106 protein-coding genes and 1 riboswitch (1 of these 107 running past the window's edge) are annotated in these 114,071 nt (G+C 56.9%); of the genes, 74 read left to right on the forward strand and 32 right to left on the reverse strand.

Annotation, left to right across the window (positions count from 1 at the left end; genetic code table 11):
- Window positions 1-1,147 precede the first annotated feature (1,147 nt).
- Window positions 1,148-4,060 carry a ribonucleoside-diphosphate reductase subunit alpha gene (locus KDX30_RS03320; protein ID WP_231674960.1) on the reverse strand — a complete coding sequence of 971 codons (2,913 nt, stop codon included), beginning with the start codon at window positions 4,058-4,060 and terminating at the stop codon, window positions 1,148-1,150.
- Between the two features lie 815 nt (window positions 4,061-4,875).
- On the opposite strand from KDX30_RS03320, the gene fhuF reads away from it, so the two are divergent.
- Window positions 4,876-5,559, forward strand: coding sequence for a siderophore-iron reductase FhuF (fhuF, locus tag KDX30_RS03325; protein ID WP_231674961.1), 684 nt, complete (start codon window positions 4,876-4,878; stop codon window positions 5,557-5,559).
- 186 nt (window positions 5,560-5,745) lie between these two features.
- On the opposite strand, the gene KDX30_RS03330 is transcribed toward fhuF, so the two are convergent.
- Window positions 5,746-6,471 (reverse strand): 4'-phosphopantetheinyl transferase family protein, encoded by a 726-nt coding sequence (locus KDX30_RS03330; RefSeq protein ID WP_231674962.1) that lies wholly within the window; start codon window positions 6,469-6,471, stop codon window positions 5,746-5,748.
- 190 nt (window positions 6,472-6,661) lie between these two features.
- Window positions 6,662-7,456, reverse strand: a complete 795-nt coding sequence (locus KDX30_RS03335; protein ID WP_231674963.1) for a dienelactone hydrolase family protein — start codon at window positions 7,454-7,456, stop codon at window positions 6,662-6,664.
- A gap of 186 nt (window positions 7,457-7,642) precedes the next feature.
- On the opposite strand from KDX30_RS03335, the gene KDX30_RS03340 reads away from it, so the two are divergent.
- The 4 genes from KDX30_RS03340 to KDX30_RS03355 all read left to right on the forward strand — a co-directional run bounded on the left by KDX30_RS03340 (window position 7,643) and on the right by KDX30_RS03355 (window position 12,695).
- Window positions 7,643-8,026, forward strand: coding sequence for a hypothetical protein (locus KDX30_RS03340; RefSeq protein ID WP_231674964.1), 384 nt, complete (start codon window positions 7,643-7,645; stop codon window positions 8,024-8,026).
- Between the two features lie 224 nt (window positions 8,027-8,250).
- Entirely contained in the window at window positions 8,251-8,928 is a 678-nt protein-coding gene (locus KDX30_RS03345; RefSeq protein ID WP_095094996.1) for a response regulator transcription factor, read from the forward strand.
- Complete coding sequence (locus tag KDX30_RS03350; protein ID WP_027901317.1) at window positions 8,925-10,271, forward strand: ATP-binding protein; 1,347 nt, start codon at window positions 8,925-8,927, stop codon at window positions 10,269-10,271. The genes KDX30_RS03345 and KDX30_RS03350 overlap by 4 nt, the downstream gene beginning before the upstream one ends.
- Window positions 10,272-11,336: 1,065 nt before the next feature.
- Window positions 11,337-12,695 carry a dicarboxylate/amino acid:cation symporter gene (locus KDX30_RS03355; RefSeq protein WP_122707615.1) on the forward strand — a complete coding sequence of 453 codons (1,359 nt, stop codon included), beginning with the start codon at window positions 11,337-11,339 and terminating at the stop codon, window positions 12,693-12,695.
- A 153-nt stretch (window positions 12,696-12,848) separates the two neighbouring features.
- On the opposite strand, the gene KDX30_RS03360 is transcribed toward KDX30_RS03355, so the two are convergent.
- The 3 genes from KDX30_RS03360 to KDX30_RS03370 all read right to left on the reverse strand — a co-directional run bounded on the left by KDX30_RS03360 (window position 12,849) and on the right by KDX30_RS03370 (window position 14,788).
- The gene (locus KDX30_RS03360; RefSeq protein ID WP_122704244.1) at window positions 12,849-13,307 is read right to left on the reverse strand and encodes an REP-associated tyrosine transposase; all 459 of its coding nucleotides are present in this window, start codon (window positions 13,305-13,307) and stop codon (window positions 12,849-12,851) included.
- A 156-nt stretch (window positions 13,308-13,463) separates the two neighbouring features.
- Window positions 13,464-13,958, reverse strand: coding sequence for a SprT family zinc-dependent metalloprotease (locus KDX30_RS03365; protein ID WP_027901851.1), 495 nt, complete (start codon window positions 13,956-13,958; stop codon window positions 13,464-13,466).
- A gap of 227 nt (window positions 13,959-14,185) precedes the next feature.
- A complete protein-coding gene (locus tag KDX30_RS03370) occupies window positions 14,186-14,788 on the reverse strand; it encodes a Yip1 family protein (protein WP_231674965.1) in 603 nt (200 codons plus the stop codon).
- A 284-nt stretch (window positions 14,789-15,072) separates the two neighbouring features.
- On the opposite strand from KDX30_RS03370, the gene ttcA reads away from it, so the two are divergent.
- Window positions 15,073-15,897, forward strand: a complete 825-nt coding sequence (gene ttcA / locus KDX30_RS03375) for a tRNA 2-thiocytidine(32) synthetase TtcA (protein WP_099270640.1) — start codon at window positions 15,073-15,075, stop codon at window positions 15,895-15,897.
- Between the two features lie 95 nt (window positions 15,898-15,992).
- Here ttcA and KDX30_RS03380 read toward each other — a convergent pair whose 3' ends face one another.
- From KDX30_RS03380 to arsC, 4 genes are read right to left on the reverse strand one after another with little or no spacing between them, the layout of a single operon-like run.
- A complete protein-coding gene (locus KDX30_RS03380) occupies window positions 15,993-16,664 on the reverse strand; it encodes a DNA-3-methyladenine glycosylase I (protein ID WP_027901854.1) in 672 nt (223 codons plus the stop codon).
- Window positions 16,665-16,693: 29 nt separating this feature from the next.
- The gene (locus KDX30_RS03385; RefSeq protein ID WP_231674966.1) at window positions 16,694-17,110 is read right to left on the reverse strand and encodes a DUF2069 domain-containing protein; all 417 of its coding nucleotides are present in this window, start codon (window positions 17,108-17,110) and stop codon (window positions 16,694-16,696) included.
- A complete protein-coding gene (gene wrbA, locus KDX30_RS03390) occupies window positions 17,103-17,708 on the reverse strand; it encodes an NAD(P)H:quinone oxidoreductase (protein WP_027901856.1) in 606 nt (201 codons plus the stop codon). The genes KDX30_RS03385 and wrbA overlap by 8 nt, the downstream gene beginning before the upstream one ends.
- Window positions 17,705-18,058 carry an arsenate reductase (glutaredoxin) gene (gene arsC / locus KDX30_RS03395; protein WP_027901857.1) on the reverse strand — a complete coding sequence of 118 codons (354 nt, stop codon included), beginning with the start codon at window positions 18,056-18,058 and terminating at the stop codon, window positions 17,705-17,707. The genes wrbA and arsC overlap by 4 nt, the downstream gene beginning before the upstream one ends.
- 202 nt (window positions 18,059-18,260) lie before the next feature.
- On the opposite strand from arsC, the gene KDX30_RS03400 reads away from it, so the two are divergent.
- Window positions 18,261-18,728: a TlpA family protein disulfide reductase gene (locus tag KDX30_RS03400; RefSeq protein WP_231674967.1), complete on the forward strand. Its 468-nt coding sequence runs from the start codon at window positions 18,261-18,263 to the stop codon at window positions 18,726-18,728.
- Between the two features lie 293 nt (window positions 18,729-19,021).
- Here KDX30_RS03400 and KDX30_RS03405 read toward each other — a convergent pair whose 3' ends face one another.
- The 4 genes from KDX30_RS03405 to KDX30_RS03420 form a co-directional block, all read right to left on the reverse strand.
- On the reverse strand, window positions 19,022-19,426 hold the full coding sequence (locus KDX30_RS03405) for an META domain-containing protein (protein ID WP_099270636.1): 405 nt from the start codon (window positions 19,424-19,426) through the stop codon (window positions 19,022-19,024).
- Window positions 19,423-19,860 carry a hypothetical protein gene (locus KDX30_RS03410; protein WP_027899236.1) on the reverse strand — a complete coding sequence of 146 codons (438 nt, stop codon included), beginning with the start codon at window positions 19,858-19,860 and terminating at the stop codon, window positions 19,423-19,425. Before KDX30_RS03410 ends, KDX30_RS03405 begins: the two co-directional genes overlap by 4 nt.
- A 55-nt stretch (window positions 19,861-19,915) precedes the next feature.
- Entirely contained in the window at window positions 19,916-20,905 is a 990-nt protein-coding gene (locus tag KDX30_RS03415; RefSeq protein WP_231674968.1) for a 2-hydroxyacid dehydrogenase, read from the reverse strand.
- Window positions 20,906-21,197: 292 nt separating this feature from the next.
- A complete protein-coding gene (locus tag KDX30_RS03420; protein ID WP_231674969.1) occupies window positions 21,198-23,951 on the reverse strand; it encodes a response regulator in 2,754 nt (917 codons plus the stop codon).
- Between the two features lie 257 nt (window positions 23,952-24,208).
- Here KDX30_RS03420 and cysM point away from each other — a divergent pair, with 257 nt between their 5' ends.
- From cysM to KDX30_RS03445, 5 genes are all read left to right on the forward strand, one after another.
- The gene (gene cysM, locus KDX30_RS03425) at window positions 24,209-25,111 is read left to right on the forward strand and encodes a cysteine synthase CysM (RefSeq protein WP_027899233.1); all 903 of its coding nucleotides are present in this window, start codon (window positions 24,209-24,211) and stop codon (window positions 25,109-25,111) included.
- Window positions 25,111-26,466, forward strand: a complete 1,356-nt coding sequence (gene rlmD, locus KDX30_RS03430) for a 23S rRNA (uracil(1939)-C(5))-methyltransferase RlmD (protein ID WP_231674970.1) — start codon at window positions 25,111-25,113, stop codon at window positions 26,464-26,466. The genes cysM and rlmD overlap by 1 nt, the downstream gene beginning before the upstream one ends.
- A gap of 158 nt (window positions 26,467-26,624) precedes the next feature.
- Window positions 26,625-28,868: a GTP diphosphokinase gene (gene relA / locus KDX30_RS03435; RefSeq protein ID WP_027899231.1), complete on the forward strand. Its 2,244-nt coding sequence runs from the start codon at window positions 26,625-26,627 to the stop codon at window positions 28,866-28,868.
- A 97-nt stretch (window positions 28,869-28,965) separates the two neighbouring features.
- Window positions 28,966-29,799, forward strand: a complete 834-nt coding sequence (gene mazG, locus KDX30_RS03440; RefSeq protein ID WP_231674971.1) for a nucleoside triphosphate pyrophosphohydrolase — start codon at window positions 28,966-28,968, stop codon at window positions 29,797-29,799.
- A gap of 30 nt (window positions 29,800-29,829) precedes the next feature.
- Window positions 29,830-30,372 carry a DUF2058 domain-containing protein gene (locus KDX30_RS03445; protein WP_027899229.1) on the forward strand — a complete coding sequence of 181 codons (543 nt, stop codon included), beginning with the start codon at window positions 29,830-29,832 and terminating at the stop codon, window positions 30,370-30,372.
- Between the two features lie 84 nt (window positions 30,373-30,456).
- Here the strand turns inward: KDX30_RS03445 and KDX30_RS03450 are convergent, their stop codons facing one another.
- From KDX30_RS03450 to purM, 4 genes are all read right to left on the reverse strand, one after another.
- Window positions 30,457-30,636, reverse strand: a complete 180-nt coding sequence (locus KDX30_RS03450; protein WP_027899228.1) for a hypothetical protein — start codon at window positions 30,634-30,636, stop codon at window positions 30,457-30,459.
- Window positions 30,637-31,848: 1,212 nt separating this feature from the next.
- The gene (locus KDX30_RS03455) at window positions 31,849-32,562 is read right to left on the reverse strand and encodes a DUF3108 domain-containing protein (RefSeq protein WP_027899227.1); all 714 of its coding nucleotides are present in this window, start codon (window positions 32,560-32,562) and stop codon (window positions 31,849-31,851) included.
- 8 nt (window positions 32,563-32,570) lie between these two features.
- Window positions 32,571-33,221 (reverse strand): phosphoribosylglycinamide formyltransferase, encoded by a 651-nt coding sequence (gene purN, locus KDX30_RS03460; protein WP_231674972.1) that lies wholly within the window; start codon window positions 33,219-33,221, stop codon window positions 32,571-32,573.
- Window positions 33,221-34,279, reverse strand: coding sequence for a phosphoribosylformylglycinamidine cyclo-ligase (gene purM, locus KDX30_RS03465; protein ID WP_122397835.1), 1,059 nt, complete (start codon window positions 34,277-34,279; stop codon window positions 33,221-33,223). Before purM ends, purN begins: the two co-directional genes overlap by 1 nt.
- Before the next feature lie 329 nt (window positions 34,280-34,608).
- Between purM and KDX30_RS03470 the strand changes: the two genes are divergently transcribed.
- The 6 genes from KDX30_RS03470 (at window position 34,609) to KDX30_RS03495 (ending at window position 40,228) form a co-directional block, all read left to right on the forward strand.
- Window positions 34,609-35,703, forward strand: a complete 1,095-nt coding sequence (locus KDX30_RS03470; protein WP_231674973.1) for a DUF2066 domain-containing protein — start codon at window positions 34,609-34,611, stop codon at window positions 35,701-35,703.
- A 297-nt stretch (window positions 35,704-36,000) separates the two neighbouring features.
- Window positions 36,001-37,074 carry an AI-2E family transporter gene (locus KDX30_RS03475; protein ID WP_027902379.1) on the forward strand — a complete coding sequence of 358 codons (1,074 nt, stop codon included), beginning with the start codon at window positions 36,001-36,003 and terminating at the stop codon, window positions 37,072-37,074.
- A gap of 282 nt (window positions 37,075-37,356) precedes the next feature.
- Window positions 37,357-38,061: a DnaA regulatory inactivator Hda gene (gene hda / locus KDX30_RS03480; RefSeq protein WP_027902380.1), complete on the forward strand. Its 705-nt coding sequence runs from the start codon at window positions 37,357-37,359 to the stop codon at window positions 38,059-38,061.
- Window positions 38,055-38,819 (forward strand): NAD-dependent deacylase, encoded by a 765-nt coding sequence (locus KDX30_RS03485; protein WP_231674974.1) that lies wholly within the window; start codon window positions 38,055-38,057, stop codon window positions 38,817-38,819. The genes hda and KDX30_RS03485 overlap by 7 nt, the downstream gene beginning before the upstream one ends.
- A 77-nt stretch (window positions 38,820-38,896) precedes the next feature.
- Window positions 38,897-39,598, forward strand: a complete 702-nt coding sequence (locus tag KDX30_RS03490; RefSeq protein ID WP_122704264.1) for a C40 family peptidase — start codon at window positions 38,897-38,899, stop codon at window positions 39,596-39,598.
- A gap of 93 nt (window positions 39,599-39,691) precedes the next feature.
- Window positions 39,692-40,228: a C40 family peptidase gene (locus KDX30_RS03495; RefSeq protein ID WP_027902383.1), complete on the forward strand. Its 537-nt coding sequence runs from the start codon at window positions 39,692-39,694 to the stop codon at window positions 40,226-40,228.
- 18 nt (window positions 40,229-40,246) lie between these two features.
- On the opposite strand, the gene KDX30_RS03500 is transcribed toward KDX30_RS03495, so the two are convergent.
- Together KDX30_RS03500 and KDX30_RS03505 are read right to left on the reverse strand one after the other, a co-directional pair.
- Window positions 40,247-40,528, reverse strand: coding sequence for a helix-turn-helix domain-containing protein (locus KDX30_RS03500; RefSeq protein ID WP_231674975.1), 282 nt, complete (start codon window positions 40,526-40,528; stop codon window positions 40,247-40,249).
- A 246-nt stretch (window positions 40,529-40,774) separates the two neighbouring features.
- A complete protein-coding gene (locus tag KDX30_RS03505; RefSeq protein ID WP_231674976.1) occupies window positions 40,775-42,118 on the reverse strand; it encodes a PQQ-dependent sugar dehydrogenase in 1,344 nt (447 codons plus the stop codon).
- Between the two features lie 102 nt (window positions 42,119-42,220).
- Window positions 42,221-42,438, forward strand: a riboswitch (cobalamin riboswitch).
- A 98-nt stretch (window positions 42,439-42,536) separates the two neighbouring features.
- Between KDX30_RS03505 and cobO the strand changes: the two genes are divergently transcribed.
- The 13 genes from cobO to KDX30_RS03565 all read left to right on the forward strand — a co-directional run bounded on the left by cobO (window position 42,537) and on the right by KDX30_RS03565 (window position 53,821).
- Window positions 42,537-43,148, forward strand: a complete 612-nt coding sequence (cobO, locus tag KDX30_RS03510) for a cob(I)yrinic acid a,c-diamide adenosyltransferase (protein ID WP_027902077.1) — start codon at window positions 42,537-42,539, stop codon at window positions 43,146-43,148.
- A gap of 10 nt (window positions 43,149-43,158) precedes the next feature.
- Window positions 43,159-44,454, forward strand: a complete 1,296-nt coding sequence (locus KDX30_RS03515) for a cobyrinate a,c-diamide synthase (protein ID WP_231674977.1) — start codon at window positions 43,159-43,161, stop codon at window positions 44,452-44,454.
- On the forward strand, window positions 44,451-45,101 hold the full coding sequence (bluB, locus tag KDX30_RS03520) for a 5,6-dimethylbenzimidazole synthase (RefSeq protein ID WP_027902075.1): 651 nt from the start codon (window positions 44,451-44,453) through the stop codon (window positions 45,099-45,101). The genes KDX30_RS03515 and bluB overlap by 4 nt, the downstream gene beginning before the upstream one ends.
- On the forward strand, window positions 45,098-46,006 hold the full coding sequence (gene cbiB, locus KDX30_RS03525; RefSeq protein ID WP_027902074.1) for an adenosylcobinamide-phosphate synthase CbiB: 909 nt from the start codon (window positions 45,098-45,100) through the stop codon (window positions 46,004-46,006). The genes bluB and cbiB overlap by 4 nt, the downstream gene beginning before the upstream one ends.
- Complete coding sequence (cobD, locus tag KDX30_RS03530) at window positions 45,999-47,018, forward strand: threonine-phosphate decarboxylase CobD (protein WP_231674978.1); 1,020 nt, start codon at window positions 45,999-46,001, stop codon at window positions 47,016-47,018. The genes cbiB and cobD overlap by 8 nt, the downstream gene beginning before the upstream one ends.
- On the forward strand, window positions 47,015-48,469 hold the full coding sequence (locus KDX30_RS03535; protein ID WP_231674979.1) for a cobyric acid synthase: 1,455 nt from the start codon (window positions 47,015-47,017) through the stop codon (window positions 48,467-48,469). The genes cobD and KDX30_RS03535 overlap by 4 nt, the downstream gene beginning before the upstream one ends.
- Before the next feature lie 139 nt (window positions 48,470-48,608).
- On the forward strand, window positions 48,609-49,130 hold the full coding sequence (cobU, locus tag KDX30_RS03540; protein ID WP_231674980.1) for a bifunctional adenosylcobinamide kinase/adenosylcobinamide-phosphate guanylyltransferase: 522 nt from the start codon (window positions 48,609-48,611) through the stop codon (window positions 49,128-49,130).
- Window positions 49,127-50,179, forward strand: a complete 1,053-nt coding sequence (gene cobT / locus KDX30_RS03545) for a nicotinate-nucleotide--dimethylbenzimidazole phosphoribosyltransferase (RefSeq protein ID WP_231674981.1) — start codon at window positions 49,127-49,129, stop codon at window positions 50,177-50,179. The genes cobU and cobT overlap by 4 nt, the downstream gene beginning before the upstream one ends.
- The gene (gene cobC, locus KDX30_RS03550) at window positions 50,176-50,760 is read left to right on the forward strand and encodes an alpha-ribazole phosphatase family protein (protein WP_231674982.1); all 585 of its coding nucleotides are present in this window, start codon (window positions 50,176-50,178) and stop codon (window positions 50,758-50,760) included. Before cobT ends, cobC begins: the two co-directional genes overlap by 4 nt.
- 119 nt (window positions 50,761-50,879) lie before the next feature.
- Window positions 50,880-51,611: an adenosylcobinamide-GDP ribazoletransferase gene (locus KDX30_RS03555; protein WP_231674983.1), complete on the forward strand. Its 732-nt coding sequence runs from the start codon at window positions 50,880-50,882 to the stop codon at window positions 51,609-51,611.
- Window positions 51,612-51,873: 262 nt separating this feature from the next.
- A complete protein-coding gene (locus KDX30_RS03560) occupies window positions 51,874-53,076 on the forward strand; it encodes an MFS transporter (protein WP_122704288.1) in 1,203 nt (400 codons plus the stop codon).
- The gene (locus KDX30_RS29465) at window positions 53,073-53,195 is read left to right on the forward strand and encodes a hypothetical protein (RefSeq protein ID WP_264760093.1); all 123 of its coding nucleotides are present in this window, start codon (window positions 53,073-53,075) and stop codon (window positions 53,193-53,195) included. Before KDX30_RS03560 ends, KDX30_RS29465 begins: the two co-directional genes overlap by 4 nt.
- A 74-nt stretch (window positions 53,196-53,269) precedes the next feature.
- Window positions 53,270-53,821 carry a glutathione peroxidase gene (locus tag KDX30_RS03565; RefSeq protein WP_027902066.1) on the forward strand — a complete coding sequence of 184 codons (552 nt, stop codon included), beginning with the start codon at window positions 53,270-53,272 and terminating at the stop codon, window positions 53,819-53,821.
- A 94-nt stretch (window positions 53,822-53,915) separates the two neighbouring features.
- Here the strand turns inward: KDX30_RS03565 and KDX30_RS03570 are convergent, their stop codons facing one another.
- The 3 genes from KDX30_RS03570 to KDX30_RS03580 all read right to left on the reverse strand — a co-directional run bounded on the left by KDX30_RS03570 (window position 53,916) and on the right by KDX30_RS03580 (window position 56,299).
- Window positions 53,916-55,181 (reverse strand): OmpP1/FadL family transporter, encoded by a 1,266-nt coding sequence (locus KDX30_RS03570; protein ID WP_122704292.1) that lies wholly within the window; start codon window positions 55,179-55,181, stop codon window positions 53,916-53,918.
- A gap of 151 nt (window positions 55,182-55,332) precedes the next feature.
- Window positions 55,333-55,812, reverse strand: a complete 480-nt coding sequence (locus tag KDX30_RS03575; RefSeq protein WP_231674984.1) for a hypothetical protein — start codon at window positions 55,810-55,812, stop codon at window positions 55,333-55,335.
- Window positions 55,813-56,074: 262 nt separating this feature from the next.
- Entirely contained in the window at window positions 56,075-56,299 is a 225-nt protein-coding gene (locus KDX30_RS03580) for a hypothetical protein (RefSeq protein ID WP_027902063.1), read from the reverse strand.
- Window positions 56,300-57,217: 918 nt separating this feature from the next.
- Here KDX30_RS03580 and KDX30_RS03585 point away from each other — a divergent pair.
- The 3 genes from KDX30_RS03585 (at window position 57,218) to KDX30_RS29560 (ending at window position 60,266) form a co-directional block, all read left to right on the forward strand.
- On the forward strand, window positions 57,218-57,640 hold the full coding sequence (locus tag KDX30_RS03585) for a tetratricopeptide repeat protein (protein ID WP_122704296.1): 423 nt from the start codon (window positions 57,218-57,220) through the stop codon (window positions 57,638-57,640).
- 191 nt (window positions 57,641-57,831) lie between these two features.
- Window positions 57,832-59,196, forward strand: a complete 1,365-nt coding sequence (rmuC, locus tag KDX30_RS03590) for a DNA recombination protein RmuC (RefSeq protein ID WP_161628611.1) — start codon at window positions 57,832-57,834, stop codon at window positions 59,194-59,196.
- 941 nt (window positions 59,197-60,137) lie between these two features.
- A complete protein-coding gene (locus tag KDX30_RS29560; protein ID WP_319946078.1) occupies window positions 60,138-60,266 on the forward strand; it encodes a PA1414 family protein in 129 nt (42 codons plus the stop codon).
- 116 nt (window positions 60,267-60,382) lie between these two features.
- On the opposite strand, the gene KDX30_RS03595 is transcribed toward KDX30_RS29560, so the two are convergent.
- Window positions 60,383-60,637: a hypothetical protein gene (locus KDX30_RS03595; RefSeq protein WP_099270611.1), complete on the reverse strand. Its 255-nt coding sequence runs from the start codon at window positions 60,635-60,637 to the stop codon at window positions 60,383-60,385.
- Between the two features lie 177 nt (window positions 60,638-60,814).
- On the reverse strand, window positions 60,815-61,765 hold the full coding sequence (gene speB, locus KDX30_RS03600) for an agmatinase (protein WP_027902060.1): 951 nt from the start codon (window positions 61,763-61,765) through the stop codon (window positions 60,815-60,817).
- A 283-nt stretch (window positions 61,766-62,048) separates the two neighbouring features.
- Here speB and KDX30_RS03605 point away from each other — a divergent pair, with 283 nt between their 5' ends.
- The 3 genes from KDX30_RS03605 (at window position 62,049) to KDX30_RS03615 (ending at window position 64,626) form a co-directional block, all read left to right on the forward strand.
- Window positions 62,049-62,942 (forward strand): LysR family transcriptional regulator, encoded by an 894-nt coding sequence (locus KDX30_RS03605; RefSeq protein ID WP_027902059.1) that lies wholly within the window; start codon window positions 62,049-62,051, stop codon window positions 62,940-62,942.
- A 9-nt stretch (window positions 62,943-62,951) separates the two neighbouring features.
- A complete protein-coding gene (locus KDX30_RS03610) occupies window positions 62,952-63,566 on the forward strand; it encodes a tRNA-uridine aminocarboxypropyltransferase (protein WP_231674985.1) in 615 nt (204 codons plus the stop codon).
- Window positions 63,567-63,663: 97 nt separating this feature from the next.
- Complete coding sequence (locus KDX30_RS03615; protein WP_099270608.1) at window positions 63,664-64,626, forward strand: DMT family transporter; 963 nt, start codon at window positions 63,664-63,666, stop codon at window positions 64,624-64,626.
- On the opposite strand, the gene KDX30_RS03620 is transcribed toward KDX30_RS03615, so the two are convergent.
- Both KDX30_RS03620 and KDX30_RS03625 read right to left on the reverse strand, forming a co-directional pair.
- Window positions 64,623-65,237, reverse strand: coding sequence for an NAD(P)H-dependent oxidoreductase (locus KDX30_RS03620; protein ID WP_027902056.1), 615 nt, complete (start codon window positions 65,235-65,237; stop codon window positions 64,623-64,625). The two genes, KDX30_RS03615 and KDX30_RS03620, sit on opposite strands and share 4 nt — an antisense overlap.
- Window positions 65,230-66,624, reverse strand: a complete 1,395-nt coding sequence (locus tag KDX30_RS03625) for a class II fumarate hydratase (RefSeq protein ID WP_122704300.1) — start codon at window positions 66,622-66,624, stop codon at window positions 65,230-65,232. The genes KDX30_RS03620 and KDX30_RS03625 overlap by 8 nt, the downstream gene beginning before the upstream one ends.
- Window positions 66,625-66,794: 170 nt before the next feature.
- On the opposite strand from KDX30_RS03625, the gene KDX30_RS03630 reads away from it, so the two are divergent.
- The 7 genes from KDX30_RS03630 (at window position 66,795) to KDX30_RS03660 (ending at window position 75,508) form a co-directional block, all read left to right on the forward strand.
- Complete coding sequence (locus tag KDX30_RS03630) at window positions 66,795-67,322, forward strand: DUF2059 domain-containing protein (RefSeq protein ID WP_027902054.1); 528 nt, start codon at window positions 66,795-66,797, stop codon at window positions 67,320-67,322.
- Window positions 67,323-67,337: 15 nt separating this feature from the next.
- The gene (locus KDX30_RS03635; protein ID WP_027902053.1) at window positions 67,338-67,631 is read left to right on the forward strand and encodes a BolA family protein; all 294 of its coding nucleotides are present in this window, start codon (window positions 67,338-67,340) and stop codon (window positions 67,629-67,631) included.
- A 927-nt stretch (window positions 67,632-68,558) separates the two neighbouring features.
- Window positions 68,559-69,509: an oxygen-dependent tRNA uridine(34) hydroxylase TrhO gene (gene trhO / locus KDX30_RS03640; RefSeq protein ID WP_455127253.1), complete on the forward strand. Its 951-nt coding sequence runs from the start codon at window positions 68,559-68,561 to the stop codon at window positions 69,507-69,509.
- Between the two features lie 36 nt (window positions 69,510-69,545).
- A complete protein-coding gene (locus tag KDX30_RS03645) occupies window positions 69,546-70,148 on the forward strand; it encodes a DsbA family protein (protein WP_164581461.1) in 603 nt (200 codons plus the stop codon).
- Window positions 70,078-71,964: an ABC transporter ATP-binding protein gene (locus KDX30_RS03650; protein ID WP_231674987.1), complete on the forward strand. Its 1,887-nt coding sequence runs from the start codon at window positions 70,078-70,080 to the stop codon at window positions 71,962-71,964. The genes KDX30_RS03645 and KDX30_RS03650 overlap by 71 nt, the downstream gene beginning before the upstream one ends.
- Window positions 71,965-72,226: 262 nt before the next feature.
- Window positions 72,227-74,692: an EAL domain-containing protein gene (locus KDX30_RS03655; RefSeq protein WP_231674988.1), complete on the forward strand. Its 2,466-nt coding sequence runs from the start codon at window positions 72,227-72,229 to the stop codon at window positions 74,690-74,692.
- A 63-nt stretch (window positions 74,693-74,755) separates the two neighbouring features.
- A complete protein-coding gene (locus KDX30_RS03660; protein WP_264760198.1) occupies window positions 74,756-75,508 on the forward strand; it encodes a TenA family transcriptional regulator in 753 nt (250 codons plus the stop codon).
- Window positions 75,509-75,511: 3 nt separating this feature from the next.
- Here the strand turns inward: KDX30_RS03660 and KDX30_RS03665 are convergent, their stop codons facing one another.
- The 5 genes from KDX30_RS03665 to KDX30_RS03685 form a co-directional block, all read right to left on the reverse strand.
- Window positions 75,512-76,444 (reverse strand): GGDEF domain-containing protein, encoded by a 933-nt coding sequence (locus KDX30_RS03665; RefSeq protein ID WP_027898218.1) that lies wholly within the window; start codon window positions 76,442-76,444, stop codon window positions 75,512-75,514.
- A 206-nt stretch (window positions 76,445-76,650) separates the two neighbouring features.
- Entirely contained in the window at window positions 76,651-77,391 is a 741-nt protein-coding gene (locus KDX30_RS03670) for a YciK family oxidoreductase (RefSeq protein ID WP_231674990.1), read from the reverse strand.
- Window positions 77,392-77,554: 163 nt separating this feature from the next.
- Complete coding sequence (mupP, locus tag KDX30_RS03675; RefSeq protein WP_027902847.1) at window positions 77,555-78,226, reverse strand: N-acetylmuramic acid 6-phosphate phosphatase MupP; 672 nt, start codon at window positions 78,224-78,226, stop codon at window positions 77,555-77,557.
- A 3-nt stretch (window positions 78,227-78,229) separates the two neighbouring features.
- Entirely contained in the window at window positions 78,230-78,928 is a 699-nt protein-coding gene (gene ubiG, locus KDX30_RS03680; protein ID WP_027902848.1) for a bifunctional 2-polyprenyl-6-hydroxyphenol methylase/3-demethylubiquinol 3-O-methyltransferase UbiG, read from the reverse strand.
- 62 nt (window positions 78,929-78,990) lie between these two features.
- Window positions 78,991-80,322, reverse strand: coding sequence for a TRZ/ATZ family hydrolase (locus KDX30_RS03685; protein ID WP_122397353.1), 1,332 nt, complete (start codon window positions 80,320-80,322; stop codon window positions 78,991-78,993).
- Between the two features lie 121 nt (window positions 80,323-80,443).
- Between KDX30_RS03685 and mtnA the strand changes: the two genes are divergently transcribed.
- From mtnA to wbjC, 30 genes are all read left to right on the forward strand, one after another.
- The gene (gene mtnA / locus KDX30_RS03690; protein ID WP_231674991.1) at window positions 80,444-81,520 is read left to right on the forward strand and encodes an S-methyl-5-thioribose-1-phosphate isomerase; all 1,077 of its coding nucleotides are present in this window, start codon (window positions 80,444-80,446) and stop codon (window positions 81,518-81,520) included.
- Window positions 81,521-81,826: 306 nt separating this feature from the next.
- Window positions 81,827-84,619: a DNA gyrase subunit A gene (gene gyrA, locus KDX30_RS03695; protein WP_231674992.1), complete on the forward strand. Its 2,793-nt coding sequence runs from the start codon at window positions 81,827-81,829 to the stop codon at window positions 84,617-84,619.
- A 223-nt stretch (window positions 84,620-84,842) separates the two neighbouring features.
- Window positions 84,843-85,928, forward strand: coding sequence for a 3-phosphoserine/phosphohydroxythreonine transaminase (gene serC / locus KDX30_RS03700; RefSeq protein ID WP_122397356.1), 1,086 nt, complete (start codon window positions 84,843-84,845; stop codon window positions 85,926-85,928).
- Window positions 85,928-87,022, forward strand: coding sequence for a prephenate dehydratase (pheA, locus tag KDX30_RS03705; RefSeq protein ID WP_027902853.1), 1,095 nt, complete (start codon window positions 85,928-85,930; stop codon window positions 87,020-87,022). The genes serC and pheA overlap by 1 nt, the downstream gene beginning before the upstream one ends.
- A gap of 213 nt (window positions 87,023-87,235) precedes the next feature.
- Entirely contained in the window at window positions 87,236-88,348 is a 1,113-nt protein-coding gene (gene hisC, locus KDX30_RS03710) for a histidinol-phosphate transaminase (RefSeq protein ID WP_231674993.1), read from the forward strand.
- 28 nt (window positions 88,349-88,376) lie between these two features.
- Entirely contained in the window at window positions 88,377-90,584 is a 2,208-nt protein-coding gene (locus tag KDX30_RS03715; protein WP_231674994.1) for a bifunctional prephenate dehydrogenase/3-phosphoshikimate 1-carboxyvinyltransferase, read from the forward strand.
- Window positions 90,581-91,270, forward strand: a complete 690-nt coding sequence (gene cmk / locus KDX30_RS03720) for a (d)CMP kinase (RefSeq protein WP_027902856.1) — start codon at window positions 90,581-90,583, stop codon at window positions 91,268-91,270. The genes KDX30_RS03715 and cmk overlap by 4 nt, the downstream gene beginning before the upstream one ends.
- Before the next feature lie 121 nt (window positions 91,271-91,391).
- A complete protein-coding gene (gene rpsA / locus KDX30_RS03725; protein WP_027902857.1) occupies window positions 91,392-93,083 on the forward strand; it encodes a 30S ribosomal protein S1 in 1,692 nt (563 codons plus the stop codon).
- Window positions 93,084-93,349: 266 nt separating this feature from the next.
- A complete protein-coding gene (locus KDX30_RS29470; protein WP_264760191.1) occupies window positions 93,350-93,481 on the forward strand; it encodes a hypothetical protein in 132 nt (43 codons plus the stop codon).
- 99 nt (window positions 93,482-93,580) lie between these two features.
- Window positions 93,581-93,877: an integration host factor subunit beta gene (gene ihfB / locus KDX30_RS03730; RefSeq protein WP_122704315.1), complete on the forward strand. Its 297-nt coding sequence runs from the start codon at window positions 93,581-93,583 to the stop codon at window positions 93,875-93,877.
- 21 nt (window positions 93,878-93,898) lie between these two features.
- A complete protein-coding gene (locus tag KDX30_RS03735; protein ID WP_231674995.1) occupies window positions 93,899-94,141 on the forward strand; it encodes a lipopolysaccharide assembly protein LapA domain-containing protein in 243 nt (80 codons plus the stop codon).
- A 139-nt stretch (window positions 94,142-94,280) separates the two neighbouring features.
- Window positions 94,281-95,762 (forward strand): MBL fold metallo-hydrolase RNA specificity domain-containing protein, encoded by a 1,482-nt coding sequence (locus tag KDX30_RS03740; RefSeq protein WP_231675051.1) that lies wholly within the window; start codon window positions 94,281-94,283, stop codon window positions 95,760-95,762.
- Window positions 95,755-96,816 carry a Wzz/FepE/Etk N-terminal domain-containing protein gene (locus KDX30_RS03745; protein WP_231674996.1) on the forward strand — a complete coding sequence of 354 codons (1,062 nt, stop codon included), beginning with the start codon at window positions 95,755-95,757 and terminating at the stop codon, window positions 96,814-96,816. The genes KDX30_RS03740 and KDX30_RS03745 overlap by 8 nt, the downstream gene beginning before the upstream one ends.
- A 348-nt stretch (window positions 96,817-97,164) precedes the next feature.
- Window positions 97,165-98,145, forward strand: coding sequence for an NAD-dependent 4,6-dehydratase LegB (locus KDX30_RS03750; protein ID WP_231674997.1), 981 nt, complete (start codon window positions 97,165-97,167; stop codon window positions 98,143-98,145).
- 9 nt (window positions 98,146-98,154) lie between these two features.
- The gene (locus KDX30_RS03755) at window positions 98,155-99,306 is read left to right on the forward strand and encodes a LegC family aminotransferase (protein WP_231674998.1); all 1,152 of its coding nucleotides are present in this window, start codon (window positions 98,155-98,157) and stop codon (window positions 99,304-99,306) included.
- Window positions 99,303-100,454 carry a UDP-N-acetylglucosamine 2-epimerase gene (gene neuC / locus KDX30_RS03760; protein WP_231674999.1) on the forward strand — a complete coding sequence of 384 codons (1,152 nt, stop codon included), beginning with the start codon at window positions 99,303-99,305 and terminating at the stop codon, window positions 100,452-100,454. Before KDX30_RS03755 ends, neuC begins: the two co-directional genes overlap by 4 nt.
- A gap of 6 nt (window positions 100,455-100,460) precedes the next feature.
- Complete coding sequence (gene neuB / locus KDX30_RS03765; RefSeq protein ID WP_231675000.1) at window positions 100,461-101,549, forward strand: N-acetylneuraminate synthase; 1,089 nt, start codon at window positions 100,461-100,463, stop codon at window positions 101,547-101,549.
- The gene (locus KDX30_RS03770) at window positions 101,542-102,207 is read left to right on the forward strand and encodes an acetyltransferase (RefSeq protein ID WP_231675001.1); all 666 of its coding nucleotides are present in this window, start codon (window positions 101,542-101,544) and stop codon (window positions 102,205-102,207) included. The genes neuB and KDX30_RS03770 overlap by 8 nt, the downstream gene beginning before the upstream one ends.
- A 15-nt stretch (window positions 102,208-102,222) precedes the next feature.
- On the forward strand, window positions 102,223-103,269 hold the full coding sequence (locus tag KDX30_RS03775; protein WP_231675002.1) for a nucleotidyltransferase family protein: 1,047 nt from the start codon (window positions 102,223-102,225) through the stop codon (window positions 103,267-103,269).
- The gene (locus tag KDX30_RS03780) at window positions 103,266-104,279 is read left to right on the forward strand and encodes a Gfo/Idh/MocA family protein (protein ID WP_231675003.1); all 1,014 of its coding nucleotides are present in this window, start codon (window positions 103,266-103,268) and stop codon (window positions 104,277-104,279) included. The genes KDX30_RS03775 and KDX30_RS03780 overlap by 4 nt, the downstream gene beginning before the upstream one ends.
- Window positions 104,276-104,968: an acylneuraminate cytidylyltransferase family protein gene (locus KDX30_RS03785; protein ID WP_231675004.1), complete on the forward strand. Its 693-nt coding sequence runs from the start codon at window positions 104,276-104,278 to the stop codon at window positions 104,966-104,968. The genes KDX30_RS03780 and KDX30_RS03785 overlap by 4 nt, the downstream gene beginning before the upstream one ends.
- The gene (locus KDX30_RS03790; RefSeq protein ID WP_231675005.1) at window positions 104,968-105,726 is read left to right on the forward strand and encodes an oxidoreductase; all 759 of its coding nucleotides are present in this window, start codon (window positions 104,968-104,970) and stop codon (window positions 105,724-105,726) included. The genes KDX30_RS03785 and KDX30_RS03790 overlap by 1 nt, the downstream gene beginning before the upstream one ends.
- A 130-nt stretch (window positions 105,727-105,856) precedes the next feature.
- Window positions 105,857-107,125, forward strand: coding sequence for a hypothetical protein (locus KDX30_RS03795; RefSeq protein WP_231675006.1), 1,269 nt, complete (start codon window positions 105,857-105,859; stop codon window positions 107,123-107,125).
- 91 nt (window positions 107,126-107,216) lie between these two features.
- Window positions 107,217-108,446 carry a lipopolysaccharide biosynthesis protein gene (locus tag KDX30_RS03800; protein ID WP_231675007.1) on the forward strand — a complete coding sequence of 410 codons (1,230 nt, stop codon included), beginning with the start codon at window positions 107,217-107,219 and terminating at the stop codon, window positions 108,444-108,446.
- A 45-nt stretch (window positions 108,447-108,491) separates the two neighbouring features.
- Entirely contained in the window at window positions 108,492-109,775 is a 1,284-nt protein-coding gene (locus tag KDX30_RS03805; protein WP_231675008.1) for a hypothetical protein, read from the forward strand.
- Window positions 109,776-109,823: 48 nt separating this feature from the next.
- Complete coding sequence (locus tag KDX30_RS03810; RefSeq protein ID WP_264760199.1) at window positions 109,824-110,945, forward strand: N-acetyl sugar amidotransferase; 1,122 nt, start codon at window positions 109,824-109,826, stop codon at window positions 110,943-110,945.
- Complete coding sequence (hisH, locus tag KDX30_RS03815; protein ID WP_231675010.1) at window positions 110,942-111,556, forward strand: imidazole glycerol phosphate synthase subunit HisH; 615 nt, start codon at window positions 110,942-110,944, stop codon at window positions 111,554-111,556. The genes KDX30_RS03810 and hisH overlap by 4 nt, the downstream gene beginning before the upstream one ends.
- Window position 111,557: 1 nt before the next feature.
- Window positions 111,558-112,343: an AglZ/HisF2 family acetamidino modification protein gene (locus KDX30_RS03820; RefSeq protein ID WP_264760192.1), complete on the forward strand. Its 786-nt coding sequence runs from the start codon at window positions 111,558-111,560 to the stop codon at window positions 112,341-112,343.
- Window positions 112,344-112,375: 32 nt separating this feature from the next.
- Window positions 112,376-113,410, forward strand: coding sequence for a polysaccharide biosynthesis protein (locus KDX30_RS03825; RefSeq protein ID WP_231675012.1), 1,035 nt, complete (start codon window positions 112,376-112,378; stop codon window positions 113,408-113,410).
- Window positions 113,411-113,412: 2 nt separating this feature from the next.
- A protein-coding gene (gene wbjC, locus KDX30_RS03830; protein WP_231675013.1) for a UDP-2-acetamido-2,6-beta-L-arabino-hexul-4-ose reductase crosses the window boundary here: on the forward strand, window positions 113,413-114,071 show its 5' portion. The gene runs 460 nt beyond the window's last position; only the first 659 of its 1,119 coding nucleotides appear in the window; its start codon is at window positions 113,413-113,415; the stop codon falls past the right edge of the window.

Genomic DNA, 114,071 nt, shown 5'->3' on the forward strand with positions numbered 1-114,071 from the left:
ACTGCACTGTTTTTCGGTAGGAGCGAATTCATTCGCGAAGGTATTTTCCCTGCAAAAAATCTGCGTCTGACACACCGCTTTCGCGAATGAATTCGCTCCCACCGGGATGGGTGTTCACAGCGTTAACACCTGACTGCACTGTTTTTGGTAGGGGCGAATTCATTCGCGAAGGCATTTCTCCTGCAAAAAATCTGTGTCTGACACACCGCTTTCGCGAATGAATTCGCTCCTACCGGGATGGGTGTTCACAGCGTTAACACCTGACTGCACTGTTTTTCGGTAGGAGCGAATTCATTCGCGAAGGTATTTTCCCTGCAAAAAATCTGCGTCTGACACACCGCTTTCGCGAATGAATTCGCTCCTACCGGGATGTGTGTTCACAGCGTTAACACCTGACTGCACTGTTTCTGGTAGGAGCGAATTCATTCGCGAAGGCATTTCTCCTGCAAAAAATCTGCGTCTGACGCACCGCTTTCGCGAATGAATTCGCTCCTACCGGGATGGGTTCACAGCGTTAACACCTGCCTGCACTGTTTCTGGTAGGAGCGAATTCATTCGCGAAGGCATTTCTCCTGCAAAAAATCTGCGTCTGATGCACCGCTTTTGCGAATGAATGCGCTCCCACCGGGATGGGTGTTCACAGCATTAACACCTGACTGCACTGTTTTTGGTGGGAGCGAATTCATTCGCGAAGGCATTTTCCCTGCAAAAAATCTGCGTCTGACGCACCGCTTTCGCGAATGAATTCGCTCCTACCGGGATGGGTGTTCACAGCGTTAACACCTGACTGCACTGTTTTTGGTAGGGGCGAATTCATTCGCGAAGGCATTTCCCCTGCAAAAAATCTGCGTCTGACCCACCGCTTTCGCGAATGAATTCGCTCCTACCGGGGTGGGGTTAATTGGGTCTAGTGTCAGGTTGTTTTGTTGCGATGGGGTTTGGCGCAGTAGGCTTTTTTACAGCAAGGGAGAGGGGGTTACGCGGGCGACCTGTGCAGGTAGCGGTTTTGAGGGGTGAAGCCGGGAGGGTTTTAGGCTCCCGGTTTGTATTTCGGTACTTACAGCAGGGTGACCTTATCGCGGGCAAGCCTCGCTCCCACAAGGAATATCATTCCAGAGGGGGAGCGAGACCAGCTTTCAAGATTGCCTTATTGGCAAGCCTCGCAATCCGGCTCGTCGATCGCACAGGCCTTAGGCACTGGTGCTGGACCGGCCGGTGCAGCTTCGGTTGGACGTGGGGCGGTGATCGCCGAGTCGTCCGGGCCGTGGCCGCCGCTCGATACTGCGTTGAGCTTGCCGGTGTTGACGGTGGATTTCTCAGTGCTGGTCGCAGCCAGGGCACGGAGGTAGTAAGTGGTTTTCAGACCACGGTACCAGGCCATGCGGTAGGTCACGTCCAGTTTCTTGCCCGATGCACCAGCGATGTACAGGTTCAGGGACTGAGCCTGGTCGATCCACTTCTGACGACGGCTTGCTGCATCGACAATCCACTTGGTGTCGACTTCGAACGCGGTGGCGTACAGGTCTTTGAGTTCCTGCGGGATGCGCTCGATCTGTTGTACCGAACCGTCGTAGTACTTCAGGTCATTGATCATGACCGAGTCCCACAGGTCGCGGGCTTTGAGGTCGCGGACCAGGTACGGGTTGATCACGGTGAATTCGCCCGAGAGGTTCGATTTCACGTACAGATTCTGGTAAGTCGGTTCGATCGACTGTGATACGCCAGTGATGTTGGCGATGGTCGCGGTCGGTGCGATGGCCATGATGTTGGAGTTACGAATACCTTTCTGTACACGGGCACGTACTGGCGCCCAGTCCAGGGTTTCGTTCAGGTCAACGTCGATGTACTTCTGGCCACGCTGCTCGATCAGGATCTGTTGCGAATCCAGCGGCAGTACGCCTTTGGACCACAGGGAACCCTGGAACGTCTCGTAGGCACCGCGCTCGTCGGCCAGGTCGCAAGAGGCCTGGATCGCGTAGTAGCTGACAGCTTCCATCGATCGGTCGGCGAACTCGACAGCAGCGTCGGAACCGTAAGGGATGTGCTGCAGATACAGCGCGTCCTGGAAGCCCATGATGCCCAGGCCCACTGGACGGTGACGGAAGTTGGAGTTCTTCGCTTGTGGCACCGAGTAGTAGTTGATGTCGATAACGTTATCGAGCATGCGAACGGCGACGTCGATGGTGCGCTTGAGCTTATCGGTGTCCAGTTTGCCGTTGACGATGTGGTTCGGCAGGTTGATCGAGCCCAGGTTGCAGACTGCGATCTCGTCCTTATTGGTGTTCAGGGTGATCTCGGTGCACAGGTTCGAGCTGTGAACCACGCCCACGTGTTGCTGCGGGCTACGCAGGTTGCACGGGTCTTTGAAGGTCAGCCATGGGTGGCCGGTTTCGAACAGCATCGAGAGCATCTTGCGCCACAGGTCTTTGGCCTGGATGGTCTTGAACAGCTTGATCTTGCCTGGGTATTCGCTCAGGGCTTCGTAGTACTCGTAACGCTCTTCGAAGGCTTTACCGGTCAGGTCGTGCAGGTCCGGTACTTCAGATGGCGAGAACAGGGTCCATTTGCCGTCATCGAAGACACGCTTCATGAACAGGTCAGGGATCCAGTTGGCAGTGTTCATGTCGTGGGTACGACGACGGTCATCACCGGTGTTCTTGCGCAGCTCGATGAACTCTTCGATGTCCATGTGCCAGGTTTCCAGGTAAGCACAGACAGCGCCTTTGCGCTTGCCACCCTGGTTAACGGCTACGGCGGTGTCGTTCACAACTTTCAGGAACGGTACAACGCCTTGGGATTTGCCGTTGGTGCCTTTGATGTACGAGCCCAGCGCACGAACCGGAGTCCAGTCGTTGCCCAGACCGCCTGCGAATTTGGACAGCATGGCGTTGTCGTGGATGGCGTGGTAAATGCCCGACAGGTCATCCGGAACGGTGGTCAGGTAGCAGCTGGACAGCTGCGGACGCAGGGTGCCGGCGTTGAACAGTGTAGGCGTCGACGCCATGTAGTCGAAGGACGACAACAGGTTGTAGAACTCGATGGCGCGGTCTTCTTTGGCTTTCTCTTCGATTGCCAGGCCCATGGCCACACGCATGAAGAAGATCTGCGGCAGTTCGAAACGGATACCGTCCTTGTGGATGAAGTAACGGTCGTACAGGGTTTGCAGGCCCAGGTAGGTGAACTGCTGATCGCGCTCGTGGTTGATCGCCTTGCCGAGTTTTTCCAGGTCAAAGGTGGCCAGGATCGGGTTCAGCAATTCGAACTGAATGCCTTTGGCGATGTACGAAGGCAGGGCCTTGGCATACAGGTCGGCCATTTCGTGGTGAGTAGCGCTTTCGGCTACTTCCAGGAAATTCAGGCCTTCAGCGCGCAGGGTGTCCATCAGCAGGCGGGCGGTCACGAACGAGTAGTTCGGCTCGCGCTCAACCAGGGTACGGGCGGTCATCACCAGTGCGGTGTTGACGTCTTTCATCGCCACGCCGTCGTACAGGTTTTTCAGGGTTTCGTTTTGGATCAGGTTGGCGTCGACTTCAGCCAGACCTTCGCACGCTTCGGTGACGATGGTGTTCAGACGACCCATGTCCAACGGCGCAATGCTGCCGTCGGCGCGGGTGATGCGGATCGAAGGGTGGGCGTCGACCGGTGCGTCGGTGCCACGAACGGCACGCTCTTTGGAGCGCTCGTTACGGTAGATGACGTAGTCGCGAGCGACTTTCTGCTCGCCGGCACGCATCAGGGCCAGTTCAACCTGGTCCTGGATTTCTTCGATGTGGATGGTGCCGCCCGAAGGCATGCGACGCTTGAAGGTCGCGGTGACTTGTTCGGTCAGACGGGCCACGGTGTCGTGGATACGCGAAGACGCAGCGGCAGTGCCGCCCTCAACTGCAAGAAACGCTTTGGTGATAGCGACGGTGATTTTGTCATCGGTGTAGGCGACGACAGTGCCGTTACGCTTGATCACGCGCAGCTGGCCGGGAGCGGTCGCGGACAGATCCTGTTGGGACTGGCTTGTCTGCGGCGCCGGGTTCGGCGAGTTCTCGCGAGTTGTGTCTGTTTGCATGGGTGTCTCCACATTCTCTATGTTTGTTTGGGTGCTAATCAGCACCCACCGATCCGGTTTGTAGGCATTCAGTCGACAAAAGCGCCGGCTGTAACGACCTCAAAACGGAATGGGGATGGCGGGTTTCACCGTCCCTGGCTTTGAAGTCAAAAAGGCAGCGAAATCGTTGCTCGCTGCCTCGGGAAATCTGTTGGATGGTGCCTGTTAAATATTGCAACAAACGCTTGAATTTGCTGCGGTCGAAGAGGGTATGCATGCTCGGGTGTCTGGGGCGCAGCTTGGGCTAATGAATTAGCCTTTGGTTCAACCCTCGACACGTAAGAAAAATGCTTGAAATCCCTGTTCGACTTGTGTTGGGTTTTTTACGTAAAACCCTACATGTAGGGTTGTTCGTGAAGCCGGGCTACAAGATAAAGCGTTTTGGACACCAATTGCAACGCACTACCTGTGGATAAAGCTGTGTGTAATTGGTGTATGAAAGCTCCATATCGCGTGTAGGCCGCATAACTACTGGACCGACGCCCTTATGAGGCTTATCAAGGTTTTTTTACGGCAGTCAGCTGATTTTTGAGGGCGCGAACCCTATCACAGAAAATGCCTTTGGCAAGGGTGTTTTGGCATGTGGTGTGCTTGGGGAAATGATGGATAGAGTTGTTCGGGTTGTGGCTTTGAGGGCTGTCCTTCCCTCAATGCAGATGTTGTTCCTGTAGGCGCTGCCGAAGGCTGCGAAGGCGGTGTATCAGGCACATCGGTTTCGCAGCCTTCGGCAGCTCCTACGTAAGTTGAGAACTCCCTTTTCCCAATCAGGAAGCCTGATGAGTCACCCATTATTCAGTGGCGCACTTGAGTGCTTCGGGCAGAGCCTGCTGGCTGAAGACGATCCGCGGGCGGTGAGGCCGTTGCCGGAGCTTTTGCAGGCTGAGGCGCTGGACGCGCTGTTGCTGAATATCTATGGCGCTGAGTTGCTGGCCAGTCATCGACAGGTGTTGGTGTCGCAGTGGTCCAAGTATTACTTCATGCAAGTGATCCCACCAGTTGTGGTGGCGGGGTTGGTGCAGGGCTGGTGCTGGCCGTTGCAGCTGGATCAGATCGCTGTGGCGCTGGACAAGCGCGGTGTTCCGGTTGCGTTGAAATTCCTCGGCGTTGGCGCGAGTCAGCCTGTGAGTTTTTCAGGGCTGATGGATGACAATCTGCATCCTTTCATTGATGCGCTCAGTCGGCTGGGCGATGTATCGGCGGCGGTTCTGTGGGGCAATGCCGGGGATTACCTTGAGCGCTGCCTCGTGCAACTGGGCACGTTGACCGACACCTCGCTGGACGCGGGTTATGCGCTATTGCGCAGTAAGACCTTGAGCGACGGGCAACGTAACCCACTGTTCAATGCCATTCGCTATGTGGGCGAACCGCCACGCCGGCAGCGGCGCAGTTGTTGCTTGAGCCATCAAGTGGCGTGGGTGGGGCGGTGTGAGCATTGCCCGACAGGAGCAGTGACGGGCTGACAATACCGGGTAGCGGGAAATTTATATCTGCCTGCACACACCGATTTGGTGGGAGCGAATTCATTCGCGAAGAGGCCGGTACATCCACAGCATTTTTGTCGTCGGAATATCGCCTTCCCGAATGAAGTGGAGCGCCACCCCGGTCGGTCCCACAGGTCCGTGGTGAATGTGTGACGGGGCAACGGGTCACGCAGGCACTGCCACCAGACTCAACACATGCTCGCCCTGCACGCTGAATTGCCCTTCCAGCTCTTTGCCGTTGTGCCATTCGCCGGACAGGTCGGTCAGCAGGCGCAAGCGGGCTTTACCGTCGGTGGACCAGTGCAGCAGTTGCGCGTCTTCAAAATAGAAGCGTTTCTGCACGATGGGGTAAAGGGCCTTGAACAGCGCTTCTTTTATAGAGAAGGTCAGCGTCACGTGCAGAGCAATCTGCTCCGCAGGCCCGGCAGCCATCTGCTGCATTTCCCACGGCGTGAGGATTTCCCCGGCCAGACGGCTGGCGCGCTCGTGACTGAGCAGGTTTTCTGTGTCCAGACCCAATCCGCGCCAATGCTGTTTGTTCGCGACGATGGCCGCGGCCCAGCCGGTGCTGTGGGTGATTGAACCGCAGATGTCGGCTGGCCAGATGGGCGCGCGATCTTCGCCGATGTCCGGCACCCAGTTGCGACCGTCCAGACGCTGCAGCGCCGCCCTGGCACATAAACGGCCTGCAAGAAATTCGGTTTGCCGTTTGGCGACAGAGCGCTGGATGCTGGCCGGAGGCGTGATGACGCAACGCTGGAAGTCGCCCTCCGCGAGTTGTTTGGGATCGAAGTGACCGCTGACCAACGCCACATTCGCCAAGGCATGGGGCAAGGGCCAATGGTGATGGAGGGCGGGGCAACAGGCGGGGAGGTGAGGATTTTGAGTCATGGGCGGCATTTTGCCGGGGGAATGCGGTGCTGGGAAGCGAACAGATACACGCTGCCGTCCGGCATACACCGGACCTGTAGGAGCTCACCGAGGTTACGAGGCCAGCGAAAGCGGTTTATCTGACACTCCGCTATCGCTGGCCTCGTAACCTCGGTGAGCTCCTACAGGGAGAAAATCGTCCAGGGCGGGTTTACGCGCCAAACACTTTCTTCAAAAACGCCTGCATATCTTTCCACGAGCTTTCGTCAGCGGCTTTGTTGTAGCCGATGTCCGGGCCGCCGTGTTCGCCGTGGCTGAGGCGGTCGGCGTCGGGGTTGGTGAAGCCGTGTTTGGCGTCGGCAAGGCTGACGAATTTATAGTCGGCACCTGCGTCGTCCATTTCCTTTTTGAAGGCAGCGACGTTTTCCGGGGTGACCATGCTGTCTTTAGCGCCGTGCTCCACCAGCATCGGGACTTTCACGCCACCGGCCTTGGCGGGGGTGTTGGTGACCAATGCACCGTGGAAGCTGACCACGCCAGCCAGCGGTTCGCCGCGACGGGCCGCATCCAGAACGATCTTGCCGCCGAAGCAGTAGCCGATAGCGGCGATTTTCTTCGGATCGGTCTGCGGTTGTTTCTTCAGTTGCTCAAGACCTGCATCGAAGCGCTTATTGGCCGCGTCGCTGTCTTTCAACGCCGCCTGCATGAAGCCCATGGCGTCTTTCGGGTGTTCGGTGTTCTTGCCTTCACCGTACATATCGATAGCCATGGCGCTGTAGCCCAGCGCTGCAAGGTCACGGGCGCGACGCTTGGCGTAATCGTTCAGGCCCCACCATTCATGAACCACGATGATGCCGGGACGCTGGCCTTTGATGGCGTCGTCATAAGCGTAATAACCCACCAGCGGGGTGCCGTCGGCGCTTTTATAGTTGATCTGTTCGGCCTTGATGGCCGCCTGAGTGACACCGGCCAGCCCCATCATCAGCAACGCAATCCATAAACGCATGATCGACACCTTCTATATAGCGGTTGGGAATGGGTAGGAAGATTAACGCATTGTGGCGGGTGTTTTTTAATGTGTGCGGTAGATAGTTGTTCAGCGCAGGTTCAGTGGGTGTTCAGGGCCGGTTCAGGGCGCGCAGACTAGTCTGGTGCCGTACCTGAACAGCGCCCGGCGCAAGAGGACTACACCATGACGACACTCAACAAGTTTTTCCTGGCTTTGGCTTTTCTGGGCGGCAGTGCTGCGGCGCAAGCGGCGGACAGCGGCAATGAAGTTTCCCGAGCACCGCTGAACAAAAGTGGCGAACGGGTCGACAGGTTTGGCGAGAGTGGCAGGTCGCTGGGTGAGGGTGTCTGGAGTCAGGGGTTGAGCGAGCAGGTCGATGACCGGCCCCGCGCCGACCGGCTATATTATTCTGCAACGTATGACAGCCTGTCGGGTACATACAATGGCGTGCCGGTCGCGCCGAAAACGCTGTCGGGGCACTATGATCTGCACCAGGCTCATGTGGCCTCGCTTAATACTGAAGAGGGCGGTTCGCAGCATTGGAAGCCGGTGCAGCAGTTGCTTTGAGCGTCACACCTCGTGTCCGAGGCGATGCGCTGTAATGCCACAAATAAAGCTCTGTAGGCGCTCACGAGCAACACGAGGCAGCGATAGCGGTCTGCCTGATAAATCGTAATCGCGGCCTCGCGTTGCTCGTGCGCTCAGAATGTATTTCAATTCAGTGGTTTGTAGTTGTTTGGCATGGCTGCGGAGTTGATTTTAGAACGTGAAACATCACCCGGGAGAGCTGCATGAAGTTGCTGGTGGTTGAGGACGAGGCGCTGTTGCGTCATCACTTGCAAACCCGATTGACCGAGGCTGGCCATATCGTTGAGTCGGTCGCCAACGCCGAAGAGGCGCTCTACCAGGTGGGCCAGTTCAACCATGACCTGGCGGTAATCGACCTCGGGCTGCCGGGCATGAGCGGGCTGGAGCTGATTCGTCAGTTGCGCACCCTCGGCAAGGCGTTTCCGATCCTGATTTTGACGGCCCGTGGCAATTGGCAGGACAAGGTCGAAGGCCTGGCTGCCGGGGCTGATGATTACGTGGTCAAGCCGTTTCAGTTCGAAGAGCTGGAAGCACGCCTCAATGCCTTGCTGCGCCGGGCTAGCGGGTTTACCCACTCGACGATTATTGCCGGGCCATTATCGCTGGACCTGAACCGCAAACAGGCCACGCTGGAAGAGCAACCGCTGCCGCTGACCGCCTACGAATACCGGATTCTCGAATACCTCATGCGTCACCATCAGCAGGTGGTGGCCAAAGAGCGCCTGATGGAGCAACTCTACCCCGATGACGAAGAGCGCGATCCGAATGTGATCGAGGTTCTGGTCGGTCGTCTGCGGCGCAAGATCGAAGGTGCGGTGGCCTTCAAACCCATTGAAACCGTGCGCGGGCTGGGATACCTGTTCAACGAGCGCTGCACATGATTCGTTCGCTGCACCTGCGCCTGATGATTGGCGCAGCGACCCTGGCAGTGATTTTCATGCTACTCATGTTGCCCGCCTTGCAAGGCGCGTTCAGCCTCGCCTTGCGCGGCTCCATCGAGCAGCGGCTGGCATCCGATGTGACCACCTTGATTTCCGCCGCCAGAGTCGAGAATGGCCGTCTGTTGATGCCATCCGTGCTGCCCGGTGAGCAGTTCAATCTTCCCGGCTCGCGCTTGCTGGGCTACATCTATAACCGTCAGGGTGATCTGGTCTGGCGTTCGCTGGCTACTGAAGACGAATACATCGACTACCAGCCGCGCTACGACGGCAAGGGCAGTGAGTTCACCACGATCAAAGAGTCCAACGGCGAAGAATTCTTCGTCTATGACGTGGAAATCAGATTGCTCGGCGGCCGTAATGCGGCCTTCAGTATCGTAGCGCTGCAACCGGTGCGCGGTTATCAGGAAACCGTCACTCAGCTGCGGCAAAAGCTTTATCTCGGGTTTGGCGCGGCGTTGCTGGTATTGCTCGCGCTGCTGTGGCTGGGTCTGACCTGGGGGCTGCGTGCCTTGCGCGGTTTGAGTCAGGAGCTGGATCAGGTGGAGTCGGGCCAGCGCGAGAGCCTGAGTGAAAATCATCCGAGCGAACTGTTGCGTCTAACCGGGTCGTTGAACCGGTTGCTGAGCAGTGAGCGCGAGCAGCGGATTCGTTACCGCGACTCCCTCGACGACTTGGCTCACAGCCTCAAAACCCCGCTGGCGGTGTTGCAGGGCGTCAGTGAAAACATCGCCAAGCGACCTGAAGATGTCGAGCAGGCGCGCATTCTGCAATCCCAGATTGAGCGCATGAGTCAGCAGATCGGCTATCAACTGCAGCGGGCCAGCCTGCGCAAGAGTGGGCTGGTGCGTCATCACGTCAGGCTCCGGCCGGTTGTGGAAAGCCTGTGCAATACGCTGGAGAAGGTCTACCGCGATAAACAGGTGAAGGTGACGCTGGACCTGCCCGACGAATGCGTGGTGCCGATGGAAGAGGGCGCCTTGCTGGAAATGCTCGGCAACCTGCTGGAGAACGCGTATCGGCTGTGTCTGGGGCAGGTTCGCGTCAGCTTGCGGACGTCCGAAGCCGGGGAAGAGTTATGCGTTGAAGACGACGGCCCCGGCGTGCCGGAACACCAGCGCGAACGTATTTTGCAGCGTGGCGAACGTCTGGACCGCCAGAACCCGGGTCAGGGCATCGGGCTGGCGGTGGTTAAAGACATCATCGAAAGCTACAACGCGCGGTTGACCCTGGGTGATTCCCCGCTGGGCGGGGCTGTGTTCAGGATTCATTTTTTCGCGGGGTAGATCCTGGCTGTTCCGCGATATCCCTGATACATCGCAAGACCTTTGTGGGGGCAGAGCTTGCTCGCGATAAACGATAACGCGGTCTGAGCTTCTAGCTGCGTCTCATGCATCGTCGGAATGCCGCCCAGACCAAGCCCGGCTCCCACGGGTATGCGCTGAGCTTTGTGGGAACAGAGCTTGCTCGCGATAAACGATAACGCAGTCTGAGCTTCTAGCTGCGTCTCATGCATCGCGGGCAAGCCCGGCTCCCACGGGTATGCGCTGAGCTTTGTGGGAGCAGAGCTTGCTCTCGATAAACGATGACGCGGTCTGAGCTTCTAGCTGCGTCTCATGCATCGTCGGAATGCCGCCCAGACCAAGCCCGGCTCCCACGGGTATGCGCTGAGCTTTGTGGGAGCAGAGCTTGCTCGCGATAAACGATGACGCGGTCTGAGCTTCTAGCTGCGTCTCATGCATCGCGGGCAAGCCCGGCTCCCACGGTATGCGGTGAGCTTTGTGGGAGCAGAGCTTGCTCGCGATAAACGATAACGCGGTCTGAGCTTCTAGCTGCGTCTCATGCATCGCGGGCAAGCCCGGCTCCCACGGGTATGCGCTGAGCTTTGTGGGGGCAGAGCTTGCTCGCGATAAACGACAACGCGGTCTGAGCTTCTAGCTGCGTCTCATGCATCGTCGGAATGCCGCCCAGACCAAGCCCGGCTCCCACAGAGAAAGGGTTTTAATCCGGATATTTAATTCACCTCCAAAATCCTGGCCATCGTCTATAACCATGGGGTGGCGATATGGTGGCGGATCGGCGGATACCCGCCACTCTTCCTGAATTTCTCCCGCTAATCGGCGGAAATCCGCCACTCTGAGCGGATACTCAAACCCCAACTAGACTTCAACACACCGGTTTACATGCTGTTCAGCGTGTTTCGTGAAAGTGGCACGAGCCTTGCGATACAGGGGAGAGGTCTGCCCCGTGCAGCTCGACAAAACAAATCCCTCCAGTTGCAGGAGGGTTAGCTCGTTAGGCGTCGCGCGCATCACATGAATGGTGCCGACAACGCCCTTGAGGATGATTTCATGACGACTCGTCAGCCGATTTACAAATCCCTGTATTTCCAGGTCATCGTAGCAATCGTGATCGGTATTCTTATCGGCCACTTCTATCCTGACACCGGCAAGGCCCTCAAGCCGCTGGGCGACGGTTTCATCAAATTAATCAAAATGGTCATTGCCCCGATCATCTTCTGTACTGTGGTTAGCGGTATCGCTGGCATGCAGAACATGAAGTCGGTGGGCAAGACTGGCGGCTACGCGCTGCTGTACTTCGAAATCGTATCGACCATCGCCCTGCTGATCGGTCTGGTTGTGGTCAACGTTGTTCAGCCGGGTGCCGGCATGAACATCGACGTGAGCACGCTGGATGCTTCCAAGATCGCTGCTTATGTGACAGCGGGCGCTGACCAGAGCATCGTTGGCTTCCTGCTTAACGTGATCCCGAACACCATCGTCGGTGCCTTCGCTAACGGCGATATCCTGCAAGTCCTGATGTTCTCGGTGATCTTCGGCTTCGCGCTGCATCGCCTGGGTGCTTACGGCAAGCCGGTTCTGGACTTCATCGATCGCTTCGCTCACGTGATGTTCAACATCATCAACATGATCATGAAGCTCGCGCCTCTGGGTGCCTTCGGTGCCATGGCGTTCACCATCGGTGCTTACGGTGTGAGCTCGCTGGTGCAACTGGGCCAGTTGATGATCTGCTTCTACATCACGTGCGCATTGTTCGTACTGATCGTGCTGGGTGGCATCTGCCGCGCTCACGGCTTCAGCGTGCTGAAGCTGATCCGCTACATCCGTGAAGAGCTGTTGATCGTACTGGGTACTTCCTCCTCGGAATCGGCACTGCCTCGCATGCTGATCAAGATGGAACGTCTGGGCGCACAGAAGTCGGTAGTAGGTCTGGTTATCCCCACTGGCTACTCGTTCAACCTGGACGGTACGTCGATCTACCTGACCATGGCTGCAGTGTTCATCGCTCAGGCGACCAACACTCACATGGACATCACCCATCAGATCACCCTGCTGCTTGTTCTGCTGCTGTCGTCCAAAGGTGCTGCTGGCGTGACCGGTAGCGGCTTTATCGTACTGGCTGCAACCCTGTCGGCTGTCGGCCATCTGCCGGTTGCCGGCCTGGCGCTGATCCTCGGTATCGACCGCTTCATGTCCGAAGCCCGCGCCCTGACCAACCTGGTAGGTAACGCTGTTGCCACCGTCGTGGTTGCCAAGTGGGTCGGCGAGCTGGACACCGACAAGCTGCAAACCGAGCTGGCTTCCGGTGGTCGTGCTATCGACAACACCGCTCCAGTAGATGATCTGGGTGTTGCTGAACTGGCTGAAGAGCCACTGACCCGCCCGATCCCGACGCGCAAGCCTGTCTAACCACAGCCCGCGTTACTGAAAAACCCATCTTCGGATGGGTTTTTTTATGGGCTGGCGGCTAGCCGCCACTATCTTTAGCAAGCTGATTCGACGACGTGGAATATGTGGGAGCGTGGCTTGCCCGCGATAAGGACGACTCGGTCTTAGGGGCAACTAAATCCAGACAGCGTCCCAAAGAGGATAATTACCAATACGCTTGACCAGGCCTGCGCGCACCGGGTTCATCACGACATAGCGCGCCAACGCCTTGAGATCCTCATCACGTCGAACGGCACGGTCATGAAAACCTTGCTGCCAGATACTACCCGTGCGCCCTTGTGCAGCATTTACTGCTGCGCACGTCAGGGACTTTGTACGCCCGACTGCCTGACTCAATGAACCACTCTTCAGTTCGAGTAACCAGTGGAAATGGTCAGGCATCACTACCCATGCCAGCGATTGGACAAGACCGTCGCGCTCGGCTTCCATGAACTGACGGGCCACAAGACGTCCTATCCTCAGATCGCCAAATATCGGCTGACGATCTCGAGTATTGGACGTGATTAGATAAAATCGACCGCTTTCACTGTATCGGCCGACGCGGAGCTGGCGAGACTGATGGGTTGATAGCATTCCACTGCCTTTCTACCTTGCGAGACCCAAAAGCTAGACCAGGCTCTCGAGTAGGGGAGTGGGATTGCTTGCCAGAATGTGTCTGCCGCTTATACCGGGTCGCCCTTATCGCGGGCAAGCCACGCTCCCACAGATTCTGCGCAATCGCGTAGAACCTCAAACCACCCGCGTTTCACCACTGAACACCAGCGTTTCGCGGCAGCTGCGGCATAAATAGCGGCGGCCTTTGCGGACCATTTGGTGACGTTGGGCCGAGAACGGGAATTCGCTTCCAGGGCACGGGCAGCGGTATATGTAGCGCGTCACGCTGCGGCGCTGGACGGCGTAGGTGTGGCAGCGGTTGGGCGGCAGTTCGTAGACGCCGCGCATGATCAGTTGCCATTCCTCGCCGTGGGGCTGGATGCGGTCACCGAACAATTGGTGGGCGATCAGGTGCGCGACTTCGTGGGCGACGGTCTGGCGTAAAAAGTCTTCGCTGTTTTCCCGGTACAGCTGTGGGTTGAAGCGCAGCATGTTGTCATGCAAATGCGCGACACCGGCTTTTTGGCCGCGCAGCTTGAGGCTGACTACCGGGCGTGTGAAAGGGCGTTTGAAAAAGGCTTCGGCTTGTTGGTAACAGACTTCGACACGGGTGTTGAGTGGCTCGAGCATGCTTCATGGGTCTCCAGAGACGCCGAGTATGCCGTAAAAGGCCTGGATATCGAAAACCCAAGCTGCCGAATGGTCGTCCAGGCTGACGCGGTAGTCTCCCGTGGGAGCGAATTCATTCGCGAAGAGGCCAGCACAGTCGACGCATTGATATCGCCAGAACCAACGCCTTCGCGAATGAATTCGCTCCCACGGGATTTGCGGTCACATGCAATTTCAACGGCGAACCATCAGTTGGAGTACTCCGGCCCAACGCCAATGCCCCACAGCACCACTGTAAACGCCATGATCGCCACCAGCACCACCAGACCCACTGCAAGTATGGAGCTTGAGAACATGAAGCCTTCGTCCGCCGGGATTTTCATGAAGGTCGGCACGCCGACGTACAGCAGGTAAACCGTGTAGCAGACGGCTGCCGTGCCGACCATCATGCCTAGCCACATGTGTGGATAAAGTGCAGCAAGACCGCCGATGAACAGCGGCGTCGCCGTGTAAGTCGCGAAGGCGAGGCAGCGTGCCAGGCTAGGCGTCGCATCGTAGGTGCGGGCCATCCAGTGGATGAAGCCGCCCATGATCGCAACACCGGCGAGCATGGCGATGTACGACATGATCGTCATCCATATTGCGCTTTCGTGGGTCAGCATGACCGGCGCTCGATCCCCAATTACCCAGCCCATCTGCGTGGTCCCGATATAGGCCGAAACCGCCGGGATTGCCGCCAGGATCAGGGTATGCGTGAGGTATAGATGGCCGATGCTTTGTTCTTCCTCGCCACGGATGTCCTGCCATTCCTGATCAGGATGGGCAAACAATCCCCATACGTGATGGATCATGTGGAGTACTCCTTCCTTTCATGTACGACATGGAACCGTCTTTAGCCGGGAAGAAGCAGTACAGGCGATAGATTTACATCCCTGAAAATACTGCTTTCTCGTCCGCCCTCGATTTCAGTATAGGAAGCCTGACCTGTACAAAAAGCACCCGGTTAGAGCAATTGGCGATCTACAGGCCGCTGCTAATGCCCTCAGGCAGTAAACAGCAAGCTTTAGCCCCACGCCGTATTTATGCGTAAAATGCCGGGCTTTTCTCCTTGTCATTGCAACCGGATACCAGCGCCATGGGCACCCTTTCAGTCAATCAGAACAAACTGCAGAAACGCCTGCGTCGCCTGGCCGGTGAAGCCGTGGCCGACTTCAACATGATTGAAGAGGGTGACAAGGTCATGGTCTGTCTGTCTGGCGGCAAAGACAGCTACACCATGCTTGATGTGCTGATGCATTTTCAGAAGGTCGCTCCGATCAAGTTCGATATCGTCGCCGTGAACATGGATCAGAAGCAGCCGGGTTTCCCCGAGCACGTGCTGCCTGCCTATCTGGAAACACTGGGCATCGAGTATCACATCGTCGAGAAAGACACATACTCGGTGGTCAAGGAACTGATCCCGGAAGGCAAGACCACCTGTTCGCTGTGTTCACGCCTGCGTCGCGGCACGCTGTACACCTTTGCCGACGAGATTGGCGCAACGAAAATGGCGCTGGGGCATCATCGCGATGACATCGTCGAGACGTTTTTCCTGAATATGTTCTTCAATGGCTCGCTGAAAGCCATGCCGCCCAAGCTGCGCGCCGACGATGGTCGCAACGTGGTGATCCGGCCATTGGCGTATTGCCATGAGAAGGACATTCAGGCTTATTCCGACTTCAGGAATTTCCCGATCATCCCGTGCAACCTGTGTGGTTCTCAGGAAAACCTGCAGCGTCAGGTGGTCAAGGACATGCTTCAGGAGTGGGAGCGCAAGACGCCGGGTCGGACCGACAGCATTTTCCGCAGCCTGCAGAATGTCATTCCGTCACAGCTGGCTGACCGCAATCTGTTCGACTTCACGAATCTGCGCATCGACGAAACCGCCGCATCGCGGTTTGTTAATGTGGTGAATGTCTAAAGACGGTTTCTGTAGGAGCTGCCGCAGGCTGCGAAGCGCATTGGCTGATACTCCGCGATTCGCAGCCTGCGGCAGCTCCTACAGATTTAGTAGACTCAGTGATTCACCGTAAACGCCAGCATCGCTGACAGCTGGCACAACGGCCTGCCGCTTTCGCTTTGCCATTGGTTGAACACTTGCTGGACGATGGCCTGATCGCGTTTGCTGGTCGGGACTTTGTCGACGATCTTCTGGGCGTTGAGCGCGGCTACCACGTCCCAGGTCGGGATAAAGGTGTCTTTACCCACCATGCGCAGGAAGCGCGGCGCAGACAGTCCGCCCATCTGGTTGCCGTGTTTGGCGAGGTACTGCCAGAGCCCGGTGATGTCATCCACCGGCCATTGGGCGATGAAGTTGCCGAAACTGCCGTGTTCCTTTTCGATGTCCAGTACCAGTTGCGCATTGCGCGGCACGCTTTTGAGTTTGCCCAAGTGGCGAATGATCCGCGCATCCTGCATCAGCCGCTCAAGATGGTCGGCGCCCATGAGCACGACTTTTTCCGGATCGAAGCGGTAGAACACTTCCTCGAAAGTCGGCCACTTGGCGTCCACCAGGCTGTGTTTCAAACCGGCGCGGAACACCCGCAGGGCCATGGTCGACAGGTAGCGGTCGTCGCCGATGGCTTGCAGTTGTTTAGCGGTCTTGGGTGTCGGCAAATGTGCTTCGAGGGCTTTGGCCGAGCCGAAGCGGTTCAGGCAGTACTCATTCAGCCATTTGTAATCGTGCATTACTGCTCCAGAAAATGATGCGTACAGCCTCAGACTTGGCCTTCGCCCGCAAGTTTACGGTTTCGCTGAAAAGTCCATCTGATGTACAGCAGCGCGCTGACAAATACCCCGAGGCTGGCGAGCATCTCCAGGATGCCGAACAGCGAACGGTTGGGATCGAACGCTGCCAGCGCACCTTTGATGAAATACAGGTTGACCACGAAACACAGCCACGAATAAGCGCGGGGGCTGCCACTGATGATGTCCGGTGCGAACAACAGCAACGGCACCAGCTCGATCAGCAGAATCACCCATGGCCGTGCGCCGTGCAGGTCGGCAATCCACAGGTAATAAATGCTCAGCAGCGCGATCAGCCCGAAAAAACTGCTCAGGCTGATCAGGCGGCTGATTTTTACTCTCGGCTCAAGCCAGTCCAGCGCAGGCAGGACTTTAGGCTTTTTAGCCACGGGCCGGGTCTAGCAGAAGGGCGGTTTTCGCCAGACGCTGACCGAGTGCGCGACACAGTTGGGTCTCGTGCGGATCAAGCGGGCGCTTGCCGTCAGGCCCGGCGTGGTGACTGGCGCCATAGGGGGTGCCGCCGCCACTGGTTTCCACCAGTGCAGATTCGCTGTAAGGCAGGCCGGTGATCAGCATGCCGTGGTGCAGCAACGGCAGTAGCATCGACATCAAGGTGGTTTCCTGGCCGCCGTGCAGGCTGGCGGTGGAGGTGAACACGCTGGCCGGTTTGCCCACCAGCGCGCCGGTCAGCCACAGGTTGCTGGTGCCGTCGAGGAAGTACTTGAGCGGTGCCGCCATGTTGCCGAACCGCGTCGGGCTGCCAAGGGCCAGGCCCGCGCAGTTTTTCAGGTCATCCAGTGTGGCGAACAGCGCGCCACTTTCCGGGATGCTCGGCGCCACGGCTTCGCATTCGGTGGAAATCGCGGGTACGGTACGCAAGCGCGCTTCCATACCGCCCAGTTCGATACCGCGGGCGATCTGCCGGGCCATTTCGCTGGTTGAGCCGTTGCGGCTGTAAAAGAGGACCAGGATGTACGGCGTGCTCATGGTAAAAGCTCCAGGACGTTTTCTGGTGGGCGGCCGATGACGGCCTTGTCACCGGCGACCAGGATCGGCCGCTCGATGAGTTTGGGGTGCGCGACCATGGCGTCGATCAATGCGTCGTCGCTCAGGCTTTGGTCGGCCAGGTTGAGGGTTTTGTAATCGTCTTCGCCGGTGCGCAGCAGTTGACGGGCACTGATGCCCAGCTTGTTCAGAACGTCGCGCAATTGCCCGGCGTCGGGCGGGGTTTCCAGGTACAACACGATGGACGGGCTCAGGCCTCGGGCTTGCAGCAGTTCCAGCGCGCCGCGCGATTTGGAGCAGCGCGGGTTGTGATAAAGCGTCAGGTCGGTCATTTGCAGGTCGCATCCAGCATGAAGTGGCGGCTATTCTACCCGCCATAGGACCTGGGCTAAACACCGAGCGGTGATCGGTCGCAGGTTTAAGTATTCGATGAGAGTCGTCCCGGCGTCCCTGACAGCACGCTGTCGGTGAGCTCCTACAGGATTTGGGTCAACTCTGAAAATTGCATTTTGTTTGACAGGAGTGAGGAACAACATGGCGAGGCGATTGGCAGCGGTAGTGGCATTGGTCGGCAGTATCTTGCTGGCGGGGTGTGGCGTGGATCTGGGGGCTGACCAGAACGGCCAGAAAGTTGCCAGCGAGCGTATCGAAAAGCATTGGCTGGTGATCAATTACTGGGCTGAATGGTGCGGCCCGTGCCGGGTTGAAATCCCGGAGCTCAATCACCTGTCGGAAGAGCTCAAGGACCAGAAGGTGACGGTGCTTGGGGTCAATTTCGACAACTTGCAGGGCGAAGAGCTGAAAACCGCCAGCAATGCGCTGGGCATCAAGTTCACGGTGTTGGCTCAGGACCCGGCTGCGCAATATGACCTGCCGCCGAGTGAGGCACTACCGGTGACCTACATCATCGACGACAAGGGCAAGATGCGTGCGCAGTTGCTGGGCGAACAGACCGCAGCCGGTGTGACGGCGAAGCTGAAGGCGCTGCGCGGGGAGGGGTGAAATCTAATAGGCAGGAAAAACCTCTATCGGCTGCACCATCACGTCGCGAACAAGTTCGCTCCTACCGATCAGTGCGTGTCAGGCGGTTCTGGTAGGAGGCAACTTGTTGGCGAGAGGGGCTGATGCGGTTATTCAGGCAAACCGCCTCGCGAACAAGTTCGCTCCTACCGGGCATTGCCGTGTCAGATTGTTGTGGTAGAAGGCAACTTGTTGGCGAGAGGGCTGACGCGGTTCTTCAGATACACCGCCTCGCGAACAAGTTCGCTCCTACCGGAAATGGTGCAACCCAGGGATCAACCCTCTTCCCAGAACCTCAACGGTTTGCCTTGCGCAGGCCACAGGCGCAGTTGGTCGATGGGCGAGATGTCCCAGCGCTGAACTTTGCCAACCGCTTGCAGGAAGCGTTGCTCTTGCTCCATCAGGGCCGGGGCACACATTTTGCGGGTGCTGCCGACGGCACCAAACGTGATGGTCTCGTCCTGCAGGGTGTACGACGCAAACCAGTGGTTGCAGCCGGCATTGCCGTAGGCGCGGCCATCGGCGCCCAGGGTCATGGTCAGGTGACTGTTGTCGATCAGCGGACGTTCGCCGATCCATTCCAGCACGTAGCTTTGGTCATGCTTGATCGGCAGCGGTTTAGCCGCGCAGCCGACCAGCAAGGCAGCACCGACGAGTGCTGACAGGGCAAACGGTTTCATGCAGCTTTCTCCTGACACTTCTTGCAGAAGTGCTTCTCACCTTCGGATTTCCAGCCCAGCTCGGCAATGCGTGCTGATGCGGCGGGTTTCTGTGCGGCAACGCCAGCCTTGGCGTCAACCATGAACTCGAAGTCCAGCACTACACCGCAACTGTCGCAATTGACCTTCCACTGGTGGATGGCCAGTTCGTCGAACACCGGACCTTTGGCGACTGCAATCCATTGGCCGGGCGGGTTGATCAGGTGGCGGACCTTCTCGACCTGCAGGCGCATGTGCAGGGTTTTGCTGCCTTTGATGGTCACCAGCAGTTCGTCACGGTCGTGAATCGAACCGCCGTTGCCAGTCACTTGATAGCGCCCCGGTGCGAGGGTGCGGCACTCGGTCAGGGTGTGTTGCGGGTTGAGCATGCTGTAGCGAAAATCGTGTTCGGCCATGAGGTCCTCCAAATTGCGCGCATCCTATCACGCAGTTGTGGGATTTCTCTTCCCGCTAGCTTGCCACGAGATTTTGCGGCTGACCGCTGGACCAGGCATGAATGTTGTCCAGCGTGGTCTGCGCGATAGCACCCAGGGCTTCGTGGGTCAGAAAAGCCTGATGAGCGGTCACGATTACATTGGGAAAGGTCAGCAGGCGGGCAAGCACGTCATCTTGCAGCGGGTGATCGGAGCGATCCTCGAAAAACAGCAGCGCTTCTTCTTCGTAGACATCCAGCCCCAGATAACCCAACTGACCGCTTTTCAAGGCTTCGCTCAGGGCCGGGGTGTCGACCAGCGCGCCGCGTCCTGTGTTGATCAACATGGCACCGCGCTGCATGGTCGCCAGCGACCGGGCATTGATCAGGTGTCGGGTTTGCGGCGTGAGCGGGCAGTGCAGGCTGATGATCTGCGACTGTTGCAGCAATTCTTCGAGGCTCAGGTAGCGGGCGCCCAGGGCTTCGACGTGTGGATTGGGGAAGGGGTCGTAGGCGAGCAACTCGCACCCGAAACCCGACATGATTTTGGCGAAGGTTGCGCCGATCTGCCCAGTGCCGACGATGCCGACGGTTTTGCCCACCAGATCGAAGCCGGTCAGGCCATGCAGGCTGAAATCGCCGTCACGGGTGCGGTTGTAGGCGCGATGCAGGCGACGGTTGAGGGCCAGAATCAGCGCGACGGCATGTTCGGCCACGGCATGCGGTGAATAGGCGGGTACCCGCACCACGCTGATCCCCAGTTTCTGCGCGGTTGGCAGGTCGACATGGTTGTAGCCGGCCGAACGCAGAGCAATCAAACGAGTGCCACCGGCGGCCAGACGTTCAAGTACGGGCGCGCTGAGGTCATCATTGATGAACGCGCACACGACTTCGTGGCCGTCCGCGAGTGCGGCTGTTTCCATTGTCAGGCGAGCCGGCTGGAAGTGCAGTTGCAGCGATTCAGGCAGACGCGCGGCAAGAAAGCTGTCGCGGTCGTAAGTCTGGCTGCTGAAGATCAGAGTGCGCATCTACGATTCCTTGTAGTGTTGGAGAGATACCGGATCTTGTAGGCGCTGCCGAAGGCCGAGAAAGCGGTGTGTCAGATATATTGCTTTGCAGCTTCGGCGGCTCCCGTCAAACATAAAATAACTAACTGAATTCAAATGCTTTTTCTGTAGGAGCGAGATTGCCCGCGATTGCGCCAGCACAGACGATATATTCATCGACTGACAGACCGAATCGCGGGCAAGCGCGCTCCTACAGTTCTATGTTTGGCGCGAGCCAGCGCGGTGCCATGGACCGTGGGCTCAAACCCTTCGATCAGGCACTCACCCGCGCTTCATCAGCCAGGCGTTTTATGGCTGATTCCAGTTCGTCCAGAGCATCGTGGACTTGCGGTGCATTTTGCTTGAGTAGCGTTTCGCTGCGTTGACATGCAGCACGTAATTGCGGAACTCCACAGTATCGGGTTGCGCCGTGCAGGCGATGGACGCGTTCGAGCAGGGCTTCCCGGTCATCGCTTTCACGGGCTGAGCGAATCGCTTCACGGTCGCCTTCCAGTGATGCCAGCAACATGGCCAGCATGTCGGCGGCGAGATCAGGTTTGCCTGCGGCCAGTTTCAATCCTTCGCTGTGATCAAGCACATGCATGTCGGCACTGCGGTGAGTGTTTTCGGTTTGACGCTCCGGTGCCTGATTGCGCAGGGCCAGGCCGGTCCACTTGAGCACCACCTGGGCCAGTTGTCGTTCACTGATAGGCTTGGTCAGGTAATCGTCCATGCCGCTCTGCAGCAGCGCGCGCTTTTCATTGGCCATGGCATGGGCGGTCAGGGCGACGATAGGCAGCGACGAACTCTGGCGTTCGGTCTCCCAGGCCCGGATTGCTTCAGTGGTCTGACGCCCGTCCATGCCGGGCATTTGCACGTCCATGAGCACCAGATCGAAGGTCTCGGTCTTCACCGCGTGCAGCGCTGCATAGCCGCTGTCCACCGCAGTCACTTCGGCGCCCATGTCTTCCAGCAGGGTTTGCACCAGCAGCAGGTTGGCCGGGTTGTCGTCCACGCACAGCAGACGTGGCGGACGGCTGGACAACGGTTCGGCGGTATCGCTGCGTTGGGCGACCGGGCTGATCAGCTCGCACAAGGCGCGGCGCAGTTTGCGGGTGCAGGCCGGTTTGGCCTGCAACTGGGTGTAGATGTCCGGGACCGCCAGCTGGAACAACGCCTGCTCGGTGGTCGGACACAGCACCAGCACTTTGCAGTCGAGGTTTTCCAGGTCCCAGATGTGCTGGCGCAGGCGCTCGGGCGGCAGCTCGTGAGCGGTGATACCCAATACGGCGAGGCTGATCGCTGCGGGTGTTTGATGCGCCGCGGTGACACCGTTGAGCAGGTTTTCCAGGTTGTTGAACACCAGTGTCTGCAAGCCGCAGTCTTCCAGTTGATGCTCAAGGGCTTGCCGCGCCAGATCGTGATGCTCCATTACCGCGACCCGCAGCCCCTGCAACGGCAGGGCGGGCGCGTCCTCGATATCGTCACGGGCTTTGGGCAGGCGCAGGCTGATCCAGAACTCCGAACCTTCGCCCGGCTCACTGTCGACGCCAATCTCGCCCCCCATCTGCTCGATCAACCGCTTGGAAATCACCAGGCCCAGACCGGTACCGCCCGGCTGTCGGGACAACGAGTTATCGGCCTGGCTGAAGGCCTGAAACAAGGCGCGCACGTCCTGGCTGGACAAGCCGATCCCAGTGTCCTCCACGCTAATGCGTAACTGGGCGCTGTCTTCGCTTTCGTCTTCGACCATGGCCCTGGCGACGATAGTGCCTTCCCGGGTGAACTTGATCGCGTTGCTGACCAGATTGGTCATGATCTGCTTCAGGCGCAGCGGGTCGCCGAGCAATGACAACGGCGTGTCTCGGTACACCAGACTGACCAGTTCCAGCTGTTTGGCGTGGGCAGCCGGGGCAAGAATGGTCAGTGTGTCCTGCAGCAGATCACGCAGGTTGAACGGCACATTATCGAGGACCAGTTTGCCGGCCTCGATCTTCGAGAAGTCGAGAATTTCGTTGATGATCCCCAGCAGGCTGTCGGCCGATTTTTCGATGGTGCTCAGGTAATCGTACTGGCGCGGCGTCAGATCGCTTTTCTGCAGTAAATGGGTAAAACCAAGAATGCCATTGAGCGGCGTGCGGATTTCATGGCTCATGTTGGCCAGGAATTCGGATTTGATCCGGCTGGCTTCCAGCGCTTCTTTGCGCGCCAGATCCAGTTCGATGTTCTGGATTTCGATGGTTTCCAGATTCTGCCGGACGTCTTCAGTGGCTTGTTCGATGCTGTGTTGCAATTCTTCCCGAGCGTTTTGTAGCGTTGCGGCCATGCGGTTAATGCCCGAAGCCAGTTCATCCAGTTCCAGGCTGCCCAGCGGTGGCAGGCGGGTTTCCAGATTACCGTCCTTGAGTTGGGAAACCGCTTGTTTGATCAGGCTGATAGGGCCGTTGATCGTGCGGCTCATGCGCAGCGCGAGCACTGCGGTCAGGGCCATCCCGCCCAGAATCAGCAGCAGGCTGAAAAACATGCTGCGATAACCGCGCAGCAATGTACCGCTGTGGGTCAGCTCGACTTCGACCCAGCCCAGCAGGCGGTCGGCTTCATTCGGGATGATTTCGCCGGTCAGGTGACGTTCGCGACCGAGCACCGGAAGCAAGTAGCGTGTCGCATCGTTGCCGGTGCGTTGCAGGAGTTTTGTGCTGTTGCCCTCGGGAGGCGAGTTGATCATGCTCGGCCCGGCATGAGCCAGTGGCACCCGGTCTGCGCTGAGAAACGATACGGAACGTACGTCGTTCTCTTCCAGCGTCTCCACTGCGATGCGTTCAAGCAGGGCGCTGTCACCGCGGTCCAGCGCTGGCGCGGCAAGAGGCGCAAGCTCCTCGGCAATCATTTCGCCGCGCTGTAACAATTGCTCCTGCAAGTCGTGCAGCTGCATCCAGGTGAAATATCCCCCCAGCAGCGTCGCCATGAGAATGGCCGGCACGACGGTCAGCAGCAGCACGCGGCCTTTGATACCCAGCTTTTTCAGCACACTTTTTTCTCCAGCGGGCGAGGATGGCCGGTGAGCTACACAGGCTTGTAAGGTGGTGATGGCAGGTTGGTGTCAGGCAGTGTAGCTATTTAACCGGACACAATCGCCGCATATTACCCCTACTGGGTGAAGGGTGGCTTCGCATCGCTGACTATGCGTTATTCCATTTGGCGATAAGACCCGTACTTTGCGTGATATGGGCTTTAGGCGTTTGCCGTTATGATAGGCGCCCCCGCAGTCTGGATTGCGAATACGCCATGACCCTGCAGTACCCAACCATTGCCGATTGCGTCGGCAACACCCCGCTTGTGCGCTTGCAGCGCATGGCGGGTAATACCAGCAATACACTCCTGCTGAAACTGGAGGGGAACAACCCTGCCGGTTCGGTCAAGGATCGTCCTGCGCTGTCGATGATTACCCGTGCCGAACTGCGTGGTCAGATTCATCCTGGTGACACCCTGATCGAAGCGACCTCTGGTAACACTGGCATCGCCTTGGCCATGGCCGCCGCGATCAAGGGTTACAAGATGGTCCTGATCATGCCGGACAACTCCAGCGCCGAACGCAAGGCGGCGATGACTGCCTATGGCGCCGAGCTGATTCTGGTCAGCAAGGAAGAGGGCATGGAAGGTGCCCGTGACCTGGCTGAGCGGATGCAGAGCGAAGGTCGCGGCAAGGTGCTTGACCAGTTTGCCAACGGCGATAACCCGCAGGCGCATTACACCAGCACCGGCCCCGAAATCTGGCAGCAGACGGGCGGCACAGTCACCCATTTCGTCAGCTCCATGGGGACCACCGGCACCATCATGGGCGTGTCGCGTTACCTGAAAGAACAGAACCCGAATGTGCAGATCGTCGGACTGCAACCGATGGAAGGCGCAGCGATTCCGGGTATTCGTCGCTGGCCGGAAGAGTACCTGCCACGCATTTATCAGGCTGATCGGGTGGATCGCATCATTGATATGGGCCAGGTCGAGGCCGAAGAGACCATGCGCCGTCTGGCCCGCGAAGAAGGCATCTTCTGCGGTGTGTCCTCGGGCGGTTCGGTCGCGGGCATGTTGCGTCTGTCCCGTGAAGTCGAAAATGCGGTCCTGGTCGCGATCATTTGTGACCGTGGCGACCGTTACTTGTCGACCGGCGTCTATGACGCGCCCAACTGATGGCCAAACATGAAAGAGGCCTGCGCTTCCAGCCAGCAGGCGGTACCCGGGCAAACCAGATCCCGACGGGCAAGAAACAGCGGCTGACCATCGAGCGCCTGGCGAACGATGGGCGCGGCATCGCGTTTTTCGAAGGCAAGACCTGGTTCGTCGCGGGCAGCCTGGCAGGCGAAGAGGTCGAGGCGCGGGTACTCAATGCCCACGGCAAAATCGTTGAAGCACGCACCGAACGTGTGTTCCAGGGCAGCGCGATGCGTCGTCCTGCGCCGTGCGTGCATTTTGGTCGCTGCGGCGGTTGCAGCGTGCAGCATGTGCCCCACGCTGAACAGCTCGCCCTGAAACAGCGCATGCTCGCCGAGCAGTTGCAACGGGTCGCGGGCGTTGAGCCGGAGCAGTGGGCAGCGCCGCTGACCGGTCCGGAGTTTGCCTACCGCAGGCGCGCCCGGGTCGCGGTACGCTGGGACGTAAAGGCAAAACATCTGGACGTGGGCTTTCGTGCCGCCGCCAGCCAGGACATCGTCGCCATCGATGAATGCCCGGTGCTGGTACAGGCTTTGCAACCGATCATGATGCAGCTGCCGGGAATGCTGAAAAGCTTTAGCAAGCCTCAGGTGCTGGGGCATGTCGAATTGTTTTGGGGGACATCGAGCGCGGTACTGGTTCGGCACACTGCGCCACTGGCTGAAACCGATCTCAATAATTTGAAAGCATTTTGCCATACTCATGACGCACAACTATGGTTGCATGGGGAAGGTGATCCGCAGCCTGTAGACGCTTCGCAATCCCTGGGCTATCGATTGGAGCCCTGGGATCTGGAGCTGGCGTATCGGCCGGGAGATTTCATTCAGGTCAACGCGGCGGTCAACACCGCGATGATCGAACAGGCGCTGGAGTGGTTGGCACCCCAGGCCGATGAGCGGGTACTGGATCTGTTTTGCGGGCTGGGCAATTTTGCCCTGCCATTGGCGAAAACGGTCAAAGAGGTGGTAGCGGTCGAAGGGGTTGCGACCATGGTCGATCGTGCCACCCGCAATGCAATGAGTAATGATCTACACAACGTGGCATTTTTTCAGGCGGATCTTTCGCAGCCGCTGGACAAGGCTGAATGGGCAGCGCAAGGCTTTACTGCGGTGCTGTTGGACCCGCCGCGTGACGGTGCTTTTGAGGTGGTGCGCAAGCTGAAGACATTAGGCGCCCGCCGGTTACTTTATGTTTCATGTAATCCGGCAACTTTGGCTCGTGACACTGTCGAATTGCTCAGTCAGGGCTACAGATTAAAACGTGCCGGTATCCTCGATATGTTTCCACAGACGGCACATGTCGAGGCGATGGCGTTATTTGAAGCGAGTAAGTAAGCGGCGGCCCAGGGAATCGAGTCGGCTGCTTACACGGAGTCTCGTTTAATCCGACTGACCCGCGGACACCAGTCCTCGCTTGCCCGGTGAGGAGTGTTCGCTCAAGAAGGTCAGCGACTGTAGGCGCTATTCATCGCGCCGTAGGGAAGGTAAGCAACATGGTACAGGTGAGAGCACACCAGCCGATAAACACAGACGGCAGTATCAATCTCGACGCGTGGCTTGATCATGTGGTCAGCGTCGACCTCATAGTGGACCGACAGGCGCTGAAAGAGGCCTGTGAATTTGTTCGGCAAGCCGAGCAGCAGGACAATGCAGCGAAGAATCTCTGGGCCGAAGGCACGTCCAGTTTTCATACGGGACTGGAAATCGCCGAGATCCTCGCCGACCTCAAGCTGGACCAGGACTCGCTGGTTGCAGCGGTTCTGTACCGGGGCGTGCGCGAAGGCAAGATTCCGTTGCCGGATGTCGAGCAGCGTTTCGGCGCAACGGTCGCCCGACTGATTGATGGCGTGCTGCGCATGGCGGCAATCAGCGCCAGCCTCAGTCCGCGCCAGTCGTTGGTATTGGGCACTCAGGTGCAGGTGGAAAACCTGCGCAAGATGCTGGTCGCCATGGTCGACGACGTTCGCGTTGCCTTGATCAAGCTGGCCGAGCGTACGTGCGCGATCCGTGCGGTGAAAAATGCCGACGAAGAAAAGCGCAATCGCGTGGCCCGTGAAGTCTTTGATATTTATGCGCCTTTGGCCCACCGCTTGGGTATCGGCCATATCAAATGGGAGCTGGAGGACTTGTCCTTCCGCTACCTGGAACCTGAGCAATACAAGCAGATCGCCAAGTTGTTGCATGAACGTCGCCTTGATCGCGAACGTTTCATCAGCGATGTGATGTCGCAACTGGACAACGAACTGCTGGCCACCGGCGTCAAAGCCGATATCAGTGGCCGGGCCAAACACATCTATTCCATCTGGCGCAAAATGCAGCGCAAGGGTCTGGATTTCAGCCAGATCTACGACGTTCGCGCCGTGCGGGTGCTGGTTCCGGAAATGCGCGACTGCTACACCGCGCTGGGTATCGTGCACACCTTGTGGCGGCACATTCCCAAGGAGTTTGACGACTACATCGCCAACCCCAAGGAAAACGGCTATCGCTCGCTGCACACCGCGGTCATCGGGCCGGAAGGCAAGGTGCTGGAAGTCCAGATCCGTACCCATGCGATGCACGAAGAAGCCGAACTGGGGGTTTGTGCGCACTGGCGTTACAAAGGCACCGACGTCAAATCCGGCTCCAATCATTACGAAGAGAAAATCTCCTGGCTGCGTCAGGTGCTGGAATGGCACGAAGAACTGGGCGATATCGGTGGGCTGGCTGAACAGCTGCGCGTCGACATCGAGCCGGATCGCGTCTACGTCTTCACACCGGACGGCCACGCCATTGACTTGCCCAAGGGGGCTACACCGCTGGACTTCGCTTATCGGGTTCACACCGAAATCGGCCATAACTGCCGGGGCGCGAAGATCAATGGCCGGATCGTACCGCTCAACTACAGCCTGCAGACCGGTGAGCAGGTCGAGATCATCACCAGTAAGCAGGGGACGCCGAGCCGTGACTGGCTGAACTCCAACCTGGGTTACATCACCACCTCCCGGGCGCGGGCGAAAATCGTTCACTGGTTCAAATTGCAGGCGCGTGACCAGAACGTTGCGGCCGGTCGAACCTTGCTTGAGCGGGAGCTGGCGCGTCTGGCACTGCCAGCGGTGGACCACGAGCGGCTGGCGGAAAAAGCCAACATGCGCGCCGCCGACGATATGTACGCGGCATTGGGTGCGGGCGATCTGCGTCTGACTCAACTGGTCAATCTGGCGCAACAGCTGGTCGAGCCAGAGCGCGGCAACGAGCAACTGGAACTGATCCCACGCAAAGCCACCGGCTACAAGCCCGGCAAGCGTGGCGATATCCAGATTCAGGGTGTCGGCAACCTGATGACGCAGATGGCGGGCTGCTGCCAGCCGCTGCCGGGCGATGCCATCGTCGGCTATATCACGCAAGGCCGTGGCGTGAGCATTCACCGTCAGGATTGCGCCTCGGTCCTGCAGTTGGGCGGTCGCGAGCCCGAGCGGATCATTCAGGTCAGCTGGGGCCCGGTGCCGGTGCTCACTTATCCGGTGGACATCATCATCCGTGCCTACGACCGTTCCGGTCTGCTGCGTGACGTATCGCAGATCCTGCTCAACGAGCGGATCAACGTGCTGGCGGTCAACACCCGCTCGAACAAAGAGGACAACACGGCGTTGATGTCGCTGACCATCGAGATCCCGGGGCTTGATGCCTTGGGCCGCTTGCTGGGGCGGATCTCGCAATTGCCGAACATTATCGAGACGCGGCGAAACAGAACGCCTTGAGGCGTAGCTGCAAGCTTTAAGCTACAAGCCGCAAGCTGGACGCGGACAACTTGTAGCTTGGGGCTTGTAGCTTAAAGCTGTGACCGAAGGGAACCCCATGTATTCGCTCCAAGACCTGCTCCACCTCATGGCCCGTCTGCGTGACCCGAAATACGGTTGCCCGTGGGACGTGCAGCAGAATTACGCCAGCATCGTGCCGCACACCCTTGAAGAAGCGTACGAAGTGGCCGACGCCATTGAGCGCGGTGACTTCGATGATCTCAAGGGCGAGCTGGGCGATTTGCTGTTTCAGGTGGTGTACTACAGCCAACTGGCCAGGGAAGAAGGGCGGTTCGAGTTTGACGGCGTGATTGATGGCATTACGCGCAAGCTGATCCGTCGTCACCCTCATGTTTTTCCCACTGGCGATTTGTATGCGCCACTGGAAACGCCGCGCTTGAGCGACGAAGAGGTCAAGCAGCGCTGGGAGGAGATCAAGGCTCAGGAACGGGCCGTCAAGGCAAAAGCGCCTGAGCAGTTGTCACTGCTCGACGATGTGCCCGCCGTGTTGCCTGCGTTGTCTCGTGCCGCCAAGTTGCAAAAACGGGCATCACAGGTAGGTTTCGACTGGCCTTCAGCCTTGCCCGTGGTCGACAATGTCCGCGAAGAGCTCGATGAAGTGCTGGAAGCCATGGCTGACAACGACGCTGCGGGCATTGAGGAAGAGGTTGGCGATCTGTTGTTTGCAGCGGTGAATCTGGCCCGGCATCTCAAGGTCGATCCTGAAAATGCCCTGCGCGCTGCCAACCGCAAATTCGAACGCCGCTTCCGATTTATCGAACAGGCATTGCGCGACACCCAGCGTCCCATGGAAGATTGCACCCTTGAAGAAATGGACGCTCTGTGGGGCGAAGCCAAACGTCAGGAAAAGAACGCGCCCAGCTGTGGCTGAGCTCGCTGCATCTGCATAAGTGAGTAGACAATGAGCATTTCCCTTCGCGATCAGTTACTCAAGGCAGGCCTGGTCAACCAGAAGCAGGCCAAACAGGTCAGCAAAGACAAGCAGAAAGAACAGCGTCTGGCCCACAAAGGCCAGATTGAAATCGACGACTCGCAAAAGCGTGCCGCCCAGGAAGCCGCGGCCGAGAAGGTCAAGCGCGATCAGGAGCTCAATCGGCAGCAGCAGGAGAAGGTCGAGCAGAAGGCCCGCGCCGCTCAGGTCAAGCAATTGATCGAATCTTCGCGTCTGCCCAAGCTGACCACCGAGGATTACTACAACTTCGTCGACGACAAGAAGGTCAAGCGCCTGTCGGTCAACAACCTGATGCGTAGCAAGCTGAGCAACGGCTCGCTGGCGATCGTCAGTCATGGTGGGGGCTATGAAGTCATTCCCCGTGAGGCGGCGCTGAAGATTCAGGAGCGCGACCCGCGTCGCATCGTGATGTTGAGCGAGCCGACTGAAGAGAAGGCAGACGGCGATGATCCGTACGCGGCTTACAAGATCCCTGATGATCTGATGTGGTAATACCTGCGTCGTGTCAAAACAAAACCCGCCAAGTGCGGGTTTTGTTTTTTAAGCGATTCTGTTTGTCATCCAGCACGTCAGCGATCACTGACTGCGTTGGTTTTCCTGCGCCTCGAGTTCCATCTTGTAGCGCTGCGCATCGGACTCGACGTGAAACATGCCGACCAGTTGATCCTGCTGGTAGACGTCCCAGATTTGAATGCCGTCGGCAATGCTTTCGTGGGAGATATGGGCGTCATCGCGTTCAGTTACTATTACGGTCATCGTTCAAACTCCTGACTTGGACTGCGGCGATCTGTCGCAGGCCTCAGTTATAGAATTTGTTAGCTGACTACGTAAATAGTTGGTTTTTTTCATGTCCGGTTGCAGAGCACGGCAGGTTGCCGGGAGCCTTTATTTATAAGGGCTACAGCGGGTCTGTCAGGTAAATGAAGATTATTTCATGTGGCTCCAGCTGCGGATTTATGGCACCTGTGGGAGCGAATTCATTCGCGAAGGCGGTGCTAAGGCTGATCAAAATGCATCGACTGTACTGGCCTCTTCGCGAATGAATTCCCAACAGACAACCGTCTCAGGTGCATCGCAAATCCCTGTGGGAGCCGGGCTTGCCCGCGATACTGGCGACGCGGTTTCACGGCCACACCGCGTTATCGTTCTTCGCGGGCAAGCCTCGCTCCAACAGGTTGGTAGCCTCTCAAGCTTATGCAGGACCTTTGGGACCGAATTTATTCGGGAAAGGGTCGGCAGCTTCAATACTTCTGTCGCCTGACATGACGCATTCGCGAATGAATTCGAACCACCGGGATCAACCCTTGCAGGCCAACACAGAATCTCCCACAGATAATCGTTTCAGTTGGATCGCTAATCCCTGTGGGAGCCGGGCTTGCCTGCGATATAGGCGACGCGGTTTCATTGCAATACCGCGTTATCGTTCTTCGCGGGCAAGCCTCGTTCCAACAGGTTGAGAGCATCTCACGCTTATGCAGGACCTGTGGGACCGAATTCATTCGGGAAAGGGCCGGCAGATTCAACACTTCTGTCGCCTGACATGACGCATTCGCGAATGAATTCGCTCCCACCGGGATCAACCCTTGCAGGCCAACATAGAATCTCCCAGAGATAACCATCTCGGGTGGATCGCAAATCCCTGTGGAGCCGGGCTTGCCCGCGATATAGGCGACGCGGTTTCATTGCAATACCGCGTTATCGTTCTTCGCGGGCAAGCCTCGCTCCAACAGGTTGAGAGCCTCTCACGCTTATGCAGGACCTGTGGGACCGAATTCATTCGGGAAAGGGTCGGCAGCTTCAACACTTCTGTCGCCTGACAAGACGCATTCGCGAATGAATTCGCTCCCACCGGGATCAACCTTGCAGGCCAACATAGAATCTCCCACAGGCTATTAATAGCTGCCCGTCTCCCAGGCACAAAAAAGCCCCGCACGATGGCGGGGCTTTTTGATTGCGATGGGGCTGCTATCAGCTGCCTTTGACCGCTTTGCCATTCACCGTGCCGTCCAGCAGCATGATGTTGTATTCCTTGCCGTCGGTTTCGACCTGTTGCAGGCGAACCAGCAGGTAGTCCCAGTCCTTGGCGAACCAGAGCACGGTAATACGCTTGCTTTGCGTCGGGTCGCGCACGCGCTCGACCTTGATGGCGTCGATCTGACCGGCCTTGGTGGCGACCTTCTCGGAGCCCAGCACACGGAAATCGTAAGTATCAATCTCGTCACCGTCGACGACTTGATAGGTCATGGTCTTCTTGCCAGCGGCCACATCGTGTTGCAGGGCCAGTTGGTAAGTGGATTTGTCCAGAACACCACGGTTCAGCGGCAGCTTGACGGCGTCGCCGCGATCCGTGCCGGTGATGAACTTGGTGGACCAGTCGAACGCCAGATCAACTTTCTTGGACTTCCCCAGACCACCACGCTCGAAGTTGTAGGTCTGCGGCAGCATGGTGTCCTTGTCGACCTTCAGCGTGCTGACTTCGCTCAGACTGGCGATCATCATGGAAGCCTTGAAATTCAGGGTCCATACGCCGTTCGGGCCGGAGGTCAGGCTGCGTTCGGCCGTGCCGCTCATGGGCAGCTGTTTCCAGTCGGCGGTGTAGCTGGCGGAGAAGGGTTGCAGGTCTGCGGCCTGGGTGGCAGGCAATGCGAGCAGAGCGAAAGCGAACAGCAAAGCGCGACGCATAATATCTCCTAGGTTCGAATCAAGTGGCCATTGGCGGCGATCAACTGCCCGTCCAATAATGCGCCTTCTGCGGCAAGGCTCAAGCGGCCCTCGGCAAACCAGCGAATAGCCAGTGGATAGATGTGGTGTTCCTGAACGTGAACACGCTGGGCAAGAGTGCTCGGCGTATCGTTGGGCTCCACCGAAATCACTGATTGTACGACCAGTGGTCCACCGTCGAGTTCCTCGGTGACGAAGTGCACGGTACAGCCATGCTCGGCGTCGCCAGCTTCCAGCACCCGTTGGTGGGTGTGCAAGCCTTTATAGAGAGGAAGCAGGGAAGGGTGGATGTTCAGCAGGCGCCCCTGATAATGCCGGACGAAGCCCGCGGTCAGGATGCGCATGAATCCGGCGAGGACAACCAGATTCGGCTGGTAGGTGTCGATCACTTCGATCAACGCGGCATCGAATGCCTCGCGACCGTCGTAATCCTTGTGATCGAGGACGCTGGTATCGATACCTGCGTCCCTGGCGCGCTGCAAACCGAAGGCATCGGCGCGGTTGGAAATCACCGCGCGGATACGGGCGGGGTGATCACCGCCCTTGAAGCTGTCGATCATGGCTTGCAGGTTGCCACCGGTGCCGGACAGCAGCACCACTACATCGCAGGTTGCGGGCATCAGTGCGCCTTGAGGTTTTTCAGCTCGACTTGCGCAGCGCCTTCGGCAGCGGTGGCGATCTGGCCGATGACCCAAGGCTGCTCGCCTGCTTCGCGCAGAACGTTCAGCGCGGTTTCAACGTGCTCCTGAGCGACGCAGATAACCATGCCGACGCCGCAGTTCAGCACGCGGTGCATTTCGTTTTCAGCGACGTTGCCTTGCTGCTGCAGCCAGTCGAATACGGCTGGACGCTGCCAGCTCGCCACGTCGACTACCGCCTGAGCGCCAGCTGGCAGCACGCGCGGGATGTTGTCCAGCAGACCGCCGCCAGTGATGTGGGCCATGGCTTTGACAGCGCCAGTCTCCTTGATCAGCTTGAGCAAAGGTTTGACGTAGATGCGGGTCGGTGCCATCAGCAGTTCGGTCAGCGGCTTGCCGTCCAGCTGGATGGTTTCGATATCGGCACCGGCGACTTCGATGATCTTGCGGATCAGTGAGTAGCCGTTGGAGTGCGGACCGGAAGACGGCAGGGCGAGCAGGGCATCACCGGCAGCGACTTTCGAGCCGTCGATGATCTCGGCCTTCTCCACGACGCCAACGCAGAAGCCTGCCAGGTCGTAGTCTTCGCCTTCGTACATGCCTGGCATTTCAGCAGTCTCGCCGCCTACCAGCGAGCAACCCGCCAGTTCACAGCCAGCGCCGATGCCGGTGACCACGTCAGCAGCAGTGTCGACGTTGAGTTTGCCGGTGGCGTAGTAATCCAGGAAGAACAGCGGCTCTGCGCCGCACACCACCAGGTCGTTGACGCACATGGCGACCAGATCGATGCCGATGGTGTCGTGCTTGTTCAGGTTCAGCGCCAGGCGCAGTTTGGTGCCGACGCCGTCGGTGCCGGAAACCAGCACAGGCTGCTTGTAGCCAGCCGGGATTTCGCAGAGGGCGCCGAAGCCACCCAGGCCGCCCATGACTTCCGGCCGCTTGGTGCGCTTGGCAACGCTCTTGATGCGTTCGACCAATGCTTCACCGGCGTCGATGTCTACACCGGCGTCTTTGTAGCTCAGGGAGGGTTGCTTGCTCATAATCCAGGCCTTTAGGGGGGATTCGGGGGATCGACCGAAACAGCGGGGCCGCTGAAAGCTGTGTCCAGTTTTCGGGCCGCCACCATCGCCAGTCTGCGAAGGCGCGCGATTTTATCAGGCTTGGGCCTTACCGGCCATCCTTAGGCCGACGGGCTGGCGCATTGAAAGCAAAAAAACCTGTGTGTCTGTGGACTGGTTGATTCGATGCCGCCCCTATAAGGTGTAGCCTTCATCTTTGTTGTGAATGTTTAGCTGCTCGCTGCGGTCTCACTCACGCCAGTCATTTCGATGCGGTTCTTTATGGCCGCTTTTCCGTTCGGGAACTGTCCATGCGTCTTTCGAATCTGTTTTTTGCCGGCTGCCTCTCACTATTCAGTCTGCCGGGCTTCGCTGAAACCGTTAACAATCTTTATCAAGTCCGTGAACCCGTCAGTGGCCAGACGCCTGACGAGCGCACGCGTGCCACTCAGGCTGCGCTGGAAACCATGGTCCTGCGCCTGACCGGCGATGCTCGTGCTCCGCAGAGTTCATCGCTGGCCGATTTGCGCAAGGATCCGCAGCAGATCATCAGTCAATATGGTTATGACGCGGGGCCTCCGGAAACCCTGCTGGTGGATTTCGATCCGGCCAGCACCGACCGTGCGTTGCGTCAGGCCGGTTATTCGCTGTGGGGCAGCAATCGACCGACTATCCTCGGTTGGTGGCTGAATGATGCAACCGAAGGTTCCAATCTGGTCGGCGATGGTCAGGCTTCTGCTGAACCCCTGCGTCGTGCGGCCCAGCACCGTGCGTTGCCATTGCGTCTGCCGCTGGCGGACCTCGAAGAACAGGGCGTGGGTACCGCGAAAAATATAGAAGGCACGGATCCCACTGCGTTGAAGCAGGCGTCAGAGCGATACGGCGCGGATGCCTTGTTGGCCGTGCACGCCAAGGAAGAGGCCGGACAGTGGCAGGGCAAATGGCGTTTGTGGATGGGCGACAAGCGCGAGCAGGGCACCGCGACTGCTGCCAGCTCCGAGGCCCTGGCCGACGCTGTGTTGTTGGCCGTCAGCGAACGACTGGCGCCGCGTTTTGTGGCCAAGCCAGGCGCCTCCAGCGGCCTGCTGATGCAGGTACAAGGCATGAATCTGGAGCGCTACGCGCAACTGATGCAGTTACTCGAACCGTTTGGCGCGCGTCTGAAGCTGGTTGAAGGCGACCGCATCATTTACGAAGTGAACGGCAGTGCCGAGCAACTGCGTTCGCAATTGTCGCTGGCCAAGTTGCAGGAGATTCCGGCAGCCGAAGCAACTGTGGCGCCAACCGCACCTGCCGCTGCACCTGGGCAGGCTGCACCGGCACCAGTTGACGCTGCAGGAGCGGTTCAGGCTCCCGCGCCGACAATCGTGCCAATAGCAGCACCGCAGATTTACTTCCGCTGGTGACTTATCGCTGCGGCAAGCTGTCGGTTAAGAGCGCGAGACTGGATCTGTATGAGCGAGCGGGCGGAGTTTCGACTCGCCCGCGAAGTGATTTGGAATGTTTTTCTGTAGGAGCTGCCGAAGGCTGCGAAGCATTTCTCCTGACGCACCGCGATCGCAGCCTTCGGCAGCTCCTACAGGTCCTGGGTTTGCCGCGTGACAGCGGTTTGTTATGGATGCATCTGTGGGGTCGACCGGGAATTGGGTTTGCAGGCCAACGTAGATTTTCCAGCGGGCTTTTATTTTAGTTGAGGGGCTTTGATGACTGACACACGGCGCTGGTTCTGGATTGGCGGGGTTGTTCTGCTGTTCCTGTTTGTATTCTTGCTGCACGGGATTCTGACTCCGTTTCTGGTGGCGCTGCTGTTGGCTTATATGGGCGACCCGCTGACCGACAAGCTGGAAAAGCTGGGCCTGTCGCGGACGTTAAGCGTGGTGGCCGTGTTTGGTCTGTTTACGCTGATCCTGATGGGCTTGCTGCTGGTGCTGATACCGATGCTCGCCAAGCAGCTGTTCCGTCTGTATGAGCTGGCGCCACAAATACTGGACTGGTTGCAGCACAGCGCTTTGCCGTGGGTGCAGACCAAGTTCGGACTGGCTGACGGCTTCTGGAAGTTCGATAAGGTCAAGGCAGCGATTTCCGAACACATGGGCCAGACCGGCGATATCGTCAGCGCTGTATTGTCCAGGGCGACAGCCTCCAGCCTCGCGCTGATCGGCTGGATCACCAATCTGGTGCTGATCCCTGTGGTGTGTTTCTACCTGCTGCGGGACTGGGACGTGATGATGGCCAAGATTCGTGGCCTATTGCCGCGCCACCGTGAAGAGCAGGTCGTCAAGCTGGCGGGCGAATGTCATGAAGTACTGGGCGCATTCATTCGCGGCCAGTTGCTGGTGATGGTTGGCCTGGGCGTTATCTATGCAGCGGGCTTGATGCTGGTGGGCCTGGAATTGGGTCTGTTGATCGGGGTGATTGCCGGTCTGGCCGCCATCGTGCCTTATATGGGTTTCGTGATCGGTATCGGCGCAGCGCTGGTGGCCGGGCTGTTCCAGTTTGGCGGCGACCTGTACCCGATGCTGGGTATCGCGGCGGTGTTCATGGTCGGTCAGGCGCTTGAAGGCATGGTGCTCACGCCCTTGCTGGTCGGCGATCGGATCGGCCTGCATCCGGTGGCGGTGATCTTCGCGATTCTGGCGGGCGGTGAGTTGTTCGGCTTCACCGGGATCCTGCTGGCTCTACCGGTGGCAGCGGTGATCATGGTCCTGGTTCGTCATGCGCATGACGTCTATAAAGAGTCGGATGTTTACGGCGGGGCGGAAGATCCGGAGTTGTAGGAAGCATCCCCCCAGGGGATTTGGGGTTGAAATGCAATCCTATGTGGGAGCGAGGCTTGCCCGCGATAAGGCTGGACGCTATAGACCTGATATCTGTGGCGCCCTTATCGCGGGCAAGCCCTGCTCCCACAAGGGATCGCGATGGCCCGTAAATACCCCGGATTCACGCAAACCTTTGATTTTGCTTATGGTCTGGCGCATTGTGCCCCCAGCGTCACGGGTATAAACTTTGCGCACTTTACACAGAGGCCCCTAACGGTTCATTTGAATCGTTCAGCCAGCATGAAACCTATTCAGCTGCCCCTGGGTGTGCGTCTGCGTGATGACGCCACCTTCATCAATTACTATCCCGGCGCCAATGCTGCGGCACTCGGCTACGTCGAGCGGCTGTGCGAAGCCGAGGCGGGCTGGACCGAAAGCCTCATTTATCTATGGGGCAAGGATGGCGTAGGTCGGACTCACCTGTTGCAGGCCGCGTGCCTGCGTTTCGAGCAGATGGGCGAGCCGGCGGTTTACCTGCCACTGGCTGAAGTGATCGATGAAGGCGTCGAACTGTTCGACAACCTTGAGCAATACGAACTGGTCTGCCTCGACGACCTGCAAGCCATCGTCGGCAAGCCGGAATGGGAAGAAGCACTCTTTCACCTGTTCAATCGATTGCGCGACAGTGGTCGCCGTCTGCTGATTGCAGCGTCGCAGTCCCCCCGCGAGTTACCGGTCAAACTTCCCGACCTCAAATCACGCCTGACCATGGCGCTGGTGTTCCAGATGCGTGGCCTGTCTGACGAAGACAAACTGCGTGCTCTGCAACTGCGGGCATCGCGACGCGGGCTGCATCTGACTGACGAGGTCGGGCATTTCATCCTGACCCGTGGCACTCGCAGCATGAGCGCATTGTTCGATCTGCTGGAAACCCTCGATCAGGCCTCATTGCAGGCCCAGCGCAAGCTGACCATTCCCTTCCTTAAAGAGACGCTTGGGTGGTAGACCCCGCGTTGCTGCTGCAAACCGCCTCGGCGCTGCGTCATGCCCGGCGGATTCTGGTTATTACCGGTGCAGGTTTGTCAGCGGATTCGGGGCTACCGACCTATCGCGGCGTCGGTGGCTTGTATGACGGTGAAACCGACGACGGTATTCCAATCGAAATGGCTTTGTCGGGCCCCATGCTGCGCCGCGATCCTGCGCTGTGCTGGAAGTACATCGCGCAGTTGGGAAGGGCATGCCTGGGAGGCCAGCCCAATGCCGCCCATTACGCCATCGCCGAGCTGCAACGCAAAAAGCCGGAATGCTGGGTGCTGACGCAAAATGTGGATGGCTATCATCGCGCGGCGGGCAGTCCGCCTGAGCGACTGATTGAAATTCATGGGCAGATGGCACCGCTTTTTTGTCAGTCATGCGGTGCAGAGGATGCTGATTTAAGTACGCACCTGGAACGACCTCTTCCACCTCTCTGTTCGTTTTGTGGTGGCGTAATGCGACCATCCGTCGTTTTGTTTCAAGAGATGTTGCCCGAGCAAGCGATGCAAATACTCTATGAAGAGATGGCAAAAGGCTTTGATGCAGTGCTGAGTATTGGCACCACTGCAAGCTTCCCCTATATCCATGAACCCGTAGTAAGAACAAGGGTTTGCGGCGGTTTTACGGCGCTAGTAAATTTGACGCCTACCGATCATAGCGCCCAAATGGACGTGTTTTTGGCCTGTCGAGCGGTACATGTCATGGACGATCTGGTAAGTCACATTTAGTTCGATTGAATTTGCAAATCAGAATGAGAGTGGGCATAGTCGCGGCTTCTTAATACTTATCAGCCACGGTCGTGCCCATGCTAGCTCGCTTCGCACCCCTCGTGCCTCTCGCACTTGTCACCCTGCTTATAGGTTGCGCCGCCAATTCACCGGTCTCGCAACAACAGCAAGTACAGCAGCAAACCGCCAGATCGGTCAGCGCTCCCAATGCAAACGTCCGTTCAGATCGTTCGGTTTTGCAGGAAGAACTGGCGACAGAAGCTGAACTGGCGCGTTTCTCCGACAACAAGCCTTACCAGTTGCCAGTACTCGCTGACAGCATTCTTGAACGTGGCAAATCCCTGATCGGTACCCGTTACCGTTTCGGCGGTACCTCCACCAAGTCCGGTTTTGATTGCAGCGGCTTCATTGGTTATCTGTTCCGTGAAGAGGCGGGCATGAGCCTGCCGCGTTCTTCCCGTGAAATGATCAACATCGATGCTCCGCTGGTTAAGCGCAATGATCTGGAACCAGGTGATCTGCTGTTCTTCAGCACTGCCGGGCGCGGTCGCGTCAGCCACGCCGCTATCTACCTGGGCGACAATCAGTTCATCCACTCCAGCAGCCGTCGCAGTGGCGGTGTCCGTGTAGACAGCCTGGACGATGTGTACTGGAGCAAGACCTTCATCGAAGCCAAGCGTGCTCTGGCGATGGAATCGCCAACTGCGCCCGCTCAGACCACTGCGATGACGGCGACGACGCTCAAGACTCCAGCGGTCAAAAAGCGTAATCACAAATAATTAGCGTCCCGTACAAAGACAGGCTATAAGCCTGTCTTGTGCTTTTCGGGCTCCCGGCAAAGTAAGCCGCATCCACCTCAGGTTGTTGTGTTTATGTCGATTACGCTACGTATTGTGGTCATTTCTCTCGCTGCGTTACTGGGTGCTTGCGCCAGTGCGCCGCCGCCTCAGCCTCGGGTTGTTCAACGCCCGGTAATCGTTGCTCCCGCCGAGAACCCCAACCCTGCTGCTGAAGACGTGTTGTTCCGCGCTCTGGGGCTCGTGGGCACGCCCTATCGCTGGGGCGGCAACACGCCTGATTCAGGTTTCGATTGCAGCGGTCTGATCGGGTTTGTCTATCGTGATGCGGCGGGCATTGCCTTGCCACGTTCAACCCGCGACATGATTGTGATGCGTGCGCCGAGCGTTGGGCGCGAGCAACTGCAGTCTGGTGATCTGGTGTTCTTCGCCACAGGCGGTGGTTCACAAGTCAGCCATGCAGGCATTTACGTTGGCGAAGGGCGCTTTGTACATGCACCTGCTACCGGCGGAACCGTGAAGCTGGACAGCCTCGACAAACCTTATTGGCAGAAGGCTTATCTGGACGCCAAGCGAGTGATCCAGCCTTCGAATCTGGCGCGCAATCAGTAACGCTGCGGGAGCGGCTTATCAAGCCGCGACGAAATGCATTGAAACCGTTAATCCCGCCGCTGCAGCCAGATCAACCAAAGCATCAAGGCTAAACAGATCGACTCTGCCAGCTTTCAGATTAGAGAAGCGCGGTTTGGTAACGCCCAGTCTACTGGCCTTAACCGTGTCGTTCCCCGGCCACTGCCTGATCTGTTCGTTGAGTTCAATCATGAGCTGCGAGCGAGCTTTCAGATGCGCAACCTCTTGAGCCGTATCCGCCAAAGCGTCCCAGACGCTGGCAAAGGTTTGTTCTTCGGTCACATGCCCTTCCTCACCACATTTTCGATGTGGGCAAGTGTTATCCAGTTCTATACTAAGTTTTAGTAGCCCTTTCGCTATTCGTGTTAGGAAAAATCAGCGAGTTTCGTAGGCAAGTGTGAATGCGCGTCCGTCACAGCATCACGTTGACCTTATCGCGGGCAAGCCCGGCTCCCACATGAATCACATTTCTCTGTGGGAGCCGGGCTTGCCCGCGATTGGGTCACCTCAAGTTCAGAGGCAGGCCCGTTAAGGTTTCACCCCAGCCTGTTGCGCCTTCGCTCCCGTCACCCGCCAGATCTTGTTGCCGACGTCATCGGCCACTAACAATCCACCCTGATGATCATTCACCACGCCAACCGGGCGGCCCTGTGCTTTTTCATCGGCGTTGAGGAAGCCGCTCAGCAGGTCGATCGGCGTACCGGCTGGTTTGCCGTCTTTGAATGGCACGAACAGCACCTTGTATCCGCTGTGTGGTTTGCGGTTCCACGAGCCGTGCTGGCCGATGAACATCCCTTCGTTAAACGGTGCAGGCAAGGTTTTGCCGTCGGCGAAGACCAGGCCTAGCGAGGCCGTGTGCGGACCCACCGCGAAGTCAGGCGCGATCGCTTTGGCAACCAGCTCCGGATTTTGTGGTTTAACCCGCTCATCCACATGCTGGCCGTAATAGCTGTACGGCCAGCCATAAAAGGCTCCGTCCTGAACCGAGGTCACGTAGTCAGGCACAAGGTCACTGCCGATTTCGTCGCGCTCGTTGACCGCGGTCCACAACTTGCCCGTGGTCGGCTCCCAGTCCATGCCGTTCGGGTTGCGCAGACCCGAGGCGAAGATGCGGTGGGTTTTGCTCGCCGGGTCTACTTCCCAGATGGCTGCCCGACCTTCTTCAGCTGCCATTCCGTTTTCCGCCACGTTGCTGTTCGAGCCAACCGTTACGTAAAGCTTGCTGCCGTCTTTGCTGGCGATGACGTTTTTGGTCCAGTGGTGATTCAGCGTACCGCCGGGCAAATCGACGATTTTGGTCGGTTGCGCGGTGATCGCCGTCTGCCCATCTTTATAGGGGAAGCTGATCAGCCGGTCGGTATCGGCAACATAGAGCGTGTTACCCACCATCGTCATGCCAAACGGCGAGTTGAGGTTTTCCAGAAACACGGTGCGGGTTTCTGCCACGCCGTCGTGATCCTTGTCGCGCAACAGGGTAATCCGGTTAGGGCTGGGCACGCCGGCCCCGGCGCGGCCCATGACTTTCTTCATGACCCAGCCACGGACGCCTTGATCGTCATCGGGTTTGGGCGGGGAATTGGTTTCGGCGACCAGCACATCGCCATTAGGCAACACATACAGCCAGCGCGGGTGATCGAGGTTTTCAGCGAAGGCAGCGACCTGAGTGCCCGGGGCCGCAACAGGTTTGCCACCCTGCGGCCAGCCGACGGCCGGGGCAATGTTGACCGTCGGGATCAGGGTCTTGTTGGGCTCCGGCAACTTCGGAGACGGGCCTGTTCCGTCCGTGACTTGCAGGGTCGAGGACTCGCCACAGCCCGCGAGGCCAGCGGCGAGCACGAGCAAGACGGCGTAGTGCGGTTTGAGCGTGAACATGGTTGATCTCCGTAACGGGCGGTGGTGCAGTAAGCGGTAGAGGCCCTCACGCGGTTGAGGTTCAACCCCTGTGTTGATTGACGCTCCGGGGTCAAGGCTCTAACCTGCGCGCTTGTTTCAGGTGCTCATCGTCCGTGGACTGATCGAGTGAAACAGGGAAGCCGGTGCGTTCGCTCTTTTTCGAGCTATTCCGGCGCTGCCCCCGCAACGGTAAATGAGTGAAAACTGTGCAAACTGCCACTGTGCTCAGGCATGGGAAGGCGCGCAGCCGGGTTCGCCCGCTCATGAGCCCGGAGACCGGCCTGATCCATTCAACAGCATCACGGCGGGCGATGCTCTGCGCATGACCTGTGGTCGTGCTGTCAGTCTTTGCTATGCCCTCCGTCTGCTTTCGCGTGCCCTCAAGCGGAGAGCTGAGATGAACGAATCCCCTGAACGTGACGAACGCCATCTGGCGCGCATGCTGCGCAAGAAAGCCGTCATGGACGAGCGCATTGCCAGCGCCCCTAACGAATGCGGTTTGCTGCTGGTCTTGACCGGCAATGGCAAAGGCAAAAGCAGCTCCGCGTTCGGCATGCTCGCCCGGGCCATGGGCCACGACATCCAGTGCGGCGTCGTGCAGTTCATCAAAGGCAGTCACAGCACGGGCGAAGAGTTCTTCTTTCGGCGTTTTCCGGAACAGGTCCGTTACTACGTAATGGGCGAGGGATACACCTGGGAAACCCAGGACCGTCAGCGCGATATCGCTGCGGCCGAAGCCGCTTGGGAAGTATCTCTGGAAATGCTCCGTGATCCGTCCATTGGCCTGGTGGTGCTGGACGAACTGAACATTGCCCTCAAGCACGGCTATCTGGACATCGAGCGGGTACTCAGCGACTTGCAGGCGCGTCCGCCGATGCAGCACGTGATCGTGACCGGTCGCGGCGCCAAGCCGGAAATGATCGACATGGCCGACACGGTTTCCGATATCACCGTGGTCAAGCACGCCTTCCAGTCTGGTATTCGTGCCCAGAAAGGCATTGAGCTGTGAGCGCACTGTCATGAGCGAGCCGCGTCACTGTCCGGCGGTATTGATCGCCGCGCCCGCTTCGGGTCAGGGTAAAACCACCGTCACCGCCGCATTGGCTCGCCTGCATCGCAATCAGGGCCGCAAGGTTCGCGTGTTCAAGTGTGGGCCGGATTTTCTCGACCCGATGATTCTTGAGCGGGCCAGCGGTGCGCCGGTCTATCAGCTCGACCTGTGGATGGTCGGCGCCGATGAAAGCCGTCGCCTGTTGTGGGAAGCTGCGGGCGAGGCTGATCTGATTCTGATTGAAGGCGTGATGGGCTTGTTCGACGGTACGCCGTCCAGCGCTGATCTGGCTCGTCATTTTGGTGTCCCGGTATTGGGCGTGATCGACGGTACGGCCATGGCCCAGACCTTTGGCGCATTGGCCCTGGGGCTGGCGCGCTATCAGCCGGACCTGCCGTTCGCCGGTGTGTTGGCCAACCGTGTCGGCACTGTGCGCCATGCGCAATTGCTGGAAGGCAGCCTCACCGAAGGTTTGCGCTGGTACGGCGCGTTGTCACGGGAAACCGGAATCGAGCTGCCAAGCCGTCATCTCGGCTTGGTACAAGCCAGTGAGCTGAATGACCTGGACCTGCGCCTGGACTCAGCGGCTGATGCCCTGGCCAGCACCTGCGAAGTGGCCTTACCACCCGCCGTGACCTTCGCTGCTCCGGAAATTATTCCAGCCGAGCCGCTGCTTGAAGGCGTGCGCATCGCCATCGCTCACGATGAGGCGTTCGCCTTTACCTACGGCGCGAGTCTGGACTTGTTGCGGGCAATGGGCGCCGAACTGGTGTTCTTCTCGCCGATCCGCGACAGCGTTTTGCCCGAGGCGGATAGCCTTTATCTGCCCGGCGGTTATCCAGAACTGCATCACGTTGCATTGAGCCAGAATACGCCGATGCTGGCCGCAATCCGCGAACACCATCAAGCGGGCAAACCGATGCTGGCGGAGTGCGGCGGCATGTTGTATCTGCTGGATGCGTTGACCGATGTCGACGGGTTGCGGGTTGAGCTGGTGGGCTTGCTGGCAGGCGAGGCTGTGATGCAGAAACGTCTGGCGGCCTTGGCGCTACAAAACGTCGCATTGCCCGAAGGCGAACTGCGCGGCCACACTTATCACCATTCATTGACCAGCACCGAGTTGCAGCCAATTGCCCGGGGCCTGAGTCCCAACGGCGGGCGTGGCGCCGAGGCGGTCTATCGCGACGGGCGCATGACGGCGTCCTATGTGCACTTCTATTTCCCTTCCAATCCCCAGGCGATTGCGGCGCTTTTCAAACCATGAGTGATCAAGCGTACAGCGCCGAAGAGCGTGCTGCGGTCTATCGCGCCATTGCCGAGCGCCGTGACATGCGGCATTTCAGCGGTGGCAGCGTAGCGCCCGAGTTGCTGACGCGTCTGCTCGAAGCAGCGCATCAGGCACCCAGCGTGGGCTTGATGCAGCCATGGCGGTTTATCCGCATCACCGACCGGGCGTTGCGCGCGACTATTCAGACGCAGGTTGAAGCTGAACGGATTCGTACCGCCGAAGCGCTGGGCGAGCGCGCCGATGATTTCATGAAACTCAAAGTGGAAGGCATCAACGACTGTGCAGAAGTGCTGGTTGCTGCGCTGATGGATGACCGTGAAAAACACATTTTCGGCCGCCGCACGTTGCCGGAAATGGACCTGGCGTCGTTGTCCTGCGCCATTCAGAACATGTGGCTGGCAGCACGTGCCGAAGGATTGGGCATGGGCTGGGTTTCGCTGTTTGAACCACAAGCCCTGGCTGACTTGCTGGGCATGCCCGAGGGCGCAAAACCGCTGGCGATTCTGTGCCTGGGGCCGGTGACCGAGTTCTATCCGGTGCCGATGCTGGTCATGGAAGGTTGGGGCAAAGAGCGCCCGCTGAGCGAAATGCTGTTTGAAAACCAATGGGGAGTCGGTCAATGAGTGTGGCGCTGTTAAGTGTTGCCGGGGTGGCGCTGGATGCGTTGCTGGGCGAGCCGAAGCGCGCTCATCCATTGGTCGCGTTCGGTCGTTACGCTGACCGGATCGAGCAGCGCTTCAATTCGGCCGGTCGCGGCTGGCGCAGTCACGGTGTCACGGCCTGGTTTATTGCGGTCATCCCGCTGACCCTGCTGGCGACCGCATTGAGCTGGCTGCCTTACATTGGCTGGCTGGTGGAAATCCTTGCGCTGTATTGCGCGCTGGGTTTACGCAGTCTGGGTGAGCACGTTGAGCCGGTGGCGCAGGCGCTGCGCTCGGATGACATTGAAGAAGCAAGGCGTCGCGTCGGCTATCTGGTCAGTCGCCAGACCTCGGAGCTGGACGCCACTGAAGTCGCCCGCGCGGCCACTGAATCAGTGCTGGAGAACGGCAGCGATGCGGTGTTCGCTGCACTGTTCTGGTTTGCCGTTGCCGGTGCGCCCGGCGTGGTCCTGTATCGATTGAGTAACACGCTGGACGCTATGTGGGGTTATCGCAACGAGCGTTTTGAGCGTTTCGGCTGGGCGGCGGCGAGGATTGATGACGTCCTCAACTATATTCCTGCAAGGCTGGTGGCGCTGACTTACGCGTTGCTGGGCAAAACCCGTCTGGCCTTGCGCTGCTGGCGCACCCAAGGCCCGACGTGGGACAGCCCCAACGCCGGGCCGGTCATGGCCGCGGGCGCGGGTGCGCTAGGTGTCGAACTGGGCGGTGCCGCGATTTATCACGGCGAACTGCATCAGCGTCCGCAGTTGGGTGAAGGTGTGCCCGCTGACGCTAATTCCATTGATCGCGGCTGGCAACTGGTGCAGCGCGGTGTGTGGTTATGGTTGTTGGTGTTGTGCATTGGAGCCGAATTTTATGCTTGAACATGGCGGCCGCCTGCGCAGGGCAGCCAGACAGTACGGCATTGGTGAAGCTGACTGGCTGGACTTGTCCACGGGCATTGCACCTTGGGCCTTCCCGATTCCATCGATTCCGGCAGCCGCCTGGCATCGCCTGCCCGAAGCCGATGATGGTCTGGAACAAGCCGCCTGTGCTTATTACGGTGCAGCGCGAGCGTTACCGGTTGCCGGATCCCAGGCTGCGATTCAGGCCCTGCCGCGTTTGCGCACTGCCGGTAAGGTGGGCGTGTTGTCGCCTTGTTATGCCGAGCACGCTCACGCCTGGCGCAGCGCGGGCTTTCTGGTGCGCGAAGTGCTTGAGCATGAAGTGGATTACTTCCTCGACAGCCTCGACGTACTGGTCGTGGTTAATCCGAATAACCCGACCGGCCTGATGCTCACCCAGGAATGCTTGTTGAAGTGGCATGGGCGACTGGCGGAGCGGGGCGGCTGGCTGGTGGTCGATGAAGCCTTTATGGATAACACGCCGGCTTTGAGCCTTGCGGCCCACACCGGCCTCGCCGGTCTGGTCGTGCTGCGCTCGTTTGGCAAATTCTTCGGGCTTGCCGGTGTGCGGTTGGGATTTGTCCTGGCTGAGCCAAATTTACTCAAATCACTGGCTCAGGAAATCGGCCCCTGGACCGTCAGCGGCCCCACGCGAATTATCGGCGAAGCGTGCCTGAAAGATGTTCAGGGTCACCTTGCGCAACGTGCCCGCACCGATCAGGCCAGCGAGCGTCTTGTGCAGGTACTGACTCGCCACGGGCTAAAGCCGGACGGCGGCTGCGCGCTGTTTCAACGGGTGATCACCCCGCACGCGGAGTCGCTGCACGAGTTCTGTGCCCGACGCGGCATCTTGTTGCGCTTGTTCGTCAGCGATAACCCGCTCGAATGCAGTCTGCGCTTCGGCCTGCCGGACACTGAAGCCCACTGGCAGCGTTTTGAGAAGTCGCTGGTCGAGTTCAACCAAAGCCTGCCAGGCGAGGAGCAGCCATGACCACTCTGATGGTGCAAGGCACCACGTCCGACGCGGGGAAAAGCACGCTGGTGACGGCGCTGTGCCGCTGGCTGACCCGGCAGGGTGTCGCCGTCGTGCCGTTCAAACCACAGAACATGGCGCTCAACAGCGCGGTCACGGCGGACGGCGGCGAAATCGGCCGTGCTCAGGCGGTGCAGGCCCAGGCTTGCGGGTTGCAGCCGCATACCGACATGAATCCGGTATTGCTCAAGCCCAACAGCGACACCGGCGCGCAAGTGATTATTCATGGTCGCGCCGTTACCACCATGAATGCGGTGGCGTATCACGGCTATAAAGAAATCGCCATGAAAGCGGTACTGGAATCCCACGAGCGGCTGGGCCAGACCTATCCGGTAATCATGGTCGAAGGTGCTGGCTCGCCTGCCGAGATCAATCTGCGCGCCAACGACATCGCCAACATGGGCTTCGCCGAAGCGGTGGATTGCCCGGTGTTGCTGATTTCCGATATCAACCGTGGCGGTGTTTTCGCCCATTTGGTCGGCACGCTGGAATTGCTTTCGCCCAGCGAGCAGGCGCGGGTCAAGGGCTTCATCATCAATCGTTTTCGTGGCGACATCGCGCTGCTGCAGCCAGGCCTGGACTGGCTCGAAGCACGGACCGGCAAACCTGTGGTTGGCGTGCTGCCTTACGTGATGGACCTGCATCTTGAGGCCGAAGACGGTCTCGATCAGCGCCAGACTGACAAGGTCGAGCAAGTGCTCAACGTGGTGGTGCCGATCCTGCCGCGGATCAGCAACCACACCGATTTCGATCCGCTGCGCCTGCATCCGCAGGTCAATCTGCAATTTGTTGGTCCTGGGCAGACCATTCCCTCGGCTGACCTGATCATCCTGCCCGGCTCGAAAAGCGTGCGCAGCGACATGGCGTATCTGCGCGCTAATGGTTGGGACAGCGCTATCGCCCGACACCTGCGTTATGGTGGCAAGTTGCTGGGGATTTGCGGTGGTTTGCAGATGCTCGGTGAGCAGTTGCATGATCCGCTGGGCCTCGAAGGCGCGCCGGGCTCCAGCGCCGGTCTTGGTTTACTGGCGATGAGCACGGTGCTCGAAGAAGAGAAGCAGCTGCGCAACGTGAAAGGGCGTCTGTCGCTGGAAGGCGTACGGGTCAGTGGCTATGAAATCCATGCTGGCGTGACCACCGGCTCAGCCCTGGAAAATCCGGCCGTGCTACTGGACGATGACCGCTGCGACGGAGCGCAAAGTGCTGACGGCCAGATTTTCGGCACCTACCTGCACGGGCTGTTCGAAACCCCTGAGGCATGCAGCGCACTACTGCGCTGGGCTGGTTTGCAGGACGTGCAGCAAGTGGATTACCACGCACTGCGCGAGCGCGATATCGAGCGGTTGGCGGATCTGGTTGAGAACCATCTGGATGGCACGTTGCTGCGTGAGTTGTGTGGGTTGAAATGACAAGGCACTTGACCTGTAGGAGCGCACGAGCACCGCGAGGCCGCGATAGCAGGGCATCAGACAAACCGCTATCGCTGCCTCGCGGTGCTCGTGAGCTCCTACAGGGGAACGTATTTCAATTTGATAGAAAGGCGCTCACATGCAGCAACTAATCCTCGGCGGCGCACGCTCCGGCAAGAGTCGACTGGCTGAAAGTCTTGCCACTGGCTCTGGGCTGGAGGTGATTTATATCGCCACCAGCCAACCCGTGGATGGCGAACTGAATCAGCGTGTCGCCCTGCACCGCGAGCGTCGGCCTGACACGTGGGGCTTGATTGAAGAACCCATCGAGCTGGCGCGGGTTCTGCGGGAAAACGCCAGCGTTGATCGATGCTTGCTGGTGGATTGCCTGACGCTGTGGTTGACCAATTTACTGATGCTTGAAAACACCGAGCGTCTGGCGCAAGAGCGTCAGGCGTTGCTCGACTGCCTGGCGCAATTGCCGGGCGAAATCATTTTTGTCAGTAACGAAACCGGGCTGGGCGTGGTGCCCCTCGGTGAGCTGACTCGTCGTTATGTCGATGAGGCGGGCCTGCTGCATCAAGCTCTGGCTGAGCGTTGCCAGCGCGTGGTGCTGACCGTTGCCGGTTTGCCACTGACCTTGAAAGGATCCGCATTATGAGTAACTCGTGGTGGCTTGAGCCTGCCCAGTCGATCAACGTTCCGGTCCGGGAAGAAGCCCTCGCGCGGCAGCAGCAGTTGACTAAACCCACCGGTTCCCTGGGGCAACTGGAGCGCGTCGCGGTGCAGTTGGCCGGTCTGCAAGGTCGGGTCAAACCCAAAGCTGACGCGGTGTGGATCGCTATTTTTGCCGGTGACCACGGTGTTGTTGCGGAAGGCGTGTCAGCTTATCCGCAGGAAGTCACCGGGCAGATGCTGCACAACTTCGTGACCGGCGGGGCTGCAATCAGCGTGCTTGCTCAGCAGTTGTCGGCGCAGCTGGACGTGGTGGACCTGGGCACTGTGAGCCCATTGGATCTGCCGGGCGTACGCCACCTGCGCATCGGTGCCGGAACCGCGAACTTCGCCAAAGCTCCGGCGATGACTCAAGAGCAAGGCCTGTTGGCATTGCAGGCCGGGCGCGACAGTGTGTTGCGGGCCAAGGCGGTGGGTACCGAGCTGTTTGTCGGTGGCGAGATGGGCATCGGCAATACTGCAGCGGCCAGTGCCGTGGCCTGTTCGTTACTTGAGTGCGCCGCGCAATTGCTGGTCGGACCGGGCACCGGTTTGAATGCGGCGGGCATCAGCCACAAGACAGACGTTATCGAGCGAGCATTGAAGCTGCATGTCGAGCAGGCTGGCGATCCTTTGCAGAGCCTGTTTTGCCTGGGCGGCTTTGAAATTGCGGCGCTGGTGGGCGCGTACCTGGCCTGTGCTCAGGAAGGCATTACCGTGCTGGTGGACGGTTTCATTTGCAGCGTCGCGGCACTGGTCGCCGTACGTCTGAACCCTGGCTGCCGTGACTGGCTGCTGTTCGGTCATCGCGGCGCTGAGCCGGGCCATCGCCATCTGTTGGAGACATTACAAGCCGAGCCGCTTCTGGATCTGGGCATGCGGCTTGGCGAAGGCAGCGGCGCAGCCTTGGCGGTGCCGCTGGTGCGTCTGGCCTGCCAACTGCACAACGGCATGGCGACGTTCGCTGAAGCCGCAGTGGCAGATCGTCCCGCATGATCTTGCATCTTGATATGTTGCGTCACGGTGAGACCGAGCTGGGCGGCGGCATGCGTGGCAGCCTGGATGATGCCTTGACCGACACCGGCTGGGCGCAGATGCGTGCCGCGGTGGCTGAAGCCGGTCCATGGGATCGAATCGTCAGTTCTCCATTGCAGCGTTGCGCGCGCTTTGCTGAAGAACTGGCCGAGCGCCTTGCATTGCCGCTGAGCCTGGAGCCAGGCTTGCAGGAATTGCATTTCGGCGATTGGGAAGGGCACAGCGCCGCGCAGTTGATGGAAACCGATGCCGAAGGTCTGGGCCTGTTCTGGAACGATCCTTACGGTTTCACGCCACCCAATGGCGAACCCGTGATCGAGTTTTCGGCAAGGGTTTTAGCTGCTGTCAAAAAACTGCATCAAGCCCATGCGGGCGAACGTGTGTTGTTGATCAGCCATGGAGGTGTCATGCGCCTGTTGCTGGCAAACGCCCGTGGCTTGCCTCGTGAGCAATTGCTGCAAGTGACGGTGGGGCACGGCGCGTTGTTGGCGATAAGCGTGGCTGATGGCGGGCTCCTGACCGAGCCCCAACCAAAGGTGTAGGAGCTGCCGAAGGCTGCGAATGACGGTGTGTCAGGCTAATTGCTTTCGCAGCCTTCGGCAGCTCCTACAGAGACAGCATTCCAATTTGAGTTGTGGGTTCGATAGCGAGGAAGCCTGACATGTTGCCGTTCTGGATCGCCCTGCAGTTCCTCAGCAGTTTGCCCGTCACGTTGCCCGGTATGCCCAAGCCCGAGGAGCTGGGGCGTTCGTTGCTGTTTTATCCGCTGGTGGGCGTGCTGTTCGGTTTGGTGTTGTTGGGCTTGAATACGCTGCTCGGCGACGCGCCTGTCATGCTCCATGCTGCATTGCTGCTGACCGCCTGGGTGTTGCTCAGTGGCGGACTGCATCTGGACGGTCTTGCCGACAGCGCCGATGCCTGGCTCGGTGGTTTTGGTGACCCCGAACGCACCCTGACCATCATGAAAGATCCCCGTAGCGGACCCATTGCGGTGGTCACACTGATTCTGGTGCTGCTGCTTAAATTCACCGCGCTGCTGGCGTTGATTGAGAGTCAGAACTCCATGGCGTTGCTGCTGGCACCAGTGCTGGGGCGCAGCGCCATGCTCGGTCTGTTTCTGTGCACGCCTTACGTCAGGGCTGGCGGGTTGGGGCAGGCGCTGGCCGACCATTTGCCGCGCTCGGCGGGTAAACAGGTGCTGTTGGTCTGCGCAGTAGGCTGTGTGCTGGTTGCCGGTTTATCCGGTTTTTACGCTTTGACTGCGGCGGCCGTCTGTTTCTTCTGGCTGCGTCATTTGATGCTCAAGCGCCTGGGTGGCACCACCGGAGACACGGCGGGTGCATTGCTGGAGTTGCTGGAGGTTACGGTGCTATTGGCGATGGTATTGGCCTGATTCACCAAGGTCATTGTAGGAGCTGCCGAAGGCTGCGATGCATCCTTCCTGACACACCGCTATCGCAGCCTTCGGCAGCTCCTACAGATCCTATGTATGCCGCGAGACAGCGCGGTGTCATGGATAAGAGGCGGCGTCTGCAAGATTCGCATCGACAGCCCGATCAGATTGACACCTCCATCCCCCACCGCGTAGCTTTCACACATTCTGTTACGGGTATATCCACGTAATTTTTCTTGAGTGTGCAAGCGGGAGAACAACAATGACATCCGTCTGGCGTACCAGTGGCTGGATCCTGCTAGGCAGCGCGTTGATTCTGGCGCTGTCGCTGGGTACGCGGCATGGCTTTGGTTTGTTCCTCGCTCCCATGAGTGCAGACTTTGGCTGGGGGCGTGAGGTGTTTGCGTTCGCGATCGCCTTTCAGAACCTGATGTGGGGCCTGGCGCAGCCGTTCGCGGGTGCGTTGGCCGACCGCTTCGGCGCAGCGAAAGTGGTGTTCATCGGTGGCGTTCTCTATGCCATCGGCCTGATGCTGATGAGCATGGCTGACACGCCTCTCAGCTTGTCATTGAGCGCTGGCTTATTGATCGGCATTGGCCTGTCAGGCACGTCGTTCTCGGTGATTCTGGGTGTCGTCGGCCGTGCGTTGCCCGCTGAAAAACGCAGCATGGGCATGGGGATCGCCAGTGCCGCAGGGTCTTTCGGTCAGTTCGCCATGCTGCCCGGCACGCTGGGTCTGATTGGCTGGCTGGGGTGGTCCAGCGCTTTGCTGGTACTTGGCGTGCTGGTGGCGCTGATTCTGCCGCTGGTGATGATGCTCAGGGACAGCCCGACGCCGCTGGTCGGTGGCGAGCAAACCCTGAGCGAAGCATTGAAGGAAGCCTGTTCGCATTCGGGCTTCTGGCTCTTGGCACTGGGTTTTTTCGTTTGCGGTTTTCAAGTGGTGTTCATCGGCGTGCACTTGCCTGCCTATCTGGTGGATCAGCATTTACCCGCCAAGGTTGGCACCACTGTGCTGGCGCTGATCGGTCTGTTCAATATTTTTGGCACTTACACCGCAGGCTGGCTGGGCGGGCGCATGTCCAAGCCGCGTCTGCTGACCGTGCTCTATTTGCTCCGCGCCGTGGTGATTGTGTTGTTCATCACGCTGCCGCTCAGTGAAACCTCTGCCTATCTGTTTGGCGTGGCCATGGGCTTGCTGTGGCTGTCCACCGTCCCGCTGACCAACGGCACCGTCGCGACCTTGTTCGGCGTGCGTAACCTGTCGATGCTCGGTGGTATCGTGTTCCTGTTCCATCAACTGGGTGCTTTCCTCGGCGGTTGGCTGGGAGGTGTTGTGTATGACCGGACCGGGAATTACGACTTGATCTGGCAAGTGTCGATACTCTTGAGCCTGTTGGCGGCGGGGTTGAACTGGCCGGTGCGTGAACTCCCGGTTGCCCGATTGCAGGCGCAAGCTGCATGAGCAGATGGTTGTTCTGGGGCGCGGGTATGGCTGGCGCTCTGACGCTGGCGCTGATTTGGTGGGCCTGGCAAAACGTTGGGCTCGCCGCTTTGCAGTTGGGCATGGGCGCTTGCCTCTAGGCATTTAGCCGGGCGCGGGTTAGTTTGTCCCATAGACAACAATGACTGCGCCGCACGGGCGCTCGGGATGCCTTATGCACATTCGCTGGATTGCTCTGCCGGTTCTCATGTTCGCTTTAGGTGGCACTGCCATGGCCGCTGATTGCCCGGCGTTGTTGCAAGGCGAATTGCCCAAGTTGCGCGCCAAGGAAAATATCAACCTGTGCGAGCGCTTCGCCGGCAAGCCAATGCTGGTGGTCAATACCGCCAGCTTCTGTGGGTTCGCTCCCCAGTTCAAAAGCCTGGAAGCATTGAATCAGCGCTTCAAAGGGGAGGGCCTTGAAGTGCTCGGCGTGCCGTCCAACGACTTCAAACAAGAGTCCAAGGATGGCGAAGAAACCGCCAAGGTTTGCTACGTCAATTACGGCGTGACCTTCACCATGACCGAGCCGCAACCCGTCAGGGGTGACGATGCTACTCACTTGTTCAAAGTGCTGGCCGAGCAGAGCAACGCGCCGCGCTGGAATTTCTACAAGTACGTGGTGGATCGTAAAGGCAACGTGGTTGCCAGCTTCTCTAGCATGACCACGCCGGATGACCCGGAGCTGATTGCTGCCGTTGAAAAGGCTATCGCCTCCAAACCTTGATTCAGTCGTAACGAAAAAGCCCCGCAACCATTGCTGATTGCGGGGCTTTTTGTTGACCTGCAAACGGCTGGGTCAGCCCGTTTTGGTCGATGGATCAGAAGCGGTAGGTGATGGAGCTGCCCAGACCGTGAGCGGTGTTGCGATAGTCTGCGCTGTAAGTACCCCGGCTGGCGCTTGCGCTACGAATCTTGGCTTCGTCTTCACGCAGATAAGAATACGCAACATCAATGGTCATATTTTCTGTCGGGCTCCAGCCTGCACCGAAGCTGACGATCTTGCGGTCGCCAGTGGGGATGCGGGGGGAGCGATCAGTGTTGTTGGTCGGCGCCTGGTCGATGGTGAAGCCGGTGCGCAGGGTCCACTCTTTGTTGACCTTGTAAGCGGCACCAATAGCGTGTGCCCAAGTGTCGTGCCAGTTCTGATCTTCGTTGATCGTGCCGAAGTTAGCCTCGCCGATCACCCCGAAGTTGCCAGAGTTCTGCACCGTGATGCTTTTCAGGCGACTCCAGCGTGTCCAGGTACTGCCACCATAAAGGGTCCACTGGTCGTTCAACTCATGGGTGAACGAGGCGTCGACCGTTTCAGGTGTCTGGATGTTCAGCTTGGCGTCGTAGTCACGGCTACCGAGCAGAGGATTGAGCGCGCCGAGATCAACCTTGGTGCTGCCTTTGAGTTTGTAGTCGACCTTCGAGTGATAAGTCAGGCCCAGACGAGTCTTGTCAGTGGCCTGGACCATGATCCCGATGTTGTAGCCTACCGCGACGTCATCGCCCTTGATCTTGGCTTCGCCATCGGCGCCGCCGAACGGGTTTGGCAGGGCTGAGCTGAGCGTGCCGTCGATGCGGTTGAAGGTCGGGCCACCACCGATCGAGACTGTGTCGTTAAAGGCGTAGCTGACGGTTGGTTGCAGGGTGATGACCTGCACTTTGCTGTCGTGAGCGAAGTACCGGCCCTGGAAATCATTTTCGTATTCGGTTTTCAAGCCGAAGGGCACATAGACACCGAAGCCGACAGCCCAGTGATCGTCAATTGGCTTGACGTAATAGCCCATCGGAACTCCGACGACCGGTACCATATCGCCATCATTACTGCCCGCAGCTGAGCCACTTGCATTGTCGATATCGGTCTTGGCGAAGACCCCGGCAGCGCCAACGGTGAATTGCTCGCGCTTGAGGCGGGACATACCGGCCGGGTTGCCATATACGGTACTTGCGTCATCGGCGGATGAAGAGCGGCCCGCGAAACCGGTGCCCATGCCGCTGACGCTTTGCTCGTTGAGCGCAAAACCTGCGGCGAAGAGTTGGGAAGTGGCCAGGCTGATTGAAAGGGTAAGTGTGGTCTTGAGCATTACTTTTTTCATTATTAGAACTCCTTGTTGATCACCGCGCGAAAATTACCAACATTTCTCAGATTGCGCCATAGTCCGAATGGCCTGATCTAGAGCGTTTTTTGTAGGACAATCCGCGAAAAATGTCGCGATCTGTTTTTATCGTGATTTGCTCGAAAGTCATTCAAGCCGGGTGCGAAAGTGGTGTTACACAGCTTTGCCAGGCACTCATGAAATCGCGTAAACGGCCTTGGGGCTGAAATATTTCGCGCCATATTTTGGCCATTACGCGGGGATCTTCGTCGGCGGGCAGGCAAGAACCTTGAGCTTCGACCATCAACCAGGCGATGGCGGTGGCGTAACGCAGGTTGACGGTCAGTTCCAGGTGCGGCCCTGTGAGAAAAGCATGCTGACTGGCCAGGCCGCGAACCAGGCTTGCCAGTTCAGGGTCGAGCGCCAGATAGTTGTCCCAGAGCTGCCTATGACAGCCTTCGGATATGCTGTACAGGCCATGCCCGCGGCGGCTGTCCAGTGCAGCGCCCAGATCTGATTGACTGGCGGCGACGGCGAGTAGGAACGATTCGGCGCGCGGGCTGTGCCGGTCCAGATACAACAAGGTGGGCCGAATTACGTGGCGGGATAAATCTCTGGCATCGATTCCCATGACATCCTCGGGGAAAAGTGACCGGCGGGCCCGGACGTGTGGCAGCGACAATAGAATCAGGCCCGTCGGAAGCGATCGTGATCGCCTGAGTTGAAGTGTAGTGTCATATTTCGCGTGTAAAGGATTGTTTTCAGGTTAATTCCTGCCAGTCGTCGCTTCCCATATGGCCCTTGGCGATAGAGGGTTTGAGCAATATCGAGGCGAAAAAAAGCCCCGCTTTGAAAGGCGGGGCTTTTTTATTCCTGCGAAAACGAGCGGCGTATCAGGCGATGAGGGCCTGACGGGTACGCTCGATCACGGCCTGCAGCGGCTCTGCGCTGGAGTACTGATCGGGGTACAGACGCTCGGTGTGACGAGCGATGCCGTGTTCGTTGACCAGGGTGAAGCTGAAGCAGCCTTTGCGAGCGGCCATGATCAGGCAGTTCATTGGGGCAAAAGCGTTGGTCAGTGTATGAATAGCGTGTTGAGTCTGATGATGAGTAGTCATTATTAAGGTGTTTCCTAAAACGACACGGAACATTACCGTGCAAAAATAAACGTTCCAGTAAACGCGGGCGATCCTGATCGGCAGGATATGGCTGGGCGAAGAACCTGTCTGGAACAAAAGCAGCCAGTTGAAGCGCACTTTATCGTATGGCGCTCGGGCTGACCGGTAGGTACTTAGGAGGGCAGGCAACACAACAAGAGCAAAGGTTCGACGCTCTGGGTGCAGATCCTGATCAATTGCAGGCTGGTTCGGTCAGGCCATGGATGATTGCATCACCACTCCCGTCTGCGGGTAGTCGGCATGCAGGCCATGTCTGGAAACCATCGAGGTGGTCGATCCCTTGTTGTCAGCAACTTCCTTACGTTTTGAAGAAAGTTTGCCGGGGGACTTTTTCGACCAAAAAATTGACTTTCAGCTTGGTACTAACGGCGACGATGGTAACGGAGTTGTCAGGGCATTGGAAGGGTGCTGGTGAAAAAACATACAGAGAAGGGCGCCGTTCGTCGCTGGATCCGCTCAAGTTACTGTTCCAGTTGAGATTGGCTTGCAGTTGTAGGCGGGTTGTAGCGCCATTTCCAGAAAATAATCGCGACCTGAGATTGACTTGTGCACATTGGCGCAAATAGCTGCCACATCACTGTCATAAGCGCTTCTAAGGGCTTGATTTAGCGTGGCGAATTATTAAGTCAATGAAAAACATCAAATTTTTTTGCTGGTGAAAAAATCGTCAGTTTGAGCGCAGGCCGCATTCTGTCTGCGTTTGCGGGGCACGAGGGGCGGTTGTCCACTGAGTTATCCACAGCTTCTGTGGATTGTCCCGAGCGCTGGCTCTACGACGCGCCTTTCGCGTTCTGCCCCTTTACCTCTGCGAGAAAAAGTGTAGAGTTGCGCGCCTCCTGATTTGCCCCCGTTGTGTTTATGAAGTCTCGTCCTGATCCATCGCACGAATCTCAAGCTGTAGCCCGCGAACCTGCACGTCTCTCTCTGCGCGTCGCGTTATGGTTGCTGGATAATCCGCGCTTGAATCAAAAGCCCAGCGTCAAACACTTCGCCGGCCGTCTGCTCAAACAACCTGCGCGCAGCGGTGTGGTGGTTGCGCAGAGCCGACTGGGGCAAATGCTCTGCCGGGATTGCGGCAACACCCGCGACCGTCGCATGGGTCATGAACTGTTGCGGCAGGCGGCTCGCGCCGGAGACTGTAGTGCTCAATTCGAATACGGCCGACTGTGCGCTCAAGCGCCTATCAACGAGCCGCAAAAGGCCCGCCACTGGCTGGAACTGGCTTCGGCCAAGGGCTCGCAGGACGCCCGGCATCTACTCGGTCAACTGGACCTCCGTTAAGCGCACACGCAATCCGCTGCTGACGCACACGCTGCATCGCGCATAATGCTGCATGAATCCGGCATCCTGGAGTCCCTATGGCAATGGATTTGAACAGCCTGCTTCTTGGGCTAGGTGCAGCGGCGTTGCCACTATTGGTTTTGGCCTGGCAGCTGCAGCGCAAACTGACTCAGCAACAAGCGGACACCGCGCTGCTCGACGAGCGACTGAGCACTGCACAGATGGCTCAGGACGGGTTGAATGCGCAACTGGATGCCTGCCGTGACGAGATCAGTGATCTGAGTCAGGCCAACTCCGTCAAGCAAGCTGATCTGGCCGCAACGCGTCGTGAAGTCGAGTTGCTGCGCCATGAGCGCGATAACGCCCAGGCCGCTGCCCAGGACTGGCACCATGAGCGCACTAATAAAGAAGCGGAATTGCGCCGTCTGGATGTGCAATGCGCTGCATTGACTGCCGAGCTTCGCGAACAACAGGAAAATCATCAGCAACGCCTGAACGATCTGCAGAGTTCCCGGGATGAGCTCCGGGCTCAGTTCGCGGAAATGGCCAGCAAGATTTTTGATGAGCGCGAACAGCGTTTTGCCGAGACCAGCCAGCAGCAGCTCGGCCAACTGCTTGATCCTCTTAAAGAGCGCATTCAGTCATTCGAAAAACGTGTGGAGGAGAGTTATCAGGCCGAAGCCCGTGAACGTTTTTCTCTGGGCAAAGAACTGGAGCGGCTGCAGCAGCTCAATCTGCGACTCAGCGATGAAGCGACCAATCTGACACGCGCCCTCAAAGGGCAGAAAACCCAGGGTAACTGGGGGGAACTGATTCTTGAGCGTGTGCTTGAGCATGCCGGTCTTGAAAAGGGTCGCGAATATCAGACTCAGGTCAGCCTGAAGGGACCGGACGGCGAGCGCTTTCAGCCTGATGTGCTGATCATGTTGCCCGGCGATAAACAAGTGGTGGTGGATGCCAAGGTCAGCCTGACGGCCTATCAGCAGTACATCAGTGCCGACGACGATGTGATCGGTCAGACCGCCCTGAAGCAGCATGTGCTTTCGCTGCGTAATCATGTCAAAGGCTTGTCCGGCAAGGATTACAAGCGTCTTGAAGGGCTGCACAGCCTGGATTTCGTCCTGCTGTTTGTGCCAATAGAAGCGGCCTTTTCCGCTGCACTGCAAGCTGAGCCAAATCTGTTTCAGGAAGCCTTTGATCGCAACATCGTGATCGTCAGTCCGACCACCTTGCTGGCTACCTTGCGGGTCATCGACAGCCTTTGGAAGCAGGAGCGTCAAAGCCAGAACGCCCGGGAAATCGCCGAGCGTGCCGGTTGGCTATATGACAAGTTCGTGTTGTTCATTCAGGATCTGGATGAAGTCGGCAGTCGCCTGCAGCAACTGGACAAGGCTTATAGCGCCGCCCGCAACAAACTGACTGACGGGCGCGGCAACCTGGTAAGCCGCAGTGAGCAGCTCAAGCTACTCGGCGCCCGGGCCAGCAAGAACCTGCCTGCTGACTTGCTGGAGAAGGCAATGACCGATGATGAGGGGCTGGTGCAGCTGCCGGAGTGATGGACGGGTTTGTTCTTGGCTGACCTCGTCATCGTTCATCGTCGGAATGCCTCCCGATTGTTAGCGAGAAGGACTACGTGGTTTGCCAGTTGAATCGCCTCGCGAACAAGTTCGCTCCTACCGGGTGGTGGGGTGTCAGGTTGTTCGGGTAGGAGGCAACTTGTTGGCGATAGGGGCTGCGCGGTGTTTCAGACATGACGCCTCGCGAACAAGTTCGCTCCTGCCGGGTGGCGGGGTGTCAGGTTGTTCGGGTAGGAGGCAACTTGTTGGCGATAGGGGCTGCGCGGTGTTTCAGGCATGAGGCCTCGCGAACAAGTTCGCTCCTACCGGGTGTGGGGTGTCAGGTTGTTCGGGTAGGAGGCAACTTGTTGGCGATAGGGGCTGGGCGGTGTTTCAGGCCTGACGTCTCGCGAACAAGTTCGCTCCTGCCGGGTGGCGCGGTGTCAGGTTGTTCGGGTGGGAGCCAACTTGTTGGCGAGAAGGGGCTGCGCGGTGTTTCAGGCCTGACGCCTCGCGAACAAGTTCGCTCCTGCCGGGTGGCGGGGTGTCAGGTTGTTCGGGTAGGAGGCAACTTGTTGGCGATAGGGGCTGCGCGGTGTTCAGGCATGACGCCTCGCGAACAAGTTCGCTCCTACCGGGTGGTGTGGTGTCAGGTTGTTCGGGTAGGAGGCAACTTGTTGGCGATAGGGGCTGCGCGGTGTTTCAGGCCTGACGCCTCGCGAACAAGTTCGCTCCTGCCGTGCGAGAAGGGCTGCGCGGTGTCACCGTCTGTCGCATAAATACGCGGCATCGACACAAGAAATGTCACATTGAACACATCGTGAAAGATGTTTTTCCGCAAGACTGCGTGAGCAGGCGTAAAGTGTGATTCGGCACTACTATTTATCTGTAACAAGCGGCTTGAGAACCAGCCGTTAAGTATTTCCCTGAAGGGGGGCTATATGGACACTAAATTGCAAGATTGGCTTCATGATCTCGGGGTTGCTCTGGGTTTGATCGAGCGCCCTAAATTGCAACCTGTACCGTTGCGCACCGACGACAAACGGCGCCGTCAGCCTCAGCGTCGGTAGTCAGTACCGCGCCATCCCTCCCGGGACGCGACCGCGTCCCGTCGTCGTAGCGTTCAGGTCTTGATTACCTGAAACTACCCGAAAGCGTGTTTTCCGTTGAGTAACACGACACGCTGTCATTTCTGCAAGCTCACAAAGATGTGATCAATCAACGCCATCACTGTTGTGCTTTCGGGGTGCTTCAACGCTTCCTCTTTTTCCCGTTTCTTGACGTTGATTCCAGATTCGTGAAGCTTCTTGAAAAGCTCATCAATGTCTTCTTCGTCAAGAACAAGGTCTTCGAGCGTTCGGCTCTCTCTAATCACTGATTTGTCGACGAGGATCACCCCAAGGGCTCCCTCGACGTACCTTCGCACTTCGTCACGATCCATGATAATCCCCTGTTCTGTCGTTGGAGGATCAGCCCTGACTTCCATAAAACAAGGGGAGTGTCCATTCGGCTATGCCTTTAAGGCTAGCTCATATTCGCCAATATCCTCGCCATCTGTCGTGTTCACGGGAAATAAAAAAGGATGCGCTGAGGCATCCTTTTTGCGCAGAGATACAGCTCAGCGATGAGCAACGCCCGGTAAAACACAGAGCATTTCATAAAGCAGGTTGGCACCTAATAACGAGGTGTTACCTGTGGTGTCGTAGGGCGGCGAGACTTCCACCAGATCGCAACCGATCAGATCTAGACCCTGGCAGCCACGAATGATCTCGATGGCTTGAATCGTGGTCAGCCCGCCGATTTCCGGGGTGCCGGTACCAGGTGCCCAGGCTGGGTCGATGCCATCGATGTCGAAACTCAGATAAACCGGGCCGCCGCCGACTTTCTCCCGCACTTCAGCCATCAAAGGCGCAAGCGACTTGTGCCAGCATTCCTCGGCCTGGACTACGCGGAAACCCTGCTTGCGGCTCCAGTTGAAGTCTTCGGCGGTGTAACCCTGAGCGCGCAGGCCAATCTGCACAACGCGGTCACAGTCCAGCAGACCCTCTTCAACGGCACGGCGGAACGTGGTGCCGTGGGCAATCTTTTCGCCAAACATGTGGTCGTTGACGTCGGCGTGGGCGTCGATATGCACCAGACCGACCTTGCCGTGCTTCTTGTGGATGGCCCGCAGGATGGGCAGGGTGATGGTGTGGTCGCCACCCAGTGTCAGAGGGATCACGTCGTGGCCGAGGATTTCGTCGTACGCCTCTTCGATGATGCGTACGGCATCCAGAAGGTTGAACGTATTGATGGCTACGTCGCCGATGTCCGCTACGGACAGCGAGTCAAACGGCGCAGCGCCGGTGGCCATGTTGTAGGGACGGATCATCACCGATTCGGCGCGGATTTCGCGAGGACCGAAGCGGGTGCCGGCGCGCAGCGAGGTGCCAATATCCAGGGGAACCCCGACAAATGCGGCATCCAGACCTGCTGCGGTTTGCAAATGCGGCAAGCGCATCATGGTGGCGATACCGGCGAAGCGCGGCATTTCGTTGCCGCCCAGTGGCTGGTGAAAAATCTTGTCCACGAGAATGCCTCAGCGTTGGTTTCAATGAGGCAATTTTGCAAAGCATGGGAGCGAGGAACAATCGCTGGAGCGAAATACTTAGTTCAGGAATTTCAGAACTAAAGCCGTTTTGGGCTAAGCTGCGGGACCTATCCAGATAGGGATCAACTCTGTTTTAGAGCCGGGTTGATATCTGTAGGAGCTGCCGAAGGCTGCGAAAGCGGTGTAACAGGACAACTGAATTCGCAGCCTTCGGCAGCTCCTACACAACACGACGTGCGATCTTTTTCTACCGGACCCCTCCATGCCCAGCGCTTTACCCGACCTCAAACTCCTGCGGATTTTCGCCAGTGTGGTGCGTCATCAAGGCTTTGCCAGTGCGCAACAGGAATTGAACCTGTCCACTTCGGCGATCAGTACTTATATGAGTCAACTTGAAGCCGCGCTGGGGATCGTCTTGTGTCATCGAGGCCGGGGTGGTTTCAGCCTGACCAGCAAGGGAGAGCTGTTCCATCAGGAAACTTTGCGCCTGCTCGGCGAGCTGGAAGGCTTCGAGCTCTACGCCGCAGCGCTCAAGGGTGAACTGCGCGGCACCCTGAACCTCGGGGTGCTGGACTCCACCGTCAGCGACCGGGCTTTGCCGTTTGCCGAAGTGATCGGTGCGTACAGCGCCGAACATCCCGCCGTGCATTTGCATCTGTCAGTGATGAGCCCTTATGAGTTGCAACTGGGTGTGCTGGATAACCGTCTGGATCTGGCCATCGGCTCGTTTTCCACGCGCATGAACGGCTTGCTTTATCAGCCGTTGTATCGCGAGCAGCACTGGCTGTACTGCAGTAATCGCCACCCGTTGTTTACCGAACGGCGTATCCCTGAGCCTGTCATCGCCCAGCAACGGATGGTCGGGCGCGGTTACTGGAGCCAGGCAGAGCTGGCCCGGCACGGTTTCAAGCACAGCGCTGCCACCGTGGAAAGCATGGAGGCGCAATTGATTCTGGTGCTGTCGGGCGCTTACATCGGTTACTTGCCTGAGCACTACGCGCAATCCTGGGTGGACTCTGGTCATCTACGTGTTCTGCTGCCAGCAACGTTTGGCTATCAGGCACCGTTCTCCATGATCGTGCGGCGCGGACGTAGTCGTGAGCCGTTGATCCAGACTTTCCGCGACTTGCTCAAAGCGCAACTCAACCCGATCTGAGGAACACCGATGTCCCGCCCGCGCTGCGAACGTTGTCTGCGTCCCGAAAGCCATTGCCTGTGCTCACTGATCCCACAGCTGGACAGCCGCACCCGTGTTCTGATCCTGCAGCATCCCAGTGAAGTGAACCATGCGCTGAATACCGCGCGGTTGGCGGCGCTGGGACTGAACAATTCCCAGTGGGTAGTGGGTGAGGTTTTCGAGGATTTGCACGCGTTGCTCAATCCGCCGGGCTATCGACCGTGTCTATTGTTCCCGGGGGAGGGCGCGGAGAATCTGGTGGCGCAACCAGTGGACAGTCTGCCGATTCTGTTGGTGGTCCCGGACGGAACCTGGCGCAAGGCGCGCAAGCTGTTGCATCTGAATCCGGAGCTGGCCGCGCTGCCGCGAGTGACGCTGACCACGGCCCCTGAATCGCGCTACCGCCTGCGAAAAGCACCGGGGCCGGACGCGCTTTCGACACTGGAAGCGATCACCTGCGCCTTGCAGATTATTGAGGCCCCGCGTTCATTCGCGCCCTTGCTAGTGCCCTTTGAGGCGCTGATCGACCAGCAGATCGCAGCCATGGGCGATGAAACCTACCAGCGTAATCATGTTGAACCGCGCCAGGTCGAGGCTGACTAAAACACTTGTCAGCGTTCTCACTGCGCAACTGTAACTGTGTCGTCAGGCTCGTAGGGCCTAGACTGTCTCCCTGCTTTATATCCGGGACTTTTTCTTCATGCATATTTCTTCTGGCCGCTGGGTCTATGGCCTTTGTCTGGCGCTGGTTACCGCGTTCCTGTGGGGCATTCTGCCGATCAAGCTCAAGCAGGTTCTGCAGGTGATGGACCCGGTCACAGTGACCTGGTTTCGGCTGATGGTATCGGGGATGTTGTTGTTCATCTGGCTGGCCGCGAAACGGCAATTGCCCAGTTTCAAAGCGCTGGGCATGCGCGGTAAAGGCCTCGTGGCGCTGGCAGTCTTCGGTCTGGTCGGCAATTACATCCTGTACCTGCTTGGCCTGCAGATTCTCAGCCCCGGCACCGCGCAATTGATCATTCAGGTGGGGCCGATCCTGCTGCTGATCGGCAGCGTTTTCCTGTTCAAGGAGCGCTTTACCATTGCTCAGGGCTTTGGTCTGGCGGTGTTGCTGATCGGTTTTACGTTGTTCTTCAATCAGCGGCTCGCAGAACTGCTGACATCCATGAGCGAATACACCACAGGCGTACTGATTGCTTTCCTGGCGGCGACAGTCTGGACGTTCTATGGCCTGAGCCAGAAGCAACTGTTGACCGTGTGGAATTCATTCCAGGTGATGATGGTGATCTACCTGTTTTGCGCTTTGGTGATCACACCTTGGGCGCATCCGATGGAAGCATTACTGCTAAGCCCGGTGCAGGGCTGGCTGTTGCTGGCATGCTGCCTGAATACCCTGGTTGCCTATGGTGCGTTTGCTGAAGCGCTGGCCCATTGGGAAGCATCCCGGGTCAGTGCAACCCTCGCGTTGACGCCGTTAGTGACCTTCGCATCGGTTGCCGTCGCCGCCTGGCTGTGGCCGGATTTCGTCAAACATGAGGATATCAACGCGTTGGGATATGGCGGGGCAGTGCTGGTAGTAGTGGGTTCGGCGGTGGTAGCGCTAGGGCCGTCTTTGCTGGCTGGCCTGCGCGCGCGCAAAGCCAGGCTGGCGAGTCAGGTTTAGCGTTTACCGAGCTGTTCGGCTTTTTTGAGCCACTGCTGACGTTGCTCCTCAGTCGAAGTCTGCACCGGCGCAAACTCGCTGAGGCGTTTGGTCTTGATGCCACAGAAGGCCAATACGGTGCGGACCATCTGCCGATGTGCCGGGGCACCATATACCCATCGGAAGTAGCGCGGCGGTGTGTCCATCGTGACCAGCAGTTCCGCCGTGCGGCCTCTGAGCAATTCGTTAGCCGCACTCTTGCGGCCATGGCTCTTGAAGGCAAAACCGGGCATCAGCACCCGGTCCAGAAACCCTGTCAGCAGGCTCGGCAAGCCGCCCCACCAGACCGGATAGACAAACACCAGATGCTCAGCCCAATGGATCTCGCGCTGGGCTTCCAGCAAGTCATGCTCAAGCATCTGACTTTGCTGATAACCGTTATGCAGCACCGGGTCGAAATCCAGTTCGCTCAGTTTCAGCATGCGCACCACATGCCCGCCGCTGCGGGCACCTTGTGCATAGGCTTCGCCCAAGGCATGGCCGAAGCTGGCGCTTTTCGGCGTACCGAAAATCATCAGAATCCGTTTGCCGTCACCTTCCAGCCGTGTCGCGCCGTGTCGGGCCTCAACCATTACTGCCTGCCTCGAGCATTTTTTCCGGTCGCACCCAGGCGTCGAACTGTTCATCGGTGAGGTAGCCCAGCGCCAGTGCCGCTTCACGCAGGGTAAGACCTTCGCTGTACGCTTTTTTGGCGATTTGTGCGGACTTGTCATAACCGATATGCGGGTTCAACGCCGTCACCAGCATCAAGCCACGTTCGAGATGTTCAGCCATTTTCCCGGCATCGGGTTCCATGCCCGCCACGCAATGCTCGTTGAAGTTACGGCAGCCATCACCCAGCAAGCGAATCGACTGAAGCAGGTTATGAATCAGCACGGGCTTGAACACGTTCAATTGCAGGTGGCCCTGGCTGGCGGCGAAACCGATAGTGACGTCATTACCCATCACCTGACAGGCCAGCATCGACAGCGCTTCGCACTGCGTCGGGTTGACCTTGCCTGGCATGATTGAACTGCCAGGTTCATTGGCAGGGAGCTTCACCTCGGCAAACCCGGCCCGGGGACCGGAGCCCAGCAAGCGCAGGTCGTTGGCGATTTTCATCAGCGTCCCGGCCAGGGTTTTCAGCGCGCCGGACAAGGCCATCAACGGTTCGTGGCCCGCCAGTGCGGCGAATTTGTTAGGTGCGGTCACGAATGGCAGACCTGACAACGCCGCCAACTCTGCAGCCACGGCTTCAGCAAAACCGTGGGGCGCATTCAAACCGGTGCCAACTGCCGTTCCGCCCTGAGCCAGTTCGTAGACCGCGGGGAGGGTGGCGCGAATGGCTTTCTCGGCATAGTCCAGTTGTGCGACATAGGCCGACAGCTCTTGGCCGAAGGTGATCGGTGTCGCGTCCATCATGTGCGTGCGCCCGGTTTTCACCAGCTTCATGTGGCGTGCCGACTGCTCGGCCAGGCCCGAGGACAGCTCTGCAATCGCTGGCAACAGCTGTTCTTTGACGGCCTGCGCAGCCGCGATATGCATGGCGGTCGGGAAGCAATCGTTGGAGCTTTGCGAGCGGTTGACGTGGTCGTTTGGATGCACGGGCGTCTTGCCGCCGCGTCCCTGACCCGCCAGTTCGTTGGCCCGGCCGGCGATGACTTCGTTGACGTTCATGTTGCTCTGGGTGCCACTGCCGGTCTGCCAGACCACCAGCGGGAATTGCGAGTCCAGCTCGCCCGCGAGCACTTCGTTGGCGGCTTGTTCGATCAGCCGCGCGATGTCTGCGGGCAGGTCACCGTTGCGGTCATTGACCCGGGCGGCGGCCTTCTTGATCAGGGCCAGAGCATGCAGCACCGGCAACGGCATGTGCTCGTCGCCAATGGCGAAATTGATCAGTGAGCGTTGAGTCTGAGCTCCCCAGTAAGCGTCATCGGGAACGTCGATCGGACCAATGCTATCGGTTTCTGTGCGGCTCACTGGACTCACTCCTTAAGTTTGTATGCGCAGTTTAGGCTCCATGATCCTATCTGGGTTCCCCCGATCGTGGTTTTTAACCGCTTGGGCAGTCAGGGGTTGAGCCAAAAGCAGACATGGGCGCAGAATGGTCGGCCCTGAGGTTCTGCCTCGACTGCTAGAAAGGAAACTCGATGACCCGTCTTCGCGCCATCTGTACTGCGGCTGTTCTGGTATGTGCCAGCGGCCAGGTTCTTGCCGATACCGCCAGCCACAACGCCAGCGCTGAAACCTTCTTGAAACTGGCTAACGCCGACAAGCTGGGCACCCCGGTGTACATGCAAGTACAACAGATGTTTGCTCAGCGTTTCGCCGAAACCAAAGCACCAGAGGCTAAAAAAGCCGTTCTCGAAACTTACCAGGCCAAAGCCAACGCTGCTTTGGACCAGGCCATCGGCTGGAACAAGCTGAAGCCGGATATGGTCAAGCTTTACACGGCGAACTTCACTGAAAGTGAGTTGAAGGATCTGGTTGCGTTTTACCAGTCTCCATTGGGCAAGAAGGTTCTGACCAAGATGCCTGAGCTGACTCAGCAATCTGCTCAGTTGACTCAGGGCAAGCTGGAAAGCGCTGTTCCTGTCGTCAACAAGCTGCTGGCTGACATGACGACTGAACTGGAGCCTTCCAAGAAAGCCGCTCCTGCTCCTGCCAAAAAGCCCTGATAAGCGAAGCCTGTCATGACTATGCAAACGCGAATCGAGTCGGCGCTGGCTGTGTTTCAACCATTGCATTTGCAAGTGCTTGATGAGAGCCATATGCATAGCCGTGGCGAGCAGACTCACTACAAGGCTGTGATTGTCAGTGAGCAATTCGAGGGGCTTAACGCTGTCAAGCGGCACCAGAAGGTCTACGGCATTCTGGGCGGCTTGATGGGCGAGTTTCATGCCCTGGCGTTGCACACCTATACGCCGGTCGAGTGGGCGAAAACCGGCGCTGCGCCGGTTTCGCCTGTTTGTGCGGGTGGTGACTGACAGCTGTTTTGTGTACATATCCGATGTCGGGTAATGGCTGATATTGGTTGCGCTTTTACAGCGCCTCACTTTTGAACAGCGCAAAAGTAAGCAAAACGCTCTTGCCCCATCACTCGGCACCTCGCTGTCGCTCGGTGTACCCGCCCGCAGATCTGAAACCGTGGGCCGCCGCAACGGGCCATCCATGGCCCAATGCGGCTAACCCGGCGTCCTGCCGGGTTACCCACGGTTTCAAATCCGCGTTCGGCCAGCGTGATTTAACGGGGCGCCTCAGATCAAAATCAAAAGCGCGGCGGCCTGACAGCCGACCTGTTTTATTGGGTTTGCCGACATTCTGTAGGAGCTGCCGAAGGCTGCGAAGCGGTGTTTCAGACGACGTCTGTGTTGGCTGTGCTGACGTCTCGCGAACAAGTTCGCTCCTACCAGTACGAGGTGAAATCGCTGCTCTTGATCTGCTCTTGATCTGCTTTTGATCTGCTTTTGATTTTGATCTTAGGCGCCCCGTTAAACCACGCTGGCCGAACGCAGATTCTGAACCGTGGGTAACCCGGCAGGACGCCGGGTTAGCCGCATTGGGCCATGGATGGCCCGTTGCGGCGGCCCACGGTTCAGGATCTGCGGGCGGGTACACCGAGCGACAGCGAGGGGCCGAGTGGTGGGGCAAGAGCCTTTTGCTTACTTTTGGGCCCCAAAAGTGAGGCGCCGTAAGGGCGCAACCCCAAACCAGCCGTTGCCCAACTAACGGATATTCATACAAGTCCAAGCCGCTCCGCTATTTGATTCACTCCCCTCGATCCCACCCATCCCCCCATCTTTGCTAGAATCCGCCCCGCGCTGCACACCCTGCGCGTTTTTATTGAATTACTTTCTATCCGGTAGGCCCTTTGCGAGGGTCGCCACCTGGAGATACACATGACACAACAGCCGATGAATCAGCCCATCGTCGTAGCGGCGCTATACAAATTCGTCACCCTCAGCGACTACGTCGAACTGCGCGAGCCGCTGCTCCAGTCGATGGTCGACAACGGCATCAAAGGCACCTTGCTGATCGCCGAAGAAGGCATCAACGGCACCGTATCCGGTAGCCGTGAAGGCATCGATGGCCTGATGGCCTGGCTCAAGAACGACCCGCGCATGATCGACATCGATCACAAGGAATCGTACTGCGACGAGCAGCCGTTCTATCGCACCAAAGTCAAACTGAAGAAAGAAATCGTGACCCTGGGTGTTGAAGGTGTAGACCCCAATAAAGCCGTCGGCACCTACGTCGAACCCAAAGACTGGAACTCCATCATCAGCGACCCGGAAGTGCTGGTCATCGACACCCGTAACGACTACGAAGTGTCCATCGGCACGTTCGAAGGCGCCATCGACCCCAAGACCACCAGCTTTCGCGAGTTTCCCGAGTACATCAAGGAACACTTCAATCCCGAAGTGCACAAGAAAGTCGCGATGTTCTGCACCGGCGGCATCCGCTGCGAAAAAGCTTCCAGCTACATGCTCGGTGAAGGATACGGCGAGGTCTATCACCTCAAGGGCGGCATTCTCAAATACCTCGAAGAGGTCCCGCAGGATGAAAGCCTGTGGCGTGGCGAGTGTTTTGTGTTCGACAATCGTGTCACTGTCCGCCATGACCTGACCGAGGGCGACTACGATCAATGTCACGCGTGCCGCACGCCGATCAGCGCTGAAGACCGTGCCAGTGAGCATTACTCGGCGGGGATCAGTTGCCCTTATTGCTGGGACAGCCTGAGCGAGAAAACTCGTCGCAGCGCCATCGACCGCCAGAAGCAGATCGAACTGGCCAAAGCACGTAATCAGCCACACCCAATCGGTCGTAATTACCGTTTGGAAGACCGCCAGCCAGACGAGGCCTGATCCATGTCCACCCGCCTGCTTTATGTAATGGACCCGATGTGCTCCTGGTGCTGGGGGTTTGCTCCTGTGGCGCAAGCGCTGGTTCAACAAGCGCAGGCGAGTGGTGTGACATTGCATCTGGTGATGGGTGGTTTGCGCACCGGTAGCGGGGCGGCGCTCGATCCGACCACTCGCCGTTACATCCTTGAGCACTGGCAAGCGGTTGAGAAAACCACCGGGCAGACGTTTCGTTTCGACGATGCGTTGCCCGACGGTTTTGTCTATGACACCGAGCCTGCATGCCGGGCCATCGTCGCCGCGCGTCATCTTGAGCCGGACTTTGCCTGGAAGCTGGTCGGGCTGATTCAGCAGGCGTTCTATATCGAGGGACGTGACGTCACGCGTGCCGCGGTGCTGGCTGAGCTTGCCGAGCAGGCTGGCTTGCCGCGTATCGAATTCGCCGCAGCCTTCGACAGCGCCGAACAGTTGGCCGCAACCCAGGCAGACTTCGCCTGGGTCCAGGATCTGGGTATCGCGGGTTTCCCGACCTTGCTGGCTGAGCGCAACGGTCAACTGGCGTTGTTGACCAATGGCTACCAGTCGCTGGAAGAACTCTCGCCTTTATTGGGCCGCTGGCTTGAGCGTGCTGCCAGTGCCTGACCCTCTTAAAACTGATCGGGACGAGTCCAGCGTGACGTTCAACCGCTTGAGTTGGGCGCAGATTCGTCGCTTGGCTTCACGTCATAAAAAAGCGCTGTGGATCGCCAATGGTGTGGCGGTGCTGGCTACGCTGTGTACCGTGCCGATCCCTCTGCTGTTGCCCTTGCTGGTGGATGAGGTGTTGTTGGGGCACGGCGACAGCGCGCTGAAGTTCATGAATCACTTCCTGCCCGACAGCCTGCAAAAACCAGCGGGTTATATCGGCCTGATGCTGCTGTTCACCTTTGGTCTGCGTCTTGGCGCGCTGGTGTTCAACGTCGTGCAGGCCAAGCTGTTTGCACGGCTGTCCAAAGACATTGTGTATCGCGTACGAATTCGCCTGATCGAGCGCCTGAAGCGCATCTCTCTGGGGGAATACGAAAGCCTGGGCGGTGGCACGGTGACTGCGCATCTGGTCACCGATCTGGATACGCTGGATAAATTCATCGGTGACACGCTGAGCCGTTTTCTGGTGGCGATGCTGACGCTGACGGGCACCGCATCGATTCTGATGTGGATGCACTGGAAGCTGGCGCTGCTGATTCTGCTGTTCAATCCGCTGGTGATTTACGCCACGGTGCAATTGGGCAAGCGGGTCAAACACCTCAAAAAGCAGGAGAACGACAGCACCTCGCGGTTCACCCAGGCTCTGACTGAAACGCTGGACTCGATTCAGGAAGTCCGCGCCGGTAATCGCCAGGGCTATTTCCTCGGTCGTCTGGGCGTGCGTGCCCGGGAAGTCCGTGATTACGCCACCGCTTCGCAATGGAAGAGTGACGCGTCCAATCGGGCCAGTGGGCTGCTGTTCCAGTTCGGGATCGATGTGTTTCGCGCCGCGGCCATGTTGACGGTGCTGTTTTCTGATCTGTCCATCGGCCACATGTTGGCGGTGTTCAGCTACCTCTGGTTCATGATCGGGCCGGTGGAACAGCTACTTAATCTGCAATACGCCTATTACGCCGCAGGCGGGGCGCTGACCCGAATCAACGAACTGCTCGCGCGTGCCGATGAGCCGCAGTATCCGGGAGGCGTCAATCCGTTCGCCGGTCAGAAAACCGTGGGCATTGAAGTGCGTGGTTTGAGCTTCGGTTACGGTGAAGAGAATATTCTCGATCAACTGAACCTGACGATTGCTCCGGGTGAGAAGATCGCCGTTGTGGGTGCCAGTGGCGGCGGTAAAAGTACTTTGGTGCAACTGCTACTTGGGTTGTACACGCCACAGGCCGGCACGATCAGCTTTGGTGGCGCCACCCAGCAGGAGATCGGTCTGGAAACCATTCGGGAGAATGTTGCGGTGGTGCTTCAGCATCCGGCACTGTTCAACGATACGGTACGTGCCAACCTGACCATGGGCCGCGAGCGCAGCGACGAAGCGTGTTGGCGAGCGCTGGAAATCGCCCAGCTCGAATCGACCATTCGCAGCTTGCCGCAAGGGCTCGACAGTGTTGTGGGACGCTCGGGTGTGCGACTGTCTGGCGGTCAGCGTCAGCGTCTGGCTATCGCCCGGATGGTATTGGCCGATCCCTGCGTAGTGATCCTCGACGAGGCCACCTCGGCACTCGACGCCGCAACGGAATACAGCCTGCATCAGGCGCTGTCGCGGTTTCTCAGTGGCCGCACCACATTGATCATTGCTCACCGTTTATCCGCGGTGAAGCAGGCCGATAAAGTGCTGGTTTTCGACGGTGGTCGTATTGCAGAGCAGGGCGATCATCAGCAATTAATTGCTGAAGGTGGGCTGTACGCAAAGCTTTACGGTCATCTGCAGCACATTTAATTCCCACGGTTACTTGCCAGAATCCCATTTAGGGTCTTTCTTGGTAGTTGGTAACACCGCGTTAACAGCGTTCTTTCACCCATGTAACGCTCGCTGATTTCTCTTTATGTGCACTGCATCGCGATTCCATCATGCGAGGCGGTAGTGTGTTTCAGATTCAAGAAAATTCCCTGAACGGTTTCATGGATTTGACCTAGTCTCTGGGCAGGATGAATTGAAGACAGCTTGATGAGCATCTGGCATCGCTTATGAAAGGGAACCCATGAAGCAAAAGCGGATCCTCGAAAAGCCCCGCCTGTTGGGCATCGTATGGCCATTTATCGCTGTCGCGCTGTTTCAGGCGTTATTGGGGGGTGTCAGCCTCTACATGCTTTCAGCCGTGCGCAGCTATGTCGGCGGCGAAAGCCTATGGTCCAAGGGGCAGAAAGACGCCATTTATTACCTGAATCTCTACGCCAATGGCCACGAAGAGATCAATTTCCAGCGCTACGAGCAGGCGATTTCAATACCCGAGGGCGGCCACGCGCTTCGCGTAGCGCTGGATCAGCCGGTTCCGGATATCAAAAAAGCGACAGATGGCTTCCTGCAAGGCGGGAATCATCCTGATGACGCCGCGAGTGTCATCTGGCTGTATGTGAATTTTCGTGAATTGGGTTACATGAAAAAAGCCGTCGACCAATGGCGGCTGGGCGATGACTTTCTGATCCAGCTGGATACGCTTGCTCATCAGATGCATGAACGTATTTCGTCGGGCGCAGCTACCGAGGCCGAAATTAATGAATGGCGCGCCCAAATCACCGCCATCAATGAAAGCGTGACGCCAGTAGCCAGAGCGTTCAGTAACGCCCTGAGCGAAGGCTCCCGAGGGATTCTGCGATTACTGCTGGTCATTAACCTGGCGACGGCGGTGGTGCTGATTATTCTGGCGTTGCTCAGGACGCACAAACTATTGACTCAGCGCCATGCCTTCGCAGATGCCCTTCAGGTGGAGAAAGAGCGTGCGCAGGTCACGTTGGAGTCGATTGGTGATGGCGTGATTACGACTGACGTCGAGGGCGCTATCGTTTACATGAACCCGGCTGCTGAAGGGCTGACCCACTGGAAAAACTTTCAGGCCAGTGGTCTCCCGCTTGCGGCGTTATTCAACCTGCTTGACGAAAATGACCGCAAAGACAGCTCAACCCTGATCGAGCATATTCTCAGTGGTCAGCTCAGCGGTGGCAGCGAGCATTCAAAACTCATCCAGCGTCTGGACGGCAGCACCGTTTCAGTGGCGTTGGTCGGGTCGCCGATCTTTACCGATGGCAGGGTCAGCGGCACGGTGCTGGTGCTGCACGACATGACGCGGGAGCGGCAGTACATCGCCAATCTGTCCTGGCAGGCGACCCACGATGCACTGACCGGACTGGCCAACAGACGTGAGTTTGAATATCGCCTGGAACAGGCGCTTGATGGGTTGGCCCGGCAAGCGAGCCAGCATTCCGTGATGTACCTGGATCTGGATCAGTTCAAGCTGGTCAACGACACCAGCGGTCATGCGGCCGGTGACGAACTGCTGCGGCATATTTGCACGGTGCTGCAACAGGGCTTGCGTGAAGGCGACACGCTTGCACGGTTAGGCGGTGACGAGTTCGGCATTTTGCTGGAGAACTGCCCGCCGGAGACGGCTGAAACGATTGCGGAGTCCTTGCGCCAGACTGTTCAGAGCCTGAACTTTGTCTGGAAGGGCAGGCCGTTTGTCAGCACGGTCAGTATTGGCCTGGTGCATATTTCTCAACTTCCAACGACGCTGGAGGCGTTGCTGCGTTCGGCAGATATGGCGTGCTACATGGCCAAGGAAAAAGGTCGTAACCGCGTTCAGGTCTATCACGCCGAGGACTCCGAAGTGTCCATGCGCTTCGGTGAGATGGCGTGGGTGCAGCGTTTGCACATGGCGCTGGACGAGAACCGTTTCTGTCTGTTCTCCCAGCAGATCGCCGGTATCGGCCAGCATGCTCAGGATGACAGCGGGCATATCGAAATCCTCTTGCGCCTGCGTGATGAGGCCGGGCGCATGATCTTGCCCGAGAACTTCATTCCGGCTGCCGAGCGCTATGGTTTGATGACCCAACTGGATCGCTGGGTAGTGCGCAATGTTTTCGAGATCATTGCCCAGGGCCGGGATGTTGAGCGTTACGCCGGACCTATGACGGTGTGTGCGATCAACCTCTCGGGGGCGAGCATAGGCGATGATGCTTTTCTTGATTACCTGAAGCTGCAGTTCCGGACTTATGACATCCCCCCGTCATTGATTTGCTTCGAAATCACCGAAACCATCGCGATTGCCAACCTGGGTTGCGCGATCCGTTTTATCAACGATCTGAAGGCGCTGGGCTGCAAGTTTTCCCTCGACGACTTCTGTGCCGGCATGTCGTCGTTTGCATACCTCAAACACTTGCCAGTGGACTATCTGAAGATCGATGGCAGCTTCGTCAAAGACATGCTCGATAACCCCATCAACCGCGCCATGGTCGAGGTGATCAATCACATTGGCCATGTCATGGGTAAGCGCACCATTGCCGAATTCGTCGAAACGCCCCAGATCGAGATCGCACTGCGTGAGATCGGAGTTGACTTCGCTCAGGGATATCTGATTGAACGTCCTCAGTTGTTCACGTGCCAAAGTCTTCATGCACGCCCTTCAAGGGCCGTCCCGTTGTTGTTCAGCACGCCAGGAACATTCCGATAAGCCATTAACTTCACGAAAAGGAGCCACACAGTGATCGATACTTTCAGCAGAACCGGTCCGCTCATGGAAGCCAGCAGTTATCCGGCTTGGGCACAGCAATTGATCATTGATTGCAGTTTCGCTAAATCCAGAGTGGTCGAGCACGAGCTCTATCAACGCATGCGTGACGGGCGCCTGAGCCCTAAAGTCATGCGTCATTATTTGATTGGTGGCTGGCCGGTGGTTGAGCAGTTCGCTATCTACATGGCCAACAGCCTGGCGAAGACCCGCTTTGCCCGTCATCCCGGCGAAGACATGGCGCGCCGCTGGTTGATGCGCAATATTCGCGTGGAGCTTAACCATGCTGACTATTGGGTAAATTGGGCGGATGCCCACGGTGTCAGCCTTGATGACCTCAAGGCTCAGCACGTGTCTCCCGAGTTGCATGCGCTGAGTCACTGGTGCTGGCACACCAGTTCGTCTGACTCATTGGTGGTGGGTATGGCTGCGACCAATTACGCCATCGAAGGGGCCACGGGGGAGTGGGCGGCTGTCGTGTGCTCCTCGGACGTATACGCCGACGGATTTCCCGAGGAGTCGCGCAAGCGTGCGATGAAGTGGCTGAAGATGCACGCGCAGTATGACGATTCGCACCCTTGGGAGGCACTGGAAATCATCTGTACGCTGGCGGGCAATAACCCAAGCGTGCAATTGCAGACTGAACTGCGGCAGGCAGTCACCAAGAGTTATGACTACATGTATCTCTTTCTGGAACACTGCATGCAGCTGGAAAAGGCCAAATCGCCTCGCACGCGAGTGGCCGAACTGGAAACCTGAGTTTTAGCCTGCCATCGCGAGACGATTACGGCCTTGTCGCTTCGCGACGTACAGCGCGATATCGGCGCGCCGCATGAGGCTGCCGGCAGACTCCGCCGGCAGCAGCGTTGAGCCACCGAGGCTGATCGTCAACTCCAGGGTTTTATCCAGCCCTGGGTGCATCAGTTCTTGAGCTGCCTTACGCAGTCGTTCCCCCATCAAACCTGCTGCATCGCGACCCGTGTTGGACAGCACGACCAGAAACTCTTCGCCGCCATAGCGAAATATCCGGTCGACGTTTCTCAGCTCGCTTTTAATCGCCTGAGCGATGAATTTGAGTACGTCATCGCCGGTGGCGTGGCCGTAGGTGTCGTTGACGCGCTTGAAGTGATCGATATCCAGCATCAGCACTGACAGTGGCTGGGCGTTGCGTCGTGCGAGTTCTATTTCGCGAGCCAGGGTTTGATCCATGGCCATGCGGTTGCCAGTCTCGGTCAGCGGATCGCGCAACGCACTTTCCATGGCGGCCCGGTACAGCAGCGCGTTACGCAGCGGGAACAGTATGCAGGTCATGAGGGATTCCAGCGCCGCAAATTCCTCTTCGCTGAAGCGCACATTACGCTCGAAGGTAAACAGGCCCAGAACTTCGCCTTCATTACTGAGGTTGTAACTGATGCTGTGTGGAGCACGTTCGCCCATCTGCATGTACAGATCACTTTCAGCGTATTCGTAGCTGAGCCCATCAAGCGGGACCACGCGCTGAACACCCCGGAAAAACATCCCCAGGATTCGCTCCGCTTCCAGGCTGGTTTGCAATTGCTGACCGAGCTGTTGCACCAATTGCGTCAAGCCGACAGGCGGCTGTACGTTGTTCTGAACCTGTCGTTGATGCATGCCCAGTCGTTTCATTTTGGCTGCATCAAAATTAATAGCTTTGGGTGGTTTAGGAGAAATCATGGCGTCATTCCTCAGCGCGCATTGCTGGATAAGCTGAGTCAGAGCGAAAGTCGTGCCAGTCTTTGAAATTAAATATAACGCTTTAAATACAAGGGCTTGGGAGGGCTGGCAAGCAGGTTTTCGTCTAGGGGCGACATAACCTTGACTTGCGGGACTCGCCAGTCACCCGCCGATGACGGTTTTCCGTCACGGCGGGGGCGGGGATATTATTGCGCGTTAAGGGCCTGGCCGTTGACGTCGCTGCTGTCCGGGCCCATCAGGTACAGATAGACCGGCATGATTTCTTCCGGGGTCGGGTTGTTCTGCGGGTTTTCTGCCGGATAAGCCTGGGCGCGCATGCTGGTGCGTGTGGCGCCAGGGTTGATGCTGTTGGAGCGCACCGATGCCACGGTATCGAGTTCGTCGGCGAGGGTTTGCATCAGGCCTTCCGTCGCAAACTTCGAAACCCCGTAAGCACCCCAATACGCTCGGCCCTTGCGGCCAACGCTACTGGAGGTGAAGACCACCGAGGCATCTTTGGACAGCTTGAGCAGTGGTAGTAGCGTGCTGGTCAGCATGAACATCGCGTTGACGTTGATGTGCATGACCTGCATGAAATGCGCGCCAGATAGCTGCTCAAGCGGCGTACGCGGACCGATGATCGAGGCGTTGTGCAGCAGGCCGTCAAGGTGGCCGAATTCTTTTTCGATCATGGCCGCCAGTTCATCGTATTGATGGGGCAGCGCGGCTTCCAGGTCGAAAGGGATGACTGCTGGCTTGGGATGGCCCGCGGCTTCGATTTCGTCGTACACGTTAGTCAGGTTGGCTTCGGTTTTACCGAGCAACAAAACGGTGGCGCCATGTGCCGCGTAGGTTTTCGCAGCCGCAGCACCAATGCCGCGTCCAGCGCCAGTGACCAGAATCACCCGACCAGTGAGCAGGTCGGGGCGGGGGGAGTAATCGAACATGGGTTACCTCTTCAAACCGGGTTGGCGGCCTGCGCAGATCCCTGTGGGAGCCGGGCTTGCCCGCGATAATAGCGTCGCAGACATCAAGTCAATTGCGTCCAGCTTTATCGCGGGCAAGCCCGGCTCCCACAGGTCGCGCTTTGCATGCAGTTCTGAAGTGCCTTCAGCAACTACACAGCGCGTTATCCAGCACCTTGCGCAGTTCCAGGGGGTGATCCACTACCACATCGGCACCCCAGTGATCAGGATTGTCGCTGGGGTGGATGTAGCCGTAACGCACCGCTGCGGTTTTGGTGCCCGCGTCGCGGCCGGATTCGATGTCACGCAGATCATCTCCGACAAACAGCACGCTTGCCGGATCCAGATCAAGCATCTTGCAGGCCAGGATCAGCGGCTCGGGATCGGGTTTGCTGCGCGTTACGTGATCCGGGCAGATCAGCAAGGCCGAGCGTTGCGACAGCCCCAGTTGATCCATGATCGGCTGAGCGAAGCGCACCGGTTTGTTGGTGACCACGCCCCAGATCAGGTTGGCCTTTTCGATATCGGCCAACAACTCCGCCATACCGTCGAACAGCTTGCTGTGTACGGCGCAGTCGCGCTGGTAGCGTTCGAGGAACTCAAGGCGCAGCGCCTCGAATCCCTCGGCATCCGGAGACATGGCAAAGGTCGCAGCGACCATCGCCTTGGCACCGCCGGAAACCTCATCACGGATCAGCTTGTCCGGCACAGCAGGCAAGCCGCGTTCAGCAAGCATGGCCTGGCAAATGGCGATGAAATCCGGAGCGGTATCGAGCAGGGTACCGTCCATGTCGAATAGAACTGCTCTCAAACGCATGGCTTATGCCTCCCGGAGCGTCTGGATCATGTAGTTGACGTCGACGTCCGAAGCCAGCTTGTAGTGCTTGGTCAGCGGGTTGTAGGTCAGACCGATGATGTCTTTAACCTGCAGGCCAGCGGCGCGGCTCCAGGCACCCAGCTCGGAAGGGCGGATGAATTTCTTGAAGTCATGGGTGCCGCGCGGCAGCAGGCCCATGATGTATTCCGCGCCGACGATGGCGAACAGAAAAGCCTTCGGGTTGCGGTTGATGGTCGAGAAAAACACTTGGCCGCCTGGCTTGACCATGCGGTAGCAGGCGCGAATTACCGACGACGGGTCCGGTACGTGCTCAAGCATTTCCAGGCAGGTGACGACGTCGAACTGCTCAGGCATTTCTTCGGCCAGGTCTTCGGCGGTAATCTGCCGGTATTCGACCTGTACGCCAGATTCCAGCTGGTGCAACTGAGCGACCGCCAGTGGCGCTTCGCCCATGTCAATACCGGTCACGGTCGCGCCACGCAGTGCCATGGCTTCGGAAAGAATTCCGCCGCCGCAACCGACGTCCAGAACCTTCTTGCCCGCCAGATTGACGCGCTCGTCGATCCAGTTGACCCGCAACGGGTTGATGTCGTGCAGTGGCTTGAATTCGCTGTTGCGGTCCCACCAGCGATGGGCCAATGCCTCGAATTTGGCGATTTCTGCGTGATCGACGTTGCTCATGGGATGTCCTCTTGAACTCAAAATACGTGCAGCGGGCTGGCTGATGAGCAACCAGCCCGGTCTTATTCGGTGCGCCCGGAAATACGCTTGCCCCAGGCTTTTGCGGTGTCACACAGCGCCTGTTCATCCATACGGGTCAGGCGGCGATCGTCGAGCAGTTGCTTGCCCGCGACCCAGACGTGGCTGACACAGTCGCGGCCGGTAGCGTATATAAGCTGCGACACCGGGTCATAAATCGGTTGGCGGGCCAGGCCTGACAGGTCGAAGGCGACCATGTCGGCAGCCTTGCCAATCTCCAGCGAGCCGACTTCGTTCTGAATACCCAGCGCCCGTGCGCCATTCAACGTAGCCATGCGTAACGCGCGATGAGCATCCAGTGCGGCAGCCGAACCCGCCACGGCCTTGGCCAACAGCGCTGCTGTACGGGTCTCGCCCAGCAAATCCAGATCGTTGTTGCTGGCTGCACCATCGGTGCCTACTGCTACATTGACGCCAGCCTGCCACAGTCGTTCGACCGGGCAGAAGCCGCTGGCCAGTTTCAGGTTTGATTCCGGGCAATGAATCACGCTGGTGTTGCTTTCTACCAGCAACGCCAGATCGTCATCGTTTATTTGCGTCATGTGCACGGCTTGAAAGCGTGGGCCGAGCATGCCCAGACGATTCAGGCGCGCCAGCGGGCGCTCACCTGACTGATCGACAGCCTGCTCCACTTCGAAGGCAGTCTCGTGAACATGCATCTGGATCATGGCGTCCAGTTCATCGGCAATAACCCGGACCCTTTCCAGGTTTTCGTCGCCAACGGTGTACGGTGCATGAGGGCCGAAGGCGATTTTTATGCGCGGGTGATGGGCCAGATCATTGAACAGCTGCACGCCCATGTGCAGGGCTTCGTCGGTATCCCGTGCACCAGGAATCGGAAAATCCAGAATCGGCACGGTGATCTGAGCGCGGATGCCGCTGTTGTGCACGCGGTCTGCTGCTACCGAGGGGTAGAAGTACATGTCCGAGAAACAGGTAATGCCACCTTTGAGCTGCTCGGCGATGGCCAGATCAGTGCCGTCGCGAATGAAATCCTCACTCACCCATTTGCTTTCCGCAGGCCAGATATGGTCATGCAACCAGGTCATCAGCGGCAGATCGTCGGCCAGCCCTCGGAACAAGGTCATGGCCGCGTGCCCGTGGGCGTTGATCAATCCCGGGCTGAGCAGCATTTCAGGCAATTCAAGGGTTTGCAGAGCCGTTTGTTTCAAGGCCTCGGCGCGTGGGCCGATATAAACGATGCAGCCATCGCGGATGCCCAGGCCATGATCCTTCAACACCACGCCAGCGGGTTCGACCGGCACCAGCCAGGCGGGCAGGAGCAGCAGGTCGAGCGGGGCAGCGGTGTTAGGCATGACTGGGCTTCCAGGGCTTATTATGGGGACGGCGCAGTATACCCGAGCGTCTTCGCCGACGGCTCGCTATAATCGGCAGCTTTTGATGTCCGGCTTGGGTTTTTTGAGTATGGAGTGTGCAATGCGCGATCGATTGTTGGCTGCTGAGAAGGTGAAAGCCATCGATTGGCGGGATGACGCTCTGTATCTGCTGGATCAGCGCATCTTGCCTTTCGAGGAAACCTGGCTCGCTTATAAAAACGCGGCGGGGGTGGCCGAGGCCATTCGCTCAATGGTTGTCCGTGGCGCACCGGCTATCGGCATCAGCGCGGCTTATGGCGTTGTGCTGGGGGCTCGCGCCCGCATCGCCGCCGGGGGTGACTGGAAAGCGGCCCTGGAAGAAGATTTCAAAGTGCTGGCAGACTCGCGTCCCACGGCCGTCAATCTGTTCTGGGCACTGAACCGGATGCGCGAACGTCTGCAGCGTATCAAGAAAAGCGATGATCCTCTGGTGGTGCTGGAGGCTGAAGCGGTGTCCATCCACCTCAGCGATCGCGAAGCCAATCTGACCATGGCTCAGCTGGGTGCAGACCTCATTCGCAAGAATCAGGGCAACCTGCAGGCGGTTCTGACCCACTGCAACACGGGGGCCCTTGCTACCGGTGGTTTCGGTACCGCGCTGGGCGTTATCCGTGCGGCGCATCTGGAAGGGATGATCGAACGTGTCTACGCCGATGAAACCCGTCCATGGTTGCAAGGCTCCCGGCTGACCGCCTGGGAACTGGCCAACGAAGGTATCCCCGTGACGCTCAATGCCGATTCGGCGGCTGCGCATTTGATGCGCACCAAAGGCATTACCTGGGTGATCGTGGGCGCCGACCGCATCACCGCCAATGGCGATGTGGCCAACAAGATCGGTACTTACCATCTGGCTGTAGCTGCCATGCACCACGGTGTGCGCTTCATGGTGGTCGCGCCCAGCTCGACGATCGATATGGACATGGCCAGCGGTGACGAAATCGTCATTGAAGAGCGCGACGGTCGTGAGCTGCTGGAAGTGGGCGGTCAACGGGTCGGTGCAGATGTCGATGCATTCAACCCGGTATTCGACGTCACCCCGGCTGACCTGATTGACGTGATCGTCACTGAAAAGGGCATTGTCGAGCGCCCGGACACCGCAAAAATGGCTCAATTGATGTGCCGCAAACGCTTGCACTGATCCGTTTGAAGACCGGCGGAACTTTGGTCGCAAGGGCGCTAAGCGGGCCTGTAAGCGCTTCTCAGCGGTCTTGCGACAGACAAGCTCGTTTTCAGGGCTTTCAAAGGATAGGTGCTTAGCGGCGATTGTGGTAACATCCGGCGGTTTCCAGGGGCGCATGCAGTAGCCGTCCCTACTGCGCAGATCCAGTACATAACTCGTTGATTTGTCGTAAGTCGTTGCCAGGCAAACGTGCCGGTAGCGGCGAGCTTCGTTCCTCCCGGATGGATGTTCGAAGTTTCACCAGAAAAAGGAATCGAGCTTCTCATGGGCGAACTGGCCAAAGAAATCCTCCCGGTCAATATCGAAGACGAGCTGAAGCAGTCCTACCTCGACTACGCAATGAGCGTAATCGTCGGGCGGGCACTGCCCGATGCACGTGATGGCTTGAAGCCCGTGCACCGGCGTGTACTGTTCGCGATGAGTGAACTGGGTAACGACTGGAACAAGCCGTACAAGAAATCCGCCCGTGTGGTCGGTGACGTTATCGGTAAGTATCACCCCCACGGCGACACTGCCGTGTATGACACCATCGTTCGTATGGCCCAGCCATTCTCGCTGCGCTATCTGCTGGTAGACGGTCAGGGCAACTTCGGTTCGGTCGACGGCGATAACGCCGCGGCCATGCGATACACCGAAGTGCGCATGACCAAGCTGGCTCACGAGCTGCTGGCTGACCTGCATAAAGAAACCGTGGACTGGGTGCCGAACTACGACGGCACGGAAATGATCCCGGCGGTCATGCCGACCCGTATTCCCAACCTGTTGGTCAACGGTTCCAGCGGTATTGCCGTGGGCATGGCGACCAACATCCCGCCGCACAACCTCGGTGAAGTCATCGACGGCTGCCTGGCGCTGATCGACAACCCGGAAATCTCCATCGATGAACTGATGCAGTTCATCCCGGGTCCTGACTTCCCGACTGCCGCAATCATCAACGGCCGTGCAGGCATCGTCGAAGCCTATCGCACCGGTCGCGGTCGCATTTACATGCGTGCCCGCTCGATGGTTGAAGACATCGACAAGGTCGGTGGTCGTCAGCAGATCGTCATCACCGAGCTGCCGTATCAATTGAACAAGGCTCGCCTGATCGAAAAGATCGCCGAGCTGGTTAAAGAGAAGAAGCTGGAAGGCATCACCGAACTGCGCGACGAGTCCGACAAGGACGGTATGCGCGTCGTGATCGAACTGCGTCGCGGCGAAGTGCCGGAGGTTATCCTCAACAACCTCTACGCCCAGACCCAGCTGCAAGCCGTTTTCGGTATCAACATCGTTGCACTGATCGACGGCCGTCCGCGCATCCTGAACCTTAAGGATCTGCTCGAAGCCTTCGTTCGTCACCGTCGCGAAGTGGTCACCCGGCGTACCGTTTTCGAGCTGCGTAAAGCCCGCGAGCGTGGTCATTTGCTCGAAGGTCAGGCAGTAGCGCTGTCGAACATCGATCCGGTTATCGCTCTGATCAAAGCCTCGCCGACACCTGCGGAAGCCAAGGTCGGGTTGATTTCGACCCCTTGGGAATCCAGCGCAGTGGTGGAAATGGTCGAGCGCGCCGGTGCGGATTCATGCCGTCCGGAAAACCTTGATCCCCAGTACGGTCTGCGTGACGGCAAGTATTTCCTGTCGCCGGAACAGGCTCAGGCCATTCTCGAATTGCGTCTGCACCGCCTGACCGGTCTTGAGCATGAAAAACTGCTCACCGAGTATCAGGAAATCCTCAGCCAGATCGGCGAACTGTTGCGCATCCTCAACAGCGCCGTGCGTTTGATGGAAGTGATCCGCGAAGAGCTGGAATTGATTCGTGTCGAGTACGGCGATGTTCGTCGCACTGAAATTCTGGATGCGCGTCTGGACCTGACACTGGGCGACATGATTCCTGAAGAGGAGCGTGTCGTTACGATTTCCCACGGTGGCTATGCCAAGACTCAGCCTCTGGCGGTCTATCAGGCGCAGCGTCGCGGCGGTAAAGGCAAGTCGGCCACCGGCATCAAGGATGAGGACTACATTGCTCACCTGCTGGTCGCCAACAGCCACACCACGCTGTTGATGTTCTCCAGCAAGGGCAAGGTTTACTGGCTCAAGACCTACGAGATCCCGGAAGCGTCCCGCGCTGCCCGTGGCCGTCCGTTGGTCAACCTGCTGCCGCTGAGCGATGGCGAGTACATCACCACCATGTTGCCGGTCGACCTGGAAGCCATGCGCAAGCGGGCTGACGAGGAGGAGGAGGCTGGTATCGAAGGTGAGATCGACGACGCAGAGAACAGCAACGAGACCGAAGAAGAGCGTAAAGCACGCATCAAGGCCGCAGACAAGAAGAAGGCTCCGTTCATCTTCATGTCTACCGCCAACGGTACCGTGAAGAAAACCCCGCTGGTGGCCTTCAGCCGTCAGCGTAGCGTGGGTCTGATCGCGCTTGAGCTGGACGAAGGCGACATCCTGATCTCCGCAGCCATCACTGATGGCGAGCAGGAAATCATGCTCTTCTCCGACGGCGGCAAGGTCACGCGCTTCAAGGAATCCGACGTTCGTGCCATGGGCCGTACCGCCCGCGGTGTGCGCGGCATGCGTCTGCCGGAAGGCCAGAAGCTGATTTCGATGCTGATCCCGGAAGAAGGCAGCCAGATTCTGACTGCTTCCGAGCGCGGCTATGGCAAGCGTACGGCGATCTCCGAGTTCCCAGAGTACAAGCGTGGCGGTCAGGGCGTTATTGCCATGGTCAGCAACGAGCGTAACGGCCGACTGGTCGGTGCGGTGCAGGTACTCGACGGCGAAGAAATCATGCTGATTTCCGATCAGGGCACACTGGTTCGTACCCGTGTCAGCGAAGTGTCCAGCCTGGGTCGTAACACTCAGGGTGTGACGCTGATCAAGCTGGCCAGCGACGAGAAACTGGTCGGCCTGGAGCGTGTGCAGGAGCCATCGGAAGTCGAAGGCGAAGAGCTGGTAATCGGTGAAGACGGTGAAGTGATCGAAGGCGAGGTGCTGAACATCGCTGACGAAGACGCTTCCACCGACGAGCAGCAAGCCGATGCTGCTTCTGACGACGAAGAACCGCAGGAGTAACGCGTAACCTGTAGGAGCCAACTTGTTGGCGAGGCGGTGTGTCATTCAAGCCCCTCTCGCGAACAAGTTCGCTCCTGCCGAGATCAGTTAAATTCAAACAACCGCGTGTTGTTTGACAGAAGTAGCCGAAGGCTGCGAACGGTTCTCACCGCTTCGCGGCCTTCGACGCTTCGTACTCCAGATGACCCAAGCCTGAGAAAATCAGAGCGTAGTGAGAGTGGATATGAGCAAGCGAGCCTTTAACTTCTGCGCAGGTCCTGCTGCGCTTCCTGAAGCTGTTCTGCTGCGTGCCCAGGCGGAGCTACTGGACTGGCATGGCAAAGGCCTGTCCGTCATGGAAATGAGCCATCGCAGTGATGAGTTCACTTCCATCGCCAACAAGGCCGAGCAGGATCTGCGTGACCTGCTGACGATTCCCTCGAACTACAAAGTGCTGTTTCTGCAAGGTGGCGCGAGCCAGCAATTTGCTCAGATCCCCCTGAATCTGTTGCCTGAAGACGGATCTGCCGACTATATCGATACTGGTATCTGGTCGCAGAAAGCCATTGAAGAAGCTTCGCGTTACGGTCACATCAATGTGGCTGCCAGCGCCAAGCCTTACGATTACTTCGCCATCCCGGGCCAGAACGAGTGGAAACTGTCCAAAGACGCGGCCTACGTTCACTACGCCCCGAATGAAACCATTGGCGGTCTGGAGTTTGACTGGATTCCAGAAACCGGTGATGTGCCACTCGTGGCTGATATGTCTTCGGACATCCTGTCCCGTCCGGTGGACGTCTCGCGTTTCGGCATGATCTACGCGGGCGCACAGAAAAACATCGGGCCAAGTGGCATCGTCGTTGCGATCATTCGCGAAGACCTGCTGGGTCGCGCCCGTTCGGTTTGCCCGACCATGCTCAACTACAAGGTCGCGGCCGATAACGGCTCGATGTACAACACGCCGCCGACGCTGGCCTGGTACCTCTCCGGTCTGGTCTTCGAGTGGCTGAAAGAGCAGGGCGGTGTTGAAGCCATCGGCAAGCTCAACGAAGTCAAAAAGCGCACGCTTTACGACTTCATCGATGCCAGTGGGCTGTATAGCAACCCGATCAACAAGTCTGACCGCTCGTGGATGAACGTGCCGTTCCGCCTTGCTGATGATCGTCTGGACAAGCCATTCCTGGCAGGTGCTGATGCGCGCGGGCTGCTTAATCTGAAAGGTCACCGTTCGGTCGGTGGCATGCGTGCCTCTATTTATAATGCCGTGGACATCAACGCGATCAACGCGCTGGTGGCTTACATGGCAGAGTTCGAGAAGGAACACGGCTAATGTCCGAGCAAGAACTCAAGGCGCTACGCGTCCGCATCGACAGCCTGGACGAAAAAGTCCTGGAGTTGATCAGTGAGCGCGCACGCTGCGCCCAGGAAGTAGCGCGAGTAAAAATGGCCAATCTGGCTGAAGGCGAAGTGCCGGTGTTTTACCGCCCCGAGCGTGAAGCCCAGGTGCTCAAGCGGGTCATGGAGCGCAATCGTGGCCCATTGAGCAACGAAGAGATGGCGCGTCTGTTTCGCGAAATCATGTCTTCGTGCCTGGCGCTGGAGCAGCCGCTGAAGGTTGCTTACCTCGGTCCAGAAGGGACGTTCACTCAGGCAGCAGCGATCAAGCATTTTGGTAACGCAGTTATCAGTCTGCCCATGGCTGCGATTGATGAAGTGTTCCGTGAAGTGGCAGCCGGTGCGGTGAACTTTGGCGTCGTGCCGGTGGAAAACTCCACCGAGGGCGCGGTCAATCACACGCTGGACAGCTTCCTTGAGCATGACATGGTGATCTGTGGCGAAGTTGAGCTGCGTATTCACCATCACCTGCTGATTGGTGAAAACACCAAGACTGAAAGCATCAGCCGCATTTATTCCCACGCTCAGTCGCTGGCCCAGTGCCGTAAGTGGCTGGATGCGCATTACCCGAATGTCGAGCGGATCGCCGTCGCGAGCAACGCCGAAGCCGCCAAGCGGGTCAAAGGCGAGTGGAATTCTGCAGCGATTGCCGGTGACATGAGTGCAAACCTGTACGGTTTGACGCGCATCGCTGAAAAAATCGAAGACCGTCCGGACAACTCCACCCGGTTCCTGATCATCGGTAGCCAGGAAGTCCCGCCCACTGGCGACGACAAGACCTCGATCATCGTATCCATGAGCAACAAGCCGGGCGCTCTGCACGAGTTGCTGGTGCCATTCCATGAGAACGGCCTGGACCTGACGCGTATCGAGACCCGTCCTTCGCGCAGCGGTAAGTGGACCTACGTGTTCTTCATCGACTTCGTTGGCCACCATCGCGACCCATTGGTCAAAGCCGTGCTGGAGCGGATCAGTCAGGAAGCAGTGGCGCTCAAGGTGCTGGGTTCATACCCGAAAGCGGTTCTTTAAAAGAGCAGCTACAGAACTACTTATTGGCTCGCGTTCCTGACACGGCGCTGTCTTATTGCAAACATTTGAACTGTAGGAGTGAGCTTGCTCGCGATTCGGTATCCTGGTCGACGAATTTGTCGTCTGAACTGACGCTATCGCGAGCAAGCTCACTCCTACATAAATGCATTTCAATTCAGTAATTTGCATCTTGTTGATAGGAGGTAGCGACACATGACTGGCGACTTCCTCGCACTGGCTCAGCCAGGTGTGCAAAAACTTTCGCCTTATGTTCCGGGTAAGCCTGTGAATGAGTTGGCGCGTGAGTTGGGCATTGATCCCGCAAAGATCATCAAGCTGGCGAGCAACGAAAACCCATTGGGCCCTGGCCCCAAGGCGCTGGCTGCGATTCGCGAAGAGTTGGCCGAACTGACGCGCTATCCGGACGGCAATGGCTTCGAGCTAAAAAAGCGCCTTGCAGAGCGTTGTGGTGTGCAGATCGATCAAGTGACGCTGGGTAACGGCTCCAACGACATTCTTGAGTTGGTCGCCCGCGCGTATCTGGCTCCCGGCCTGAACGCGGTATTCAGCGAATTCGCTTTTGCGGTTTATCCCATTGTTACCCAGGCTATCGGCGCTACTGCGCGCGTCACGCCCGCCAGAGAGTGGGGGCATGATCTGCCTGCAATGCTGGCGGCGATTGATGCCGATACCCGCGTCGTGTTCATCGCCAATCCCAACAACCCGACCGGGACCTGGTTTGGGCCGGATGCATTGAGCCGCTTTCTTGCCGCTGTGCCTGAACACGTGCTGGTAGTGCTGGACGAAGCCTATATCGAATACGCCCAGGGCGGCGATCTGCCCGATGGCCTCGATTATCTGGCTGATTACCCGAACCTGCTGGTTTCACGCACCTTCTCGAAGGCCTACGGTCTCGCGTCATTGCGAGTGGGTTACGGCTTGTCTTCTCCTGCCGTGGCAGACGTGTTGAACCGCGTTCGCCAGCCATTCAACGTCAACAGCCTTGCTTTGGCCGCTGCATGTGCGGCGCTGGACGACGCTGAATACCTGACTAAAAGTCGCCAGTTGAATGAAGTCGGCATGGAGCAGCTTGAGGGCGGTTTGCGCTTGCTTGGGCTGAGCTGGATTCCCTCCAAAGGTAATTTCATTGCGGTAGACCTGGGACGTGACAGCGGTCCGGTTTATCAAGGTTTGCTGCGCGAAGGTGTGATTGTTCGCCCGGTCGCTGGCTACGGTATGCCCAATCATCTGCGTGTGAGTATCGGTTTGTTGGAAGAAAACACTCGTTTCCTCGAGGCATTGGCCAGGGTTCTGGCGCGTGATTGATGTCATCTCAGTGAAACCAAACCCACCTATGATTCGGCGCTTGGTGGTCGTCGGGCTTGGCCTGATCGGCGGGTCTTTTGCCAAAGGCATTCGTGAAAGTGGTGTGTGTGGCGAGGTGGTCGGCGTTGATCTCGATCCCCAGTCACGCAAGCTGGCTGTTGAGCTGGGCGTTGTAGATCGCTGTGAAGCGGATCTGGCCGTGGCGTGCCGTGATGCTGACGTGATTCAGCTCGCTGTGCCGATTCTCGCGATGGAAAAAGTCCTGGCGTTGCTGGCGACCTTTGACCTGGGCGACGCAGTGCTGACCGATGTCGGCAGTGCCAAAGGCAATGTGGTTCGAGCTGCGCGTCTGGCGTTCGGCGCAATGCCACCGAGGTTCGTGCCAGGGCATCCAATTGCTGGCTCCGAACAGAGCGGCGTCGAAGCTTCCAATGCGCAGTTGTTCAAACGACACAAGGTAATCCTTACTCCATTGCCCGAGACTGATCCTGAAGCTCTGGCGGTGGTCGATCGACTCTGGTCCGAACTGGGTGCTGACGTGGAACACATGGAGGTCGAACGTCACGATGAGGTGCTGGCGGCAACCAGTCATTTGCCTCATCTATTGGCGTTTGGTCTGGTGGACTCGTTGGCCAAGCGCAACGAAAATCTCGACATCTTCAGATACGCGGCCGGTGGCTTTCGCGATTTCACGCGGATTGCGGGCAGCGATCCTGTGATGTGGCACGACATCTTTCTGGCCAATCGTGAGGCTGTGCTGCGCACGCTGGATACCTATCGAACGGATCTGGATGCGCTGCGTGATGCGATGGTCGCGGGTGATGGTCATCAGCTATTAGGTGTGTTCACCCGTGCGCGAATGGCCCGTGAGCATTTCGGCAAGATCCTTGCCCAGCGTGCTTACGTAGAGCCCGTCGAAGCTGAGGACCTGGTGTTTCTCGCCAGTCCTGGCGGTAGCGTTTCAGGTCGCGTCCGCGTGCCGGGTGACAAATCCATCTCCCATCGCTCCATCATGCTCGGCTCGTTGGCTGAGGGCGTCACGGAAGTTGAAGGCTTCCTTGAGGGTGAGGACGCTCTCGCGACGCTGCAAGCGTTCCGTGACATGGGGGTCGTAATCGAGGGGCCGCATCATGGTCGCCTGACGATCCATGGGGTCGGGCTTAATGGGCTCAAATCTGCGCCTGGACCGATTTATCTGGGCAACTCCGGCACGTCCATGCGCTTGCTGGCCGGGTTGCTGGCTGCGCAGAGTTTCGACAGTACATTGACCGGCGATGCTTCGCTCTCGCGACGGCCGATGGGTCGAGTAGCTGAGCCATTGCGGGCGATGGGCGCAGTGATTGAAACCGCTGCGGAAGGGCGTCCGCCTTTGAAGATCAAGGGTGGGCAAACGCTCAATGGCCTGACCTATGAAATGCCAATCGCCAGTGCTCAGGTCAAATCTTCCCTGTTGTTGGCCGGCCTTTACGGGCAGGGCACTACGACAGTGATCGAGCCTGCGCCGACTCGGGATCATACGGAGCGTATGCTGCGGGGCTTCGGTCACCCGGTGACGGTCGATGGGGCGAAAGTTTCCGTGAAGTCTGGCTCTGGATTGACCGCTGCGCGTATTGAAGTGCCTGCCGACATTTCGTCTGCTGCATTCTTTATGGTGGCCGCTTCCATCGCCGAAGGCTCCGACCTGGTGCTCGAACACGTCGGCATCAACCCCACGCGCACGGGTGTCATCGACATCCTGCGTCTAATGGGAGCCGACATTACGTTGGAGAATCAGCGCGAGGCGGGTGGTGAGCCAGTGGCTGACGTGCGTGTGCGCTCGGCGTCACTCAAAGGTATCGAGATCCCGGAGGCGCTAGTACCACTGGCCATTGACGAGTTCCCGGTGATCTTCGTGGCCGCCGCCTGTGCGCAGGGTCGTACGGTGTTGCGGGGGGCTCAAGAGTTGCGCGTCAAAGAATCGGACCGTATTCAAGCCATGGCCGACGGTCTGTTAACCCTGGGCATCTGTGTCGAGCCCACCCCGGACGGCATTATCATTGATGGCGGTCAGATAGGTGGTGGTGTGGTTAATGCTCAAGGCGATCATCGGATCGCCATGGCTTTCAGCGTTGCGGCGCTGCGTGCAGCAGCGCCGATTCAGATCCATGATTGTGCGAACGTCGCTACGTCGTTCCCAAATTTTCTCGCGCTTAGCGCTCAAGTCGGCATGCGTGTAGCGCAAGAGGGGCAGTTGTGAAAATTCAAGCACCGGTAATTACCATTGATGGACCTAGCGGTTCCGGGAAGGGCACAGTCGCAGGGCTGCTGGCTAAACGCCTCGGCTGGAGCCTGCTCGATTCCGGCGCGCTGTATCGCTTGCTGGCGTTCGCCGCCCGCAACCACGGCGTCGACCTGACCAACGAAGAGGCCTTGAAGCTGCTGGCTGCGCATCTGGATGTGCAGTTCGTAAGCGGAACGGCAGGGCAGGAGCAGCGGATCATTCTGGAAGGTGAGGACGTCACTCACTCCATTCGCAATGAGCAGGTCGGCAGCGGCGCTTCGCAGGTGGCTTCATTGCCTGCGGTGCGTGATGCATTGCTGCAACGCCAACGTGCTTTTCAGGAAGAGCCAGGCCTTGTCGCAGACGGTCGCGACATGGGAACCGTCGTGTTTCCGGACGCTCCGCTGAAGATTTTCCTGACCGCCAGCGCCGAGGAACGTGCCCGTCGACGTTACTTGCAGTTGAAGGCCAAGGGCGATGATGTTAGTCTGTCTAGTCTGCTAGATGAGATCAGTGCACGCGATGAGCGTGACACCCAGCGAGCGGTAGCCCCGCTCAAGCCAGCGCATGACGCTATTCAGCTGGATTCCACCGAGTTGTCCATCGAGCAGGTGCTGGAACGCATTCTGAGTGAAATCGCGCTTCGCGATATCGCCGGGTGACAAAGAAGCATGTGGGAGACCAGAAATAGTCCCGCAGGCTTTCTTTTACTTGAACGTAACCCACGTTGTCTGGAACGTGGCAGATGGGCGTATCCTTCGCCCTTGATCAACAGGAATTAAAATGAGCGAAAGCTTTGCAGAACTTTTTGAAGAAAGCCTAAAGACCCTCAACCTTCAGGCCGGTTCGATCATCACCGCTATCATCGTTGATATCGATTACCAGGCAGGCTGGGTGACGGTTCACGCCGGTCTGAAATCTGAAGGCCTGATCCCGCTGGAACAGTTCCACAACGACGCTGGCGATCTGACCATCAAGATCGGCGACGAAGTTCACGTTGCTCTGGACGCGGTAGAAGACGGCTTTGGTGAAACCAAGCTGTCCCGCGAAAAAGCCAAGCGTGCCGAGTGCTGGATTGTTCTGGAAGCGGCTTTCGCAGCTGAAGAAGTGGTCAAGGGCGTTATCAACGGTAAGGTTAAAGGCGGCTTCACTGTCGACGTTAACGGCATCCGTGCGTTCCTGCCTGGTTCTTTGGTCGACGTCCGCCCAGTGCGCGACACGACTCACCTGGAAGGCAAAGAGCTCGAGTTCAAGGTCATCAAGCTGGACCAGAAGCGCAACAACGTTGTTGTTTCGCGTCGCAGCGTGCTGGAAGCCGAGAACAGTGCCGAGCGCGAAGCTCTGCTCGAGTCCCTGCAGGAAGGTCAACAAGTCAAAGGTATCGTCAAGAACCTCACCGATTACGGCGCATTCGTCGATCTGGGTGGCGTCGATGGCCTGCTGCACATTACCGACATGGCCTGGAAGCGCATCAAGCATCCATCGGAAATCGTCAATGTTGGCGATGAGATCGATGTAAAAGTGCTGAAGTACGATCGCGAGCGCAATCGTGTTTCCCTGGGTCTGAAGCAACTGGGCGAAGACCCATGGGTTGCTATCAAGGCTCGTTACCCGGAAAGCACTCGCGTAACTGCGCGTGTTACCAACCTGACCGACTACGGCTGCTTTGCAGAGCTGGAAGAAGGCGTGGAAGGCCTGGTACACGTTTCCGAAATGGACTGGACCAACAAGAACATCCACCCTTCGAAAGTCGTACAAGTCGGCGACGAAGTGGAAGTTATGGTTCTGGACATCGACGAAGAGCGTCGTCGTATCTCCCTCGGCATCAAGCAGTGCAAATCTAACCCATGGGAAGATTTTTCTGGCCAGTTCAACAAGGGCGATAAAATCTCCGGCACCATCAAGTCGATCACCGATTTCGGTATCTTCATTGGTCTGGACGGCGGCATCGACGGCCTGGTTCACCTGTCCGACATCTCCTGGAACGAAGTGGGCGAAGAAGCCGTACGTCGCTTCAAGAAGGGCGACGAGCTCGACACCGTGATCCTGTCTGTTGATCCAGAGCGTGAGCGCATCTCGCTGGGTATCAAGCAGCTGGAAAGCGATCCGTTCTCCGAGTACGTCACTGTCAATGACAAAGGCGCAATCGTTCGCGGTATCGTTAAAGAAGTTGACGCTAAAGGCGCCATCATCACTCTGGCCGACGACATCGAAGCTTCCCTGAAAGCCTCCGAAATCAGCCGTGACCGCGTTGAAGACGCGCGTAACGTTCTGAAAGAAGGCGAAGAGATCGAAGCCAAGATCATCAGCGTTGACCGCAAGAGCCGCGTGATCAGCTTGTCCATCAAGTCGAAAGACGTTGAAGACGAGAAAGAAGCGATCCAAAGCCTGCGTAGCAAGCCTGAGACCGCAGAAAACACTGGTCCTACCACTCTTGGTGACCTGTTGCGTGCTCAAATGGAAAAACAGAACTAAGTTCTGCTTAACCATTAGAAAAAGGGCGACTTCGGTCGCCCTTTTTTGTGGGCGCGATTTGACCGGGAGGCTCCCCACCTCGGTTTGCGTGGTCTATGTTGGCTCGCAAACTCAATCCTGGTGGGAGCGAATTCATTCGCGAAGAGGCAGGTACATCCGCAGCCGATGTATGGCCTGAAATACCGCCTCCCCGAATAAACTCGGTCCCACGGGGGCCTGATGATTTTAAAATCACGACCAGCCTGTGGGAGCGAGGTTGAACTGCGATGCCTGCGCTTCGCTTTCAGGGCGTACTGGATTCAGGCAGCAGCGACCACGCAAAGCTCAAAGGCAAATCCGGGCCGTATCACTTGTATTTCGCGGCCTGGCGCTCGCTGACTAATATCCCTCGTTTGTGACCAACTCACATAAGTCAATACTCGGGCTATTCAAATTCATCCGACCATGCTAAAACCTTCGGAGCGCTTATCTAGCTGCTTGAAAAAGAAGGGAAAAATATGACGAAGTCGGAGTTGATCGAACGAATTGTCACCCATCAAGGGCTGCTCTCATCCAAGGATGTCGAGTTGGCTATCAAGACTATGCTCGAGCAGATGTCCCAGTGTCTGGCGACAGGGGATCGGATTGAAATCCGTGGCTTCGGCAGCTTTTCACTGCATTACCGAGCGCCGCGTGTAGGTCGCAACCCAAAGACGGGTCAGTCGGTAAGTCTCGATGGCAAATTTGTTCCCCATTTCAAGCCGGGGAAAGAGCTACGAGATCGCGTCAATGAAGATGAAGAGCATGACGATTAACTGCATTGGGGGAAGGTATTGATGCATAACCTGAAGCGTATGCTGTTTGCATTGTTGCTCCTGGCAATTGCTGCGGTTGTGGTGTTTTTTGTTTTAGAGAATCAACAGTCAGTGGCCCTGGTGTTGTTTGGTTGGTCTGCTCCTGCTGTTCCGTTAGCTATACCTGTACTGGCTGCCTTATTGTTGGGGCTGGGCGTCGGGCCAGTGTTGGGGGCTTATGTCGCAATGCGCTCCAAGCGTCGTATGCGCAGGTCTACCATTTAGTGTTTGTGTGGCTGTGTTGCCGCTGCTCGGTAGTTTTCGGACATTTCGTACAGCGCTGATGGAAGCGTCCTAGATTCATCCGTGGTTTTTTATGGGGTAATGACGCCCCTCAAAAACACCATGGAGCGAGCAGGTGCGCATCTCATACCCCTTCATTTCCCATCATGGCGCTGTTCAAGGCGTCACCGGCTCCTGCCACCAGCTTCATCTTGATTCTCAGCGGAGTCTGCTGGTCGATTGCGGCTTGCATTCAGGGCCTGAAGCTAAATCTGCCTGCGGCTCGCAGATTAACTTTCCCATTGCAGGTATTGCCGCACTCCTGGTGACCCATGTTCATCTGGATCATGTTGGACGCATTCCTGATCTTATCGCTGCTGGCTACAGGGGGCCGATCCTGTGTAGTGAGCCCTCTGCCGTTTTGCTTCCGCTGGTGCTGGAAGATGTCTTGAAAGTTGCAGGTGTTTTTGAGCCTGATGAGATTGATCAATATCTTCGCCATATCCGCAAAGCGATCCAGCCAGTCCCTTTTGAGCAATGGCATGATTTGATTGTCGATGACGACATCACGTGCCGGATTCGGCTGCAGCGTGCCGGGCACCTTTTGGGTTCGGCTTACGTCGAGTGCGATGTTGGTTACCCCCAGCAGGGTAGAGATCAGCGTGTAGTATTTTCCGGCGATCTTGGCTCGCCGCAGAATCCTTTATTGCGAGCACCGCGTTCGCCAGAAAGGGCGGATATTCTGGTACTGGAGAGCACCTATGGCGATCGTTTGCATCCTGACCGATCAACGCGGCAGCAGAGGCTTGAGCAGGTAATAGACCGCGCATTAGCAGACCGTGGGACGGTGTTGATTCCGGCGTTCAGCATTGGACGGACGCAGGAGTTGCTGTTTGAGATCGAGGACATTCTGCATCGCAAAGCCTTACTGCTTGCAGAGGGCCACGATGAGGGCTGTGAAGCCCCGCTATCACCTGTCGACTGGCCGCAGCTCCCCGTAATCCTGGACTCGCCATTGGCAGCGAAATTCACGCAAGCCTATCGCGATCTAAGTGCGTACTGGAATGAAGGTGCGCAGCAGAGGCTCGCCGAGCATCGCAGCCCGCTTCAATTCCGTCAGCTCATTAGTATCGACAACCACCAACAGCATCAGCAGGTGGTCAATTACCTCAAAAGCACTGGCCGTCCCGCGATCGTGATCGCTGGAAACGGGATGTGCTCCAGCGGGCGCATTGTGAACTATCTCAAGGCCATGCTGGGCGATCCGCGTCATGAAGTGTTGTTCACCGGATATCAGGCCAAAGGCACGCCCGGCGCGGTTATCCAGGCCAGCGAGGGTGCCGAAGGCTTTGTGAAAATTGATCTGGATGGAGAGATGTATGAGATCAAAGCGAAGGTCGCCACGATAGGTGGTTATTCGGCTCATGCGGATCAGGCGGGGTTGGTGGAATTTGTGATGGGGATGGGGGAATTGCCTAGATGTGTCGTGCTAGTCCATGGCGAAGACAGAGCGAAGCGCAGCCTTGCGGAAAAGTTGGAGCTTCACAGTCGTGAGAGTGGGGTTGAGTTGGAGGTGGCTGTGCCGGTGTCACTAGGGAAAGTGGAATCAAAAATATATGAGTAATGAAAGAGAGCCTCTAAGCGCCGATGAAGTTGACCTATTTGAGATAATTGGAAGGCTATGGCGGCAAAAGTTTGTTATCGGACTAACGGCTTCACTTGGAGTGTTTTGCTCAACGCTTTACGTTGCTCTTGTCACCCCGGTCTATGAAGCAAAGCTATTCATTCATTCGCCGACGCAGAATGACATTGCTCAGTTGAACTATGGTCGAGGAGGGGGAAGCGATCTGGGGCTGCTGGGGGTTAAGGATGTATACGATGTTTTTCAGAAAAACTTGCAGTCTGAGTCGGCTCGTTATGATTATTTTCACTCTGTATTTCTGCCGTCTGTGAATATGGAGCCGGGGAAAGTATCGACGAGTGATCTTTACAGGGATTTCAATAAGTCCCTGACTATTTCCCTGGCTCCCAAAGGGTCTCTGATTCGGTATGAGATTGCAGTACAAGATCCTGACGCGGACCAGGCGGTCAGGCGAGCATCCGACTTCATTGATTTGGTCGCTGCGCGTGCCAAAGACGAGTTGCTTCGTAATGTCCAGAGTGATGTTGTGATCAAGGCGGAAAACCTGGAGCAGCAAATCGCTGCGGCACAGGAGGTTGCGCGTAATCAACGAGCTGACCAGATCATTCGACTAGAAGAGGCTTTGGCAGTTGCCAGATCTATCGGTTTGGAAGCGCCGCTGCGTACGTTCAGAACGCTCTCTGGGGAGGGGCTGGTTGCACTCGATGGCTCCCATGCCTACATGCGGGGAATTAATGCGTTGGAGGCTGAGATTCAAAATCTCCAGGGGCGTCCATCCGATGATCCATTCACCATCAACCTGCGCCAGCAGCAGGCGGGTTTGAAGCTTTATCGTGAACTGAAAATCGATCCTGCCGCAGTCGCCGTTTATCGCCAGGATGGAGGCATTGAGCAGCCTCAGAAACCAATCAACCCCAAGAGCGCTATCATCGTCGGCCTTGGGGGTATGATGGGATTGATGCTGGGCATGTGTATCGCGCTTATTCGCGACTTCGGATGTAGAGGCGGCTTGAGTGCAAGGTCACGGTTGGCATAATCCGGAGGTAAGAATAGTCCGTCGCAACGCTGCTTACTCTCCCCATGATTTTCGGAGTTGTATGGCAATTGCTCAATGATCGCTAAGCGATGGTGGATCACGTGGCCGTGACGGCGTCCTCAATTTCATCTTCCTCTATGATCAGGCCTTTTGTGACCGATGGTGATTATGTCTATTCGGTGCGATTTTTTCTCGTCGGATCGCATAGCGCGTGGCATCCGTGCCAGGAAGTGGCACAATCTCGTGTCGATAATCGCGAGGCATTAACTCGGTCTCGGGTCTTTGGTTGCGGTTTTTTTGTTTCACCACGACTCAGTTCGCTGGGGTAGGCACGTTAGGGATTGGAAGATGACTACGGTTTTAGTAACTGGCGCCGATGGGTTCATTGGCTCGCATTTGACCGAATTGCTGGTGCGTGAGGGCTACAAGGTCAAGGCGCTTTCTCAGTACAACTCCTTCAATTATTGGGGGTGGCTTGAGGATGTCGATTGTCTCTCCCAGCTAGAGGTGTTTAACGGCGATGTGAGAGATCCCCATTACTGCAAGCACATTACTAAAGACGTTGATATTGTTTTCCATCTGGCCGCGCTGATCGCCATTCCCTATTCTTATGTCGCTCCTGACAGCTACGTCGACACTAACGTGAAGGGCACGCTGAATATCTGCCAGGCGGCGCTCGAAAACGGCGTGAAACGGGTTATTCATACGTCGACCAGTGAGGTCTACGGTACTGCGCAATACGTGCCGATTGATGAAAAGCATCCGCTTCAGGCGCAGTCGCCCTATAGCGCGTCAAAAATTGGCGCAGATGCAATGGCGATGAGTTTTTTCAACGCCTTCGACCTTCCTCTGACGATCGCGCGTCCGTTCAATACTTACGGCCCTCGCCAATCTGCTCGCGCGGTCATTCCGACCATCATCAGCCAGATTGCCAGTGGGAAGAAGCAGATCAAGCTTGGCGACGTAACGCCAACCCGCGATTTCAATTACGTGGCAGATACATGCCGTGGTTTTCTGGAGCTCGCGCGTTGCGACCAGGCTATTGGCGAGACAGTCAATATTGGCTCCAACTTTGAAATCTCAGTGGGGGATACCCTCGATTTGATCCGGAAGTTGATGGGCAGTGACGTTGAGTTTCTGACCGATGACCAGCGTATGCGTCCAGGCAAGTCAGAGGTTTTCCGTCTGTGGTGCGACAACACAAAAATTAATTCCTTGACTGGCTTCAAGCCAGCTTACGACATCGAGCGCGGTTTGCAGGAGACCATTAACTGGTTTACCCGCCCTGAGAATCTCGCCAAATACAAAGCCGATATCTACAACGTCTGAGGTGCCTTGATGTATCAGTCCCTTGTCTCGTTCATTCGCGAGCAATATGGCACCAATGATTTTATCCCTCTGCATGCTCCCGTTTTTCGCGGAAACGAGCAGGCATATGTTGCGCAGACTATTGAGTCCACTTTTGTCTCCAGCGTAGGCGCGTTCGTTGATCGCTTCGAGCAGGATATGCAAGGCTATACCGGCAGTGCTCGGGCGGTCGCCACTGTAAATGGCACTGCAGCGCTGCACATGGCGCTATTGCTGGCTGGCGTTAAACCGGGTGACCGTGTGATCACCCAGTCATTGACGTTTGTGGCTACCTGTAATGCCATTGCGTATTGCGGGGCGGAGCCGGTGTTCGTTGACGTCGATCGTGACACTCTGGGCATGTCGCCGGTAGCGCTTGAAACGTGGTTGTCGGATGCCGCGTATATCGATACCGACGGTGCCTGTCGTCTGAAAGACGGGGACACTGTGTTGCGGGCTTGCTTGCCGATGCATACGTTTGGGCATCCAGTGAAACTCGATGAGTTGGTCGACGTGTGTGATCGCTGGGGCCTGGTACTGGTTGAGGACGCCGCCGAGTCCCTTGGCAGCCTGTACAAGGGCAAGCACACCGGTACGTTCGGTCAGATCGGTACATTGAGCTTTAATGGCAACAAGATTATTACCACGGGCGGCGGCGGGATGATCCTGTGTAATGAAGAGCTGGGCGTACGTGCCAAGCACCTCACGACGACGGCCAAGCAGCCTCACCCTTACGAGTATGTTCATGATGAGGTGGGGTACAACTATCGTTTGCCGAATCTGAATGCCGCACTTGGATGTGCGCAGCTTGAGCAACTGGAAAGCTTCGTGGTGTCGAAGCGGGAGCTGGCGGCGCAATACATTGATGCCTTGGAAGGGAGTGATCTGGCTTTCGTGAAGGAACCAGCGAATTGCCGATCCAATTATTGGTTGAATGCTGTTGTGTGTGAAGACCGAGAGCGTCGCGATGCGCTGCTGGATTTTACAAATAAGCAGGGTGTGATGACCAGGCCTATCTGGCGGTTGATGAATCATCTACCCGCTTATGCGCATTGCTTACGTGCAGACCTTAGCAATGCGGAGTGGCTGGAGTCGCGAGTCGTTAATCTGCCAAGCAGCGTGCTGCCAGAAGTTCAGTCGTGAAAAATATCGCAGTTTTTACTGGAACTCGGGCCGAGTATGGATTGCTGTACTGGCTGATGAAGGACATTCAGGCGTGCGATGACTTGAATCTTCAAGTCATCGTTAGCGGTATGCATCTTTCCCCTGAGTTTGGAGAAACCTGGCGTCAAGTGGAAACTGATGGTTTTTTGATAGATGCCAAGGTTGAGATGCTACTGTCCTCCGATACTGATGTGGGCGTAGTCAAGTCTATGGGGCTTGGCACGATAGGCTTTGCGGATGCTCTCGACCGTCTCAGACCTGATTATCTTGTCGTTCTCGGCGACCGATTTGAAGCTTTGGCGATTGTGCAAGCTGCATTGATTATGAAAGTTCCAGTGGCACATCTGCACGGTGGTGAGATAACCGAGGGTGCCTATGATGATGCTATACGTCATGCGATCAGCAAGATGGCTGATGTGCATTTCGTTTCGACGGATGTTTACCGTAAGCGTGTGGTTCAGATGGGGGAGTCACCGGAACGGGTCTTCAACGTCGGTGCTGTAGGTCTGGATCACATCGTCCGGACGCCGCGGATGAGCTTGAGCGAGTTGCGGGAAAGCCTGGGTTTTGATCTGAATCAGCCATTTCTGTTAGTCACTTATCATCCTGTGACACTGGCGGATGAACCTCCGGTCGAAAGCATTAATGCCTTGCTTGAGGCGTTGGATGAGTTTCCGGATTACCAAATTATTTTGACTTATCCCAACGCGGACAATGGTGGCAGGGCCATTATCCCTCTGCTGGAAGCTTATGCGAATCTTCAACCAGAGAGAGTTCTGGCTATTCCCTCGCTTGGATACCGGCGATACCTGAGCGCAGTTGCTTTGGCCGAAGCCGTGGTAGGTAATTCATCCAGTGGAATCATTGAGGTGCCTTCATTTGGTGTGCCGACCGTAAACATCGGTATGCGTCAGAAGGGGCGTCTTGCCGCTGAGTCAGTCTTACATTGTGCAGCCACTCGGGATGCACTTGAGGCTGCAATGCGTGTTGCTCTTGATCCTGAGTTCGTGAGCGCATGCCGTAAAGTAAGTAATCCATACGGAAATGCTGACTCCGCGCAGCAAATCGTCCAGATACTACGTGCTGTAAAGGGGCGGGCAAATAAACCATTTCATGATCTTGGTTGAATACAGATGACTAACCCTAAAAGCGGTGCTGTGTACATTATTGCTGAAGCCGGAGTAAACCATAACGGGGACCGGGATCTTGCACTTGCACTTATCGATGCTGCCGCTGATGCAGGCGTTGACGCCGTCAAGTTTCAGACATTCGATGCGGCTGTGCTGGCTTCGCGTACTGCGCCCAAGGCTGCGTATCAGAAAGAAAGCACTGATCGCGAAGAAAGCCAGTTGGCTATGTTGAAAAAGCTGGAGCTGCCCCGCGAATGGCATGAAGAGTTGCAGGCTTACACTCGCAGCAAAGGGCTTGAGTTCCTGTCCACGGCGTTTGATACAGGCAGCCTCGACTTTCTGTGCTCGTTGGACATGCCTTTTTTCAAAGTACCTTCGGGTGAGCTGACCAACGCTCCCTTGCTTTGGCAGTTTGCTCACACAGGGAAGAAACTTGTGCTTTCTACCGGTATGGCCACCCTGAGTGAGGTTGAGCAAGCTCTTGCGATCGTGACTCACGCTCTGGAGAACAAAGCGGAGCCTGCCGATATGGATGCTGTTTGGAAGGTCTGGAGCAATGAGCAGAGCCGGGATAGGCTCAAGGGCCATGTCACGCTTTTGCATTGCACCTCTCAGTACCCTACACCCTGGAATGAGGTTAACTTGAGGGCCATGGATACCCTGGCTAACGCTTTCGGCCTTGAAGTCGGCTATTCGGACCATACCGAAGGTTGCCTGATTCCGGTCGCTGCGGTGGCGCGTGGCGCAAAAATTATCGAGAAACATTTCACTCTCGATCGTACGCTGCCAGGTCCCGACCATAAAGCCTCGCTTGAACCTAATGATCTTAAGCGCATGGTTGCGGAGATCCGCGCTTTGGAGCTTGCCTTGGGAAGTAACTGCAAGGCTCCCCAGCAAAGCGAGTGGGATACGCGTCGTGCAGCGCGCCAACAAGTTGTGGCAGCTCGTGACATCCTGGCAGGTCAGATTATTCAACGGGTTGATTTGAGCACCGCACGCAGTGGAGCAGGTTTACCTGCCACACGCTTGTGGGAGCTAGTGGGGCGCTCGGCCGGTAAGTCTTACGAGGCCGGCGAGATTGTAAATGAGTGACTTACGCTCAGAACTGCCATTAATCCTGCTAGGCGCCGGTGGTCACGCCAAGGTCTTGCTTTCAGTTGCGCGAAGTTTGAACTGGTCGGTTATCGGAGTCTGCGACCCGCAACTTTTTTCGTCCGGGGTCACTCGCTGGCGTGGCTTGGATGTATTGGGCGGAGACGAAGCGCTGCAGCGGTTTGACCGCGATAACTTCCAGGTGCTCAATGGCATTGGCCAAGTTGTTGGTAGCGCGGCAAGGCGTAAAGTCTACGAGCGGCTAGCTGCGGACGGTTATCGGTTTGCGACGGTGGTGCACCCAGCCGCGTGGGTCGACTCCAGCGTCGAGCTGCGGGACGGGGTTCAAGTTATGGCCGGGGCGATTATTCAAGCCGACTCGGTTGTAGGTAAGAATTCCATCATCAACACGCACTCTGCAGTGGATCATGACTGTGTCGTGGGGGCTCACTCTCATATTGCGCCTGGCGCTACGTTATGTGGCGGTGTGAGTGTCGGTGAACGATGTTTCGTTGCCAGTGGCGCTACTGTTATTCAGGGCATAGTGATTGGAAATGATGCAGTGATTGGCGCCGGTTCGGTGCTGGTCCGTGATGTGGCGTCTCACGGTATAGTGCTGGGTTCCAAACCCCGGTTTGGAACGCTGGCAGATAAGTAAACGAGTAGGTATCAAATGAAGCAGTGGGAATTAACCTTCGTCGCACCGGATTGCTCAATGGAAGAGGCAATCGCATCACTTGATCGTGTTGCGGTGCGGATTGTCATGGTCGTTGATTCTGCGCGGCATCTGTTGGGCACGGTAACAGACGGTGATGTACGTCGGGCATTGCTCAAGCGTAAGCCGCTTGAGACATCTGTGCGGGATATCATGTGCGCGACACCAAAGACTGCTGAAAAGGAATGGAGCCGGACCCGCATTCTCTCTGTCATGGAGAAGTATCAACTACTGCAACTGCCGGTGGTCGACTCGGATGGCGTAGTCATCGGGCTCGAGACGTTGCATGGACTGCTGAATAAACCACAGCGCGATAATCCGGTCTTTCTGATGGCTGGCGGTTTTGGCACCCGACTGTATCCCTTGACCCAGAACTGCCCAAAGCCGTTATTGAAAGTAGGCGACAAGCCTATTCTTGAGTTGATCCTCGAACGCTTCATCAACTCGGGATTCCATCGATTTTTCATCTCTACGCACTATATGCCCGAGATGATCCGCGAACATTTTGGCGATGGTACCCGTTGGGGCGTTGATATTCGCTATGTGCACGAGGAAGCTCCGCTGGGCACCGGAGGCGCGCTTGGTCTGTTGCCACATGATGAAATCGACCTCCCATTGTTTCTGATGAATGGCGACCTGTTGACGACTCTGAACTTCCTCAACGTATTGGAATTTCATGAACTCCACAGCGGTATGGCCACCATGTGCGTACGTGAGTACGAATATAGCGTGCCGTACGGGGTCATCCAGAGCGAAGGTCACAAGATCCGTTCTATGGTGGAAAAACCCGTCCAGAAGTTCTTTATCAATGCGGGCATCTATCTTCTGTCGCCTGAGTTGGTCAAGAGTGTCAAGCCTGGGGTCCGGGTAGACATGCCGACTCTTCTGGAGGCAGAAATCGGAGCAGGTCGCGACGTTAATATGTTTCCCGTTCATGAGTACTGGCTGGACATTGGGCGGATGGAGGACTTCCACCGCGCTCAACAAGAGTTTGGAACACTATGAAAGTGGGTGATCTGTTTTTAGTGATTGGTAGCGGCAGTATCGCTCGGCGTCATATGGCCAATATCAAGGGAATGTACCCGGGTGCGCGCGTAGGATGTTTATCCGCTTCTGGCAGGGTAATGGACCCTGCCGAGCTCGGCGAGGATGTGGTGATCTACTCTTCTATGGACAATGCGATTGCGGACAGGCCTACATCCGCAATTGTTGCTTCACCTGCGCCTTTTCACATTGAGCAGGCCGAGGCGCTGGTGCGAGCAGGTGTGCCTGTGCTGATTGAAAAGCCTCTGGCTGATTCATTGCAGCGTTTCAAAGCTTCGGCTGATTTGCTGCTCGAAGAGCAGGACACCGTGGTTATCGCCTACAACCTGCGTTTCATGCCTTCGGCTGGAGTGACCAAGCAGATCATTGATTCCGGGCAGCTCGGACACATTCACAGTGTTAGCGTTGATGTAGGGCAGTATCTACCCGATTGGCGTCCAGCGAGTGACTACCGCAAGAATGTGTCAGCCCAACATAAGCTTGGCGGTGGCGTATTGCTCGAGCTCAGTCATGAGCTCGATTACCTACAGTGGCTATTCGGTCCGCTGCAAAGTGTTTACTGCGTTGCCAGAACCTCTGGCGCTTTGGAACTGGATGTCGAAGATCTGGTAGATGCATTCCTGACGAGCGAGTGCGGAGTGGTCATTAACCTTCACATGGATTTTCTTCAGCGCGCGCCTGTACGTTGCTGCAAAGTAATTGCTGAGCATGGTTCGCTGGAGTGGAACATTCTAAAGAACCGCGTAACGCTGCATCTAAATGCTAGCGAGTCCACTGTGCTGTTTGATGATGCTGATTATGACCGGAATCAGATGTATGTGGACGAGTTGGCTCATTTTCAGGATGTTGCAAATAGGAAGTCTCGCCCGTTCGTAACGGTAGCTCAAGGGCTCTCGACGCTAACAGTAGTGGATGCACTTAAGCGTTCATCGGCGACAGGTGCAGTCGTTTCACTTAAGGATTTTTCATGATCAACGCATATGCGTTTGTTTTTGCCCGTGGAAACTCAAAGGGACTTTCAGGAAAGAACATCAAATTGTTAGGCGGCAAACCGCTGCTTGGTCATGCGATCGACGTAGCACGTCAGGTTCCAGAAATTAAAAAGGTTTTCGTCTCTACTGACTCCGACGCCATTGCTTCGGTTGCTCGCGAATACGGCGCCGAGGTTATTGAGCGACCTCAAGAGCTGGCGACAGATGAGGCGCCGGAATGGCTGGCATGGCAACACGCAATTCAGTACTTGCAGGCGCGGGGCGAGCGCTTTGATCTATTTGTTAGCCTGCCTGCCACCAGTCCGCTTAGAAGTGCCGAAGATGTCGCATCCTGTATCAGCAGCGTGGATGATGACGTAGATGTTGTCGTTACTGTTACGCCAGCAGCTCGCAGTCCATTTTTCAACATGCTCGTTCGTGACGAACGCGGTGTCAGCTCAATAGTCTGCGCGGGCGATAATTATCATCGGCGGCAGGATGCTCCCGAGGTGTATGACATGACGACTGTAGCCTATGTCGCTCGCCCTGATTACATATTGAATCACGCGAAGTTGTTCGCAGGGCGTGTGAGGTCGGTGATCGTGCCCCGGGAGCGTGCGATTGATATCGACGATATTTACGACTTCAAGATGGCAGAAATTTTTTTAATGGAAAGAGAGGCTCAGTGATGCTGACCGGTAAAAAGATACTCGTTGCAGGTGCAGCTGGTTTGCTGGGAAGCCGCCTTGTTTCGCATTTGCTTTCCTTGGGCGCTAAAGTGATTGCTGCCGACTACAATAGTGAATCACTGCGTGGTGGCCTAGAGCGATCTGGCCTGCTGGGGCATCCATTGCTGGAAATCGCTGACCTTGATTTGAATGATACGGTGCGCGTCGCCGGGTTCTTTCAGGAACTGAATAGTCTTGATGGTGCTGTCAACTGCGCTTATCCACGAAATAAACAGTATGGACGTGGTTTCTATCAGGTAGAACTTGCAGATTTCAATGAAAATGTTTCCCTCCATCTTGGCTCATCGTTTTTATTTATTCAGCAGTGCGCAAAATATTTTGAACAACACAAAACACCCTTCTCGCTCGTTAATATATCGTCGATTTACGGCGTCGTAGCGCCGAAGTTTAATATTTATGAAAATACGCCGATGACCATGCCCGTCGAGTATGCCGCAATTAAATCTGCGCTGATTCATCTCAGTAAGTATGTGACTAGCTTTGTCGGGGATAGCCGATTCCGTTCGAATTGTGTAAGCCCGGGTGGGCTGTTTGACCGACAACCAGAGGCGTTTCTCGAAAAATATAAAGAAGCGTGCCTGGGTAAAGGGATGTTGGATATCGAGGATGTCATGGGCTCAATCGCATTTTTGTTGTCCGATAAATCGAAATATATCAATGGCCAAAATCTGATAGTGGATGATGGTTTTTCACTTTGAATGATGCGGATAAGGTTGCCTATCTGCTCTTGGCAGTGCGCAAATTATTCCCCTTGAGATACTTTTTGGTGCAGGGATCGATAATGCCTTTTAGTACAATAACGCCCGATAAGTTGGGTGCGCGTAAACCATGATTTTTGTCGTTGTTGCCTACATGTCTTTCATGTTTCTTGTATTCAGAAACAAGAAAATTCTTGCCCCTTCAAATGTGGTGTTTGCTAACTATTTTCTTAATTTTATTTTTCCAGCAACGCTTTTCTATATTCTTGAGTTTTTAAGCTGGGATTATGTTCTTCCTTGGGGCAAGCTTAATGATTGGGCCACATTGTCCCATGAAGTGATACTTTCCTATGCTTATGTGTTTAGCCTGTTCTTTTTTATTACTCGGGGGATGGAGTCTCTGTTTGATCGCTCACGGCAGACCGATGAGGTTTTTACTTATCAAGCTAGACCCTTATCTCTTTTTATCAGTGCTTTGCTCCTTCTCGCCGGAGCGCTATATTTTTTCCACCTCACCGGCGGTTTGAGCGCGTGGTTGGGTGACTACAGTGAGACGTTTATTTCGAAAAGGAAGGGCTTCGGGCTACTTAATTTCCTGCTGATAATGGGAGCGAATTTTCTGGCGTTCTGGATCGGCTTTTATTGTAAGACTACCCCTCGTCTGAGTTGGCTTCTGTTAGTGTTTGTCTGTGTTGTGCTCGCATTCTGTGCGTACTTACAAGGGGTCAAGAGTCGGGTCTTCTACTTTGCAATCTTTTTTAGTTTGCCCTGGATCGTTAGTATGCGTCTGACTCTATGGAAAGGCGCCGTAATATTTGCAGCATTTCTCATTTTATTCGCTGGGGCGATGTATGTCCGGTCGAATGGTTTTTATAATACGCCGGGAATGTTGCTGGAGTACTTTCTGACCTACTTTAATACTATTTTCCTGCACGATATTGTTCTGCGGGACATGCAGCCTGGTTTTTTTCTAACCGTTGCTTATCCGTTTGATAAGTGGTTGACGTTTTTTGGTGTGTTCTCTGAGGATTACCTTCATGATATTAGTCGCTGGCTAACGGCAATCTACTTTCCTGCCCAGTGGTTTGAGGAGTCTGCGACTCAACAGTGGCCGATAGATACGGAGCTATACCTGAATTACGGTGCTTATGTATTTTGGATTTTTCCTATAGCACTTTACTCTTTTTATATTTGCGCGCTGTATACTTTGCGCCTTAGGGCAGGGCCGATTGTGTTGTTCATATTTGTTTCGGAATTGCTCCTGTTTTTAAGCATGTTCAGAGGGAGCATGTTGCAGTGGATAGCTCTGTTTAATTTTGTATTTTATGGTGCCTTGTTGCTGGGGCAGCGCTTCATGTTTGTTAGGGTCGTGCCTACCGCTGTTGATCGGCCTAGATGATAAAGAGTCACCACAGTGTCCAGGTGGGTACCCTGTTAAGGCAAAGGCGTTTACGCCCTTACCTAAGCCATGAGCGAGAGATGAGAGCCGGATGTACCGTTTAATCAATGTGGGACTACGTGGGCTGACTTTGTTGAGCAAATTTTTGCTCATATTTTTCCTCGCCAAATTCTTGGCGGCCGACGCGGTAGGGCTGTACGGTCTTCTCTCTGCGGGGATCGGCTACGGTATTTATGTGCTGGGGTGTGAGTTCTACAATTTTGCCAATCGTGAGCTCATCGGTTCTGAGCGCAGTGCCTGGCTGCGTCTGATCAGAGATCAGGCTGTACTGTATGTGCTGCTGTATATGTTGTTTTTACCTGTCTTGGTTGGTGTGTTCTGGAGGGGATGGCTTCCCTGGGCTTTTTTTTCCTGGTTTTTGCTACTTCTGCTACTGGAGCACATAGCGCAAGAGGCTAATCGAATACTGGTGGCAACCTCTCAGCAACTGCTGGCGAGTGTAGTGCTATTCCTGCGCAGTGGCCTCTGGTGTCTCGTTGTCGTGTTGCTCATGTGGGGGAGTCAGGAAGCGCGAACACTTGAGGTTACATTGGCTGCCTGGGTCTTGGGATGTCTGGTCGCCTGTGGGGTAGCGCTCTACAGTTTTTCCCATATGGACAAAAGTGAACTTCGGTTGCCAATTGACTGGGCATGGATTCGTCGGGGTGTAGTTGCCGCATTACCCCTTCTGGTTGCAAGCCTGGCCGTGCGAGGTATTTATACCTTTGATCGATACTGGGTCGAGCATGTTGCGAGCTTGCACGTATTAGGTGCGTATGTTTTGTACATCGGTATGGCTACCGCCATACTTTCTTTCCTGGATGCTGGTGTTGTGGTGTTTTTTTTCCCAAAACTCGTTCAGGCCGCCAAGCAAAAGCAGGGCGTATTGTTCGAAAAGGTCATGCGAGAGTTAGCAGTCAATGTGGGCTTGGTGGTAGTGGTGCTGTCCTTTTGCTGCTGGCTGTCTAGCTTCTGGATTGTGCAGTGGCTTAACCAGCCCGTGTATCAGGAAAACATCGCATTGTTGTATTGGCTGCTAGGCGCTACGTCCCTCTATGGGCTGAGCATGGTGCCCCACCTTGGGCTCTACGCGTATGGAGAGGATAAACAAATCTTGTACGCGCAGGTGTTTGGACTTCTGGTGTTCATTGGAGTCGCTTATTTCGCCGCAGACTGGGGGGCCGTGTCTGTGGCATGGGCAATGACCAGTGCTTTCCTTGTGGTCCTTGCATGGAAAACATTCGCTTATCACAAATTGCAGAAGCGAATCAGGGCGTTTTGAGGATGCTTTATGCTGTGAATTTAAACGATGAAAGGGGCCCAACTGATGGTGAGTAAATTACAGCTGCGTTACATGGCTGAGTATCTGCTGGCGACCCAAAATGAAATCGCTGTTGATATCAACTTGTATACGCTGTGCGGTGTAAAGCCTTGTGAGTTTGGCTACGCGCCTCGCCCTAGTAGGCTTCTGAGATTTTCCGCAAAAAAGGCGTTGCTCCGTCATTGTGTCAGTGGTTTCAGGTTTTTCTGGGGCAAGGGAGGCGCTTGGCTGTTTTTTTGCCTTGAATGGTTTCGTTTTAGCTTAATGCTACGCAAAGCTGACGCTGTTCATCTGGATGTAGGCCAAGAGTTTGCGCTGGGGTTTTCTTCCCGGGCAATGGATCTGATTAATCCAAAATCCGTCGGCAAGGAGCTTTGCTGGATTACTTTTCCTTGGGTTCCAGCGAGGCTGGAGGGTAAGAAATCGTTCAGCTTCCTCTCTTTACTTACGCCTAAGGATCTTTTGACCGCTTTACTACTGTCGACAAAATCAGTACGGAAGCTCAGCGTCAGGTCGCGTACAACCGACTGGTCGCTCCAGGGATACACGGCTTATCGATGGTTTGCTGTTCGTCTGGCTTTGGAAAAGCTGCGTGCTCGTAGGCTTTACACCGCAGATCACTATGATCGCTGGGCATTGCTGGCTGATGGCGTAATGTCAAGCCGGAATAAGGTTTCAACGGGCATTGAGTCCGTGTGTGGTCTTGTGGTTTTGCAGCATGGTTTGCTTGCCTCGCTGGACGGAGGTGACATCAGCCAAGAGCTCCCCTTTAAACTGGCAAGCAAGCTCAGGAGCGTCACGCAGCTATATGTATTCGATAACGACGCCAGAAATATCTTCAAGAGCAGTATTTTGTCACCCCTTAGTCCATTAAAGGATAAGTGTATTAAGTTATATCAGCCTCTCATTGACATTGTCCAAGTTGACGGAGCGCGAAAAGTTAATGTTTTATTTGTTGGGCATCCCTTTTGCGAGGAGTTGCATATAAATATCTATAAAGCTGTTACAGCTTGTTTCGATGTTGGGTTTTATTACAAGCCTCACCCGGCTAATCCTTGTAGTGATCAAGTGAGAGAGCAAGATTGGCGTATAGTTGAGGATAAAAGTATTTTTCCTTCAGTAGACTTTGTCATTTCCTACCCGTCGACGCTGGTTGGGGAGTATGCCGCAGTCGGCATATCCGCCGTTGTGCATCCCCTTAATCAGAAAAACGAACAGTACAACATCTTGACATCTACTATTAAAGACAAATTAGAAAGTTTGGCTTGCGAAAAAAAAATCACTCAATAAAATTGACGTTTTTCAGTTGGGGCGAATATGAACACAAACAGCTACCGCATGTGTTCTCGGTGCATAATGGACAGCAGCGATCCGCATATTCGCTTTGATGCAGAAGGGGTATGCGAATACTGCCAAAACTTTGACGCGGTGATCCGCCCAAATTGGCACACGGATTCCCGGGGTGAGGCTGAGCTGATGAAGCTCGCCGAAAAGATAAAGAAAGACGGTCAGGGCCGTGACTTTGATTGCATTATCGGCTTGAGCGGTGGGCTCGATAGCTCCTATGTCAGCTATCTGGCCAAAGAGAAAATGGGCCTGAGGCCCTTGCTGTTTCACGTCGATGCAGGCTGGAATACCGATCAGGCCGTCGGCAATATCGAGAAACTGGTGGATGGCCTGGGTCTCGATCTCTACACAGAAGTTATCAACTGGGAAGAGATGAAGGACCTGCAAGTGGCCTTTCTCAAGGCGCAGGTTTCAGATCAGGATCTCCCACAAGATACTGCCTTTTTTTCGGGGCTCTACAAATTTGCCAAGGCGCACAAGATCAAATACGTGCTCACCGGGGGGAATTTCTCCACGGAATGCTGCCGTGAGCCCGAAGAGTGGGGGGGATACCCCGGGATCGACAAGCGGCTGCTCAAGGACATTCACTCCCGATTTGGCAAGCGCCCGCTCAAGACATTTCCTATAGTGGATATCCTTGTCTACAAGCTTTATTACCGCTACATATTGGGCATGGAAGTCGTAAAGCCTCTCAACCTGGTCCCGTACATCAAGCAGGATGCGGAGAATACGCTTGAGCGACTGTTTGGCTGGAAACGATTCCAGCACAAACACCATGAATCCCGCTTCACCCGGTTCTATGAAGATTACTGGATGCCAAAGAAATTTGGTTTCGAGAAGCGCCGTGCGCATTTCTCAAGCCTGATCATGACCGGCCAGATGACGAGGGAAGCTGCGCTTGAACGGATTTCCAGGCCTGAGCTGGATGAGCAGTTCCTGTCATCGGAGTTCGAGTACGTCGCGAATAAGCTCGATTTGACGGTCGATGAGTTGCAGTCGATTTTCAACGGGCAGAACAAGACGTGCCTTGACTATAAGAACAAGCGATTCCTGATTGGCATTGGTGCTCGGGTGATGAGTGCGCTGGGTCTGGAAAGAAGATTGTTCAGATGATTACGATAATTGATTACGGCTTGGGAAATATTCAAGCTTTCGTGAATGTTTACAAACGGCTGCATATTCCCGTACAGGTTGCGAATACGGCGCAAGCATTGGCTGGTGCACAGAAGCTCATCCTGCCAGGCGTTGGCGCGTTCGATCATGCTATGGAGCGACTGGACGCTTCTGGTATGCGTCCGATTCTTGATCAGTTGGTGTTGCAGGATAAGGTGCCCGTACTCGGGATTTGCGTGGGTATGCAGATGCTTGCCAACTCCAGCGATGAAGGGCGCTTGTCCGGCTTGGGGTGGGTCCCCGGTCGTGTGCGTTCGTTCAGGTCAGTCGCGGGGCTGGAGACTATCGCTTTGCCACACATGGGCTGGAACGACGTATCTTCAGTCAACGAGAACCCGCTGTTCAAAGGGTTTGAAGACGAAGCACGCTTTTACTTCCTGCACTCCTTCTACTTCGAGTGCCAGCAGAGTGCGCATGCGGGTGCCTCGTCGAACTACGGCCTGGATTTCAGCTGTGCGGTCTCTCTAGACAATGTCTACGGTGTTCAATTTCACCCCGAAAAGAGCCACCACTTTGGTGTGGGCCTTTTGAAAAATTTCGCGGAACTCTGAAATGCTTAGACCTAGAATCATTCCCTGCCTGTTAATCCAGGACGGCGGGCTCGTGAAAACGGTTCGATTCAAGGAACCCAAGTACGTTGGCGACCCTATCAATGCCGTGAAGATTTTTAACGAGAAAGAAGCCGACGAGCTCATCGTTATTGACATTGATGCGACGGTTAACAACCGGGAACCTGACTACAAAAGGATTGCCAACCTGGCGGCCGAATGCCGAATGCCGCTTTGTTACGGCGGCGGCGTCCGGACTCCCGAGCAGGCCAGGGCCATCATTGCTCTAGGTGTTGAGAAGGTTGCGATCAGTGCTGCTGCGCTGGAAGACCCGTCTCTGGTGACGCGTATCTCGGCGGAGGTCGGCAGTCAAAGTGTGGTAGTGGTACTCGATCACAAGCAGCGAATGCTGAGCCGACAGCAAGACGTCTGGACGCATAACGGAACTCGCAACACGAAGCGCTCCGTGCTGGACGTTGCCCGAGAAATGGAAGCCGCAGGTGCGGGCGAGATCGTCATTAACTCCATCGACAACGACGGTAAGATGAAGGGGTATGACATCGCCTTGGCGACTCAGCTTCGTGAGGCAGTCAGCATTCCAATTACGATCCTTGGCGGCGGTGGGTCGCTGGAGGACATGCACAAGGTGGTCGCTGCGTGTGGAGTTGTGGGCGTTGCTGCTGGTAGTTTTTTTGTCTTCAAGGGCACCTATCGGGCTGTATTGATCAGCTACCCCAGTGCCCAGCAGAAAGACGATCAGGTTTTTTCAGCGATAACGTCCCGCCAGTAGCTGGATCGCCGACCTTATTTTCAGGAAACATTATGTTTAGCGGAAAAAAACTTCTCATCTCAGGCGGCACCGGCTCTTTCGGCAATGCTGTCCTAAAGCGTTTTCTCGACACAGACATCGCTGAAATCCGGATCTTCAGCCGTGATGAGAAAAAGCAGGACGACATGCGCAAGCTGTACGCCAGCAGCAAGCTCAAGTTCTACATTGGTGACGTGCGTGATTACCAAAGTGTTCTTAACGCTACGCGTGGGGTTGATTACATTTTCCATGCCGCTGCGCTCAAGCAGGTTCCGTCATGCGAATTCCATCCCATGGAGGCGGTCAAGACCAACGTCATTGGTACCGAAAACCTGTTGGAAGCCGCCATTCAGAATGAGGTTCGCCGTGTCGTTTGTCTGAGCACCGACAAAGCGGTGTATCCAATCAACGCCATGGGGATTTCCAAGGCAATGATGGAAAAGGTCATGGTTGCGAAGTCTCGTAATGTCGACGATACCAAGACGGTGATCTGCGGTACGCGTTACGGCAACGTCATGGCGTCACGTGGCTCGGTGATTCCGCTGTTTATCGAGCAGATTCGTGCAGGCAAAGAGCTGACGCTCACTGATCCCAACATGACGCGTTTCATGATGACGCTTTCGGATGCTGTGGACCTGGTTCTGTATGCTTTTGAACACGGAAACAACGGCGATCTGTTTGTGCAGAAAGCTCCTGCAGCTACTGTCGAAACATTGGCTAAGGCGCTGACCAGTCTGGTGGGTAAACCCGACCACCCAATCCAGGTGATCGGCACCCGGCATGGTGAAAAACTGTATGAAGCTTTGTTGAGCCGCGAAGAAATGGCGTGTGCTGAAGACATGGGTGAGTACTACCGTATTCCGCCGGATCTACGTGACCTGAACTACGCCAAGTTTGTAGAGCAGGGTGAAACCAGAATTTCATCCACTGAAGACTACAACTCACACAATACCGAGCGTCTGGATGTTGAAGGTATGCAGCGATTGTTGCTGAAGCTGGACTTCATGCAGGCTATCCAGCGTGGCGAAAACGCCATCCCGGAGGAGTAAGGATGAAAGTCCTGATTACCGGCGCCAATGGATTTGTCGGCCAGAATCTCGTTGCCCGTCTCGGTGAGCGCACCGACGTGGAAGTGCTCAGCTATACCCGTGCAGACAGTATGGACAGCCTTCCGGAGCTCGTGGCACAGGCTGACTTTGTATTTCATCTGGCAGGCGTCAATCGCCCTCAGGATCCTCAAGAGTTTCGTACCGGTAATACCGACCTGACCACGGCGTTGTGTAATGCTGTTGCGGCTTGTGGCAGACCTGTGCCTGTTTTGTACACCTCGTCGATTCAGGCCGGACAGGAAAACCCGTATGGCAGCAGCAAACGGGGTGCTGAAGAGGCACTTCTGGCATTGCATGAAACACATCAGGTGCCGGTGTTCCTGTTCCGCTTGCCCAATGTGTTTGGTAAATGGGCGCGTCCGAATTACAACTCAGCTGTCGCGACGTTTTGCCACAACATTGCTCGCGATCTGCCGATTACCATCAATGATCCGTCTGCGTTGATATCTCTGGTTTACATTGATGACGTTGTTAGCAGGTTCATGGCGATCATGGACGGTACGTCCGTAGACGAGCCTTTTGTCAGTGTCGAACCTGAATATTCGATCAGCGTCGGCGATCTCTCTCAGCAATTGCATGCCTTTCGCGACAGTCGCCAGTC

Origin of the sequence: Pseudomonas quasicaspiana, from assembly GCF_021147825.1 — a bacterium.
Taxonomy (GTDB): Bacteria; Pseudomonadota; Gammaproteobacteria; order Pseudomonadales; family Pseudomonadaceae; genus Aquipseudomonas; species Aquipseudomonas quasicaspiana.

Coding starts and splice junctions, on each gene's coding strand:
- KDX30_RS03320 (WP_231674960.1), bottom strand. CDS start 4,060: ATGCAAACAGACACAACTCGCGAGAACTCGCCGAACCCGGCGCCGCAG.
- fhuF (WP_231674961.1), top strand. CDS start 4,876: ATGAGTCACCCATTATTCAGTGGCGCACTTGAGTGCTTCGGGCAGAGC.
- KDX30_RS03330 (WP_231674962.1), bottom strand. CDS start 6,471: ATGACTCAAAATCCTCACCTCCCCGCCTGTTGCCCCGCCCTCCATCAC.
- KDX30_RS03335 (WP_231674963.1), bottom strand. CDS start 7,456: ATGCGTTTATGGATTGCGTTGCTGATGATGGGGCTGGCCGGTGTCACT.
- KDX30_RS03340 (WP_231674964.1), top strand. CDS start 7,643: ATGACGACACTCAACAAGTTTTTCCTGGCTTTGGCTTTTCTGGGCGGC.
- KDX30_RS03345 (WP_095094996.1), top strand. CDS start 8,251: ATGAAGTTGCTGGTGGTTGAGGACGAGGCGCTGTTGCGTCATCACTTG.
- KDX30_RS03350 (WP_027901317.1), top strand. CDS start 8,925: ATGATTCGTTCGCTGCACCTGCGCCTGATGATTGGCGCAGCGACCCTG.
- KDX30_RS03355 (WP_122707615.1), top strand. CDS start 11,337: ATGACGACTCGTCAGCCGATTTACAAATCCCTGTATTTCCAGGTCATC.
- KDX30_RS03360 (WP_122704244.1), bottom strand. CDS start 13,307: ATGCTATCAACCCATCAGTCTCGCCAGCTCCGCGTCGGCCGATACAGT.
- KDX30_RS03365 (WP_027901851.1), bottom strand. CDS start 13,958: ATGCTCGAGCCACTCAACACCCGTGTCGAAGTCTGTTACCAACAAGCC.
- KDX30_RS03370 (WP_231674965.1), bottom strand. CDS start 14,788: ATGATCCATCACGTATGGGGATTGTTTGCCCATCCTGATCAGGAATGG.
- ttcA (WP_099270640.1), top strand. CDS start 15,073: ATGGGCACCCTTTCAGTCAATCAGAACAAACTGCAGAAACGCCTGCGT.
- KDX30_RS03380 (WP_027901854.1), bottom strand. CDS start 16,664: ATGCACGATTACAAATGGCTGAATGAGTACTGCCTGAACCGCTTCGGC.
- wrbA (WP_027901856.1), bottom strand. CDS start 17,708: ATGAGCACGCCGTACATCCTGGTCCTCTTTTACAGCCGCAACGGCTCA.
- arsC (WP_027901857.1), bottom strand. CDS start 18,058: ATGACCGACCTGACGCTTTATCACAACCCGCGCTGCTCCAAATCGCGC.
- KDX30_RS03400 (WP_231674967.1), top strand. CDS start 18,261: ATGGCGAGGCGATTGGCAGCGGTAGTGGCATTGGTCGGCAGTATCTTG.
- KDX30_RS03405 (WP_099270636.1), bottom strand. CDS start 19,426: ATGAAACCGTTTGCCCTGTCAGCACTCGTCGGTGCTGCCTTGCTGGTC.
- KDX30_RS03410 (WP_027899236.1), bottom strand. CDS start 19,860: ATGGCCGAACACGATTTTCGCTACAGCATGCTCAACCCGCAACACACC.
- KDX30_RS03415 (WP_231674968.1), bottom strand. CDS start 20,905: ATGCGCACTCTGATCTTCAGCAGCCAGACTTACGACCGCGACAGCTTT.
- cysM (WP_027899233.1), top strand. CDS start 24,209: ATGACCCTGCAGTACCCAACCATTGCCGATTGCGTCGGCAACACCCCG.
- rlmD (WP_231674970.1), top strand. CDS start 25,111: ATGGCCAAACATGAAAGAGGCCTGCGCTTCCAGCCAGCAGGCGGTACC.
- relA (WP_027899231.1), top strand. CDS start 26,625: ATGGTACAGGTGAGAGCACACCAGCCGATAAACACAGACGGCAGTATC.
- mazG (WP_231674971.1), top strand. CDS start 28,966: ATGTATTCGCTCCAAGACCTGCTCCACCTCATGGCCCGTCTGCGTGAC.
- KDX30_RS03445 (WP_027899229.1), top strand. CDS start 29,830: ATGAGCATTTCCCTTCGCGATCAGTTACTCAAGGCAGGCCTGGTCAAC.
- KDX30_RS03450 (WP_027899228.1), bottom strand. CDS start 30,636: ATGACCGTAATAGTAACTGAACGCGATGACGCCCATATCTCCCACGAA.
- KDX30_RS03455 (WP_027899227.1), bottom strand. CDS start 32,562: ATGCGTCGCGCTTTGCTGTTCGCTTTCGCTCTGCTCGCATTGCCTGCC.
- purN (WP_231674972.1), bottom strand. CDS start 33,221: ATGCCCGCAACCTGCGATGTAGTGGTGCTGCTGTCCGGCACCGGTGGC.
- purM (WP_122397835.1), bottom strand. CDS start 34,279: ATGAGCAAGCAACCCTCCCTGAGCTACAAAGACGCCGGTGTAGACATC.
- KDX30_RS03470 (WP_231674973.1), top strand. CDS start 34,609: ATGCGTCTTTCGAATCTGTTTTTTGCCGGCTGCCTCTCACTATTCAGT.
- KDX30_RS03475 (WP_027902379.1), top strand. CDS start 36,001: ATGACTGACACACGGCGCTGGTTCTGGATTGGCGGGGTTGTTCTGCTG.
- hda (WP_027902380.1), top strand. CDS start 37,357: ATGAAACCTATTCAGCTGCCCCTGGGTGTGCGTCTGCGTGATGACGCC.
- KDX30_RS03490 (WP_122704264.1), top strand. CDS start 38,897: ATGCTAGCTCGCTTCGCACCCCTCGTGCCTCTCGCACTTGTCACCCTG.
- KDX30_RS03495 (WP_027902383.1), top strand. CDS start 39,692: ATGTCGATTACGCTACGTATTGTGGTCATTTCTCTCGCTGCGTTACTG.
- KDX30_RS03505 (WP_231674976.1), bottom strand. CDS start 42,118: ATGTTCACGCTCAAACCGCACTACGCCGTCTTGCTCGTGCTCGCCGCT.
- cobO (WP_027902077.1), top strand. CDS start 42,537: ATGAACGAATCCCCTGAACGTGACGAACGCCATCTGGCGCGCATGCTG.
- KDX30_RS03515 (WP_231674977.1), top strand. CDS start 43,159: ATGAGCGAGCCGCGTCACTGTCCGGCGGTATTGATCGCCGCGCCCGCT.
- bluB (WP_027902075.1), top strand. CDS start 44,451: ATGAGTGATCAAGCGTACAGCGCCGAAGAGCGTGCTGCGGTCTATCGC.
- cbiB (WP_027902074.1), top strand. CDS start 45,098: ATGAGTGTGGCGCTGTTAAGTGTTGCCGGGGTGGCGCTGGATGCGTTG.
- cobD (WP_231674978.1), top strand. CDS start 45,999: ATGCTTGAACATGGCGGCCGCCTGCGCAGGGCAGCCAGACAGTACGGC.
- KDX30_RS03535 (WP_231674979.1), top strand. CDS start 47,015: ATGACCACTCTGATGGTGCAAGGCACCACGTCCGACGCGGGGAAAAGC.
- cobU (WP_231674980.1), top strand. CDS start 48,609: ATGCAGCAACTAATCCTCGGCGGCGCACGCTCCGGCAAGAGTCGACTG.
- cobT (WP_231674981.1), top strand. CDS start 49,127: ATGAGTAACTCGTGGTGGCTTGAGCCTGCCCAGTCGATCAACGTTCCG.
- cobC (WP_231674982.1), top strand. CDS start 50,176: ATGATCTTGCATCTTGATATGTTGCGTCACGGTGAGACCGAGCTGGGC.
- KDX30_RS03555 (WP_231674983.1), top strand. CDS start 50,880: ATGTTGCCGTTCTGGATCGCCCTGCAGTTCCTCAGCAGTTTGCCCGTC.
- KDX30_RS03560 (WP_122704288.1), top strand. CDS start 51,874: ATGACATCCGTCTGGCGTACCAGTGGCTGGATCCTGCTAGGCAGCGCG.
- KDX30_RS29465 (WP_264760093.1), top strand. CDS start 53,073: ATGAGCAGATGGTTGTTCTGGGGCGCGGGTATGGCTGGCGCTCTGACG.
- KDX30_RS03565 (WP_027902066.1), top strand. CDS start 53,270: ATGCACATTCGCTGGATTGCTCTGCCGGTTCTCATGTTCGCTTTAGGT.
- KDX30_RS03570 (WP_122704292.1), bottom strand. CDS start 55,181: ATGAAAAAAGTAATGCTCAAGACCACACTTACCCTTTCAATCAGCCTG.
- KDX30_RS03575 (WP_231674984.1), bottom strand. CDS start 55,812: ATGGGAATCGATGCCAGAGATTTATCCCGCCACGTAATTCGGCCCACC.
- KDX30_RS03580 (WP_027902063.1), bottom strand. CDS start 56,299: ATGACTACTCATCATCAGACTCAACACGCTATTCATACACTGACCAAC.
- KDX30_RS03585 (WP_122704296.1), top strand. CDS start 57,218: ATGAAGTCTCGTCCTGATCCATCGCACGAATCTCAAGCTGTAGCCCGC.
- KDX30_RS29560 (WP_319946078.1), top strand. CDS start 60,138: ATGGACACTAAATTGCAAGATTGGCTTCATGATCTCGGGGTTGCTCTG.
- KDX30_RS03595 (WP_099270611.1), bottom strand. CDS start 60,637: ATGGATCGTGACGAAGTGCGAAGGTACGTCGAGGGAGCCCTTGGGGTG.
- KDX30_RS03605 (WP_027902059.1), top strand. CDS start 62,049: ATGCCCAGCGCTTTACCCGACCTCAAACTCCTGCGGATTTTCGCCAGT.
- KDX30_RS03610 (WP_231674985.1), top strand. CDS start 62,952: ATGTCCCGCCCGCGCTGCGAACGTTGTCTGCGTCCCGAAAGCCATTGC.
- KDX30_RS03615 (WP_099270608.1), top strand. CDS start 63,664: ATGCATATTTCTTCTGGCCGCTGGGTCTATGGCCTTTGTCTGGCGCTG.
- KDX30_RS03620 (WP_027902056.1), bottom strand. CDS start 65,237: ATGGTTGAGGCCCGACACGGCGCGACACGGCTGGAAGGTGACGGCAAA.
- KDX30_RS03630 (WP_027902054.1), top strand. CDS start 66,795: ATGACCCGTCTTCGCGCCATCTGTACTGCGGCTGTTCTGGTATGTGCC.
- KDX30_RS03635 (WP_027902053.1), top strand. CDS start 67,338: ATGACTATGCAAACGCGAATCGAGTCGGCGCTGGCTGTGTTTCAACCA.
- trhO (WP_455127253.1), top strand. CDS start 68,559: ATGAATCAGCCCATCGTCGTAGCGGCGCTATACAAATTCGTCACCCTC.
- KDX30_RS03645 (WP_164581461.1), top strand. CDS start 69,546: ATGTGCTCCTGGTGCTGGGGGTTTGCTCCTGTGGCGCAAGCGCTGGTT.
- KDX30_RS03650 (WP_231674987.1), top strand. CDS start 70,078: ATGGCTACCAGTCGCTGGAAGAACTCTCGCCTTTATTGGGCCGCTGGC.
- KDX30_RS03655 (WP_231674988.1), top strand. CDS start 72,227: ATGAAGCAAAAGCGGATCCTCGAAAAGCCCCGCCTGTTGGGCATCGTA.
- KDX30_RS03660 (WP_264760198.1), top strand. CDS start 74,756: ATGGAAGCCAGCAGTTATCCGGCTTGGGCACAGCAATTGATCATTGAT.
- KDX30_RS03665 (WP_027898218.1), bottom strand. CDS start 76,444: ATGATTTCTCCTAAACCACCCAAAGCTATTAATTTTGATGCAGCCAAA.
- KDX30_RS03670 (WP_231674990.1), bottom strand. CDS start 77,391: ATGTTCGATTACTCCCCCCGCCCCGACCTGCTCACTGGTCGGGTGATT.
- mupP (WP_027902847.1), bottom strand. CDS start 78,226: ATGCGTTTGAGAGCAGTTCTATTCGACATGGACGGTACCCTGCTCGAT.
- ubiG (WP_027902848.1), bottom strand. CDS start 78,928: ATGAGCAACGTCGATCACGCAGAAATCGCCAAATTCGAGGCATTGGCC.
- KDX30_RS03685 (WP_122397353.1), bottom strand. CDS start 80,322: ATGCCTAACACCGCTGCCCCGCTCGACCTGCTGCTCCTGCCCGCCTGG.
- mtnA (WP_231674991.1), top strand. CDS start 80,444: ATGCGCGATCGATTGTTGGCTGCTGAGAAGGTGAAAGCCATCGATTGG.
- gyrA (WP_231674992.1), top strand. CDS start 81,827: ATGGGCGAACTGGCCAAAGAAATCCTCCCGGTCAATATCGAAGACGAG.
- serC (WP_122397356.1), top strand. CDS start 84,843: ATGAGCAAGCGAGCCTTTAACTTCTGCGCAGGTCCTGCTGCGCTTCCT.
- pheA (WP_027902853.1), top strand. CDS start 85,928: ATGTCCGAGCAAGAACTCAAGGCGCTACGCGTCCGCATCGACAGCCTG.
- hisC (WP_231674993.1), top strand. CDS start 87,236: ATGACTGGCGACTTCCTCGCACTGGCTCAGCCAGGTGTGCAAAAACTT.
- KDX30_RS03715 (WP_231674994.1), top strand. CDS start 88,377: ATGATTCGGCGCTTGGTGGTCGTCGGGCTTGGCCTGATCGGCGGGTCT.
- rpsA (WP_027902857.1), top strand. CDS start 91,392: ATGAGCGAAAGCTTTGCAGAACTTTTTGAAGAAAGCCTAAAGACCCTC.
- KDX30_RS29470 (WP_264760191.1), top strand. CDS start 93,350: ATGCCTGCGCTTCGCTTTCAGGGCGTACTGGATTCAGGCAGCAGCGAC.
- ihfB (WP_122704315.1), top strand. CDS start 93,581: ATGACGAAGTCGGAGTTGATCGAACGAATTGTCACCCATCAAGGGCTG.
- KDX30_RS03735 (WP_231674995.1), top strand. CDS start 93,899: ATGCATAACCTGAAGCGTATGCTGTTTGCATTGTTGCTCCTGGCAATT.
- KDX30_RS03745 (WP_231674996.1), top strand. CDS start 95,755: ATGAGTAATGAAAGAGAGCCTCTAAGCGCCGATGAAGTTGACCTATTT.
- KDX30_RS03750 (WP_231674997.1), top strand. CDS start 97,165: ATGACTACGGTTTTAGTAACTGGCGCCGATGGGTTCATTGGCTCGCAT.
- KDX30_RS03755 (WP_231674998.1), top strand. CDS start 98,155: ATGTATCAGTCCCTTGTCTCGTTCATTCGCGAGCAATATGGCACCAAT.
- neuB (WP_231675000.1), top strand. CDS start 100,461: ATGACTAACCCTAAAAGCGGTGCTGTGTACATTATTGCTGAAGCCGGA.
- KDX30_RS03770 (WP_231675001.1), top strand. CDS start 101,542: ATGAGTGACTTACGCTCAGAACTGCCATTAATCCTGCTAGGCGCCGGT.
- KDX30_RS03775 (WP_231675002.1), top strand. CDS start 102,223: ATGAAGCAGTGGGAATTAACCTTCGTCGCACCGGATTGCTCAATGGAA.
- KDX30_RS03780 (WP_231675003.1), top strand. CDS start 103,266: ATGAAAGTGGGTGATCTGTTTTTAGTGATTGGTAGCGGCAGTATCGCT.
- KDX30_RS03785 (WP_231675004.1), top strand. CDS start 104,276: ATGATCAACGCATATGCGTTTGTTTTTGCCCGTGGAAACTCAAAGGGA.
- KDX30_RS03790 (WP_231675005.1), top strand. CDS start 104,968: ATGCTGACCGGTAAAAAGATACTCGTTGCAGGTGCAGCTGGTTTGCTG.
- KDX30_RS03795 (WP_231675006.1), top strand. CDS start 105,857: ATGATTTTTGTCGTTGTTGCCTACATGTCTTTCATGTTTCTTGTATTC.
- KDX30_RS03800 (WP_231675007.1), top strand. CDS start 107,217: ATGTACCGTTTAATCAATGTGGGACTACGTGGGCTGACTTTGTTGAGC.
- KDX30_RS03805 (WP_231675008.1), top strand. CDS start 108,492: ATGGTGAGTAAATTACAGCTGCGTTACATGGCTGAGTATCTGCTGGCG.
- KDX30_RS03810 (WP_264760199.1), top strand. CDS start 109,824: ATGTGTTCTCGGTGCATAATGGACAGCAGCGATCCGCATATTCGCTTT.
- hisH (WP_231675010.1), top strand. CDS start 110,942: ATGATTACGATAATTGATTACGGCTTGGGAAATATTCAAGCTTTCGTG.
- KDX30_RS03820 (WP_264760192.1), top strand. CDS start 111,558: ATGCTTAGACCTAGAATCATTCCCTGCCTGTTAATCCAGGACGGCGGG.
- KDX30_RS03825 (WP_231675012.1), top strand. CDS start 112,376: ATGTTTAGCGGAAAAAAACTTCTCATCTCAGGCGGCACCGGCTCTTTC.